Raw genomic sequence first — 108,557 nt, 5'->3', positions numbered from 1 at the left:
CATTCGTGAGAGCGGCCACGAGCCCGAACTGCTTGCGACCGCACCGATCGACCGCAACGTGCCGACGATCGTCGACGAGCGCCCGCTGACCGCGGCCGTGAACGCGATTCTCGAAACCGACTCCCCCGTCGCGATCGTGATGGCCGATCTCCCGCTCGCGACGCCCGCAGCGCTCGCGAGGCTGTTCGAGGCCTCCGAAGACGTGGTGCTCGCGCCCGGTCGCGGTGGCGGGACGAATGCGCTCGTCGCGCGCCATCCAGACTTCCGCGTCGACTACCACGGCACCTCCTTTCTCGATCACCGCGAGGGTGCCCGTCGTGTCGGCGCGAGCGTCGGCACCGTGGATTCGTTCCGGCTCGCCACCGACATCGACGAGCAGATGGATCTCGCTGAGCTGCTCGTCCACGGGGAGGGTACAGCGCGCGCGTGGCTCGACCGCGCGGGTGTACGACTCGTCCGCGATGAGGGGCGCGTCGGCGTCGAGCGGACCGAAAACGGCTGAATCGGGTCGGAGTTGGGACAACCGTTTAGTTGGACGATCACCGAGTTTCGGTCGCGCGAGCCGGTTCGCGCGCAGTCGGTCGGTGTCGTCCCGTCCCCTCCCGACACCGGCTTCCGGACAGTCTTTTGCCCACCCGCCACGAGGGGCGTCCATGTCCGGTATCGACGCCGCCCTCGCCGCCACCCCGGGCGAGCGCGACTGCCTCCGTTCCGTGGGCCCCGACGACGTCGAGCCCGCCTCGGCGCTGACGTTCGCGCGCAACGTGTTCGTCCCGCTGACGACGGCCTGCCGGTACACCTGTACCTACTGCACCTACTTCGACCCGCCCGGCGAAGCCTCGCTACTGAGCCGAGAAGAAGTCCGCGACGTGCTCGAAACCGGCGCGGACGCCGGCTGCACCGAGGCCCTGTTCACCTTCGGCGACACGCCCGACGCGCGCTACGAACGCATCCACGAGCAGCTCGACGAGTGGGGCTACGACTCGATTCACGACTATCTCTACGCAATGTGCGAACTCGCTCTGGAGGTGGGGCTACTCCCGCACAGCAACCCCGGCGATCTCACTCGCGAACAGATGGCCGATCTCGCGGAGGTGAACGCCTCGATGGGCGTCATGCTCGAAACCACCGCCGACGTCGAGGCCCATTCGGGATCGCGAAAGAAAACGCCCGAACAGCGCCTCGCAACGATCCGCGCGGCCGGCGAGGTCGGGATCCCGTTCACAACGGGGATCCTGGTGGGTATCGGCGAAGACTGGGACGACCGCGCCGAATCGCTGCTCGCCATCCGCGCGCTCCACGAGGAGCACGGTCACGTTCAGGAAGTCATCGTCCAGCCGGTGGCCGAAAACGAGCGCTGGAGCGGTCCCACACCCACCGTCGAGACGCTGCGCCGCGCGGTGGCGATGGCCCGCTACGCACTACCCGACGAGATCTCGGTACAGGTCCCGCCGAACCTCGCGCCCGTCGGTGAAGTCATCGACTGCGGCGTCGACGATCTCGGTGGCGTCTCACCGATCACCGACGATCACATCAACCCGGACTACGCCTGGCCCGGCCTGCGCGAACTGGAGTCGATCGCCGACGACGCTGGCGTTCCGCTGAACGAGCGCCTGCCGACCCACGCGCGCTACGTGGATGAACGCTGGCTCGCGCCGCGGATCGAGCGCGCCATCGACCGCGAGAACGAGGCCGGTGAGCGCTATCGCGCGGTGCTCTCGGCGAGCGACTGACGCGCTCAGTCGTCGGCGGGTGCGTGGCTCGTCCCGTCGAACAGCGGCGTCCCGTCGGCCTGTGGCCCGAGTCGCGGCCCGTCGGGAGCGTCGACGTCGATCTCGCGCACCTGCCGGTAGTCCGTCGAGCGCTCGGCGGGTGTCCGCCCGATCGCCGAAATCATCTCGACGTACTCGTCGAAGCTCCGGTACTCGCCGAACTCGCCGCCCGCACGCTTGGTGATCTCCTCGGAGAGGATGGTGCCCATGAAATCGTTCGCGCCACACGAGAGCATCTTGAGCCCCTGCTGGTCGCCGTACTTCACCCAGCTCGACTGGATGTTGTCGACGTTGTCGAGGAACAGCCGCGAGACAGCGATCATCAACTCGTCCTCGTCGTCCGTGGCTCCTGATTCGACGATGCCGCGCTCGGCGAGCGGCGTGTTCGGGTGAATAAAGGAGAGGGGAACGAACTCGGTGATCGCGCCCGTCTCGTCCTGTAGCTCGCGCACGCGCTGGAGGTGTTTCACCCGATGGGCCGCGTTCTCGACGTGGCCGTACATGATCGTCGCAGTCATGTCGAGACCAACCGCCGCGGCCGCCCTCATCGCCCGTAGCCAGCCGTCGGTGTCGATCTTGCCCGGACAGATGACGTCGCGCACCTCGTCGACGAGGATTTCGGCCGCGGTTCCGGGCACCGAATCCAGGCCTGCCTTCTGGAGGCGGCCGTACACTTCCTCGTAGCTCCAGTCGGTGCCGCGGCGGGCGTGGTAGGCCTCCTCCGGCGTCATCGAGTGGAGGTGGATCCCACTCGTGCTCATCGCATCCATCTGTTCCAGATAGGTGCCCGGATCGGTGTCGTAGGCCGCCGGCGGGCGGTAGTTCACCGTCTTCGCGGCGTCGTCGTAGTTCGCCAGGATCTCGTGGTGTTCGTCGTCGAGCGCGAAGGCGGGATGGAGCCCCGAGACCGATGTGACTTCGTATATACCGCGTTCGGCGGCCCGCTCGACGATCTCGCGGGAGTCGGCCGGCGTCTTGGTGAACCCGCCGTGGTCCTCGTCGGCGTCCGATCGGAAGTGCTGGGAGCTATCCTTGAAATTGCAGAACAAGCATCCAGTGTTGCAGGCGGTCGTGACGTTGTTGTTGAGGTTCGCGACGAACGTGACCTGCTCGCCGACCGCTTCCGCGCGACGCCGGTCGGCGGCTTCGAGCACGCGCTCCTTTCGCTCGGGGTCGATCCCCTCGTCGTCGGTACCGGTCGTGATGAGTTCGATGCCGTCGGCGACCGCGAGCCGTTCGCCGTTCCGTGCTTTCCGGAGAGCGTTCTCGAACGACTGGTCGGTCGCGGGAACGCACTCGAAGCCGAACTCCCCGCGCGAGCGCTGCATGGTGTGACTGGCGCGGCGAACCCGTTAAAACCCCACGGTAGATGCGCTCAAACCGACTGGCCCGACGGCGCGTGATCGGTGAACTCGGCGTCGAGATCGGCGAAACAGTCGGGGCAGACCATCCGTATCGTCTCGGTCTCGTCGCCCGGACCGCTCTCGTCGATCAGGACGGCTCGGCAGTCGGGATACTCGCTCGGGCTGAGCTCGGTGCCACAGAGTGCGCAGTCCGTTCCGGCGGGCGTCGGATCGGGCGTCTCGCCGGGCGGGTCGGGATCGGTGCCGTTCGGCCGCGGCTCCTCGCTCATCGGTCGCCCCCGTCGAACCGAGCGTTCAGTTCGTTCCAGCAGCCCCGACAGAGCCGGTAGGACGCCTGCTCGTCGGTCCCATTCGAATGGTTTTCGAGCCGGATACGCCACTGTGACTCGCCGCGTGCATTACATCTGTCGCAGATGGTTTCGGTCATGTTCTGTGCGATCGAATAGCTGTTTGGTGACGGAGCGACCTATATGTTTGCTCGCGGGATGACAACCGCTTAGTTCGCCGCCGGCGAGGTCACCCCATGACCAGCGTCAAGGAGTTCCGCGTCGAGCAGCCCGCGACGCCCGACGAACTCGGTTGCGGACGGTTCGTCTTCACCGACGCCTACTCGATCTTCGACTGGGGGCGCATGCCCGACACGATCCCCGGGAAGGGGCGGAGCCTCTGCACGATGGGCGCACACAACTTCGCGCTGCTCGAAGCCGAGGGCATCCCGACACACTACCGCGGCGTCGTCGCCGACGGTTCGGTGGTCGAGCTCGCCGACACCGACAAGCCGCCGCGCGAGATGGCGATCGAGCTCGCACAGGTGCCCGAACTCCCCATCGAGAACGGCGACTACGAGTACGGGAAATTCCACGCCGACGCGGGTGACAACTACCTGATCCCGCTCGAAATCGTCTTCCGGAACACGGTGCCGGTTGGGTCGAGTCTGCGCTCGCGCCGCGATCCCGAGGACGTGGGCCTCGACGCCGCGGAGTGGCCCGACGAATCGGTGAGATTGCCGGAGCCGGTCGTCGAGTTCTCGACGAAGTTCGAGGAGCAGGACCGCTATCTCACGCGGGAGGAAGCGGACGCGATCGCCGGTCGGGCGATGCTCGACGAACTCGCGGCGCTCGCGCGCGAGGTGAATCGCGTCGTGACCGAACGAGCGCGAGAAGTGGGGCTGACTCACGAAGACGGTAAAATCGAGTGTCTCTACCACGACGGTGAGGTGCGCGTCGCGGACGTCGTCGGCACCTTCGACGAGAACCGGTTCTCGTACGATGGCCACGAGATCTCGAAGGAGGTGCTCAGACAGTACCACAAGCGCACCCAGCCCGAGTGGGTGGCGGCCGTCTCCGCGGCGAAAGGGGAAATCGAAGAGACCGACGGAACCGACTGGCGAGCGCTCTGCGAGCGCGATCCGGAGCCGCTCGCCGCGGACGTCGTCACGACCGCGAGCGATCTCTACACCGCCGGCGCGAACGCCTACGTCGGTCGCGAGCTGTTCGACGCGCCCGAACTGAGCGCCGCGGTCGAGGCTGCGAGCGAACTGCCGTAGTTCCGTTTCACAATCCCCCCCCCTTCTACCCGACTCGGAAGTCGTTGCGTAGCGGGCACGAAACATCGGTAGCCAGCGGGTCGCTCTGGAGTGCAATCGGAGATGGTTTCGATCGACGCCATCCGAAGCGCTTTCGCCCGCCGGGATCCGCCACCCGATATGACCGCCTACACCGCCGTCGTCACCGTGCGACTGAAGCGGGGCGTGCTCGATCCCGAGGCCGAGACCACCCGGCAGGCGCTCTCGCGACTCGGTTTCGAACTGGAGGAGCTCCGCGCGGCCGACCGCTTCGAGATCGACCTCGACGCCGAGAGCGAAGCGGCCGCCGCCGAGCGCGCCGAATCGATGGCCGAACGGCTGCTCGCCAATCCCACGATCCACGACTACGCGGTCGAAATCGAGAACAGATGACGGTAGCAGTGATCCAGTTCGGCGGCTCGAACTGCGACCGCGACGCCGTGCGCGCACTCGACGCGGTGGGCGTCGACGCCGAACGCGTCTGGCACGAGAACGGACTCCCCGACGACCCCTCAGGCATCGTCCTTCCTGGAGGCTTTTCCTACGGCGACTACCTCCGGGCCGGCGCGATGGCCGGACGCGCACCCATCGTCGAAGCGGTCCGCGACGCCGCGCGCAAGGGCGTGCCGGTGCTCGGGATCTGCAACGGCGCGCAGGTCGGCTGCGAGGCGGGGCTGACACCCGGTGCATTCACCACGAACGCGAGCGCGCGCTTCCAGTGCGAGCACGTCCATCTCCGCGTCGAGAACGCCGAAACACCCTGGACGCGCGCGTTCGAGGCGAGAGAGGTCATCTCGCTCCCGATCGCCCACGGTGAGGGACGCTTCGAGATCGGCGAGGAAGAACTCGCCACCCTCGACGACGAGGATCGGATCCTCTTTCGCTACTGTGACGAGGACGGAAACGTGACGCCGGCAGCGAATCCCAACGGCTCGACGGGCGCGGTGGCGGGTCTCTGCGGCGAAGACGAGCACGTCGCCGTGTTGATGCCCCACCCCGAACGGGCCACGCTGCCGGAACTCGGCGGCACGGACGGTCAGGGCGTCCTGCGTGCGTTCGCCGAGTGAAGGCGGGCGACCGTGACTTTTTGTTCGTGAATACGGTATCGACTCACATGGGTGAGCGTGCGTGTTATCGTGCGGTCTGTCCGAACTGTGATCTCCAGCTCTCGATCGCCGACGAGACCTGTCCCGAGTGTGGGGCCGAGATCGACGCGGACGACTGATCACGAACTGACGAGTCGGCAGCCGACGGTCGATCCGTAGCGAAACGGTCCGCCGAAGGGTCGCTATCGCGCCAGCGGCATCCCGTAGCTCTTCTCGCGCTCCATCACCGCCTCCCAGGTTCGCTCGCATTCGCAGGAGACCTGCTCGAACACCGAAGGATCCTGTCTGAGATCGAAGTCCTTGATAGCAGTTTGAACGTGATCGTCGCACTCCCCGCAGTTGTGTGGACCGCGATCGGAGCCGTGGCCCACCGGATCGGAGATCACGAGCGCGTCGACATCCGCGGTCTCGTAAAGGACTTCGGCCACGGACCAGAGCCACGGCGGGCGGTAGCCGCCGTCGTGATACAGTTCCTCGACCATCGTGTGGCGCTGGACATTGGTAGGGTTCATCGAGACGGTGTGGGCGTACTCCGCACAGCGCTCGACCGAGGAGATCATGTCCGCGACAGCTTCGGACTCGCTGAGGAAGGGCGGTTTCATCAGGAGATAGGCCTTGATGCCGGCACCCGCGTCGCGGGCCTGTTCGCTCGCCGCGACGAAATCGTCGAAATCGAAGTACTTGTTCACGCAGTCGTGGCGCACCCGATCCGTGGCGGTCTCCAGTCCGACCGCCACGTCGACCGCGAGCCCCTGCTCGGTGAAGTCGGCGAGACGATCGTGTTCGACGAAATCCGGCAGCGACTCGACGACGATGCGCTCGCGGTCGCCGAAGGCCTCGGCGATCGCTCGTCGGGTCTCGGCGGGCACCTCGCGCTCGTCGAGAAAACTGCCCGACGTGTAGATCTTGATCAGCGGACACGGTCCGTCGGCGTGTTCGCGTTCGTGTTCGAGGCAGACGTCGAGCTGGTCCATGAGGGCGTCGTGGGCGACTGTCCCGCCCTCGACCGATTCGGCGACGTAGCCACACATCGTACAGCCGCCGGCGCGCGCCCAGCGACAGCCACCCGTGTTGAGGATGATCGTCAGGCTGTCCCGCACGCCGTCGGGCGTGTTGTCCTCGTCGACCCAGACCCGTGTGGGTTCGTGCGGATCGTAGGTCTGGTCGTTGCGCGCGCGGATCTCGCGCATCGCGGCGTTGTGGGCGTCCATGCCCTTCCCCGCCTCGTAGACCTCGGGGCTCGGCTGGCTCATTGGACGATATACCCCGTGGAGCGGCAAAACCCCACCGCCCCGCCGACGCCCGTCCCCGATACTTCCCGTCGCCTATCGCTCCTCGACGTGACGGACGTCGACGGCCATCCCGCGGGAAGCCTCGGTCATCGCGCGCCCGTGCATCGTCGCGCGCCCGATCGCGAACGCCTTCGGTCCCCTGACGACGACCTCGTCGCCGACACGGATCTCCTCGCTCGCCTCGACGATCCCCGGCGCGAGCACGCTGCCGTGGGGGACGAACTCGTCGATCTCGACGGTCTTGGTCGGTGCATCGCTCGCGACCCAGCGGTGTGCGCCCGCGAGTGTGAGCGCGAGCGTTCCGTACTGGGGCACCATCGTGGCGAGATGGTCGTCACCGTGGACTCTGAGCTTCGGATAGCGCCCCTCCGTCGAGATCTCCTCGAAGAGCGCGTCGCCGGCAGCGGGGCCGAACTGGTAGTCGGCGATGGCTCGGACGGTGTTGTGCTCGCGCTCGCGTTTGGAGTACTTCAGCTCGCCCGAGAGCGCGTCGGCGAGGTTCGATAGGGAGCCACTCGTCGTGGGGTGGGCTTCGACCGTGTACTCGAACTCGGTGTCGAGGCTCTCCTCGACGCGCTCGGTGATCCGTCGGTAGTCGTCGGGCACGTGAGCGATCACCCGCGGGTAGTCGTTGCGTTCGAGGTAGGCTTCCAGGACGCTGGCGACGAACTCGACCTCGCCGGCGGTCCACTCACCCGTCACGACGGAGTCGTAGTGCTGGGCCGGGTAGGTGCATTCGAGCTCCTGGGGCACGACGCCGATAGGCGAGGTCATCGAGACGGTGTGCGCCCGGAAGCCGATCGCGTCGTGGAACTGTCCGTGGCTCTGGGACTCGCTGTAGGGTTTCGTCGCCGAACAGGGCACGAGCACGAGCGGGTTGGCAAACCGATTTCTATACCGCTCGGTCACGCGCTCGGCGAAGCGCTGGATCTCGACGCGTCGAAGGCTCTCCTCGCTCGCGGCGAGCAGTTCGTCGCGCCGGAAGACCGGTGCGTGCGCTTCGAGATACGAATACTGCTGGTCGAACCGACGGAGAGCGGCGGTGAGCCACGCCTCGTGGCGAGCCTGACCCTCCAGATAGTCGCGGAGTCGACCCCGACGGATGCGACCCCGCACGGTCGCGATCCGGGCGCGGAGCACGTTCTCGTTGTGGGCCGCACAGTCCTCGCGATCGAATTCGTCGATCCCCTGCTGGCAGGCCGGACAGGCACAGGGCAGCTCGTCGAGATCGACGAGGAACTGCTCGCCGTCGCTCGTGAGATACTTTCCTTGCGTACCCTTCACGACCGCGCGATCGGCGTCGAACAGGTCGACACCCGCGTACGCGAGCAGGGCGACGTTGGCCGGCGTCGCCACACCCGGCAGATAGAGCGCCGCGTCGTCGGGGATCGCACGCTTCACGTCGACGATCCCTTCGACGAACGCGCGGGCGTGGCCGACGAGCCCCTGTGCGTCGGAGAGGACGTAGGCGTCACTCCCATGATCGTTAGCTGTTCCCGACGAGAGCACCGCGGCGCTCGGCCCATCGATTTCGGGTGAGTCGACCGCGAACGCCGACTGGACTTCGTCGGGCGTACCGGTCGGCAGCGCTCGGTGTGGAAGAACGGTGAGTGAATCCGGATCGCCGGTGGGCGTCTCGCGCGCTTCGGGCCAGAGACTGCCCGCATCGTCGATCCGGTCGCCGACGAGCGCGGGCGTCGTGAGCGACTCCGTCAGTCGGAGTTCGCCGATGCGCGCCGGCCCGTCGCGCGCGTGGATTTCGAAGAACTCGGTCATGGCTCCCCCTCGCCGCGCTCCTCGTATTCGTCCATCGATTCGAGCGGCGAACATCGAACCCGATCGGGAACCGTTTCGAGCGCGCGCTCGGGCCAGTTCCGGTGGGCGAGCGTGAACTCGGTGGCGGGGTTCGCCGCCACGAGCTTCGCCACCCCGCTCGCGGCACTCTCGTAGGCCGGATCGTCGAGTCGTTCGGGCACCTCCGCGGTGAGCGGGTACGTCTCCGAGAGCGCGCGCGGGAACGGACCGAACGGCGGGACGACGCGCCAGGATTCGTCGTACGCGGCGTTGGTGTCACCCTCGGTCAGCAGGATATCACCATCGACCGAGAGCCGTGCGAGGCGCTCGTGATGGCGACGGACCTCGGGCCGACGGGCGCTCTCGGCGGAGAGATGGAAGAAAGCGTCTTTCGAGGCCGAATCCTCGGCTTCGAGCTGGTCAGCGTGATCGAGCAGCGCGCGATAGCCGTCGAGCATCGCGGGATGGCCGCGGGCGCGCGCCTCGACGAGTTCGAGCAGATCGCCCCGGCGGATGGCCTGCTTGATGCGCCGGAGCTCGCCGAAGCTCACGTGGAGGTTGTGCTCGGCCAGGCGCGTCTCGCGCTCGTCGTCGGGCATCGCGCGGAGTTCGTCGGGCGTGTGCGCGACACAGACCGGGCACTCGCAGGGGAGATATTCGAGCTCGGAGAGGCGTTCGGTGCCCCGAACGGTGAGATAGCGGTCGTCGCGCGCGTAGAGCGCGTAGGCCGCCGAGTCGAACAGATCGCAGCCGAGCGCGACCGCGAGCGCGAACATCATCGGATGGCCCGCGCCAAAGAGGTGGACGGGCGAGTTCGAACCCAGTCCGCGCTTCGCGGCCGCGACCACGTCGACCATTTTCCCGTACTCGTAGGCGTTCATCAGTGGCACGACCGCGCCGATCGGGTGGATATCGAGCCCGGTCGCGCGGGCGTCGCGGGCGGCTCGCTCGCGGAGATCGGTGTAGACGCCACCCTGCACCGGGGCGTTGACGAGCATCTCGCCGGTGTCGACGTCCTGGATCGATTCGAGTCGATCCTGTGTGGTCGCGAGCTCGTCGGCGGCGCGCTCGCGGCCCGCCTCGGGCGGCGTCGGGATGTCGACCGGCGTGCCGATGTCGGAGCCGATCCGATACTGGAAGTCCAGTATTTCGGCGCTCGTGACGTCGATCTCGCCGTATTCGGCCAGTTGGAACGATCCCGAGTCGGTCATGATCGCGCCGGAGAAATCGAGAAATTCGTGGAGGCCTTTCGAGAGCACCTCCTCGCGGTAGTCGCTCTGGGAAATGATATAGCCGTTAGTGATACATATCTCCGCACCGAACTCGTTTTCGAGCCGCGCGGGCGAAATCGTCTGGAGGTTTGGGTTGACGACGGGCATGAGTGCGGGCGTCTCGACAACCGTGTCGGATCGCGGCACTCGAAGCTCGCCGATGCGGCCGGCGGCGTCGGCGCTGCGGAGTTCGAAAACGTCGTTCATGGGGTGAGTCGACCGTCGCGTGTCTAAGGCACTCCGCTTTCCGCACCGAAGCGGGCGTGATAGAGCAGGCAGAGCGCGCTGCGCCCGTCGCGGAGGTCGTCGTCCGCGATCGCGCCGAGCAGATCCTCGTATTCCGCCGTATCGACCCGAATCGTTTCGTTGTCGTCCAGTTCCTGTGAGCCCGTGGGTCGACAGCCATGCGCGACGAAGTGATGATGGACCGAGTCCGCGAGCCCGTTGAGCGGCTCGACGGTCGTGAGGTGGTCCATCTCGTCGGCGACGTAGCCCGTCTCCTCCTCGAACTCGCGTCGCGCCGCCTGCTCGATGTTTTCGTCGGGCTCGACGGTGCCGGCCGGCAACCCGCGATTCACGCGCTCGACCGCCTGTCGCCACTCCTCGATGACCACGACCTCGTCCGCCGGCGTGAACCCCAACACGACGACGGCGGCGGGTTCGGTGACTGAATCGAATTCCGTCTCGGTGCCGTCCGGCAGGCGCACCCGCTCGTTGACGACGTCGAACCCCGGATAGGAGTAGGCCGTGCTCGATTCGAGTGTCTCCCACGCGAGCGGATCGAAGTCACTCATTTGAGAAACTCCTCCAGGAGATCGGTCACGGGCTCCGAAGCGTCGTTTTGCACCCAGTGGCTCGCTTCGGGAAGGCGTTCGATACGAACGTCTGGAACCCAGCGATCGAGTCCGTCGAGCAGTTCGGTGCCGAGCGCGCGATCCTGCTCGCCCCAGATCACGAGGGTTTCGGCTTCGATCGTCGGGTGTCGTGCGTTCGATTCCGCAAGCCCGACCCAGCGGCGCAACTGGGAGCGACCGAACGCCCGATAGTAGTCGATCGCCGCCGTGAGCGCGCCGGGGCGGGAAATCGCGTGCTCGTACCGTTCGATGACCGACTCGTCGAACGCCGTCGGGTTCGATGGGTCGGTTCGCAACAGCGCGCCGAGCCAGCCATCGGTGCGTCCCAGAATCGCCTCGGGAACCTGGGGCAGCTGGAAGAACAGCGCGTACCAGGAGCGAGCGAGCTGTGCCGGCGAGCGCAGTTCGCGTTCGAGTGCTTCGGGATGCGGTGCGTTCAGCACCGCGAGGCGATCGAGGCGATCGGGTCGCCGATGGCCGAGTTCCCACGCGATGACCCCACCCCAGTCGTGCCCGACGATATTTGCGCGCTCGACCCCGAAGTGATCGACGAGTTCGACGACGTCGTCGACGAGCCGATCGAGACGATAGGAACCGACGCCGGACGGTTTCTCCGAGCGGTTGTACCCACGTAGATCCGGCGCGACGATGTGAAAACCCGCCGCAGCCAGCGAGTCGATCTGGTTGCGCCACGCGTACCAGAACTCGGGGAAGCCGTGCAACAGCACTACGAGCGGATCGTCCGGATCGCCGGCTTCGACGTAGTGGAGCACGATACTGTCGAGTTGCGCCCACTCGTGGGTCCACGGCTCGTGTTCCGGATCGTTCATACCGCAGTCCTCGCAAACATAAACTTCATGCGACGATATCGAATTCGGGATTCAGCTCGATGGCCGCTCATCGTCCACCCACGTCCTCACGCTCGACGCCGTCGAATTCGAGGACGAACTCCGGGCCGAACGCCGACGCGGGTGTCTGGAATCCGGATTCGATGTCGTCATCGCAGACACGTCGGGCGATCTCGGTCGCGGTCCGCGCGGTGAACTCGTAGGTGTCGGGCGTCCGGAGGCGGGCAGCGACGCGCTTACCGTCGCCCTCGATCTCGCCCCAGATCCGGGTGGTACTCCGGGCACGCTCGTCGGCCGTCGGGCCGCTGACAGTCGCATCGACGATCCCCTTGAGCGCGCGCTGGATCGGCGAAACACCGAGGAGGGAGGTCAGCGGCCCCGTTTTCCGCATCATCGTCGCGGCGTAGCTCGGAATCGTCGCGTAGGTCTCGACGTTCGGGATCCCGGTCGTGTAGTACGCCGTCGAGACGTCACCCCACGGGATCGTCACGGCCGTGCTCGCACCGCCGCCGAGATCGATATCGCGAACCTTCCAGGCCGGCGGTACGCTCTCGATCGCGCCGTCGATGCGCGCCGCGCCACCCTGCGAGAGCCCCTCGATGACCGACTTCAGCGTGCCCGGCGAGAAGGTTCCCAACCCGTCGATCGCGAGGCTGAGACGGTCGGCGTCGGAGTGTTTCGTGTGGAGATACGCCGCGAGACAGTCGGTCGGCACCACGTCGAACCCGACGCCCGGTAGCAGCGTCACGTCGGCCTTCTCGGCGTCGCGATCGCGCTCGGCGGTGGCCTCGAAGGCGGCGATCTCGCCGGTGATGTCGAGGTAGTCGGTGCCGGTCTCGATGCACGCAGCCACGAGCGGGTCGGCTGTCGCCGAGAACGGTCCGGCACAGTTCAATATGACGTCGAACTCGCTAATGTTCGATTCGACGACCGTCGGATGATCGAGGCTGAACACGCGATGGTCGAGCCCGCGATCGGTCGCCTGGCGCTCGACGGGTTCGGCCCGCCGGCCAGCGAGTGTCGGCTCCAGCCCCTCCTCGTCGGCGGTTTCGGTGATGAGCGCGCCGGTATAGCCGTACGAGCCGTAGATAAGCAGGTCGTCTCCCATGCGTCCGCGTTGTACGGGCACGGAGAAAACTCACAGGGGTCGCGGGAGCTATCGGAACGTTGCTCGCGCACGCTGGACGTAACTGTTGTCCGCCCAGCTCCGAACGTCGCCGATCTCGTCCAGTGCCGCCGTGGCAGCTGCTTCGGTCAGTAGCTCGTTGTGGACGAACACTGCCAAGAGCTTCGGCGTCGTCACCAATCGGGTATCGACTAGCGATGCGTGGACGAGGCCAAGCTGGTTGAACTCGTCACAGAGGAACAGCTCCGCATCGTGGTCGTTCGCGAGCGTCACGGCAGCGTTCTCACCGTCGTCGAGCGGGAAATCGGCATCGAGATCGATCCGACGAACGTCGATTCGCTCCAGTCGATCGAGGACGGCTCCCGCCGCACGCCCGTGTTCGTCGGCGTACGACGCGATGTCTCGGAGTTCGTCCCGAACTTCGGTCGCAGTGAGGACGGTGTATTGCGAGAGCAGACGGTCGAGCGGTGACGGATCGCGGGCAGCCACGACGCCGAGGCTGACCAGCGCCGACGTATCGGCAACGACGCTCGTCATCTACAGTTCGGCCAGTTCATCGGTGAGCGATTCGTCGAGCTGGCGCTTCAGAACCCGGAAGTTCGCCGCCTCTTCGGGACCAACGAGCGCTTTCAGTTCCGCGAACTCGATCTCGTCGTCGTAGTACGCGCCCGCGATCTCCTGTGTGAGCCGATCGTCGTGGGCGGCGTCCCGGAGATATTCGCGCAGCGCGTCGGTCAACACGTCCGTGCGATCGGTGCCGAGGACCGTCGCCAGCGCATCCGTACGCTCGATGAGTTTCTCGGAAGCGCGGAACTGGACGCGGCGTTTATCGGTGCTCATCGAACCTATATTAAGCGTCGACCCGCAAAACGTTTGTGTACGTTGTGAGCCAAGCGGATGCATTCCGACGACCGCCAATGACAGGTCTACGGGATTTCCCATCCAACCGGTCCGATACTGTGGTATCGGAGGGCGGCATCCGCGAGCGAACGTAGTGAGCGAGCGGCCAAGGAACCCCTTAGCGGAGCGAAGGGGTAACGCAGGCTTTTGATCCACATTTTGCCAGTAGAGCGGGTGCTAGCGAGCGGAACGCAGCAAAATGTGGGGGATGTATGGGCCGGCGCGAATTCGAATCGCGGTTACGGCCACCCGAAGGCCGAAGGATACCAAGCTACCCCACCGGCCCGCAGTCGGACTCACGGTCACGAGCGTGTTAACCTTTCCGTTCTACCCGGTCGCGGTGAGATAGACCGCGACGACCGCGAGCACGATGCCCGCGCTCTTCTTGAGCGTCAGCGAATCGTCGAGAAAGAGCACGCTCAGGGCCGTGCTGCCGACGAGGAACATGGCGTAGACGGGCGTGACGATGCTCACCGGGCCGGCCGCGAGCGCGCGGTAGTACGCGAGAATGCCGACCGCGAGGAACACGCCCGCACCGAGCATGTAGAGCGCTGTCCGCCCGCCGAAGTACGACGTCAGCGATTCGTTCTCGTAGACGGTGAGACCGACCGCCGAGACGAGGAGAACGCCGTTGGCGACCATCGCGACCACGCTCGACGGCGCGTTGTCCATCGCGAGCGACGCCAGCGGGGTGAAGATGCTGTAGCCGACGAGCGCGATGAGCGCCCAGCCGAGATAGTGCATGTTCACTCGACTCGTGCGGGTCGTACATACCCTTTAGCTTCGGCGCTCGTCAGTAGCGCGCGAAGCCACTGGTGTCGAGCCAGTTGTGCGCGACCGTGATCGCGTGGTCGGCGTGGAGCCGTTCGGGCCCCAGACGCACCCGCCGGTCGGCCCGCTCCGTGAGTAACTCCGCCTCACGCGCGATGAAATCCCGATGATCCGAGAGCACGAACGCCGGATCAGCCGGCACGTCGCTCTCGACGACCGGTTCACCCTCCTCGTGGAGTTCGAGCAGCGTGCCATCGAGTTCGTCGAGCACGCCCGCGAGCCCGCGCCGCGAGATCGACACGCCGGGTGAACTCTCGGCGGCCATGTGGCCGATCGCGCCGTCCTTTTCGTCGAGCGCTCCGCGCACGAGCGCCGCCGTCGAGCGCTCGTCGGGATTGAGGTTTCTGAGTGCGGAGCCCTCGAATCGGATCGCGAACTCGTCCCGGAGGACGAGCCAGACACGAGTGTCCTCGCGGATCGCGTGCGAGAGACAGAACGCCGAGTTCACGCAGCGACAGAGCACGTCCAGTCGCCCGGCTCCCGTGAGATCGTCCAGCGAGAGATCGGCGTCGAGCGGCACTTCGTGACCGAGAACGACGAACTGGCGCATGACGTGACTCACTACTCGATCGGAATAGCGCCGTCGATCACCAGGTCAGGCCTTCGTAGGTCATCCCGTCCCGGGAATCGACGATGCGCCGGCCGTCGACGACGATCTGCTGTTCCATGTCGTCGAATTCCCCGTCGAGCGTCGCGAACTCGTCCCAGTCGGTGACGACGAGCGCGCCGTGAGCGTCGGCGAGCGCCGCTTGCGCCGACTCGACGTATTCGACATCGGGGAACTTTTCGGCCATCGCGTCGCTAGCGACCGGATCGTAGGCGGCCACGCTCGCCCCGCGATCGAGCAGGTCGTCGATGACGAGCGTCGCGCGCGACCCACGGATGTCGTCCGTTCCGGGTTTGAACGCGAGTCCGAGCACGGCGATCCGTCGGCCTTCGACATTGGTGTGCCGTTCGAGCAGATCGAGCATCCGCCGGGGCTGGCCGTCGTTGACCGCGACCACGCTGTCGAGCAGTTCCGGCTCGTAGCCTGCCTCGCGGCCGGCTGCGCGGAGGGCATCGGTGTCCTTCGGGAAGCACGAGCCGCCCCAGCCCACGCCCGACCGGAGGAACTTCGCCCCGATGCGCTCGTCGAGCCCGATGGCCTCCGCCACGTCGTAGGAATCGACGCCGAACTCCTTGCAGAGGTTGCCGAGTTCGTTGATGAGGCTGATCTTCCCCGCGAGGAAGACGTTGTTGGCGTATTTGACCATCATCGCCTCGCGACGACCGGTCTCGACGATCGGGATCCCGCCGTTGTCGGCGACGAGGGGCGCGTACAGTTCGTCGAGGCGATCGAGCGCACGTTCGCCCTCGGCTCCAAAGACGAGTTTGTCGGGCCCCATGAAGTCGGCGACGGCCGAGCCCTGGCTCTGGAACTCGGGGTTGACCGCGACGCCGAACTGCTCGCCAGCTTCCTGCCCTGAGACCTCTTCGAGCAGCGGTTCGAGCCGTTCCTCGACGGTGCCGGGGATCACCGTGCTCTTGACGACGACGAGGTGGTAGTCCTCCTTTTCGGCGAGAGCCTCGCCAACGTCGCGCGTACCGGCTTCGAGCGCGCCGAGATCGATGCTGCCGTCCTCGCGCGAGGGCGTCTGGAGCGCGAGAAAGGTGACGTCAGTCTCGCGGAGAGCAGCGTGATCAGTCGTCGCGTGCAGTCGCTCGCCGGCGTGTGTTTCGACCAGTTCGGCGAGCCCCGGTTCGTGGATCGGCGTCTCGCCCGAGTTGATCGTCTCGACGATCTCCGTGTCGATGTCGATGGCGGTCACCTCATGCCCGAGATCGGCGAGACACGCCGCGACCGTGGTGCCGACGTAGCCGCTGCCGACGACGCTCACGTTCATGGAACCCGTTCCACGGCGGCCGCTTTGAGGATTTGGATAGCTCAGCAATAGGAGTCGTGATTGACGAACGACGGTTTCCGGTCCGTCGGCGTCCGTATCAGTCCCAAACGGTCTCGTAGCCGGCATCGTGGATAATGCCGTCCGTCGTGAGGATCGCGTCCGTGCCCTGTGCTCGGTGGCTACTGACGATCAGGGCGTCGTGGATGCTGAACGCGTCCACCACCTGCGCGTACTCGACCAGTTCGGCGTCGTCGACTGGTGCGACGGCGACGGGACCGTTTCCAACCAGTGCCTGTCGGGCGTCCTCCGGCGTTCCCGTGAGGGTGATACCGCGGACGTCTTTGTCGCGGGAGACCGAATACAGCACTTCGGCGAGCGCCGTGCTCGGTGCCTGAATGACGGTTTTCGCGGCTTCGGCCTCGGTGAAAACCCGATCCGCCCCGCTCGGGAGCGCATCGACGAGATAGACGAGGAGGGCGACGGCGTCGGCGGTGTACGTCGACATTAGATTTCCTCGTAGTTGCGATCCCGACGGTCACGAACGCGCTGTGCCAGTTCGTCGGCGATCTCCGCACGCTTTCCCTCGGAGATATCGTCGGGTACGAGCATTCCGCGCCCGCTGGTGCGCGTACGCTTCTGCACGACGATGCCCTCGTCGGTGTCGACCCAGACGACCTCGTCACCGGGCTCAAGATCGTATTTTTCACGGAGTTCCTTCGGAATCGTCGCCTGTCCCTTCTCCGTGACGCGTGTGGATTCGCTCATACTCAGTAATACTTGCTGTATTACCTTAGTCCTGTGGGGCAGGGATGAGTGAGCTCTGCAGCCACACAGAAAGATGCGTCAGCGGAGATAGATTCCACTATTGCCCTCTCGGCATCAGCCAGCAACGATTGCTATCGTCGCTTATGGTTTATCGTCGAGTGACGACAGATATTTGCGACGGCCCCCGCGTTGTAGGCCCATGAAAGCCGTCGTGCTGGCCGCCGGCGAGGGCACGCGCCTCCGGCCGCTGACCGAGGACAAACCGAAGGGGATGGTCGAGATCGATGGGAAGCCCATCCTCACGCACTGTTTCGAGCAGCTGGCCGAACTCGGCGCGAGCGAACTGCTCGTGGTCGTCGGCTACCAGAAGGAGGTCATCATCGAACACTACGGCGACGAGTTCGCGGGCATCCCGATCACCTACACCCACCAGCGCGAGCAGGCTGGCCTCGCCCACGCCCTCCTCACCGTCGAGGAACACATCGACGACGACTTCATGCTCATCCTCGGCGACAACGTCTTCGAGGCGAACCTCGCGGATGTCGTCGATCGCCAGCGCGAAGACCGCGCCGACGCCGCCTTCCTCGTCGAGGAGGTCCCGATGGAGGAAGCCGATCGCTACGGCGTCTGTGACACCAACGACTACGGCGAAGTCACCGACGTGATCGAAAAGCCCGACGAACCGCCGACGAACCTCGTCCTCACGGGCTTCTACACGTTCACGCCCGCGATCTTCCACGCCTGCCATCTCGTCCAGCCCTCCGCGCGCGGCGAGTACGAACTCTCCGAGGCCGTCGATCTCCTCCTCCGGTCGGGACGGACGATCGACGCCGTGCGGATGGACGGCTGGCGCATCGACGTCGGCTATCCCGAGGATCGCGACGAAGCCGAACGACGGCTTCAGGACGCACGTGGCGCACTCGACGGCGATGGAGAAGACGAGGCGAGCGCCAACGCCGTCGATACCGAGTAGCTACTGTCGCAGCCGCTCTCTGACCGTGTCTTCGAGCGAGCGTTCGACGCTCCAGCCGAGTACGTCGTGCGTTCGCGTCGTGTCGACCGGGAACCGATCGACCAGCGTCTCGCTCGCGCGCGGGTTCTCGATCAGTTCGACGTCGGGATCGGCCCCGCGCTCCTCGCGGGCGACGCGGGCGACGAGCTCGGCGATCTCCATCACACTGGGGTCCTCGTCGCTCGCGAGCTCGTACTTTTCCACTCCCGTCTCGCCGGCGGCGAGCTGATCGAACAGCCGCTCGGCGCTTCTGACGTAGGCACGAGCGACGTCCTCGACGTGGATGTAGTTGCGCGACTGCGTGCCCGGCTCGTGGACCGTGATCGTCTCGTCGGCGAGCGCACGGTCGATGAAGAAATTGGTGACAGTGCCCTTCGAGATCCGTTCGCCATCGATCTCGTGGTCACCGTAGAGATTGGATTTCAAGAACAGGTGTGCCGGGAACGCCCCGTCGACGAGTTCCTCGATGGCACGCTCGTTCAGCAGCTTGCTCCGTCCGTACCAGTTGAGCGGGTCACGCGGATGGTCGACGGTGATCGGAAACTCGACGGGATCGCCGATCGTCGCCATGCTGAACGGGAAAACCAGTCCCGTCCCTGTCTTCCGGCAGTACCAGGCCACGTTCTCGGTACCCTGGACGTTGACCTCGTAGGCGAGGTCCTTGCGGTTCTCGCAGTCGGGAACCCCCGAGAGGGCGGCGAGATGCATCACGATGTCCGCACCGTCGAGTGCGTGCTCCAGCCGGTCGCGGTTGCGGACGTCGACGTGTTCGACGGTTACATCGCCGATCGACCGGACGTCGCCCAGATAGAAGTTGTCGAGTGCCGTCACGTGCCAGTCGGGATGGTCGTTGCGGAGGTGTGTGACGACACAGCTGCCGATGTAGCCCGCCGCGCCGGTCACGGCGATCGTCGGCGCCTCGTGGTCGGGGTTCATCCGCGGAACCTCCGGGCGAGATCGCGGACGCCCTCGCGGAGGCCGATCGCGGGCTCGAAGCCCGTCTCGGCCACGCGATCGAAGTTCACGTGATAGGAGGGACCGGGATGTTCGTCTTCGAGGTATGTCACGTCCACAGTAGCAAGTTCCTCGCTAATGAGTGTAGCGACGTCGCTGATCCGGTAGTTCGCCTCGTTCGCCCCGACGTTGTAGACGGGTTCCGACCAGTCGTCGGGTGCGAGCGCCGCCTCACGGTAGGCGCGGGCGGCGTCGCGCGCGTGGATGAACGGCCGCCAGTTCGAGCCGTCGCCGTACACCGTCAGGGGCCGATCGGTGAGCGCGCGAAAGACGAACTGGTTGACGACGAGGTTGAACCGGATGCCCGGTGCGTCGCCGTGGACGGTGCTCAGCCGGAGCGCCGTCCCGTCGAGTCCGTACTCGTCGGCGTACTCGGCGAGGAGTTGCTCCGCTTCGTATTTCGTCTCGGCATAGGGGTTGATCGGGTCCGGCTCGATCCCCTCGTCGATGTCGGTGCTCGTCGCGCGCCCGTAGATGTTACACGAGGAGGCGAGGACGACGCGCTCGACGCCCATCTTCCGGGCGGCGGTGAGTACGTTGCGCGTTCCCTCGAGATTCGTCGCGTAGGTCTCATCGCGGCGGTCGTGCGTGCTGTCGGCACCGGTGATCGCCGCCAGATGAACGACGGTATCCACCCCGCGCATCGCGCTCTCGACGTCGCCGTACTCGCGGACGTCGCCCTGCCGGAACGCGATCGCCTCGACCGAGCCGCGCAGGTTTCGTGGCGAACCCGAGGCGAGCGAATCGAGCACGACTAGCCGATCCACGCGGTCGTCGTCGGCCAACAGGGGCACCAGCGCGCTGCCGATGTAGCCACAGCCGCCCGTGACGAGCAGGTCGCTCACGATTCGAGCATGTCCGGCAGGAAGCGGTCCTCGTGACTCTCGATCACCGAACGGCGATCGTTCATCGCGCCGACGACCTCGTCGATACCCGCCCGGAAATCGACCGACTGCCCGTCGATGAGATCGTCGTACTTCTCGTGGCGGATCTCCATCTTGTGTGTCTCGTCCTCGTCGCGCGGGTTCTCGACGTGTTCGACGTCGACGTCGAGCCCGTGCTCGTCGCCGACCGCCGCGATCGTCTCGGCGATCTCGACGATGCTGATCGCGCGTGTGGTCTGGTTGTAGACAGTGTGGGCGGCGGGGCGCTCGGCGTGATCGACGAGCGCGAGCCGCGCGAGCCCCTCGACGGCGTCGTCGAGACTCACGAACGGCTTTCGCTGCTCGCCCTTGCCGTACACCGTGAGCGGGTAGCCCGCGACCGCCTGCGCCGCGAAGCGGTGGGCGACGACGCCGAAGTAGTAGTCGAAGTCGAGGCGCGTCGCGAGACGTTCATCGGCGCGCGTCTCGTCGGTGCCCGCGCCGTAGACGATCGCCGTTCGTACGTCGCTGATCGGGATGTCGAACTGGCTGTGGGCCAGTCGGAGGTTGGCCGCGTCGTGGCTCTTGGTGAGGTGATACCAGCTCCCGGCCATCGCGGGGAAGGGCACCTCGTCGCGCTCGCCCTCGTTCTCCATCGTCGTACCGCCCTCCGGGATCGGGAACTCGGGCGCGCCGTAGACACCCGTCGTGGTCGTCTCGATGAAGTGGGTGTCGGTGAGCCCCGCTTCCTGAAGCCCCCAGACGAGGTTGCGCGTCGCCTGGAGGTTGTTGTGCTGGGTCTCGTTGGCGCGCTCGCCGTTGATCTGCGAGTAGGGTGCGGAGGGCTGGGCGGCAGTGTGGACGATCGCGCGCGGCTCATGCACCGCGAGCAGTCGGTCGACGAACGCCCGATCCGTGAGGTCGCCCTCGACGAAGGAGAGGTTCGTATAGCCCTGCTCCTCGGCGGCCGCCAGCCGGTCGTCCATCGAGGCGACCGCCGTGGCGCTCGTCGCGCCGAGCGAGGCGACCCACTCGCGGCGGGCGAAGTTGTCGACACAGAGCACGCGCTCGTCAGTGCGGTCGGCGATTCGCAGTGCGGTCGGCCAGCCGACGTAGCCGTCGGCCCCGGTGACGATGATCGACATTAGTTACTCGTCGTCCGAGTAACTCCCGGATGATCAAAACGTTTGCCGTTCTCGATCGCCCGGAGCACGATGCACGATAATGTATCCGACGGCCGATACGTGCCGATGCAGCCAGTCAGTGAAACCGACAGCGCGGCTGATGCGATGGATGGACGAACGACGAAAGGGAGCTGATGGCGGAGCGAACGGCGCTACTCGACGGTGACGCTCTTCGCGAGATTGCGGGGTTTGTCGATCGAGCGGCCGAGCTGGTCGGCGGTGTGGTAGGCGAGCAGCTGGAGCTGGACGTTCGCGAGGACGGCGGCAGTCCGCGGCTGTGTCTCGGGGATGGTGAGGACGTGATCGGCGTAGCGCTCGATGTCGGACTGGCCGTCGGTGACGGCGATGACGGGCGCGTCGCGCGCCTCGACCTCCTTGACGTTGTTCACGGTCTTGCGCGCGAGCTCGCCGTCACCCGTTGTGATGGCGATCACCGGCGAGTTGTCGGTCACCAGGGCCAGCGGCCCGTGTTTGAGCTCGCCGGCGGCAAACCCTTCGGCGTGGCGGTAGGTGATCTCCTTGAGTTTGAGCGCGCCTTCGAGCGCCACCGGGTAGTTCAGCCCGCGGCCGATGAAGAAGTAGGCGTCGGCGTCGTGATACGCCTCGGCGACGGATTCGGCCGTCGAGTCGTCGATGACCTCCTGCACAGTGCTGGGAAGATCACGCAACGCACCGATCGCCTCGCGGTCGTGGTCGTCGGTAGCCGCGAACGCGAAGAGGTTGAGCGCGGCCAGCTGGCTCGCGAACGTCTTCGAGGCCGCGACGCCGATCTCGGGGCCGGCACGGATGTAGAGGGTGTGATCACACTCGCGGGCGACCGTCGATCCCACCACGTTGGTGAGCGCGAGCGTGCGCGCGCCGCGCTGGCGTGCCTCTCGGAGCGCACTCAGCGTGTCGGCGGTCTCGCCGCTCTGGGTGACGCCGACGACGAGCGCGTCGCCGATCGGCGGCGGCGAGGTGACGTACTCGCTCGCCAGAAACGCCTGCGCGGGGATGCCGGCCTCGCGGAACAGCTCCGCGCCATACAGCGCCGCGTGATAGGAGGTGCCGCAGGCGACGAACTGCACGCTCGACGGTCTGACGCCAGCGAGCTCCTCCAGTTCGACCTGGCCGCCGAGCTCGTCGACGCGCCCGCGCAGACACTGCCGGAGCGCGCGCGGCTGCTCGTGGATCTCCTTCAGCATGAAGTGGTCGTAACCGCTCTTGCCCGTCTCCTCGGCGTCCCAGTTCACGGTGTGGATCGTCTTCTCGACCGACTCACCGTCGGCCGTCGAGACGTTCCAGCCGTCGGCGTCGATGCGCGCGAACTCGCCGTCCTCCAGGTAGACGACGCGATCGGTGAACTCCCGAAAGGCGGGCACGTCGCTCGCGAGATAGGTCGCGTCGTCGTCGATGCCGAGCACGAGCGGCGAGTCCTGACGCGTACAGAACACCGAATCGCCACCGGCGAAGACCGCGGCGATGGCGTAGCTCCCTTCGATGCGCTCGATCGCCGCGCGGAAGGCCTCCTCGTTGCTCGCGCCGTCGGCGAGCGCCGACTCGATGAGGTGGGGGACGACCTCGGTGTCGGTGTCGCTCGTGAACTCGTGGCCCGCGGCGGTGAGCTCGTCCTTCACTTCCTGGAAGTTCTCGATGATCCCGTTGTGGATGACCGCGACCTCGCCCTCGCAGTCGGCGTGTGGGTGGGAGTTGCGGTCGCTCGGCGGACCGTGCGTGCTCCAGCGAGTGTGGCCGATGCCGACGGGGCCGGCGGGTGCGTCGCTCTCGACGGCGCGTTCGAGGTTCGCGAGTTCGCCCTCGTGCTTTTCGATCTCGACGGCGCTGTTGGCGAGCGCGACGCCCGCCGAGTCGTAGCCCCGGTATTCGAGCTTCGAGAGCCCGTGCATCAGCACGTCGAGGGTCTCGTCCGGCCGGCCGACGCAGCCGACGATCCCACACATCAGTCGAGCACCTCCGCACCCGCGGGGATCTCACCACGTGCCCGCACGCCGACGTGCAGCCGTGCGCCCGGCCCGACCAGCGTACCCGGTTCGAGCGTGACCCCACCGTCGGCGTCGGCCCGGTCGGCGACGACCGCCCCGAGCGAGCGATCCTCGTGGACGTGCGTGCCGATCCGGACGTCGGTCTGCCCGCCGGGTACGAGGGTGCCCGGTCCGAGCGTCACGTCCTGACCGGCAACACAGTCCAGAACCGTGCTCCCCGGCCCGACGCGCGTGTCGCCGTCGAGCACGCTGCGTGTGACGGTCGCGTTCGCCTCGACGGTGACGTTGCGCCCGAGTGCGACGTCCGGCCCGACGACCGCACCGGGACCGACCTCGCAGTCCGGCCCCACCACGACGGGTGCCTGGAGCGTCGCCGACTCGTGGACGAGCGACGTGTCGTCGACCCAGACGCCTTGCTCGCGGGCCGGCTCGTCGACGCGACCGCGCGCGAGGATCTCCTGGGTCACGGTCAGGAGGTCCCATGGATAGGTGGCGTGCGGCGAGAGCCCGTCGACGCGCACCCCGCGGACGTCCTCGCCCTCGTCGATGAGTCGCGCGAGCGTGTCGGGCAGTTGGAGTTCGCCGTCGCGGCGCTCGGTCGCCTCGATCGCGTCGAAGATCCCCGTTCGAAAGGCGTAGACGCCGGCGTTGATCAGGCGGAAGTCGTCTGATTCGGGTTTCTCGACGATCTCGTCGATGCGACCCTCGTGGAGGGCGACCGCGCCGTAGCGGCGGACGTCGCGGTGTTCGAGCACGCCGAGGGCGGCGGGCGCGTCGGGGTAGGCATCGAACTCGGCGACGACGTCGGCTACCAGCCCGGAATCGAACACGCGATCGCCGTTGACGAGCAGGAATGGCTCGTCGACCGACGAGCGCGCGGCGAGCAGGGCGTGGCCGCTGCCGAGCTGTTTGTCCTGGACCACGTAATCGAGCGGCGTGTCGCGGTAAGTCGGCCCGAAGTGTTCCTGGACGCGATCGCGCTTGTAGCCGATGACGACGGTGATCCGTTCGATCCCGGCGTCGATCAGCGCGTCGAAGACGTAGCCGAGGATCGGCCGGTTCGCCGCTGGCAGCATCGGTTTTGGGCGGTTGTACGTCAGCGGGCGGAGGCGGTTGCCCTCCCCGGCCGCGAGGACGACGGCGGTACGGACGCTCATTGCACCCTATCCACGGGGCGACGATTTCAACGTTCTGGCTGGCCACGTGGTCGTCGACCGGCCCGAGAGGGGCTGCGGGCGACTCCGACGACGATATGAACCATCGACGGAAAGCGGATGTGTGTCGATCAGCAGCGTCGTCGCCCTCGTCAGGCGCGTGCTCAGCCCGGGCGGCGACCTCACCGAACGCGCGGTCACCAGCGGCGTCTGGGTCATGCTCACGAACGTCGTCGACAGGGTGCTCCAGCTCGCGATGGTGCTGCTCGTCGCGCGGCTCATCGGCCCCGACTCGTACGGCGTGATGGCGCTCGCGCTCGTCGTGATGAGCGCACTCACCAAACTCTCCAGGCTCGGCATCGACGCCGCGCTCATCCAGCGCGAGGCCGACGACGTCGACGCCTATCTCGATACGGCCTGGATGATGCAGAACGCGCGCGGGCTCGTCGTCGCCGCCGTCCTGTTCGTCAGCGCGCCGATCGTCGCCTCGCCGCTGGTCTTCGACGAGCCGCAGCTCGCGCCCGTCCTCCGTGTGCTCGCGCTCTCGCCGCTGCTTTCGGGGCTCCAGAACCCGGGACTGCTCTATCTCAAGAAGGACCTCCGCTTCGACAAGCAGTTCGCCTACACGCTGTCGGGGACGGTCTTCTACGTCGCGGTCGCCGTCGTCGTGGCCTTTCTCACCCGCTCGGTATGGGCGCTCGTGCTCGGGCTGGTCGCGAGCGACTTCGTCCGGCTGGTGGCCTCCTATTTCGTCGCCGACTACCGACCGCGACCGCGGTTCGATCTCGATCACGCCCGCGAACTGTTCGGCTACGGGAAGTGGATCTTCGCCTCCGGAGTAGTGTTGTTCCTGATCATGGAAGGCGACGACGCCTTCGTCGGTTGGTATCTCGGCACCGCCGTCGTCGGGCTCTACCAGCTCGCCTACCGCGTCTCGAACGCGCCCGCGACCGAGGTAACCCAGACCATTTCGAGCGTGATCTTCCCGACCTACTCGAAGATGCAGAGCGACGACCGCCAGCTCCGCGACGGCTTCTTTAAAACTGTTCAGCTCACGATGTTCATCTCCTTCCCGATCGCGGTCGGCGTCGCCGCCGTCGCCCCGACGTTCGTCGATACGTTCCTCACCGAGCAGTGGGACGCGATGATACCGATGATCCAGCTGCTCGCCGCGTGGGGCCTGCTGCGCTCGCTCGGGGCGACGACCGGCCCGCTGTTCCAGGCCATCGGCAAACCCGACGTACCGACGAAGATCCAGTTCGGCAAGCTGGTGATCATCGCGGCGTTCATCTACCCCGCAACGGCGCGCTACGGCGCGGTCGGCACGGGGCTGGTGATCGTCGGCAACTCGCTCGTGTTCTCCGAACCGGTCTCGACGTATCTCGCGACGCAGGCGGTCGACGGGAGCTACGCACGCCTGCTTCGCCTCGTCGCCTACCCTGCTGTGCCCAGCATCATCATGGGGATCGCCGTCGTCGCCGTCCACCGTATGGGTATCGCCACCGGCGTCGTCGAGTTCACCCTCCTCGTTCTGGTCGGCGTCGTCGTCTACGGCGTGCTCGCGCTCGCGGTCGAACGGTTCTCGGAGTACGACAGCGTGGCGCTCTGTCGCCGGCTGGCCCGTACCGTCGTCTCGTGAACGTTCGCGGCAGCGATTCCGGTGACGAACCACAACAGGTGAGTGCCAAGAGCGCGTTTCCATCGCATGTCCATCCTCGACGACGCGCGGGCCGTCCTCGACAACGGCCCGATCTGTAATTCCTGTCTCGGCCGCGTCTTCGCCGACCGGAGTTTCGGTCTCACGAACCGGGCACGCGGGCGCGCACTCCGAACCACGATCGCACTCGACGCGGACGAACCGTTCGAGGGCTCCGAGGACTGCTGGGTCTGCGAGGGCGAGTGCGATCGGTTCGACGAGTGGGCCGAGCGCGCGGTCGACGCGCTCGGGGACGTCGAGTTCGAGACGTACCAGGTCGGCACGCGCGTCCCGCCGCTGATCGAGGAGAACGACCGCCTGCTGCGCGAGGAGAGCGACCTCCCCACCGATGCCGGCGAGTCGTTCAAATCCGCGCTCAACCGCGAGGTCGGCAAGCGCCTCGGCGAGCGCACGGGCACGGAGGTGGATTTCGAGCGCCCGGACGTGCTCGCGCTCGTCAACCTCGATCGCGGCGACGTCGACGTCCAGGTGAACCCGGCGTTCGTCTACGGGCGCTACCGGAAGCTCGAACGCGGAATTCCCCAGACCGAGTGGCCCTGCCGGGAGTGCGGCGGCAGCGGCAAGCAGTTCGTCGCGGACGGCGGCGAGGAGCCCTGCGACTACTGTGGCGGCAGCGGCTATCTCTACGACGAGAGCGTCGAGGAGCTGACCGCGCCGGTCGTCGAGGAGGCGATGGATGGCTCGGAATCGATCTTCCACGGTGCGGGTCGCGAGGACGTCGACGCGACGATGCAGGGCACCGGCCGCCCGTTCGTCATCGAGATCAAACAGCCACAGCGGCGCGCGGTCGACGCCAAGGAGCTGGAGACGGAGATCAACGAGTTCGCCGACGGGAGCGTCGAGGTCGAAGGCCTCCGACGTGCGACCCACGGGATGGTCGAGCGCGTGAAGGAGCTCGACGCGCACAAGACCTACTCGATGGCCATCGAGTTCGCCGAACCGATCGAGGAGACGGCGTTCGCCGACGCGCTCGCCGAACTCGACGGCGCGACGATCGAACAGGAGACGCCCCAGCGGGTCGATCACCGGCGGGCGAGTCGGACCCGCGTGCGCGACGTCTACGAGATCGAGGGCGAGCTCGACGACGGCCGCCACGCCACCGTGGAGCTCCGCGGCGCTGGCGGCCTCTACGTGAAAGAGCTCGTGAGCAGCGACGAGGGACGGACGGAGCCGAGCCTCGCAGGGCTGCTCGGCGTCGACAGCGAGGTGACGGCGCTCGACGTGATCGCCGTCGAGGGTGAGGACGAGGCGTTCGCCGATCCAGACTATCTCGTCGAGCCGAGCGGTTAAGTTCGTCCATGCCATACTATAGCATGGAGGTAGCAACCCATGTGCCACCATCGAACGACCGATTCCACGCGGCTATACGAGGACGACGAGCACGAGGAGCTTCCGGAGTGGGCGATCGAGGCTGACGGCGAGACGGACGACGAAGAGGACGAACCGGAGCCGTTCACGCCGGGGACGGCCGACTAACACCACCGTTTTTGCGAACTGCTTTCTGCCTGCCACGCGAGCCGTCGGTATGTTCGGCGTCGACGAGGCGGGGCGCGGACCCGTCCTCGGATCGCTGTTCGTCGCGTGCGTCAGTGCCGATACCGCGCTGCCCGATGGGATCGACGACTCGAAACGACTCACGCCCGCTCGCCGCGAGGCGCTGGCCGCCGAGATCCGCGCCGACGAGCGAGTCACGATCGCCGTGAGCGAGATCACAGCCAGCGAGATCGACGACGGCCGTCTGAACGCGCTCACGGTCGCGGCGATGGCCGACGCGATCGATCGCGCGACTGCTACCGGCGACTCCGGCGTCGTCGACGCCTGCGACACCGATGCGGCACGGTTCGGTCGCCGCGTGAGGGCCGAAACCACGACCGACGTGGAGCTCGCAGCCGAGCACGGTGCCGACGAATCCCACGACCACGTCGGCGCGGCGAGCATCGTCGCCAAAGTCGCCCGCGACGAGCATGTTGCCGATCTCGCTGCCGAACACGGCGCGATCGGCAGCGGCTATCCGGGCGATAGCAGTACCCGAAAATTCCTCCGCGAATACGTCCGCGAGCACGGTGATCTCCCGCCGTTCGCGCGCGAATCCTGGAAGACCAGTCGCGACGTTCTGGAAGCCGCCGATCAGTCCGCACTCGCCGATTTCTGAATCCCGTCGCGGCGTCGTTCATGCCGCTACACGATTGCTGTGGAGCCGGTCGCGAGTTACGGCCAGTCGGGATCGACATTGACGAGCGCGGCGCTGACGTTCCAGAGGTGTTCGCGCAGTCGATCGTCGTCGGCGCGCGGGTCGGGATCGGTCGGATCGTGGCGATCGAAGTAGGTGTGGTCGGCGTCGGGATCGACGGCGAGCTCGACGAGCGGATCGGCAGCCTCGTCGACCGACGTACTGAGAACTGGGAGGCGTGCGGCGAGCGCCATGAACGCCCGCGTCGGCAGCGAGGCGTGACGGTAGAGCCCGCTGCCGGGCACGAACCCGGGATGGACGGCGTTCACGGGGAAATCGACCCGTGCGGCGAGTTCGGTGGTGAAGAGCAGGTTCGCCAGTTTCGAGCGCGCGTAGGCCGCGAACGCATCGTAGTCGGTTTCGAGTCGCAGATCGGCGAAATCGATCTCACCGGTCGAGTGGACGGTCGAGGAGGTGGCGACGAGACGAGAATCGGGAGTTTCGACGAGCACGTCGAGCAGATCGTGCGTGAGCAGATACGGCGCGAGATGGTTGACCGCGAGCGTCAGTTCGTGGCCGTCGGCGGTGAGCTGCCGGCTGTCCCGCGAGCAGCCGGCGTTGGTCACGAGCACGTCGAGGCGGTCGTAGCGACGGCGGAACTCCTCGGCGAGCGCGCGGACGGTCGCCATCGTCGCGAGATCGGCCCGGAAGAACTGCGCGCTGCCGCCCGCTCGCTCGACGGCGGCGATGGTTTCTTCCCCACCCTCGCGCGAGCGCCCGGTCACGACGACGTGTGCTCCGCGAGCGCCGAGTCGGCGGGCGATTTCGCGCCCGATGCCACCAGTCGCACCGGTGACGAGCGCGACCTGTCCGGCCAGCTTCCTGGAATCGGTCATGCCGAGCGGTCGAGCGGGAGCGCCATAACCGCGCGGGAACCGACAGACCGTAGTTCGACCGTCTCGTACGGAGTCCAATGAGTTCGCTGGCCGAGGACTGGCGGGCCGATCTCGACGCGGTCGACGGCCGCCTGATCGACGACTATCAGAGCGGGTTCCCGGTCGAAGAGCGGCCGTTCCGCGCGATCGGTGCGGAACTCGACATCGATGAGGACGAGGCGCTCGCCCGTGTCGAGTCGTTGCGCGAGCAGGGGATCTTCCGCCGGTTCGGCGCGGTGCTCAACCCGCCCGTCATCGGCTCGTCGACACTCGCGGCGGTGCAGGCCCCCGAGGACCGGTTCGACGAGATCGCCGAGATCGTCAACGAACACCGGCAGGTCAACCACAACTACCGACGCGATCATCCCTGGAACATGTGGTTCGTCGTCACCGCCGGTTCGCGCGAGACGCGCGACGCGATCCTCGCCGATATCGAGGAGCGAACCGGCTGTTCGGTGCTGAACCTCCCGATGCTGACGGATTTCTACATCAATCTCGAATTTCCGGTCGTGAACGGCGATCGCTTCGCCCGCGAGTCGAGCGGCGGGGGCGAGGACGTGCGCGCGACCGCCATCAGCGAGTCGGCGACCGGCGATCTCTCGACGCTCGACGCGCGACTCCTGCTGGCCATCCAGGGTGGATTCCCGCTGACGGCGACGCCCTATCGCGACATCGCCGCGGAACTCGACGAGTCGGTCGAAGACGTGATCGACGCCATCCGCCAGCTACGCGAGACGGGTTGCATCAAGCGCATCGGCTGCATCGTCAACCACGTCGTCACGGGGTTCGACGCCAACTGCATGGTCGTCTGGGACGTTCCCGACGACGATCTCGACGCCCGCGGCACCGAAGTCGGGTCGCTGCCGTACGTCACGCTCTGCTATCACCGCCCACGCAGACCCGACCAGGAGTGGCCGTACAACCTGTTCACGATGATCCACGGTCGCGACGCCGAGATGGTCGACGAGAAGATCGACGAACTCGCCGACGAACATCTCCCCTACGGCCACGAGCGGCTCTTCTCGACTGAAACACTGAAGCAGACCGGCGCGCAGTACGAGGAACTACTCGGAAGCTGAATCGGCCGTTCGTCCTGTTCGGCAGTTGTCGTTTTCGGTCCGATTTTTGTGCGAATGGTTCGTAGTCGGTTGTTCCAACCGTTTCTGCAAGCAACAAATATAACCCGAGAACCATCCAGAACGGGATGAGACATGACGGATATCGATCGGAATCGGCGACGGTTCCTGCAGCTCACCGGCGCGACGGCTCTCGTGGCCGGCGTCGGGGCGGCGGTTTCGGGGACGGCCGGCGCACAGGCGTCGGCGTGGTCCACGGCCGACTCGCCGACGGGCAAGACACTGAATGACGTCGTACAGACCAGCGAAGGACCGTACGCCGTCGGGAGCGGGGGGCTGGTGCTCGCCCGCCGCACTGACGGCTGGGAAACCGTTCTCTCGAAGGGGCCGACGGTCGAGGGAGAGCCACTAAACGGAGCCGGCGTCACCGACGACGGCGAGCACGTCTGGTTCGCCGGCGGCAGCGGCGTCATCGGCCAGTACAACGTGGTCGAAGAGCAGCTCACCGACTACTCCGCGCCGGGAGGGAAGACGAGCACCTGGGAGGACCTCGCGGTCACCGGAGCGTCGGGCTCCGAAACAGTCCACCTCGTCAACGGCTCCGGCGAGGTGCTCAGCGGGACGAAAAACGGTTCGGGTGGGATGGACTGGGGAGAAGCCCAGAAACCGGGCTCAGGCTCCAGCATGAAAGGGATCGATTTCGCCAGTAGTTCAGTTGGGCACGTCTCGAACACGAGCACGAAAGTCTACGAGACGACCGACAACGGCGGAAGCTATCAGGAAATCGGTATCGATGGTCCAGGTGGCAACTTGTACGGCGTAGCGAGCGTGAGTAAATCGGACGTCAACGTGGCCGCCGGCAGCGGGAAAATATACCAGTATGACGGGTCGGAGTGGACACCGCATTCGGTTGGCGAGAATACCATCTATGGAATCGACCGCGACGGAGCTTCGGGGCTGGCGGTCGGTTCCGGCGGGCGTGTCTACGACCGAGAGAACCCTGGCACGTGGACCGAAATGGAGACGTCGACGACGAAGAAGCTTCAGGGAGTGGCGCTCGACACCGCCGGAGGTTATCCCGATGTCGCCGTCGGGGCGAACGGGACGATCATCGAGCATGGCGAGTACACCGCCGATCCGCCGGCCGAACGGAAGCCACGACCCGATTCGGCCGAGTGGACCGAGGCGAGCTCGCCGACCGGGAAAGGGCTCAGCGACACCGTTCTGTCGAGCCAGGGGCCGTACGCCGTCGGCGATGGCGGGCGGGTTCTCGAACGGGGTTCGACGGGCTGGACGACGGTCATCGAGAAAGGGCCGACGACGCAGGGCAACACCCTCACCGGGGCCGGCGTCACCGACGACGGCAACCACGTCTGGTTCGCCGGTGGCAGCGGCGTCATCGGCGAGTACGACGTCGGGAGCGGGACGAAGACCGATTACTCGAAACCCGAGGGGAAGACCAGCACCTGGGAGGACGTCGCGGTCGTCGGCGCGGCCGGTTCCGAAACGGTCTTCCTGATCAACGGCTCGGGCGAGTTCTTCTCCGGGACGAAGAACGGCTCGGGCGGGATGGACTGGGGCTCGGCGGTCAAGCCCGGCGGCGGCTCCAGCGCGAAGGGGCTCGATTTCATCGACGAGAGCACGGGCTACATCTGCGATACGAACTCGAAAGTCTACGAGACGACCGACGGCGGCAAGAGCTGGAAGGAAATCGGCATCGACGGCGGCAGCGTCGGGCTGTACGACGTCACCGCGGTGAGTCCCGACGAGATCGAGGTCGCGGGCGGCGACGGCTCGATCTTCCGGTACAACGGTGCGGTCTGGACGAAGCTCTACGCCGGGCAGAACGCGCTCAACGCTATCACCCGCGAGGGGAAGAAGGGGTTGGCCGCCGGCAGCAGCGGGACGGTCTACGAGCGCACCGGTTCGGGCTGGCAGTCCGACGAGACGCCGACGAGCAACGGTCTCAACGGGATCGTCCTCGACACGACGGGCTCGTATCCCGACGTCGCCGTTGGAGCGAGCGGGACGATCATCGAACGCGGCGAGTACACCGCCAGCCCGGAGCCCGTCGGTGACTTCGAGAACCCGCCGCAGGACCTCGACGGCGACGGCAAATACGAGGACGTCGACGGCGATGGCGAGCTGACGAAAGCCGACGCGCAGGCGCTGTACGACAACCTCGACGATCCGGCGGTCAGGAACAACAGTGCGGCGTTCGACTTCAACGACAACGGTCGCATCGATTACGACGACATCGTGACGCTCGACAACATGGCCGAGTGAACGCGGACGAGAGAATACATGGATGAAGACAAGCGGTTCGGCGGGCGGAATCGGGCGCTAACAGTAGCCGTGGTCGGACTCGTGGTGGCATCGCTCGCGGTTGCGGGCGTGGCCGTCAACGGGCAGTTCGTGGGATCGAGCACGGCACAGACACAGGAATCGGCGACGATCACGGCCGGAAGCGCGAACACGTCGCCCAACGGGACGACGAGCGTCGGGCTGACGCTTTCGACAGCTCCCGAAGGCGTGTCGGGCTACGATCTCGTGGTGCGGCTGAGTGATCCGAGCGTCGGGACCATCACGAACGCGTCGGTCGCCGATGCGTTCGGTCTCGACAGGGTTTCAGTCAGCGATAACGGCACGATGGTGACGCTCTCGGGCGTCGACGTCGACGAGAACGTCCAGCCGGGAGCGACGGGAATCTCGCTCGGCACCGTCGAAATCACCGGCGAGAGCACGGGAGCGAGCGATATCGTCGTCGAGCAGGTCAATCTCGACGACGACAACGGAACTGCCGTCGAGCCGTCGACGACGCCCGGTACGCTGACGGTTGCCGGTGCGGGCACGGGCACGCCGACCAGCACCGAGCAGCCGACGGAAACGGGGACGGCCACCGAGACGGACACGGCCACCGCAACCGAAACGAGTGCTCCGGAGCCGACGGCGACGACCGGAACCGACACGCCAACGGCGACCGCCACGGCCGCGCCAACGGACACGGAGGCGGGAACGACCACCGCGACCGACGGCACCACGGGACCGACCGTGACGGACACCGAAACGAGCGCACCGACCGAAACGGGGACGACCGCAGCTCCGACCGAAACGACGGACGATTCGGCGAGAACGGAGACCGGAACCGACTCGGCCTCGACGGAAACGGAAACGAGCGGGGTCGGAACGGGCAGTGACGGCAACGGTGCGCAAACAGGCGGTGATGCCGACGGTGGCGCGGACAGCGGTAACGAAGCGGACGGCAATGCGGACGCGGGCACTATCGACGCATCGCTCGCCGACAGCGGACTCTCGGACGAGCAGGTCTCCGGAGTGAGTAGCGCGCTCGCCGCGAGCGGTCTCACCGACGCAGAGACGTCGACCATCACCGACGCGCTCGCCAGCGACGGGCTGAGCGACGAGCAGCGCACCGCGATCGCCGACGCCATCGCGGGCGGCGATCTCTCCGACGACCAGCTCGTGGCGCTGAGCGAGGCGCTCGACGACGGTAGCCTGACGAACGCCGAACGCGACGCGCTCGGCTTCCTCGGCAGCGACGAAACGACCTACTACCAGGTCGATCTCGTGCGCGGCGAGCCGATCGAGCAGCTGCAAGGGCCGAACGGTACCTACACGAACGAGGAACTGCTCCGGTTCGCGCACGGCAGCAGCGAGGAGCCGATCACGCGACGCTCCGACGGCGAGTTCACCACCGACGCGGCGCTCGCCGATCGCATCGAGAGTCGGAACGTCACCGTCGAGAACGGCACGGCGACGACGACGTTCACGGTCGCCGACGGCGAGTCGGTCACGCTCTCGCTGGTGAGCTACACGAAGCCCGGACCGGTCTGGTCGCCCGCGACCGAACAGCTCCAGAACTACGTCGACAGCGATAGCCGGACGTTCGAGTCGGGCACGCACACCCTCCGCGTCGATCTCCCGACGAACACGACCGGCGAATAGGGATCGACGCAGGAGAACGGATCGGCGAACCGCGATGGTTCGCCGTGGAATTTCGATGCGATTTCGATCGATGTCTCTCGACGGGTTCGTCGACGAGACGGAATATCGTGGTTCGTTGCTACCGAACGCGATGGGTGGAACGTCGTGAGAGCGATCAGCGGTTGGCGGTCGTGAACAGCAGCGGTGCGACCACGAGGAGCCCGAGGCCGAGATAGAGATAGTAGCCGGGACCGTCGATGCTCGGGACGATCGCGAACAGGAGGCCGAAAGTCATCACTTGGATGGAGAGCACCTTCCTGGACCGCTGGGCGAGCGCGGCGAGCAACGCGAGCACGAAGACGAGCAACAGCACCTGCCCGAGATTGTACTGGAGCAGGAACCGGTCGAGCGCCTGCAGCGGGAACGGAAACATTCTCGTGGTGGGATGAGTCGGTCCCAGATTTCAAGGTTACGACCCGTCGCCGTGCGCACCGAAATCGAGCGGGCGAATCCAGCGATACCAGACGAACAGTGCCACCCCCAGATAGCCGAGCGCCCAGACGGCCGTCCCGGCCGTCTCGAAGCCGAGCGACGAAAGGGCGTAGTTCGCACCGCCGGGGAGCACGACACCGATGGCGAGCACGACGGCGAACAGCACCCGCTCGTCGATGCTCACGGGCAGCTCACCCGACTGTTTCGGCGTCGTGAACGATTCATACCCCCGGTACGGGCTCGAAACGTCTCAATCACACGATTCCGTCACGCGACCGGGCCGGACGATTTCGGTCGCTTCACGCCCGGAACGGTGAGAAACGACCGGCAACGGTGATCGTGATTCAATAGCCGGTCGGTCGTCCGACCGAACACGGCGGCGGTGTCACAGCGATCCCCGCTCCCCGCCGACAGCCCACCATGACAGCCACCGATGCCACGACCGACCGCGCCGACCCCGATGTCGGGGACGTTCTCTACGAGACCGACAGTCACGAGCGCTACGCCGTCGTCGTCGCCACCGACCCGGCTGGCGTGACGCTGCGCCGAAACGACAGCGAGCAGTTCATCCCGCACGCGATGTTCGCGCCGTGGAACGACACGTCGATCACCGTGGAGCCGGCGGTCGCCGGGAGTCGTCGAACCGACCCACCGGTCCACCACACCCCACGCCACGAGCTGGCGGTCGGCCCCGCCGGAACGACGCGCTTCCAGCAGTCCTGACGGTCGGCAGTGCACCCGACGACAGTCATGTCATCCGCCTTCACACCACACAAAGCTTATGCTGTCCAAGCACAAAGAAAGCGATGGAGCAAGGCGCGCTCCGGGACAGCGGGGCTCCGTTGCGTGGCATCACCTGTAACGTCCCCCTGCTGTCTTTTCAGAGAGTTACCGGCGAGCAGATTCTATACATGGGGCTAGAGCACAGCAACATCCAGTCACACGGTTTTGTACATACATTCGATACCCCACAGTTAATACCATGTGAGGAGATGATTTGATGCGATGTCCAGTTCATCAGTTCAAGACATTCGCGGCATTACCCTCATGCAGGGTGAAGAAGTCCTTCACGATCAGAAACCACGTTGGCGGGCCTACCCGTGGTCAATGACTATCGGTATTCTTGGCATCACGGCAGCCGGACTCGGACTGCTCATCATTGCATGGGTATGGTGGCGGCGTCAGAAGACTCGCTTTGTCGTCACGAACGAGCGCATCATCCAGAAACGAGTATCAATGTTGAGTCAGCGCTCGAATGAATATCCCATCCGAGACATCAATCAGCTCCAGACAAGCGGTGATCGCTTCAACTTTGTTGGCTCAGAACATGGATCAATAACGTTCTCTGTCGGCGGTGGTGGAGAGATGGTAACGCTCGCGAGCGTACGAAACTACTCCGCAATTGCAAACACGATCCGAGAACAGCAACGTCGAATCGCTTCGGAGTAGCAGGAGTGAGATTTATTCGGTTTGAAGCAGGCAAAACGTCAATCTCGGGTTTGTTGGCGTTGTGATTTTTAAACCAGTTTCATTTCGGTTTGACTTCCGCCCCTCACATCCGTTGTCGCAGAAACATGGGCCAACGCGGATTTGAACCGCGGACCTCCCGGTTATCAGCCGAGCGCTCAACCTAACTGAGCTATTGGCCCGACACCAGTGGTTGCTCCCATCGGTTTGTAAGCGTTTCTCTTCGCGTCCTCAGTCACGGCTCGTATCGCCATCGCGGTCGTGGACCTCGTAACTGCCGGCATCGACGTCGTAGGTGTCCTCCCCGTCGGGGAAGCCACCGCCGTAGGCGACGCCGCTGGCGATACCCCCCATCTTCCGGTCGAGATACGGGATGACGAGCCAGCGCTTGAGCGCCGCCCGGACGGGCCAGCGCGTCACCGGCACGACGAGCACCAGCCCGACGAGATCCGTCACGAACCCCGGCGTGAGCAGGAACGCGCCCGCACCGATGAGCAGCCCACCGTCGAGCAGTTCGTCGCCCGGCAACGAGCCGTTCCGGATACGCTCCTGGATCTTCCGGGCGGTGTGGCGGCCCTCGGAACGCACGAGCAACATGCCGATCAGCGCCGTGAGAACGACCAGCGCCACGGCCCCGACGAAACCGAGCGACGTCTGTGTCGCCACGGCGACGAGCACCACCATGTCGAACAGCGGGATCAGAAGGAGCAATCCGAGTATCCGGAGCAGCATGGCGTCCCTACCGGTCGCGCACGCAAAACCCTTTCCTGACGGACGTACGAACCAGCGGCCGACGTGGGATCGCGACCGATGAACTGCCGATGAGTTTATTGCTGTGGCCCGAAACGGGAGGACAATGGCTGATCTCAGCGACCTCGGCCTCTCCGAATACGAGGCGCGCGTCTATCGGGCGCTGCTCGACACCGGTCCGACGACCGCAAAGGAGCTCTCGCGCGCCAGCGGCGTGCCGATGGGTCGCATCTACGACGTGCTCGCGAGCATCGAGACCCACAGCCTCATCAGGTCACAGAGCGCCTCACGACCCAAGAAATACGTCGCGGTCGAGCCAGAGACGGCGCTGTCGCGACTGCTCGAAGATCGCCGGCGCGAGCTCGAAGCCAGAGCCGACCAGTACGAGGAGGTCGTCGAGGAGCTCGTCAGCGAACTCGACGCCAGCGAACCCGCCAACGAACGGTTCTGGACGGCGGCGGTCGGTGCCGAGGAGACGATCGACCTGCTCGAAGAGCGCCTCGCGGCCGCCGAGGAGAGCGTGGTGGTCGTCGCGGCGGTGCTGTCGGCCCAGTTCGACACGGCATCGGTCGGCAACCGCGTCACCGAGCGACTGGGCGCGGCCGTCGATCGTGGCGTCGACGTCTCCCTGCTGATGCATCCCGATCTCGTCACGGAACTGCCCAACACCGTCAACGAGCGCTACGTGAACACGCTCTTGCCCCACGATCGCGTCAGCACGCGGACCAGCGACGCCGTCGAGCGAACCTTCACCGTGATCGACGGCGTCGAGACCTGCATCGAGGTGCCACACCCGCTCGATAGCACGCAGCTGTTCGCGATGATCGACGTCAAGGATCCCTCCTTCGCCGGCGAGATCACCCGCGAGTTCGAACCGCGCTGGGAGGGTGCCGAACGGCTCGATCTCGGCTAGTCGTCGGTCGAAGTCGTTTCGTCGAGTTCGGATCGGAGTTGGCCGACCGTCGCGACCCGTTCGGCGTGAGCGTTGTGCTGGTGGATCGATTCGTCGTTCGACTGTTTCATCGTCACCACCGCGTCGTCGGCGAGATCGGGGAACTCGCCCACGACGCCCTCGGCCATGTCGCGCACGCAGTCCTCGACGAACTTCGCGTTCGCGTGGGCGGCCTCCGTCATGTGATCCTCGTCGGGACGTTTGGCGAGGTTGTAGATGCGGGCGCTCATCGAATCGCGCGCCACGTCGATGAGATCGCGCATGTCGACCTCGGGTGCACCGTCGCTTTTCACCCGCAGCGTCGCGTGTCCGCGCTGGGAGTGACCGGCCTGTGGCACTTCCTCTAGGAACTGTTCGGTGGTTTCGTCGTCGACGCCCAGTTCGGTGAGGGTGTCGCGGGCGCGCGAGGCCGACATACCCTGCGAGCACGGACAGACGGTCATCCCCGTGACTCTGGTACCGATCTCCTCGGTCGTCCCCTCCTCGGTCGCGCAGGCGCTGGCGATGATCGTCGCGGTGCCCTGAGTCTCCTTGTCGCTCGCGGGTGTCTGCTCGCGCGTGACGTACTCGGCTTCCATCTCGACGGTGGCCTCGCTCGTGTACTCGTGTTTGTCGAGCAGGCGCTCGGCGGCGTCGCCACAGACGTCCTCCACGCGGTAGGCGGGCTCGGCGACGGCCGCTTCGAGGGTCTCGTCGATGACCTCCATGTTCCGGCTCATGTCCGCGCCCTTGCGCCACGATGGCAGGTCGACGAACACCTCGAAGGTCGCCATCAGCACGATCGGGCGCTTGTTCTCCCGACCGAGTTTGACGAGTTTCTCGACGCCGGTGACGCCGACGTGATTGAGTCCCACGGTTACATCTGGCTGGGCAGCCTGTACGTCCGGCAGCTGCTGGCTCATTCGGCTGTTCGTTGGTGCTCCTCCCCGTTACGCCTTGCGAAACGTCCCCAGTCTTGCCCCCACTACTCACCCCGTTTTCCCACTCATACCCACCGCTATCCCCGCTCGGTCAGTCGAGTTTGTCGAGCGCGCTGAAAAATTCCAGTGGGGGGCCGGCGATGCGCGTCGGCTCGTCGGCGACACCGATCGTGACCGTCGCGGGCGCGGCGAGCGCGGCACGATTGCGGCCGTCGGCGACCACGGCCGTGTCGCCATCACCGACCGTGATCGTGATCTCGCTGTCCCGATCGACGACCAGCGGCGGCATCGGATCGGTCGCGGCCATATCTGTGACGACGAGCGCCGGTACGTCGGGATGGACCAGCGGGCCGCCCTCGCTCAGATTGTAGGCCGTGCTCCCGGTCTGCGTGGCGACGAGCACGCCGTCGGCGTGGCTGTCGAGATACTCGCTGCCGTCGATCTCGATGGTGAACTCCGCGCCGCGACCGGGACCGCGATCACCCATCACGACGATCTCGTTGAGCGCGCGCGGAAGCGAGATATCCTCGCCAGAGACACGAAGTCTGGGGACGGTTCGAGTCCGTGGCTCGCCCTCGTGCTCGATGTGGTCGAGTTCGCGGGTGAGTTCGGCGAGCGCGTCAGCGGGTGAGGTCGCGTTGAGGAAGCCGACCTCGCCGAGATTGACACCCATGATCGGCGTCGTGCCGACCTCGCGAGCGGTAAAGAGGAAGGTGCCGTCGCCGCCGATCGAGACGACGAGCGTGCAGTCGCTCATCCGCGCGACGGGGTGGCCATCGATCGCGAGTGTGTCGGCGGTCGCCTCGTCGATCCACACCTGGGCACCCGACTCGCGGAGATGCTCGCGGACCTCGGCGGCGAGCGCGGCCGCCCGATCGTTGCCACGACGGGCGACGATACCGACCCTCATCGCCCTCCGTTTCACCCCCGCGAGCAAAAAGCGCGTGGTCCGCCCGTGCCGCGGGCGGCGGTGGCGGTCGCCGAGCGGTGCCTGGCGGATGAAGGGCGAGGGGCGCGAGCGAGGCCGCAGGCCGAGCGAGTAGCGAACAGAGTGAGCGCGCCCCGAGGGCTTCGGCGGTCGCTGTGCGGTGGTGTTGCGGTGCTGTGGAATGTCCGCGCGAACGCAGTGAGCGGGGTTCGCCGTGAGCGACCGCAGGGAGCGAGCGGGAGTTTTTAGCGTAGCTTTTTGCGAGGAGTGGTTCGCGCGGAGCGCGAACCCGACGAAGTAAAAAGGTACTACGGGCACGGTGGGATTCGAACCCACGGCCGTCGGATTAGAAGTCCGACGCTCTATCCGGGCTGAGCTACGTGCCCTCACGGGGGGTGAGAGCGAGCGGTTCAAAAGCGATTGGGTCCGGTGCGGAGCGTTTAACAGCGATTCTCCACAAGAGGGCGCAATGAGCGTCATCGGTATCGTCGGCCTGCCGGGCAGCGGCAAGAGCGAGGCCGCCGCCGTCGCCCGCGAGATGGGGATCCCGGTCGTGACGATGGGCGACGTCATCAGGGAGGCCTGCCGCGATCGGGGGCTCGACCCCGCCGAACACCACGGCCGCGTGGCGCAGGCGCTCCGCGAGGAGAGCGGTCAGGGAGCCATCGCCGAGCGATCGCTGCCGATCATCGAGCGCGAACGCGACGACTCGTCCACGGTGCTCGTCGACGGCATCCGTTCTGGAGTGGAGGTCGAACGGTTCGAGGATCGGTTCGGCGAGGAATTCTCGTTGATCGCCATCGAGGCCCCGTTCGATGTGCGTGCCGAGCGCGTCGATGCACGGGGACGCGACGTCGCGAGCGCCGACGGCGGCGAGAGCCTCGAAGCCCGCGACGAGCGCGAGCTCGGCTTCGGGATGGACGACGCCATCGAGCGCGCCGACGAGCGGGTCGAAAACACCGGCTCGCTCGCGGCGTTTCAGGATCGTATCCGGACGCTGCTCGCGGAGGAAGGCGAATGATGTACCGCATCGACGTGAAACTCGCCGCGCCGGTCAACGACACCGAAGTCACCGAGCGGGTCGTCACGGCCGTCGAGAACCTCGTGCCCGGCGCGGAGATCGAGCGTGCACCCGGCGAGGTGCGCGCCGAAACCCACAGTCTGGACCACTTCTCGGAACTGCTCCACGACCAGGAGATCCTCGACAGCGCCCGCAACGAGTTCTTCGCCGACCGGCAGGGCGACGTGGTGCGCGTCGCACTGAAGAAACAGGCCGCCTTCGAGGGTGTCGTCAACTTCGCGGTCGGCGAACCGGACGAGCTCGGCGACATCGAGCTCCGGATCCGGGTCCACGAGCCGAGCGTGGAGGAGTATATCGACCACATCGCGCCGCCGACCGAGGACGGAACGCCGGTCAGCGATTGTTCGTAGCGTTCTCGTCGAACCCGCTGACGAAGATCGCCAGCCACTCGCTCGTGTCGCGCTGGCGGCCGACCTCGATCTCCTCGATCCACTTCACCCACTGGAAGCCGCGCCGGCCGGGTGCGACCAGCCTGAGCGGGAAGCCGTGGCCGTGCGAGAGCCGCTCGCCGTCGGTGTGAGTCGCCAGCAGCGCGTCGCGGGCCTCTTCGATCGGGAGGCTCCAGCGATAGCCAGTCACCGAGCGAAAGGAGACCCACCGTGCTTCGGGGTCGGGTTCGACCGTATCGATGAGGTCGCCCACCCGTAGGCCACGCCAATCGTGGGTCGAGTACCAGCCGCTCGTGCAGTCGAGAGTCGTGCGGCCCGCGCTCTCGGGTTCGAGATCGGCGCTCGAGAGCGTGTGTTCGCGCTCGACCGCGCCGCCGATCCGGAGCTCCCAGTCGTCGGGGTCGATCGGGTCGGGATCGTCGGCGACCCAGCTCGTCACCGGGAAGGCGTTCGCCGCGTCCGTTCCCTCCTCTGTCGAACCGGTGAAGCGCTGATCGGTGGCGAGTCCGAGCAGGCGGTTCGCCCCGCGCTGGAAGCGCCACGCGAGCGCGCCGAAGCCGACGACCGCGAGCGAGGAGAGCGCCGTCCGCCGGCCTTCGAAGTCGTCCGTGCTCGGGAGACGAACCCGGCCGCGCAGGTGGACGAGCAGGACGGGGACGACGAGAACGCCGAGCGCCATGTGGACGAACAGCAGCAGCCACGGGCCGACCGTCGGCGTCGAGCCCGATGTCCAGACGAACCCGGTAGCGAGCGCCGCGAGCGCGAGAACAGTCAGAAGGACTGAGACGATCGTGCCCCGGTTCCACGCCGCCCGGTTCGTCAGTCGCGGGCGCACGCGCCGGAGTTTCCAGAAGAGGAGGAGAACGAGCGCGAGCCCACCCATCCCGTGGAGGACGAAGACGATCGCGTCGCCGGGCCGTCCGGAGACGAGGCTCAGCAGACCGGTGGCAACCGCGAAACCCACGGTTACGAGGATCGACCAGTCGACCAGCCGCGGCGGGAGTTCGAGGCGCGATACCACGACTCGGCTACGGCTGCCAGCCGGTTGAGTGCTGCGCTCAACCGTACGAACGCCGCGCGACGACCGTGCCGCTCGCGTTCTCGACGATCACGGTGTCGCCGTCGTTGTTCCAGACGGCGCTCGTCGCTCCCCAGTAGCGGTCGGTGTCCGTGTCGGTCCCCTGACCCGTGTGCAGCGTGAGACTCGCACCGGCAGCGAGGGTGGCCTCGCTCGAGAACGAGTAGGTGTGATCCGCTTCGTCGCTGACCGTCCACCCGTCGAGGGCGATCGGGGTCGACCCGCTGTTTTCGAGGGTGACGGTCTCCTCGTCGAGGTTCGCGTTGTCGTTGCCCGATGCGTCGGCGGCGATCGCGGCGATCGCGAGCGGGCCGTCGTCGGACCCGGGCGGTGTCGCCGACGGCTCGTTCGCACACGCCCAGAGAGCCGTCCCGTTCCGTCGAGCGCGCGTCTCCGCCCGGGAGAACTGCTCACGGCCCTCGAACTGATCGTCGTAGACCCGCGCGTGGCCCGTCGCGACGAGCCGGTAGTTGAGACGGTGGCCGTCGTGGCGGACGAACGCCAGCAGCCGATCGTAGCGCCCGCGTCCGTCGATCCCCACTAGCTGCACCGTCTCGCCAGCGACCGCTCGTGTCGTGAAGGCGCTCGCCTCGTCGCCCGCGTCGCCGAGACACGTCGCGCCGGCGTCGCTGTCGGGCACGCCCTCGAATTCGCTCGGGTTCGTGGGGACGTGGACCTCCGGCGTGTCGACGCCGCGCAGCCGGACCGTGTCCGTGGTTCCGTTGGGATATCTGACGTCGAGTGTATCGCCGTCGACGACGTGCGTGACGGTCGCCCGAAGCCCGGAGTGCGTCGTCTTCGTCGAGAACTCCACATCGACACCCGCGCTCGCGGTGGGGGTATCGGGCGCCGGCGTCGTCGCGGTGGCGTTCGGCGATCCGTCGGCCCCCGGCCCGGTGGCCATGCAGCCGGCGAGGACGAGACAGCCGACGAGCAGCCACACGCGGCGATCCATGTGTCACCGAGCGTGGCCAGGGCCCTAAATCCGCCGTCATGCTCACTGTCGGACAGAAATGCGTGAAGATACGATTCCAAGAACCCACTACAGCGAGCTGTTTTTCGTGTTACAGATTCTCGGCCAGCGCTATCCGACGGATCAGACGACGATCTGGACGACGACGAACAGAACGACGACCCCGAGCACGTCCGAGACGTTCGTCACGACGGGGATCACCACGTCGTCGGGATCGAGCCCGAACCGGTAGGCGGCGTAGGTCGCCACGACGGTGACGAGAACGGCGAGCACGGCCAGGATCGCGCCGCTGGCCGTCGCGACCAGCAGGACCGTCGCGAGCGCGAGCTGGGTTTCGGCGACGAGCGCCGACAGCGCCCACGCACCGGCACCCACGGCCGGAAAGACGGTGAACGAGAGGGCGATGGTCGCGACGGCGTTGCCCGCGAGCACCTCGTCGTCGGGCTCGAAGGAGAGTCGTCCCAGATGGAGGGCCGTCGAGAGTCGCGCGGCGAGCACGCTCCCGAGGTTGCCGGCGGTGCCGATGGTGACGGGCACGAGCACGAGCAGCGAGGGGAACTGGAGCAGGGTTGCCTCGAACGAGTCGAGCACGAGACCGCTCCCGAGTTCGACGAGCGTGAGCACGAAGAGGATCGGCAGCATTGCGCGCGTGATCGCCCGTACCGACCACTCGGTCGCCACTCAGCCGCCACCTCCGAGCAGCGCGAGGACGACCCGGACGGCCAGGAGGAGAAAGAGGAGTCCGAAGACGTCGCCGGTGGTCGTCACGACCGGCCCCACGATGGTGTCGGGGTTGTAGCCGCGCCGGTAGCCCGCAAAGACCACCACCACGACCGCCGTCGCCAGAACGGCACCGGAGAGCGCGCCCGCGATGGTGGCGATCGCAACGAGCGTGAGCAGCGAGGCGTGGGGCAGTCCGAGCAGCGTCAGCACGAAATACGTGGCGACGGCGGCGAAGACGCTCACGAGCAGCGCGTTCACGAGAGCGGCCGTGACTGCCGACCGAAGGCGCTCGTCGCCACCGCGCACCCGCGGTTCGATGAGCCCCTGATGGAGCGCGGTCGCCAACCGCGCGCCGAAGGAGCCGAAGACGTTGCCCCGCGTGGCCAGAAACGCCGGCACGAGCATGAGCAGTCCACTGACGACCCGGAGTTCGTCCTGCATCCCGCCGAGAACGACCCCCGAGAGAAGCCCGGCGACGAGGCTCACCGACAGCGCCGGCAGCGCTTCGCGGTAGGCCTCGCGCGCGACCTCGACGACGCTCATTGGCGTGTCGAGCGCCGCCACCGGTAAAAATCGGTCCCCATCCGACGGCAATGATTCGGATACCACTAGTACGCCAATACATCTATTACAATAAGACACGTAGTACAGACATGTCGATAGACATCGAGCGTTTCGAGGACGGGGATGGGGACGCCCTCAACCGGCCGACCAACGCCGAACGGGTCGTCAGCTTTCTCGCCAGCCACGACGATCGCGCGTGGACACAATCGGAGATCAGCAACCGAACGGGTGTCAAGCGCGGATCGATCGGTCCGGTTCTGAGTCGACTCCACGACCGCGAACTAGTTCGCCACCGCGGGCAGTACTGGGCGATCACCGACGATGAGGAGCGGCTAACGGGAGCGATGGCGCTCCACCGCATCACCAAAGCACTCGACGAGCGCCACGGCAGCGAGGACCGCGACGAGTGGTTGGCATACGCCGCCGAGGACGGAACGACCGAATGAGTGTCGAGCGCGGCGATGTCGTATGGAGCGACGACCCGTTCAAGGACGGAGCCGCCGGTCGTCCGTGGCTCGTGTTGAACGACGAAATGCATCCGTTCGGCGACGAACAGCATATGGCGGTCGCGCTCTCGACGAGCGGCCACGACGCGGCCATCCCGATTCGAGAGGCCGATTGGATCGACGGCGGAACACCGAAACGGAGCTACGTGCTCCCGTGGGCGATTCACTCGCCACAACGGGCGGACGTCACTCACCGACAGGGGCGTCTCGACGCTGCCATCGTCACCAGAACCGTCGAGCAGCTGCTGGCGTATATCGAACCCGACGAATAGTCCGCCAGAAGCATCGGTGTCGGTGAAAATTCGTCGTTTCGTGCTCTCAGAACGGGCCGCCACCGCCGCCCATTCCACCCATGCCGCCCATCCCGCCACCGCCTTCGCCTTCCATGCGCTTCATCATCCGCTGCATGTCGGCATCGCCCATTCCCTGGAACTGTTTGAGGGTGCGCTCCATCATCCGGTGTTGTTCGAGCAGTTCCTGGACGCGCTCCTCGGGCTGGCCGGAGCCGCGGGCGACGCGGCGGACCTGGTTCGCGCCCACGGAACGGGGGTTTTCGAGCTCCTTCTCGGTCATCGAGTCCATGACGACCTCGAAGCTCCGCATTCGATCCTGCGTGACGTCCATCGCGTCGTCGGGCAGTTGATCCTTGATCCCGCCGCCGAGCCCGGGGATCATGTCGAGCACCTGATCGAGCGGCCCCATCTTGTTCATCGCGTTCATCTGGTGGCGCATGTCCTTGAGCGTGAACTGGCCGGACATGATGTCCTCTGGGTCCCAGTCTTCCTCCTCGTCGCCGGTCTCCATCGCGCGCTCGACGCGCTCGGCGAGCTGCTTGAGATCGCCCATCCCAAGTAGCCGGGAGATGAAGCCGTTCGGTTCGAAGCGCTCGACGTCCTGAACCGTCTCGCCCGTCCCGAGGAACGCGATCGACGAGTCGGTCTCGTTGACCGCGGTGAGCGCCCCGCCACCCTTCGCCGTCCCGTCGAGTTTCGTGATCACGACGCCATCGACGCCGATGGCCTCCTCGAAGCGCTGGGCCTGATCCTTCGCACCCTGCCCGATCGCCGCGTCCATCACGAGCAGTCTGCGATCCGGATCGACGGTCGCATCGATCGCCTCGATCTCGTCGATAAGCCCCTCCTCCAGCGCGTGGCGACCCGCCGTATCGACGATGTGGACGTCGGCCTCCTCGGTGGCGGCGAGCCCCTCGCGGGCGATCTCGACCGGATCGTCGTTGTCCGGATCGCCGTAGAAGCTGACCTCGGCGCGACTGGCCATCTCCTCGGCCTGATCGTACGCACCCGGACGGAAGGTGTCGGTCTGGATGATCGCAGGACGAAGGCCTTTCTTCGAGAACCACCAGGCCATCTTGGCCGCCGTGGTCGTCTTCCCCGACCCCTGGAGCCCGGCGAGGAGGATCGTCTGTGATTCCAGCGGGAGCTCGGTGCTGTCGCCGACGAGATCGACCATCTCCTCGTAGACGATCCGGAGGACGAAATCCCGGGCCGTCGTCCCGCCCGGCGGCTCCTCCTCGAGCGCACGTCGCTCGATCTCGTCGGAGAGTTCCATCACGAGGTCGATCTCGACATCGGCCTGGATCAGCGAGCGCTGGATCTCCCGGACGACCTCCTCGACGTCCTCCTCGTCGAGGCGCGTCTTTCCTTGCAGTCGGTCGAGAGTGCCCCGCAGGGAACTCCCGAGATCGTCGAGTACCATTTGGCGGGATTAGGCCGTGTAGCGGTTAAAGGCCTTCTGGACAGCCAGTATTTCAGGGAGAGTCACGAGTGCAACTCGAACGAAATTTCGCTACTCCTCGTCACCGAGCAGCCGATCGACGAGCACGTCGGGGTCGAACCGTGCGAGATCATCGTAGCCCTGGCCGGTGCCCAAAAAGAGGATGGGTTTGCCGGTGACGTGCGCGATCGAGATGGCCGCGCCACCCTGCGAGTCGGCGTCGGCCTTCGCGAGGATCGCGCCGTCGATCGTCGCGGCGTCGTCGAACTCGCTGGCGCGGTTCGTCGCGTCCTGACCCGCGACTGCCTCGTCGACGAACAGCGTCATGTCGGGATCGACGACGCGGTCGATCTTCTCCAGCTGGGCCATCAGGTCGTTCGAGGTGTGGAGCCGACCCGCCGTATCGCCGAGCACCACGTCGATGTCGTGGGCCTCGGCGTACTCGACGGCGTCGTAGAGCACGGCCGCCGGGTCGGATCCTTGTTCGTGGGTGATATACTCCTTGTCGAGGTTCTCGGCGTGTTCGCCGAGTTGCTGGTTCGCGCCCGCGCGATAGGTGTCGCCGTTCGCGAGCACGGTCGAGAGCCCGCGCTCCTCGAAATAGCGCGCGAGTTTGGCGATCGTCGTGGTCTTACCGACGCCGTTGACGCCGGTGAAGACGATCGTCACGGGTTTGTCGGCCGCGACGATCCGCTGCTCGAAGTCGAACTGGCCGACCGAGATGACCTCGCGGAGCGCCTCCGCGAGCGCCTCCTCGACGACCAGTCCCGTACCCTTCACCTGCGCACGCGTCGCGCCGGTGAGTTCCTCGCGCAGGCGGTCGAGGATCGCCTCGGTGACGCTCATCTCGACGTCGCTTTCGAGCAGCGCCATCTCCAGCTCGAACAGCGGCTCCTCCAGTTCGGCGGCCTCGATGAGCGACTGGCCGGTGGCGAACAGCTTCGCGCGCGTTCCGAGTCCAAGCGAGTCGTCACCCTCGTCTTCGGTCTCGTCGGCCGCCGACGGTGACGGGCGACGCAGCCTGGTTGGTTCGCGCTCGTCCGCAGCCTCTGGCTCGGCTTCCGTTTCGCCGACGTCATCCGCTTCGTCCGTCCCTACTGTCTCGGTCTCATCGATCGACGGTTCGGCCGTCTCGGGTTCGACCGCCGTCTCGGATTCCGTCGACTCGCTACCGTCCGGTTCACTACCGACCGACTCGTCGACCGGCGTGTCGGGTTCCGTCGGTGTGTCGAGTTCGTCCGATCCGTCGGATTCGACCGGGGTTTCGGGTTCGACAGACGCTTCGGGCTCCGCCGACGGAGAATCGGTCGTTTCGGGTTCGGCGGCCGGATCGCCAGCCTCGTCGGGTTCGGTGTCCCCGACCGTGTCGGCATCGCTCTCGGGAACGGGGTCGGCGGTCTCGGCGGCCGCATCCGACTCTTCGACGCTCTCCTCGTCCTCGATATCGGCGGCCGCCTCGTCGATCTCCTCCTCGGCGTCGCGGCGAAAACTGCTGAGTCGGTCTTTGAGTCCGTCGAACATCGCCTACTCGTCGTCCGATTCCTCTCCCAGCCCACCCATCTGGCCCTGGAGCTGCTGCATCTGCTGCTGCTGGAGCTGCTGGGCCTGCTGTTCGAGCTGGTCGCGCTCGCTCTCGATCTCCGTGATCTCGTCGTCGACCTCCTCGATGCGGTCGTCGAGCGCGTCGCGCTTATGTTCGAGCGTCTCGATCGCCCCCTCCTCGTCGCGCTCGGCCGCGTAGCCACCGCCGAGGCTCACGACCGTCTCGTCGACGTTCTGGACCTCTGCACGAACGTAGGCGTCGCCGCCGAGGGGCACCTGCACCGTCGCGCCGCTGTCGAGGTTTTCGAGCGCCTCGGTCGCCTCGTCGATCTCCTGCTGCTCCTCGCGGAACTCCTCGATCTCGTCCTCCATCGCCTCCTTTTGGCGTTCGAGAGCATCGAGCTCCTGCGAGAGCTGTTCGAGCTGGCCGCCACCGCCGCCACCACCCAGACTCATCGGCCTGCCTCCGTGCGGTACACTCGACTATGCGTCTCGCTGTCAGTGACGAACGTATCCATATCCCCGCTGGGTGAGCGCGCCGGAAGTATGTTGTCCTCTGTCGGCGCTCTCAGTCGATGTAGCCGAGCGCGTCCTCGATGCGGCCGAGCTCCGGCCCCGTACACTCCTCGCCGGCGACGTAACCCGCCGCGTTCGCGAGCAGCCCCGAGCCGACGAGCGGCGCGCCGTAGTTCACGGTCCCGATGTCCGCCGGCACGCCGAGCAGCTCCTCCAGAAAGTCGAGCTCCTCGTCGGTCGCCTGCGGATGACAGAGCACGCCGCGATCGGTGGCGACCGCCGCCGTCCCCACGGTACGGACGCCCGCGAGCATCCCCTGCTCGACCGGCACGTCGAGATGGTCGCCGACCGCCTCGACGGCCTCGTCCGGGAGGTCGGGATGGACGTAGGCACCCTCGTCGTTTGCCAGCACGACGTTGCCGGCGGCGTTGATCCGGCCGGGCAGCGTCGCGACCGGGAGATCGACGACGTCGGCGATGCGCTCGCGCTCGGTCGACGTGATGCGATCGGTCGCGAGCAGCCCGTTCGCGTTGCCGGCGACGAGCGCACCCACTGTGCCGGAGCCGGCGATCGTCGTCTTCACGGCGGGCACGTCGAGCTCGTCGGTGAGTTCGTCGAGGAACGACTCCTCGATGTCGGGTCTGACGAGCACGCAGTGGTCGGTCGCACGGGCGAAGACGCCGACGTACGAGGAACCGGAAAAGGCCGCGCGGAGCACGTTATTCGGCGTGCTCGGCTTCGACGACGCGCTCGCCCTCCTCCTCGAAGCGGGCCGCGCGCACGCGAAGCTTGCTCGGCGGGTTCGAGCGCCCGCGTGCCCAGACCGCCTCGTTGATCGAGGGGTCGAGGCGAACGGTGTCGGGATCGGCCTTGAAGTGCTGGGCGAGATGCTCGCGGATGAGCGTCATCGCTCTATCGGCACCTTCGTGGTTCGCGCCCGCCTTCACCTTGCGGAGCGGCACGGTGACGACGCGCTCCTCGAAGTCCTCGGCGCTCATTCGTCCGTGTCGCTCCGCCGCCAGTTGCGCCGTTTGGGGTTGCGCATCGTGTCGCGGTCGGTTTTCATGATGACCCACGCCGGCACGCGGGAGTTCTGTCGTTCGAGTTTCCCGAGGCGTTTCTTCTTCGCCTTCGAGTTCTTGCTCATGGTGGGTTCGTTTCCGCCGCGGCGCTTAAATCCTTGTCCTTCTGTCCGCCGATCGGTCACAACGCGAACCGCTCGACGGTGGTGTAGTCGGCTCCGTCGTCCGTGAGAACGCTCTCGGTCAGTTCGACCGCCTCGATCTCGCGGGCTCCAATCGTGGGATCGTCCTCGCGAAGCACGCGCTGGACGTGCTCTTTCCCGCCGGCGTGATCCATCCGCGCGATCGTCGCGTGCGGTGTGAACTCGTGGTCTTCCGGGTCGAAACCCATCTCGGTGGTCCGCTCCTCGATCGCCTCGTGCAGCCGGGTCAGTTCGTCGCCACCCTCGCGGACGCCGATCCAGAGCACGCGGATGTACTCCTCGCTCGGGAACGCACCGAGGCCGCCGAATTCGGTGGTGAAGGGATCGACGCCTGCCCCGTCGATCGCCGTTTCGAGCGCGTCGGTGAGGGTCGGGACGCGCTCGTCGTCCACGTCGCCGAGGAACTTCAGCGTGACGTGGACGCTTTCGGGATCGGTGCGTCTGACGCCGCTCGCGTCGGCGAATCGGTCCTGGATGCGCTCGATTTCGGTATCGAACCCCGCGAGATCGACGCTGACGAACAGGCGCATGGTGGAACGAGGAGGCCACAGGTCTTAATCACGGTCGTCACATAGGGAGGCCATGACCGACGACGACCCGCGCGATCGTGACGCGGGCCACGGGCAAGACGACCATCCCTTCTCCGAGGGCGAGGGGTTCGACGATCCCGACGGGTTCGATCTCGACCCGCCCGAGCTTTCCGTCGACCCGAGCGAGGTCGACCCGATCGACTCCCGCGTCCTGACAGAACTGCTCGACGAGCGCCAGCTCGGCACCGAGGACGTCGACGTCGAGGAGCTCGTCGAGGTGGGACTGAGCTATATCGAGATCAACCGGTACGAACAGGCCACCGAAACCTTCGAGCGCGCCGCCCAGTTCGCCGACGACGACCGCGTCGAACAGGAGGCTCGGGTGAACAAGGGCGCGGCCCACGCCGAACTGGAGGAGTACGACGCCGCCATCGGGGCCTACCGGGAGGCGCTCGACATCGACGCCGATCCCGACCACACCGCCAGCGCCGAGACCAATCTGGCGTACGCGCTCTGGGAGAGCGGGCGCAGCGAGCAGGCGCTCGAACACGCCGAGCGCGCCGTCGAGCGCGACCAGCGCTTCGGGCAGGGCTGGTACAACCGCGGCTTCTTCCTGCTCGAACGCGGGCTCGCCGAGGACGCGCTCGACAGCTTCGACAACGCGCTCCGGCTCGGCTTCCGCAACGCCGAGGTGCTGGAGGAGAAGGCTCGCGCGCTCGAAGAGGTCGGCGAGGACGAGCGTGCCGAGGAGGTCGCCGAAGAGGCCAGAGAAATGCGCGAGGAGGCCGAGGAGGAACTCGTCCGTGATCGTCAACGAGCGCGAAACAGCTGAAGGACGGCTCGTCGCCGTCTGCGACGACGACGTGCTCGGCGAGAGCTTCGAGAACGACGGCGTGACCTTCGAGGTCACCGAAGAGTTCTACGACGGCGAACCCGCCGACGAGGAGCGCGTCGTGGCGAGCCTCGCCCGTGCTCGCGTGGCGAACATCGTCGGCGCTCGATCCGTGGATCTCGCGGTCGAACACGGCTTCGTCGAGGAGACGAACGTCCTCGACGTGGGCGGGACGACTCACGCCCAGCTCGTCCGGCTCGGCTGAGCTACTCGTCGATCAGGTGGCCGAAATGTTCGATCGGCACGCCCTCCATCGTCGTCATGTCGAGCCCATGGCGCTCGGCGGCCAGCGAGAGCTCGAACACCGTATCGCGGTCGGGAGCCTCGAAGACCAGGAGGAAGTCGAACCGGCCGAGCAGCGCGTAGGTGTCGATCATCTCGGCGTCGAGCTCCTCGACTTCGAGATTGATGTCACCCCACAGCGAAGCGAGCTCTTGGAGGTCCTGAAACTCCGCTCCGTCGGCCTCGACCAGCGATAGCCACGTCTGCATGAGAGCGTTCGGCGGGCACGCAGTAAAGGGATTTCGGCCGTCGATCACGGGCCGATTCGCTTGCCGGTGCCGGCCGTGATCGTATCCGTGTCGCGCCACAGTGGTTCGCATGAGCTACTCGTCGACCATCGGCTGGTCGCTGTTCACCTCCGGCGTGGTCACGCTGCTGTTGAAGCTCGCGCCGTACGACTCGCTCTACTGGGGGATCGGACTGCTCGTCGTGGGGTTGTTCGTGATGTCGCGGCGACTCTGACGAACGGACCCCTCCTCTCAGACGAGCCGTTCGTCCTCCCAGCCGCAGCTACACTTGGTTCGTGCGACGAGCACACGACGACCGTCGGCACAGTTCGTATCGGTCGCCGTCGAGAGGTCGTGGCGTTCCCCGTCGCCGGCCTCCGGACACCGCCGCACGAGCGGATCGAGCGACGGCGTCTGCTCGAAGCGAAGCTCCCCAGCCCCGTATGGCTCCCTGGCATCACGCACCATACAAACGGTGAATGGGGCCGCGCCCACTACACTCTTTCCGTTCGCCAGTGACACGTCCGTCACGTCCGACCGGGCAACCGAGCCGATCGACCACGCCAACAGGTTCGTGAATGCGCGCCCACCGGATCTGGACTCGGCATCGGTTGAGAGGTCGTCGAGCGAGCGACTGACCGAAGGAGTGTTGGCCGTTCGGTTCCTACGGATCGCCAATGAGCACTCGATCCGAGGAGCCGCTCGATATCGAGCGCATCAGGGACGAGTTCCCGATCCTCGAACGCGACGTCGGCGACGGCCAGCGCGTCGTCTACCTCGACAACGCCGCCACGAGCCAGACACCCGACCGCGTCGTCGACGCGATGAGCGACTACTACCGGGGGACGAACGCGAACGTCCACCGGGGGATCCACCATCTGAGCCAGGAGGCCTCGCTGGCCTACGAGAACGCCCACGACCGCCTCGCGGAGTTCGTCGGGGCCTCTGGCGGGCGCGAGGAGATGGTTTTCACGAAGAACACGACCGAGAGCGAGAACCTCGTGGCCTTCGCGTGGGGACTGCGCGAACTCGACCCCGGCGACGAGGTCGTGCTCACGGAGATGGAACACCACTCCTCGCTGGTCACGTGGCAGCAGATCGCCAAACGGACGGGAGCCAACGTGAACTTCATCGAGGTCGACGAGATGGGCCGCCTCGACATGGAGCACGCACGCGAGATCATCGGGCCGAACACGGAGATGGTCTCCGTGGCACACGTCTCGAACACGCTCGGAACGGTGAATCCCATCGCCGAGCTCGCCGATCTCGCCCACGAGCACGACAGCTTCATCTTCGCCGACGGCGCACAGGCCGTCCCCCACCACTCCGTCGACGTCGAGGAGCTGGACGTGGATTTCTACGCCTTCTCGGGCCACAAGATGTGCGGACCGACCGGCATCGGCGGGCTCTACGGCAAGAAAGAGCTGCTGGCGGCGATGGAGCCGTTCATGTACGGCGGCGGGATGGTTCGCAAGGTGGAGTTCGACCGCACGACGTGGGCGGATGTGCCCGAGAAGTTCGAGGCCGGCACGCCGCCGATCGCCGAGGGGATCGCGCTCGCCGAGGCCGCCGACTACCTCGACGACGTCGGTCTCGACCGCATCGAACGCCACGAGCGCGAGCTCGTCGAATACGCGATGGAGAGATTAGAGTCGTTCGACGACATCGAGATCTACGGGCCGCCGGCCGACGAGCGCGCGGGGCTCGTCTCGTTCAACCTCGACGGCGTCCACGCCCACGACCTCGCGTCGATCATGAACGATCACGCCGTGGCGATCCGGCCGGGCGATCACTGTACGCAACCGCTGCACGACGTCCTGGGAACGGCGGCCTCAGCACGCGCGTCGTTCTATCTCTACAACACGAAAGAGGAGGTCGACGAGCTGATCGCCGCCATCGACGAGGCGCGCGAGCTGTTCGCCTGATCGGCGGGTTCGGCGCGTTTGGCAAGGGCTATGTGAGTCCCGCACCGAACGACTGTATCGTGATATCGACTACTGCGTTCGCGGCTCGACACGACGAACAGTCGCGGGAGGCGATCCGCTGATGGGACGACTCGAAACGCTCGGGCGCGCGCTGTTCGGCGGCGTGCTCGCCTACACGGCGATCGACAACCTGCGCGATATCGAGGGGATGAGCGCCTACGCCGATTCGAAGGGCGTGCCGGCGGCCGACCGCCTCGTGCCGCTGTCGAGCGTCATGCTCCTGTTCGGCGGCATCGCCACCGCTCTCGGGCGCGCGCCGCGTCTCGCGGGCGGCGCGATCGCGGCGTTTCTCGTCGGCGTCACGCCGACGATGCACGACTTCTGGAACATGGACGAGGAGGAGCGCGATAGCCAGCTGATCCACTTCCTGAAGAACACCGCGATGCTCGGCGGCGCGCTCTTCTTCCTCGGGCGCGGCCCCGAAGAGAACTGAGTCGTTTTTAGTCGGAGTATTTCGGTTCGCGGCGCTCGGCGCGTTCGAGCGCCCGCTCGATCACCGCGCGCACGTCGCCGTGGAACTCGTCGCCGTGACCGGCGTACATCCGTTCGACGCTCTCGGGTAGTCGGTCGAGGATCCGCTCGATGCTCTCGATGAGCACGTCTCTGGACTGGCCAGGGCTGTCCGTGCGGCCGAAACTGCCGTCGTCGAACGCGCCGTCGTCGTGGACCACGACGTCGCCGGAGAAGATCGTGTCCTCGGAGACCAGCGAGACATGGTCGTCGGCGTGACCCGGCGTGTGGATCACGTCGAACTGCCCGTCGCCGATGGCGACGGTGTCGCCGTCGTCGATTGCCTGCGTTCGTCGTGGGTGATCGCCGTAGGCGAGCAGGTCGGCATCGAAGCGATCGAGCACGGCGTCGAGTTCGCCGACGTGATCACCGTGCTGATGCGTGAGGACGACGGCATCGAGCTCGTCGGTGTGCTCGGCGACGACGTCCTCGACGCCGGGCATCGTTCCGGCGTCGATCAGCACTGTGCGCTCGCCCGTGACGAGATAGACGTTCGCCGTGAACGTCTCTGCGCCCTCCGTGACGGTGTGGACGGCCATGGCGATCGTGGGGGAGCGAGCGTTTTGAGGCTGCCGAAAAACGACTGAAACCTGACAAACGATTTTTCCGTTGCCTTCCCGTAGTCCACGTATGGGCTTTGGGAGCTACGATGAATCCGAACAGGGGAACCAGGAGTACGACACCGACTTCGAGGACGACGAGGACGGGCTCAAAACCGAGGAAGAAGCGCACGCTGGCGAGGTAAGCTTCGAGTTCGACACATCGAACGACGAGCTGCTCGACAAACTCGAAGACATCAAAGAGGAGTGAAGGCCGGGACGCGCGCGCTCGGGATCGCCGAATCCTACCGGGGCGAACGCGGCCGGAGCACGCTTGCCGGCGCGGTCGTCAAGGCCAGTCGGGTCGTCGACGGGTTCGTGCTCGGCTCCTGTACCGTCGGCGGCACCGACGCCACCGAGGCCATCGTCGCCCTCCACGACCGCCTTGACCGTGCGGACGTGAGCTATCTCTTCGTCTCGGGCATCGCGCCCGCGTGGTACAACATTCTCGACCTCAAGCATCTTCACGACGCGACGGAGATGCCCGTGCTCTCGCTCTCCTTCGAGGAGAGTCCGGGTCTGGAGTCAGCACTTCGATCGGAGTTTTCCGGCGATGCGCTCGCGACCCGACTCGACACGTATCGTGCACAGCCGCCGCGCCATCGATGCTCGGTCAACGACGAGTCGCTGTTCGTCAGAAGCGTCGGGATCGATGGGGGCGATGCCGAAGCGATCGTTCGAGGATTCACACCCGAGGGCGGCCGGCCCGAGCCGCTGCGGGTCGCCCGACTGGCCGCCCGTGCCGGGGATTCCTGGACGACGGACGGATCGGGAAGCGATAGCGACGGCTGATTCGGATTTATTCATACCCCCTATCTCGAAACCGCACGAGAACCGCGAATGCAGACGACAATGAGAGACCGCAACCGCCCCGCACCGTCCACACGCCTCCCCAACCGATTCGCTCACTCCCTCCGGTCGCTCACTCATCCCTCGCACAATATTCGCGCGCCGACCGCAGTCGAAGGGAAGGGGATGCCGAGCAACCAAAGCCGGACGGTTAAGACCCGTCGAGTCCCACCCTGTATGTGAGCGAAACGGGCCATATGGACGGGCTGGAGGTCGATTCCTGCGAGCGCTGTCCTGCACTCTGTGAGTCGCGGAGCCGCATCGTCAACGGCGACGGACCGGACGACGCCGAACTGCTGTTCGTCGGCGAGGGGCCGGGCGAGAACGAGGACGAGACCGGCGAGCCGTTCATCGGTCGGAGCGGGACGGTCCTCGACGACGCGCTGCGCGACGCGGGGCTCGGTCGGGAGGACATCCGCATCACGAACTGCGTGCGCTGTCACCCGCCCGACAACCGCGATCCCCACGCCGACGAACTCGCGAACTGCCGGGAGTTCCTGGAGCAGGAGATCACGACCGCCGATCCCGAACTCGTCGTCACACTCGGAAAGGTGCCGACCGAACACCTGCTCGGGCGCGACGCGCGCGTGACGGAGGAGGCAGGTTCCATCGAGGAGGCCCGCATCGACGGAACGCCACAGCGGGTGCTCGTCTGCGTCCATCCGGCGGCGTCGCTCTACGACGCCTCGCAGAAGGAGACGTTCACCGAGACGATCGCCACGGCTGCCAGCGTCGTCGGCGCGGGCGAGGGCGATGGCCAGTCGCGCCTCGGCGGGTTCTGATCCGAACTGTCGTAGTTCACCGATCACGATATCAGACCCCGAAACGGACGGGTTCGGGGCGCTGAGCGGCGGTGGATCGGTGTGATATTCCCGATACCAAACCGCTTTGCCAGCGCGGTGCGTGCGGCTCGTATGAGCACGGGACACGCCCAGCAGACGACGGCGTCGGTGGCCGTCGTCGACTACGGGCTCGGCAACCTCCGGAGCGTGACGCGGGGCCTCGAACGCGCCGGGGCCAGCGTGGATGTGACCGACGACCCCGCCGAATTCACGGCCGCCGACGGGATCGTTCTCCCGGGGGTCGGCGCGTTCCGCGAGGGTGTCGAGAACGCCGGCCCATATCGTGAGGCGCTGCTGGAGGCGGCGGACGACGGCACACCGGTGTTCGGCATCTGTCTCGGCATGCAGATGCTGCTGACTACGAGCGAGGAGGCCGACCGCGCCGGCGAGGGCGAGGTCGAAGGGCTCGATCTGATCCCCGGTCGCAACCGGCGGTTCACCGGCGACCTGAAGGTTCCCCACATGGGCTGGAACGAACTCGCCGTCGAGCGTGACCACCCGCTCGTCGACGGTGTAGATGGAGAGTACGCATACTTCGTCCACTCCTACTACGCAGCGCCAGACGACGAGGATGCGACCGTCGCCAGCACCGAGTACAGGACACGGTTCCCGAGCATCGTCGCCGACGAGTCGGGTACCGTCTTCGGCACGCAGTTCCACCCCGAGAAGAGCGGCGAGACCGGGCTTCGAATCCTGCGGAACTTCGTGGCGCTCTGTGCCGAGTAGCCCGCCGGTCGCGTAGAAAGTCCTTTGCGAACGGCGCGAGCAGGACGGGCAATGGCAGAAAGCAGATCCGTCGTCATCGCCGCTCTCCTCGCAAACGCCGCCATCGCCGTGTTGAAATTCGCCGGCTTTCTCCTCACCGGCAGCGCCGCGATGCTCTCCGAGACCTACCACTCGATTTCGGACACCGGCAACCAGATCTTCCTGCTCATCGGGATCCGGTACGGGGAGAAGGAGGCCAACCGCGAGCATCCGTTCGGCTACGGGAAAGCACAGTTCTTCTATAGCTTCCTCGTCTCGGTGCTCCTCTTCGGCATCGCGGGCTGGGAGAGCGCGAAACACGGCTACGACGCGATCGTCCATCCACACCCGCCGGGCACGGGTGCGGTCAGCCTGCTGGGAGTGACCTTTCCCGGCGTCTGGGTCAACTACGCGGTGCTCGTCGGTGCGATCGCCTTCGAGAGCTACGCGCTGAAGAAAGCCTACACGGCGATGCGCCGCCAGATCGACGATCACGGCTGGAGCGGCTTTCGCGAAGCGTTCCGGAAGACGAGCGACGTGACCACGCTGACGGCGCTGACCGAGGACACCATCGCGATAAGCGGCGCGGGGCTGGCGCTGTTCGGGGTGTTCCTCAGTCGGATCACGGGCAACCCGCTCTACGACGCGGTCGCCGCCCTGCTCATCGGCCTCCTCCTGATGGGCTTCGCGGTCGCGCTCGCGTGGGAGAACAAGCGCCTCCTGCTCGGCGAGAGCCTGCCGGCAGTCGAGGAGCGCGAACTGCGCGAACTCGTCGCCGGCTGGAGCGGCGTCGACACCGTCGTCGATTTCCGGACCGTCTACTTCGGCCCCGAGGAGGTCATCGTGACCGGCGACGTCGAGTTCGACCCCCGCTTCGATACCACGTCGATCGACGAGCGGATCAGCGAGATCGAGGACGCGCTCGTGGCGACCAACCCGCAGGTACAGAAGGTCTATATCGAGCCCGAAGTGTAGGCACGCCGCGCGAGACCACTTCCGCCCCGGTACGCAAATCCTTATGATCGACGGCGCGCCAGTCTTCACCACTGTGGCTGCCGACGCGTCCCCCCTCCGGTTCTTTCCCTACGAGTCGCCGTACGAGAACCAGCGCGAAGCGATCGAACGCATCCACGACGCGCTCGGAGAGAGAACGGACGTCCTCTTCGAGGGTGCCTGCGGCACGGGCAAGACGCTCTCGGCGCTCGTGCCCGCCCTGGAGTTCGCCCGCGAGGAGGACAAGACCGTCGTGATCACGACGAACGTCCACCAGCAGATGCGCCAGTTCGTCGCGGACGCCCGCGCGATCAACGACCGCGAACCGCTCCGCGCGACGGTGTTCAAGGGCAAATCCTCGATGTGTCATATCGACGTCGACTACGAGGAGTGTCAGGTGCTGCGCGACAGCACGAAGAACCTCGTGAACGCCGAGGAAGATCTCGACGAGCTCGAAGCGCGCGAGGAGAGCCTTCTCGACGCGAGTCAGGACGGCGACGCCGACGCGACCGAAGCGCGCAGCGCGGTGATGGACGAACTCGAAAGCGTCGAGAACGAGGTCGAGGAGCTGCGCGAGGAGTCGATCTGCGAGCACTACTACAACAACCTCACCGCGGATACCGACGAATTCTACGCGTGGCTCGCCAGCGACGTGCGCACGCCGGAGGAGATCTACGAGTACGCAGAACAGGAGAACCTCTGTGGCTACGAGCTCCTCAAGGACGGGATGGAGGAGATGGATCTCGTGGTCTGTAACTACCACCACCTGCTCGATCCCGTGATCCGCGAGCAGTTCTTCCGCTGGCTCGGCCGCGATCCGGAAGACGTCATCGCCGTCTTCGACGAGGCCCACAACGTCGAGAGCGCCGCGCGCGAACACGCCACCCGCACCCTGACCGAGACGACCCTCGACAGCGCCCTCGCCGAGTGCGACGACAGCGACGATCCGCGAGCCCCACAGGCGAGAAACGTCGTGAGCGCCTTCCGGAAGGCGCTCGTCGCGACCTACGACGAGGAACTGGGCTTCGGCGAGCGCGAACACGTCGGCGAGGACTGGGAGGATCTGGAGATCGCCAACAGCGAGGGGCGCGACGACCTCACGCTCGCCTTTCTCGATGCCTACACCGGGCAGGGTATCGAGGGTGACGTCGAGGCGGCGCTCGCGCTCGGCGCGGCGCTCGACAGGGAATACGACCGGAAATACCGCAACGGCGAGACACAGGTCCGGAAAGAGTGCCAGACGCTTCAAGCCGTGCGGTTCGTCGAGTCGTGGCTCGAAGACGGCGCATCCGGCGGTCGCCATCCCGTGATCTCGGTGCGCGAGGGGCCCGACGGGGTCTACGGTCGTGCGGAGTCGTTCGCGTCGATCCCGCGCGACGTGACCGAACCGCTCTTTGCGAACCTGCACGCGAGCGTGCTGATGAGCGCGACACTGCGGCCGTTCGACGTCGTGACCGACGTGCTCGGGCTGGAAGAGCCGGAAACGATGGCCTACGGGCTCACGTTTCCCGAGGAGCGCCGCCGGACCTTCGCCGTGGACACACCGGCGCTGTTCGCCAGCGAGCGCGACGACATGGATGTGCAGCGAACGATCACCGATACGCTCGACGACGCGATCCGGTTCACGCCGGGCAACACGCTCCTCTTCTTCCCGAGCTATAGCGAGGCCGAGCGCTATCACGACCGCGTCGCCGCCACGACGAACGCGACGACCTATCTCGACGAACCGGGCGAGGCCGTCGAGTCGCTGCGCGAGCAATTCGCCGCCGACGAGCATGGCGCACTGTTCACCTCGCTGTGGGGCACGCTCGCCGAGGGCGTGAGTTTCGACGGCGACGACGCCCACACCGTCGTCGTGGTCGGCGTCCCGTACCCGCATCTCGACGACCGGCTCGAAGCCGTCGAGGACGCCTACGACGCCGCCTACGGCGCGGGCTGGCAGTACGCCGTCGAGATCCCCACCATCCGCAAGACGCGGCAGGCGCTCGGGCGTGTGCTGCGCTCGCCCGAGGAGATCGGCGTGCGTGCGCTGCTCGACGCGCGCTACACGGATCGCGGCCGGCGTGAGATGGGCAAGTACGGCGTCCGCGAGACGTTCCCCGAGGAGGAGCGCGCCGAACTGCTCGACGTCGCGCCGGAGAAGCTCAAGTTCGCCATGCTCAACTTCTACTCCGATCACACGGCCTACGACGGTGACCCGCCGACGCCCTGAGCGAATCGACGTGCATTGCATCCGGTTTTCGAGTACGATCGATGTTCTGAGCCAGAGATCAAGCAGCGACAGATTTATTGTGGAGTGTAAAATACGCTTTACTGTAAAGCGTGCTTTACGGAACGTTCGCTTTACACACGAACCATGACACAAACCGAAACAACCGGACGGAGGCGCTTCACGAAGCGACGCCGTTACCGCCGCGTGATGTGGGGTTTCGTTTTCGGCGGTGTCGCCATCGGTCTCGCGCTCAGATCGCTCGGATATCCATTCATCGGCGAAGCAGTGTACTGGATCGGGGCCATCGGGTTTCTCGCCGTCTGGCGCGGTACATCGCTCACGCTGTTCGATGAGCGTGATAAGGCACTCGAACAGCGCGCAGCGACAACGACACTGGCCCTGTCCGCACCGATATTTGTCGTCGGCGCATCCGCTGCCAGAATTCTCACGTGGACCGATATCTACACCGTGCCGACAGTGGTGTGGGGTGCGCTGTACGGCTACGTCGCGCTGTTCGCGACGTTTGGAGTTGTCGTCACGTGGCTCCGGTATCGCAGATGAAAAACACGGTTCGACGGCATCGAAACAGGGCGGACATGAGCCAGGCCGACCTCGCGGCGGCCGTCGACGTCACTCGCCAGACGATCAACGCGGTCGAGCGTGAGCGCTACGACCCCTCGATCGAGCTGGCGTTCAAACTGGCCGCCCATTTCGATTGCCGGATCGAGGACCTGTTCGATCCCGAACTGAACGGGGTCGGGACGGACCACGACGATTGAAATGTCCAGTTCGTCGGGCCGGCGACGCAACGATGAAGCAGTCCCGTTCGTGCTGTGACGAACTGAAGGTTTTTGCCGCCGCCGCGCGAGTGGATGGATATGGATTACCGGGAACTCGATGGGGGACGCGAGTTCGTCGCCGGGCTGGACCACGGCGCGGACTGGCGTGCGGAGATCGAAGCGCTCGCGACCGACGCGGGCGTCGATGCCGGTTTTTTCGTCGCGCTCGGCGCGGTGCAGGACGTCGAACTGTTCTTCTACGATCAGAGTCGGCAGGAGTACGATTCGGTGGCATTCGACGAACCGCTCGAAGTCGCCGCCTGCGTCGGTAACGTCTCCTGGCTCGACGGCGAGCGGTTCGCCCACACTCACGCGGTCTGCTCGCGCGCGGACGGTTCGACCGTGGCGGGCCATCTGGATTCGGGCACGGTGTTCGCCGGCGAGGTCTACCTCCGGGAGTTCGACGCCCACCTCGAACGCGAGCACGACGAGACGACCGATCTCGATCTCTGGCCGCTCTGATGAGGGCGGACGACGAACGCTACTTCGAGGGGATCGAGGGCCAGCTCGACGAGGCCATCGCGATCGCCGAGGAAGCACGCGGGAAGGGTGGCGATCCGACCCCCGAGATCGAGATCCCCGTGGCCAAGGACATGGCCGACCGCGTGGAGAACATCCTGGGGATCGAGGGTGTCGCCGAGCGCGTGCGCGAGCTGGAGGGCGAGATGAGCCGCGAGGAGGCCGCCCTCGAACTCGCCGCCGATTTCGCCGAGGGCCGCGTCGGCGATTACGAGACACAGGCCGGGACGATCGAGGGCGCGGTCCGGACGGCGGTCGCGCTGCTCACCGAGGGTGTCGTCGCCGCACCGATCGAGGGGATCGACAGGGTGGAGCTCGCGGACAACCCCGATGGGACGCAGTTCGTCCGCGTCTTCTATGCGGGACCGATCCGCTCGGCCGGCGGCACCGCCCAAGCCCTTTCGGTGCTCGTCGCTGACTACACGCGCTCGTTACTCGGGCTCGGTAGCTATCAGCCCCGCGACGAGGAGGTTGAGCGCTACGCTGAAGAGGTGGATCTCTACGATTCGGAGACCGGACTCCAGTATTCGCCGAAGGACGCCGAGACGAAGTTCATCGCCCGACACTCGCCGGTGATGCTCGACGGCGAGGCCACCGGTCAGGAGGAGGTCTCTGGCTTTCGCGATCTCGAACGGGTGGGGACGAACAGCGCGAGAGGAGGGATGTGTCTCGTGCTCGGCGAGGGGATCGCCCAGAAGGCACCGAAGATCGAGCGCTACACCAGCGAACTGGACGAGGTCGACTGGCCGTGGCTCGACGACCTGATCGCGGGCACGATCGACGGTGCCGACGAGGAGGCCGACGACGAACCGGACGGCGAGGACACATCGGACGAATCGACCGAGGAAGCGAGCGAGGAACCCGACGACGAACCGGTGGGACCACTCCGGCCCGACCCCTCCGAGAAGTTCCTTCGGGACCTCATCGCCGGCCGACCGGTCTTCGGCCATCCGAGCGAGGCCGGCGGATTTCGCCTGCGCTACGGTCGCGCGCGCAACCACGGGTTCGCGACTGCGGGCGTCCATCCGGCGACGATGCATCTCGTCGACGACTTCCTCGCGACCGGCACGCAGCTCAAGACCGAGCGACCGGGGAAGGCCGCCGGGGTCGTTCCCGTCGATTCGATCGAGGGGCCCACGGTCAGGCTGGCGAACGGTGACGTCCGGCGCATCGACGATCCGGCGGAGGCGCTCGAACTCCGTAACGGGGTCGAGGCGATCCTCGATCTCGGCGAGTATCTCGTCAACTACGGTGAGTTCGTCGAGAACAACCACCCCCTGGCACCGGCCTCCTACACCGACGACTGGTGGATCCAGGAGTTCGAGGCCACCGCTGCGGACGTGCGCGCGCTCGCCGACTCGACGCGCGTCGATCTCGAACATCCCACGCCCGCAGAGGCCATCGAGTGGGCCGTCGAGTACGACGCGCCGCTGCATCCCGACTACACCTACTGCTGGCACGACATCTCCGTCGACGCGTTCACGACGCTCCGCGAGGCGGTCGCGGCCGGCGAGTTCGTCGACGACAAACTGGCGCTCGAACCTCGTCCTGCGGTCCGCGAGGCACTCGAAGCACTCCTCATCCCCCACTCGCAGGCCGGCGACGCGCTCAGGATCCCCGATCCCATGCCGTTCGTTCGCTCGCTCGGGTTCGACGAGTCGCTCGACAGTACGGCAGGGGAGCTCTCGAAAGAGGCACGCGAGTGGCCGAACGCGATGGAGGCAGTTCGTGAGGTCGCGCCCTTCGCCCTTCGCGAGCGCGCGCCGACGCGCATCGGCGGGCGGATGGGCAGACCGGAGAAGTCGGAGACGCGCGAGCTCTCGCCGGCGGTCCACACCCTCTTTCCGATCGGTGAAGCCGGCGGCAACCAGCGCGACGTGAGCAAGGCCACCGAGTACGTCCACGACGAGGGCGGCGAGCGTGGCGTCGTCCCCGTCGAGATCGGCCGTCGGGAGTGCGTCGACTGCGGCGAACGGAGCTACGAGACGCGCTGTCCGGACTGTGGCGCGCCGACCGAGCCGCGCTACGAGTGTCCCGACTGCGAGATCGCGGTCGAACCCGACGAGTCCGGACAGGTGGAGTGTCCTCGCTGTGGCAGCGAGGCGTGGCCGACCGAATGGCAAGCGGTGAACCTCCGCGAGGAGTACCAGGACGCGCTGGACGCGGTCGGCGAGCGCGAGAGCGCCTTCGACATCATGAAAGGCGTGAAGGGGCTGACCTCGGAGCTGAAAACCCCCGAACCGATGGAGAAGGGCGTTCTCCGGGCGAAACACGGCGTCTCGACGTTCAAGGACGGCACAGTCAGGTACGACATGACCGACCTCCCGGTGACGAGCGTGCGACCGGCGGAACTCGACGTCTCGGTCGAGCAGTTCCGCGAGCTCGGCTACCACGAGGACATGAACGGCGACCCGCTGCGCCACGACGACCAGCTCGTCGAGCTCAAGGTCCAGGACGTCGTGCTCTCGAACGGCGCGGCCGAACACATGCTCAGAACGGCCGACTTCGTCGACGACTTGCTCGAAAGCTACTACGGACTGGAGTCGTTCTACGAACTCGACGATCGGGACGACCTCGTCGGCGAACTCGTCTTCGGGATGGCTCCCCACACCTCGGCGGCGGTCGTCGGTCGGGTGATCGGGTTCACGAGCGCCGCCGTCGGCTACGCACATCCGTATTTCCACGCATCGAAGCGTCGGAACTGTTTCCATCCCGAGACCAAGCTCTGGGTCGAGGATGAGGGGAGCTGGCGACACGAACGGATCTCGTCGTTAGTCGAGGAGTCACTCGAAGATCCCCGTGAGGACGATTTCGGCACGCTCGTCGAAGAACTCGACGGCGAGATTCGCGTTCCCTCGATCGACGACAATGGGGAACGGGTGCGAAAGCCGATCGAAGCGGTTTCGAAGCATACTGCACCCGACCACCTCATCGAGATCGAGACGCGAAGCGGACGCGAACTGACCGTGACGCCGGATCACTCGATGGTGAGATGGGACGGTGGCATCGAGGACATCGAAGCGTACGAGCTCGAAACCGGTGATTCGATTCCGTCGCCGAAACGGATCGACTACGATGGCGAGGCAGCGAGTATCGATCTGCTTGACGCATTCCTCGATGCCGATGCGGTGCCGAACGACGAACTAGTGATACGAGGTATCGGCTCCGAGGACCTCAAGTCCCTGTTCGATGACGCGACCGAAGCGGAAGGGCACGTCAAACCGGTTGCGGAAGCGCTCGATTGCAGCGGTTCGACCGTCTATAACTGGATCAGCCGCGACAGTGTTCCGGCATCCGTCCTGGTCACACTCATCGGCGATACGGCGTTGCTCGATCGCCTGCCGGCGGACGTCTCGCTCTCGGTGAAACGCGACAAGACCGCTGTCGCACGAACGCTCGAAATCGACGAAGGGTTCGCGACACTGCTCGGTTACTACGCAGCCGAGGGTTTCACACGCCGAGAAGCGGGGGAATTCTATCAGACGACGATCTGTACGCCAGATGACGCCGCACGCCGTGACGTCATCGACGCTTTCGAGGAGGCGCTCGGAGTGGAGGCCTACGAGGAAAGCGAGTGGAAGGTGACGGCGTCGAGTCGACTCGTGGCCACGCTTTTCGCGGACGTCTTCGCCGCTGGAACGCGGGCGGAGACGAAGCGGATCCCCGACTGCATGACGAACGCACCGATCCCACAGCTCAAGGCGTTTCTCGCAGCGTACTTCAGCGGCGACGGTAGCGTATCGAGCGACCGCATCGAGATCCGTGCGACGACCGTCAGCGACGAGTTGAAGCGCGACCTTGTCGCCGCACTGAAGCGCTTCGGAGTCGCGGCCAAAACCTACGAGGAACGTCGCGTTCCGTCGACGGGTGCCGTTGCCGAATTCCACGACGGTCCAGTGCCGGAGTATCGCTCGTGGACCTGTAAGATAACCTCGGAAAACGTCGTCCGGTTCGCGGAGGAGATCGGGTTCCATCTCGACCGGAAATCGCGGACGCTCGCTACCGTGCTCGATTCGGTCGACGTCCGCACACAGCGGGTGCTCGGCGACGGCGGCAGCGCGGACGTCTGGCTCGACGAGGTGGTCCAGGTCGATATCGTCGAATCGACAGGCGACCACGTCTACTCGCTCACCGTCGCGGAGACGAACAGGCTGGTCGCGAACGATCTCTTCGTCGGCCAGTGCGATGGGGACGAAGACTGTGTGATGCTTCTGCTGGACGGGTTGCTCAACTTCTCGAAGGCCTATCTGCCCGACAAGCGCGGCGGACGGATGGACGCGCCACTGGTGATGTCCTCACGGATCGACCCGGCCGAGATCGACGACGAGGCCCACAACATGGACGTCGTCGAGTCCTACCCGAAGGAGTTCTACGAGGCAACTCTGGAGATGGCAGAGCCGGGAAGCGTCGACATCGAGATCGCCGAGGAGAGCGTCGGCACCGAGGGCGAGTATTCGGGCTTTCGACACACGCACGACACCTCGAACCTCGCGCTCGGGCCATCGCTGTCGGCGTACAAGACCCTGGGCTCGATGACCGAGAAGATGGACGCCCAGCTCGAACTCGCCCGGAAGCTCCGCGCGGTCGACGAGACCGACGTCGCCGAGCGCATCATCGAATATCACTTCCTGCCCGATCTCATCGGCAACCTCAGAGCCTTCTCCCGGCAGGAGACACGCTGTCTCGACTGCGGGACCAAGTATCGCCGGATGCCGCTCACCGGCGAGTGTCGGGAGTGCGGCGGCGACGTGAATCTGACCGTGCACGAGGGCTCGGTGAAGAAGTACATCGGCACCGCCACCCGCGTCGCCGAGGAGTACGGCACTCGCGACTACACGAAACAGCGCCTCGAAGTGCTCGAACGCACGCTGGAGAGCGTGTTCGAGAACGACAAAAACAAGCAGAGCGGGATCGCGGACTTCATGTGAAAACGGTGGTGCCAGGAGTATGCGGACGGACGTCGCGAGTTCCGCAGCGTTAACCGGCCGGCGGCGGTAGGAACGGCGGAACGATGAGCGACGAACACACAGCCTCGACGATCGAACCGGATCCGGACGAGGGAACGACGGCGGTTCTCCAAGAGATCATCGAGGCGTTCGACTGCACGTCGGGGACGCTCCATCGGCGGGACGGGGACGAACTGACGCTCGTCGCATCGGTCGACATTCCGGAAGCCGTGCGCTCGCGGATCGGACGGATCCCGATCGGCAAGGGGATGGCCGGATTGGCCGCCGAACGCGCCGAACCGGTCGACGTCTGCAACCTCCAGACCGACGACTCGGGCGTCGCCGAGGAGGGCGCGCGGGCGACCGGGATGGAGGGGTCGCTGGCCGCGCCGATCTTCGGGGCCGACGACAGGGTCGAGGGGACGATCGGGGTCGCCAAGCCCGAACGGTACGAGTTCCGGCCCGACGAACGCGAGCAGTTGATGGCCGTCGGGCGACGACTCCTCGATCATGACGACGCATAACCCGCCGCTCGGCGCGGAGCTGCGTTCCCGTCGGCAGGCACGTGGCCTCAATCCGACGGAGCTGGCGAGCCACCTCGATACGACGGCGACCGCGATCAGAGCGTGGGAGGAGGGTAATCAGGAGCCGAGCGACGAGCAGGCGGCCGCGCTCGTGGAGCTGTTCGGGGGGTGAGCGCTCCGAATAATCGATCGGGCGGGTGAATCGGCCGGTAGAATTTATGTCGATCGACGACGAACGACCGCCATGAGTCAGAAGCGTCCAACAGTTGGGGTCGGGACGACCGTCTACACCGAAGAGGGCACGGAGATCGGGACCGTTCGTGGATTCGACACGGACGGCTTCTTCGTCACGACCCGCGAGGGCGTCGAATCGCTCTCTGTCGAACACGAGCGGGCGGGCCACGCGCTCGGCGAGGCCGAACTGATGTGGCGTTGTGGCGAGTGCGGCGAGATGGGCGATCTCAAGGGCGGCATCCCCGACAGCTGTCCCTCGTGTGACGCAGCGAAAGAAGAACTGTACTACTGGACCGAAGACTGACGTGGAGATCCTGGTTTTCGGCGCGGGGAGTCTCGGCAGCCTCGTCGGCGGGTTCTGCGCGCGCGAGCACCACGTGACGCTGGTCGGGCGCGACCCGCACGTCGCGGCGATCCGCGAATCGGGGCTCGCCGTCGAGGGGGCCGTCGAGTTCACGACCCATCCCGAGGCCCGGACGACGGTTCCCGATAGTGCGGATCTCGCGCTCGTCACGGTGAAGTCATTCGACACGCCCGCCGCCGGGCGTGCGCTCGCTGACTGCGACCCGGAAATAACCTGCTCGCTCCAGAACGGCCTCGGCAACGAGGAGGCGCTCGCCGCGCAGCTCGACACCGTGCTCGCCGGCACCTGCACCTACGGCGCGCGACGCCCCGCCCCCGGACGGGTCGAGTGTACCGGCATCGGCGAGATCGCACTCGGTGCGCCCGACGGCGGCCCCTCGGCGGCCGCGGAGCGCGCGGTCAAGGCACTCCGATCGGCGGGCATCGACGCCATGCACGACGACGGGATGCCGAAGCGCCTCTGGCGAAAGCTCGCCGTCAACGCCGGGATCAACCCGACGACCGCGCTCGCCGGCGTCGAGAACGGCGCGCTCGCCGACGGTCCACTCCACGATATCGCCAGCGAGGCCGCCCGCGAAGTCGCCCGCGTCGCCCGGGAGCAGGGCGTCGATCTCGCGGAGAGCGAGGCGGTTGCAGCGCTCGAATCGGTGGTCGAAGCGACCGCGAGGAACACCTCGTCGATGGCGCAGGACGTCGAGGCGGGAACGAAAACCGAGATCGACGCGATCAACGGTGCCGTCGTCGATCGTGCCGACGACCGAGTGCCGGTGAACCGAACGCTCACCGCACTCGTCCGTGCGCGTGAGCGCGGGTATGGCAGCTGAGCGGGCGAGAGTTGTGAGGCTCAGTCGGGCTCAGTCGATGTAGCCCAGATCTTCGAGGCGCTGTTTGGCGTCGTCGCCCATCTCCGAGAGCACTTCCTCACCCTCGACGCTTCCCCAGTCGTCGCGGTCGTGCTCGAATGCGGAGAGGGCGCTCTCGAGTTCGGCGATGACCGGGTCCTCGTCACCGGTGCGATCCGCGAGTTCATCGGGATCACTGTCGAGCCGGTAGGCCTCGTCGGCGATGCGCTCGTTGTGGATGTACTTCCCGTCGGGTCGGCGGGCGGCGCGCATCCGCGAGTAAAATCGCGAGTTCTCGTCGAGCTCGATACCGGCGGCGCTGGCCTTGTTCTCCAACTGATTGAGTTCCACGACCGGCCGGTGATACTCGACGAAGGCGTTCTCGCCGCCGTCGAACTCGCGATAGCTCTCGGAGAGCAGCGATCGGTCGCGATCGAGCGGGAGGCCCTTGCCGCGCGCGTCGGCGTGGTCGAGCACCGTGTGGTAGAGATCGGCGAGTTCGACCTGCTCGTCGCGCCGGCCCGGCTCGAGATCGGGATGTTTGACCAGCAGCGGGACGTTGACGATCGGGTCGTAGACCGCGAACTCGTGGCCGTACAGTCCATGCTCACCGTGGAGCTCGCCGTGGTCGGCACAGACGATCACGAGCGTGTCCTCCCACTCGTCGTTCGCGCGCATCCACTCGAACAGCCGGTGGAGCTGGGCGTCGACGTGGTGGATCTCGGCGTCGTAGAGCCCGCGGATCGAGTTCCACTCGGCCTCGCTGATGTCGCGCGCGCCACTGTTGTACTCCTTCGAATTCTGACATACCTGCGTCGAGTCCACACCGGGCGCGAACAGCTCCTTGTGCTCCTCGGGCGGGTGGTAGGGGAGATGGGCGTCCATCAGGTTGATGAACGAGAAGAAGGGCTCGTCGGTGTCGTCGATGAACTCGATGGTGCGGTCGATGACGGCGGGCGTCTTCGAGTCCGCTCCCTCGCCGCTCGCGAGGAACTCGTGGATCTCGTTGCCGAGGTTGACGAGCCAGTCGGCGGCCTGCCGGAGGCGTTCGTTGTCGTTCATCGTCTTCCAGACGCGCGCGAGCGGCCCCGAGAGCAGGTCGCCGGGCATCACCTCGAAGAAGTTGTCCTGGCTGTCGAACCCGTCGGTGAGATGCGTGTAGGGCGTGATCCAGGCGTTCGAGGAGTAGCAGGAGCTTCGGTGATCGGTGAGCGACTGGGCGAGCGTCGGGTGGCCTTCGAGATAGGGGTTCTCCTGGGTCGCGTTGTGCTCGCCGGGATAGCGCCCGGTGAACATCGAGGCGTGGGAAGGAAGCGTCCACGGGGCCGGGGCGACCGCCTGATCGTAGACGGCGGCCTCCTCGGCGAACGTTTCGAGTCCGGGCGTCGTCTCGCGCTCGTCGTCGTAGACCGAGAGATGGTCCTTGCGGACCGTGTCCATGACGACGAACAGGACGTTCCGCGCGGGCGTATCGCTCATACGTTCCCGTGACGACCGCGACCCTAAATACGCGCGGTTCGCCGTCGCTCGGCAGTTCACCGGTCGTCTCCGCCGCAGGCGAGGCGCTTAACCGATCGTGCCGAATAGCCCGCAGCATGCTGGCCCAGACGGTCGCGGCGACCGAAGTCAATCTACTCGTCGTCTTCATGATCGCCGCGGGCGTCGGCGTCTTCGTCGCCAAGATCGGTCGTTTCCCCTACACGATCGCGCTCCTCCTCGCCGGCTTCGGGATCTCGATCATCCAGGCACTCACCGGCATCCAGCTGTTCGATATCCAGCTCTCGCACGACCTGATCCTGCTGGTGCTCCTGCCGCCGCTGCTGTTCGAGGGCGCGGCGACGACCGACCTCGAATCGTTCCGCAACAACCTCGTGACGATCCTCGTCCTCGCGGTCCCCGGCCTGATTCTCGCCGTGCTCGTGCTCGGGGCCGTCGGCCAGTTCGCCTTCGGCTTCCCACTGTTGGTCTCGCTGCTGTTCGCCGCGATGATCCTCCCCACCGATCCGGTGAGCGTGCTCGCGCTGTTCGACGAGCTCGGCGCACCCGAACGACTTTCGACGCTCGTCGAGGGCGAGAGTCTGCTGAACGACGGCGTCGGCGTCGTCGTCTTCACGGCGCTGCTGGCGCTCGTCCAGGAGGCCAGGCGGACCGGCACGCCCATCTCGGAGCTGCTCACGCTGCGCGAGATCGGCTCGACGGGGTTGGACATCCTCGTGACGAGTTTCGGCGGGCTGGTCGTCGGCCTGCTCGCGGGCTACGCCGTCTATCGCGTGATGGTTAATCTCGACGAGCACATGACCGAGATCGTCCTCACGCTGATCCTCACCTACGGGAGTTTCCTGCTCGCCGAACACTACCTCCACGTCTCGGGCGTGATCGCCACCGTCGTCGCGGGGCTGTTCATCGGCAACCGCGGCGTCGAGTACGCGATGAGCCCGCAGACGAAGCTCTCGATCTTCAACACGCTCGAAACGGCCGCGTTCATCGTCAACACCTTCATCTTCGTCGCGATCGGCGCGACGACGCCGATCCGCCGGCTGGGCGAGTTCGCCGTCCCGATCGCGATCGCTATCGTGCTCGTCATTCTCGCGCGCGCGGTGGTGGTCTACCCGCTCACCGGGCTCGTCAACCGGTTTTCGGGCACCGAGGTGCCCTTCGACTACCAGCACGTCATGGTCTGGGGCGGACTGCACGGCTCGATCCCGATCGCGCTCGTGCTCGGGCTCCCGCCCGGCTTCGAGCTCGGCACCCAGCTCCGGGCGATGGTCTTCGGTGTCGCCGCCTTCAGCCTCGTCGTCCAGGGGCTGACGATGCCGCGACTGCTCAACGGGCTGGGCATCGTCACGCGCTCGGCCGACCAGCAGCTCTACGAACTGCTCAGCGGGCGCGAACGCGCCACCGACGCCGCCCTCGACGCCGCCGACCGCCTCCACAGCCGCGGCGACATCCCGGCCGACGTCTACGAGGACTTCACCACCGAGTACGAGGAGGAGCGCGACGACCTCCGCGAAGCCATCTCACAGCTCATGCGCGAGAACCCCGATCTCCGGCGCGAAGAACTGCTCATCGGCGAGCGCCGCCTGCTCCAGCGCGAGAAGAGCGCCGTGCAGGACGCGGTCCAGAACGGCGTCATCAGCGGCGACATCGGTGATCGACTGCTCGAAGAGGTCGATCTGAAACTCGATCGCGTCGACGACGGCCGGAGCACCGTCGACGAGACCGAGGAGGCCTACGAGGAGTTCTGGCGCACGCAGGCCGCGGAGTTCGGGCTCGATATCGAACCGAAAGGTGGGGGCGCGGACGACTAACGCGGCGCTCGGTGGCGAGGGTCGTCACTGGGAGGGAGAGAGCCGATCGAAAAATCGTCGATCGTTTCGCTGGCTGTGTGTCGGAACCGCGAGGTGGCTTAGAAGGGGGCCTCTGGGCCTTCGTCGTCGTCGGTCGTCTCGCCGGGGAACGAGGGACTCATGCCGCCGCCACCGAAGCCACCGTCGCCCATGCCACCGCCACCCATCCCGGTGTTTGCGTGGACCTGGTTGATCTCGGGGATCTCCTTGACCATCCGGCTCTTGATCGCCTGGATCGTCATCGGCGAGATGCCACAGCCCGAGCAGGCACCGCCGAGCGAGACGGTCACCTCGCCCGACTCGCGGTCGAGCTCCTGGATCGCCGCGCTGCCACCATGCATCTGGATCTGCGGGAAGTTCCGACGGAGGAAGTTCGAGATCTCCTCGCGCAGGTCGTCGTCGCTGCTCTGACTCTCGGTGCTCATGCTCGACGGTACGCTCGCACGCTTCTTAGACCTTTGGACTCCCGGCATCGAGGTCGAACACGTTCGCCAGCTCGGTTTCGAGCGTCGTGGTGTATTCGGCGAGCACCGCGTCGAACTTCTCCTCGTCGACGACGATGGCCGTGAGCCGATCGTACGGGTCGTCGGGAAGTTCGATCCGAAAGCCCTCGTCCTCCTCGTAGAACGGCTCGCTCTCGTTGAGCACCTGCTGGTCGATGGCGTGGATGAGTTCCGAATCGTAGCGCTCGCTCATCGACTCGAAGGCGTTGCGGTAGGCGGTCTGGAGCTCGGGGAAGTAGTTCGCGTACTTGTCCTCGAACTGCTCGGCGCTGAACTCGGTCATGCACGGCACACGTGCGGCACGGACTAAAGCGGGCCGGTGGACGTCGGGTTCCGAAACTGGTTTGGATCGTCCACGGCTCGATAAGACATGGACCCACGAGTCCGCGAGCACGCACAGCTGATCGCCGACGCCGTCGACCTCGCCGCGGGCGACGAGTTCCTCATCAAGTCCGAGCCGCCGGCCGACGACCTCGTGACAGCCCTCTACGAGGTCGCCGGCGAGCGCGGTGCCCATCCGCTCGCGATCCGGACCAATCGGAGCGGCCGGGCGATGCGAGCCTATCTCAACGCCGCCGACGAGAGTGGCGTGGAGTTCGAGACGCCCGCCCACCAGCGAGCGCTCGTCGAGGCCGCCGACTGCCACGCGATCATCCGCGGTCACGAGAACGTCACCGAGCTCGGCGACGTCGACCCGGACGTGAACTCGGCCTACGAGAAGGCCCACGGCCCGATCCTCGAAGAGCGCCTCGGCCACCGCTGGACGCTCACCCAGCATCCCACGACGGCGAACGCACAGCTCGCCGAGATGAGCATCGAAGCCTACGAGAACTTCGTCTACGACGCCATCCTGAAGGACTGGGACGAACAGGCCGAATTCCAGGCTCAGCTGGTCGAAATCCTCGACGACGCCGAGGAGGTCCGGATCGTCTCGGGTGCCTCGACCGACGTCACGATGTCGATCGCGGGCAACCACGCGATCAACGACACCGACAGCCACAACCTGCCCGGCGGCGAGGTGTTCACCGCTCCAGTTCCAGAAAGCGTCTCGGGCGAGGTCCACTTCGACAAACCGGTCTACCGCCGCGGCCGCGAGATCACCGACGTGCGACTCACTTTCGAGAACGGCGAGGTCGTTTCCCACGAGGCCGAGAAAAACGAGGACCTCCTGACGACGATCCTCGACACCGACGCGGGCGCACGCCGTCTCGGCGAGCTGGGCATCGGGATGAACCGCGACATCGACCACTTCAGTTACAACATGCTGTTCGACGAGAAGATGGGCGACACGGTCCACATGGCCGTCGGGCGTGCCTACGACGACAACGTCGGCGAGGGCAACGAGCAGAACCAGAGCGCACAGCACGTCGACATGATCGTCGACATGAGCGGGGACTCGCGGATCGAAGTCGACGGCGAGGTCGTCCAGCGCGACGGTACCTTCCGGTTCGAAGACGGTTTCGAGGGGTAATCAGAACGTTTCCGTGTGCGGGCGGAGATCGAGTTCGAGCGTCCACGCGCTCTCGTCCTGTTCGACGAGCTGCCAGTAGTTCGTGGCGATGGCGTCGGGATCGAGGTAGTCGTCGGGATTTTCGACGTCCCGATCTGGCGGGCGAATGCCGCCGTCGATGACGACGTGGGCGACGTGGATCCCCTGCGGGCCGAGATCGCGGGCCATCGACTCGGCCATCCCGCGGACGGCGAACTTCCCGGCCGAGAAGGCGAGCGCACCCTCGTTGCCCCGGACCGATGAGGTCGCACCGGTGAAGATCACCGTGCCGCCGTCGTTGTCGAGCATGTCGGAAACGGCCTCTTGCGAGCAGTGGAAACTCCCCTGCGGGCCGACCGCGAGGGCTTGCTCGAACTCCTCGTCCGAGAGATCCAGCAACCCCTTCCACGCGCCGCCGCTGGCGTGGTTGACGAGTACGTCGTTGGGACCGAACGCTTCGCGGACCTCAGCGAACCCCGCCGCGACCTGCTCTCTATCGGTGATGTCCGTCCGGACCGCGAGCGCTTCACCGTCCTCGTTCAGTTCGTCGGCGAGGTCCTCGATGAAGTCCGCCGAGCGCGCGAACAGGCCGACCGCACAGCCCTCCGCGACGAACTTCCGGGCGATCGACGCGCCCAGTCCGGGACCGACGCCCGCGATGACGGCCGTTCGTGTCATATTCACCAGTTGGTACGCAGTGACAAAACCGTTCGGTGGCCGCCGGCAGTTGCGGTGCGGCCGCCGTGCGGCCGCGGTGGCGGCAGCAGTTCCTGGTGGATGAAGGGCGAGGCGCACGACTGGAAGGAGTAGCGAACGAAGTGAGCGTGCGCCGAGGGCTTCGGCGGTGCTGTGTGGTGACGATGTGGTTTGCGGAGCGGTCGCAGCCAAGTGTCGACATCCGCGCGAACGGAGTGAGCGGGGTTCACTGCTCGCGCGGTTTGCGAGCAGGTGTTTTTAGCCCAGGTTTTTGGAAGGGGTTCGAGCGCGCCGAAGGCGCGCGAGGATCCCTTGTAAAAAAGTGGGGTTAGATGACGCGGTTCTGCAGGTAGTCGAGGTGTTTGGCGTTGTAGACGATCTTGACCTCGTCGGCGGCCGGGCTGCCGATGCAGGTCAGACGCACGTTACGGTCCTCGACCTCCTCGTTGGAGAGGATCTGCTGCATGTCCATGTCGATCTCGCCCTCTTTGACGATGGCGGCGCAGTTCGCACACGCGCCCGCCCGGCACGAGAACGGCCAGTCGTACCCCTGCGCCTCGGCGGCTTCGAGGATGTACTCCGACTCGTTGACGTCGATCGTGCCGTAATCCTCTTCGCCGAGACCGGCGTCTTCGGCCTTCTCGAAGAGGTCGTCGTCGTCGATCTCCCATCCCTGATCGTCGAACACTTCGTAGTTGACGTATTCTACGGTGGGCATCACCCGCCGTTGACCCCCCGGCTTGTTAGGTGTTGTTGTTCGGATCACAGAATCGATCAAAAGACCGTGAGAAACCGGAAAACGAGGAAGGCGGCGATCGTCGAGACCGCGGGCACCAGGTTCTGGAGGGCGATAACCTTCGCCGTCGTCGCCGGTTCGAACAGCTCCGCCGCCTCGTCGGTCGCCCCCGGATCACGCAGATCCTCGTCGGCCACCACGGCCTCGCTGACCGACGTCCCGCCCGTCGCCAGCGGGTCGGTGCGCTCGCCGACGGTCCGGGTCGCCCGACCCCAGCCGAGCCCGACGATCGACATCGTGGCGATGATGACGACGCTGACGGGGATGTCGAACCACGAGAGAATCGTGACGAGCGTCGAACTCACGACCGCGACCACGAGCGCCGCGAGCAGCGGCATCTCGGTGAGCCCCTCTCCCATCGTCGCGATCGTTCGCCGCCCGATCGTGAACGCGCCGAGCCCGACCGCGACGCCGACGAGCAACAGTCCGGGCTCTATCGCGAGCGTGCCCGCACCGACCAGCGGCGCGATCGCGTTGGCGGCGTTCGACGTACCCGCGCTGAACGCCGTGTAGCAGGCCACGACGACCACCAACAGCGTCCCGACGGCCTCGCGACGGGTGGTGTTCGCCCCGAGGCGTGGCCGTGGCAGCATCCCCCGACGATCGAGTGCGAACAGCGACCCCTCGGTCTGGTTGATCGCGAGCGCGCTGGCGAGCCGTGAGTAGAAATACCGGCCGACGACGGCGCTGACCCAGAAGGCGACGATCGGCGAGACGAGCCACCAGGTCAGGATCTCTGTCATCGTCGCCCAGTCGAGCGCCTCGCTCGCCAGCCCGAGGCCCGCGATCGAGCCGACGCCGGTCATCGATGTCGAGGCGGGCACGCCGACGACGTTGGCGAGGAACAGCGCGAGCCCGATGAAGAAGAGCACGACGACGCTCGTCTCGGGCGTGAAGTAACTCGACGGGACGATCCGTCCGCCCATCGTTCGGACGACGCCGCGCCCGACCGTCCAGCCGCCGAGGAAGAACGAGAACGTCATCAGCGCCGCCGCGCCGGTCTTCGAGACCGCGCTCGCGCCGGCGGCCGGCCCGAAGGCGACGCCGATGTTCGAACCGCCGACGTTGAAGCCGACGAACACCGCGACGCCGAGGCCGACGACGAAGAGAGCCGAGAGTGCCATAGTCACTCATACGACGCCGAACGGATAGTTCTTTCTCGCCCACGTGAAACCAGTTTGTAAGTTATCAGCGACGGTTTCCGACGGGTTTAGGCCGGCGCTCGCGGAGAGCCCTCATGTTCGAGGGTTTCGAGGTGATCCCGGCCGTCGACGTGCAAGAGGGAGAGGTCGTCCAGCTCGTCGGCGGCGAGCGTGGGAGCGAAACGGAGTACGGCGATCCGGTCGAAGCGGCCGAGCGCTGGGTCGCGGCGGGCGCGCGCACGCTCCACCTCGTCGATCTGGACGGAGCCTTCGACGGCGAACGCGAGAACGCGGCGGCGATCGAACGGATCGTCGACGCGGTCGATATTCCTGTGCAACTCGGCGGCGGGATCCGCACCGCCACCGACGCCCGTTCGCTGCTCGACAGCGGCGTCGAACGGGTGATCCTGGGCACTGCAGCCGTCGAGAATCCCGATCTCGTCACGGAGATAAGCGAGACCCACCCCGGACGAGTGCTCGTCAGTCTCGACGCCAGCGATGGCGAAGTCGTCGTCGCCGGCTGGACCGAGGGCACGGGGATGGATCCCACCGAGGCGGCCGTCGAGTACGAACAGCGCGGGGCGGGCGGGATCCTGTTCACCGACGTCGACGTCGAAGGTCGGCTAGAGGGCGTCGAGGCCGAACGCGTTCGCCGGATTGCGGAAGCGGTCTCGATCCCGGTCGTCGCCAGCGGCGGTGTCGGCACGATCGACGACATCCGGACGCTCCGCGGAGCGGGTGCGGACGCGGTCGTCGTCGGTAGCGCGCTCTACGAGGGACGGTTCACGCTCGCCGATGCGCGTGCGGCGCTCGACGAGTGAAGGAACCGCCAGCGCGGGGTCAGTACGGCGACGGCTTGCGAGTCGGCGATCGAGGTGGGAGGTCGGCGTCGTTTCACCGAGTGGCGTTCCAGCGCGTGAGAAACGCCGACGCCAGCCCGGTGAGGCCGACCGGAATGGCGAGAGCGACCAGCGGGACGACGAGATCCGCGATGTCGAAGGGGTTCGTGGTCGTGCCCCCGGTCGTGGTGGCTTCGGCACCGCCGCCACCGCCGGCGACGAGACCGATGAGCACGGCAGCGATGAGCACCATCACGACGTAGCCGACCGCGGTGGCGACGAAACTCGTGAGATAGGTCGCTCGTGCCTCGTCCAACCGTTCGGCGATGCGAAGCCCGGAGAGGGCAGCCATGACGGGACCGGTCAGCAACACGACGACGAGCACCGAGACCAGGAACAGGGCGGCGGCGATCGCTTGGCCGAACCCGCCACCGCTACCGCCGGCGAGCAGTTCGAGGACGATGACGCCCAGCAGACCGAAGCCGGCACCGACGATGGCGAACAGCCCGATGACGAAGGTGAGCTGTGATCGCGGGCCGGACTGGGCGAGCGTGTCGCGCGCCGAGTCGAGGCTTCGGCCGATCGTCTCACCGGCACCACCCTCGCGGCGCGTCTCACCGGTCGATCGGTCCGGGGTCGGGGTGGTGTCGGCCGTGGAGCGGCCGTCAGTCGTGGTGTGGCCGTCAGTCGTGGAGCGATCGTCGGCCGTGGAACGATCACCGGCGGTGGATCGGTCGTCCGGATCACGGTCACTCGTTCCGTCGTCGATATCCATGACTCAGATGGTATTCGGCTGGAAAATAAGGGTTTGGGACGACCGACGGCTAGCATAACCGCCTTACGTCTGCCCGGAAAGCACCGATATGCCCCGGACTGCGACCGTAACGCGCGAGACGGCCGAGACGGCCATCGAGCTCTCGCTCACCATCGACGGCGACGGCGACGCGACCGCCGAGACGGGCATCGGCTTCCTCGATCACATGCTCGACTCGTTCGCGAAACACGGCCTGTTCGATCTCGACGTGACCTGCGACGGCGATCTCCACGTCGACGACCACCACACGATCGAGGACGTCGCCATCGCGCTCGGGACGGCTTTCGACGAGGCGCTCGGCGACCGGACCGGAATCCGACGGTTCGCCGATCGGAAAGTCCCGCTCGACGAGGCCGTCGCGGGCGCTGTCGTCGACGTGTCGGGACGACCGTTGTTCGAATTCGACGGCGAACTCTCGCAGGCCACGGTCGGGGAGTTCACGAGCGTGATGGCCCCGCATTTCTTCCGCTCGCTCGCGACGAACGCCGGACTGACGCTCCACACTGAACTGGAGGGCGAGAACGCCCACCACGAGATCGAGGCGCTGTTCAAGGCCGTCGCGCGGGCGCTCGACGACGCCACACGGCCCGACGAGCGCCGCGAGGGAACCCCGAGCACGAAAGGCACGCTGTGATGTTCGACGAGATCATGGCGAAGTTCGCGGGCAGCCCGGGCCAGCAGGCCGTCGTCAGGCTGCTGCTCGAACGCGGCTTCTCGGTCAGTTCGGAGGGACGGGTGGTCTCGGGCGGCATCGAAATTCCGAACACACAGATCGCGACCGAGGTCGGCGTCGACAGAAGAGTGGTCGACTCGACGACCGACACGCTGCTCGACGACGACGAACTGCGACCGATCTTCCAGAATATTTCGGCAGTGCCCAGTCTGAAGGACCTCGCGCCGGTGCTCGATCTCTCGGTGCTCACCGTCGCGGTCGGCGACGCCGAAGGGGTCGGCATCGTCGCTCGCGTCACGACCGTGATCGCCGACCACGATATCTCGATTCGGCAGACGATCAGCGAGGACCCCGAGTTCACCGACGAGCCGCGGCTGTCGATCATCACCGACGAGCCGCTCCCCGGTGACGTGTTGACGGAGGTCCGCGAGCTCCCGTTCGTCCGCAAGCTCGAACTCGAATGAGCGAAACCTATCGCACGGTCGGGGGACGCGGCGAGGCGGCCTTCGAGGAGCGCGGCTCGCGGTTCATCGGTTACATCGCGCCCGCAGAAACGGTCGCCGACGCCGAAGAATTCGTCGCCGCTATCGAGAACGAACATCCGGACGCGTCGCACAACGTGCCGGCCTACCGGGTGCGCGCCGATCCGCTCCGGGAGTACGCGAGCGACGACGGCGAGCCCGGCGGGTCGGCCGGCAAACCCGCGCTGACGGTCATGGAACGCGAGGAAATCGAAAACGTCGCGGCGGTCGTCACGCGCTACTACGGCGGGACGAACCTCGGCGTCGGTGGGCTCGCCCGTGCATACGGCCGAGCGGTGAAGCTCGCGCTCGACGACGCCGGAACCGTCGAACAGCGCCCGCACGAACGGCTCCGCCTCGCCGTCGACTACGACGATTCGGGGACCGTTCGTGGGATCCTCGAAAGCAGTGACGTGGAGTTCGAGGCCGAGTACGAAGAGCGGGCGAGTTTCGCGGTGCGCGTGCCGAGCGCCGACGCCGAGGAGCTGCGCGAGCGACTGCTGAGCGCGACCAGCGGTCGGGCGGAGCTGGAATCGGACGACGGCGAGTGAGAAGTGGGAAAGAAGATCAGTCGGCGCTGGTGGCCGATCCGGTCGTCGTCCGCGAGCGCGCGTAGCCGACGATGGCGTAGACCGCGGGCGTGTCGAACAGCGCGATGAGGAGTTTGAGAAGGTACTGGCCGATCCCGAGACCGAGCAGGATCGACGGCGGGAGCGCGCTGCCGACGCCGAGCAGTTCGGGAGCGAGATAGAAGGCGACGCCGACGAAGATCACGGTGTCGATCGCCTGACTCGTCGCCGTCGAGCCGACGTTGCGCAGCCAGAGCGCGCGCCCGTCGGTGTACTCCTTGAGCCGGTGGAAGACGAACACGTCCCAGTTCTGGCTCACGAGATAGGCGAGCAGGCTGCCGAGCACCACGTTGGTGCTCGCGCCGAGCACCGCGGCGAACGTCCCGGGATCGACCGCGCTGCTGGCCGCGGCGGGGGCGGCGATCGTCGCCCAGACCAGCACCAGGAGCACGAGGTTCATCGCGAAACCGAGGTTGACGAGGACGTGCGCCGACCGCCGGCCGTACAGTTCCGAGTAGCAATCGGAGGCGAGGAAGGTCAGCGCGTAGGCGAGCGACGCACCCGGAAGGATCAGCTCCGAACCGACGATCGGCAGCGAGAACGGGATCGAGAACGCGAGCACCTTCGTCGCGGTGAGCTGGGCGGTCACGAGCGCCGTGGTAAAGAGGGCGATCAGCGCGACCTGGACGCCGGAGGCCCCGCGGTCGCTCATCGTGGCCTCCCGGCGCTGTCCGTCGAGGAGTGTGTCATACCGGAGGCGAACGCTACGGGTAGATAGGCCGTTCGGTCAGTCGGCGCTCTCGCGCTGGCTCCGCGTCGTCCGCCGCCCGCCGAGGGTGTATATCCAGAGCAGGCCGAGTCCGAGCCCGTAGCAGAGCATGATCGGGATGCCGATGATGAACATCATGAACACGCCACGCGGCGAGACGTAGGCGGTGAACGCGAACACGCCGACGGTCACCTCGCGCCAGCGGTTGCGCATCGCGCCGTAGAGCACCAGCCCCCCGCGATGGAACAGCACCATCGTCACGGGGATCATCGCGAGCAGGCCGATACCGGCGGTCGTGAAGAAGACGAGCCAGCCCGCGGCGCTGATCCGATAGGCGACGACCATGTTCGATCCGACGACGTCGGCGGCGAGCCACGAGATGACCGTGGGGGCCACGGTGGTGTAGCCGACCGCGACGCCGCCGACGAGGCTCGCCAGCATCGCACCGGCCCAGGCGAACAACACCCGTCTGTCGCCGCCGGCCAGACCACGCTCACGCAGCGCCGGCCAGGCCCAGTAGAGGAAGAAGGGCAGGATGGCGAGCACCGCTAAGAGGGTACTGAGCTTGATCTCGAAGACGAGCGCCTCCACGGGATGCAGTTCGACGACGCCGACGCTCTCCGGGCGGACGGCCGCCGGCAGACGGGTGAGGAAGTCCGATCGAATCCCACCGATACCGCCCTGTGAGAGCCAGATGAACGTGCCGGCGAGCACGGCCATGAACAGTCCGAAGAGGAGGAAGGCCCGCGATCGCAGGCTGTTGAGGACGAACGCGATGTCGTAGTAGTAGCCGCCGATGTCCTCCTCGGTCGTCTCCTCGGCGGTGAACGAGTCGACCATCCCGGCGGTCGTCCGGGTGAGTGCGTTGCTCTCGGCCGCGTCTTCGGTTCCCTGATCCTCGACGGCCGGCTCGAACTCGTCGGGGAACTCCTCGTCCTGGTCGGCATCCGCGTCGAGTTCGTCGGCGTCCTCGTCGGCGGTCTGTGCGTCGTCGAAGCGGTCGAGGATCGCCTGTGCCTTGTTCGGATCGCCGTCGCTCATCGCCATGCTCGCCTGCGCGGTCGCCTCCTCTTCGCTCATTTCGGCGAACGCCTCGGCGGGTGCGGCCCGGACGCCCGCCTCGTCGAGCGCGCCGACGTCGATCGTCGCGGGGCTGTCGGGGCGGCCGGGTTCGGCGGCAGCGCTCTCGACGGCGCGGTAGAGGTAGTAGACGAGCGCGAGGACGACTAACACGAGGAAGACCGCCGCCGCGACGGCCGCGATGGCCGCGTCCCGCGGCAGGCCGAGCAGCGGGCCGATATACTTGAACACCGGTTCCTCGGGCGTGAAGAAGGGGATCTGCGGGACGATCACCTGATTGAAGTAGCCGCCGAAACCGGCGACGATGGCACCGGCGACGCCGCCGGCGATCAGCGTGGGGATACCGAAGATTCGCAGCCAGCGATCGCGGACGACCCCGCGAACGCTGACGGCGCTCCCGCCGCGCTGGAGGGTCACGACGAAGCGCGTGAGGCCGAGGCTGAGCACGTAGAGGAGGATGATCGGCAGCGCCCAGAGCACCTGCGTGAACGGGTCCGGCGGCGAGAACAGCGCGCCGAAGCCGAAGGCGGCGATGATGGCGTACTTCCATTTTTCCCTGAATGTCTCGTAGGGGACGATCTCCGACAGCGAGAGCCCGGTCATCACGAGCGGGAGCTGGGCGGCGATACCGAACGAAATCGAGAGCAGGAGGATGAACTGCGCCCAGAGCACGATCGAGTAGGTTGGCTGGAAACCGACCGCGACGGAGTTCGACGCCAGGAACTCGAACATCAGCGGGAAGAAGACGAAGTAGCCGTAGGCGGCACCGAGAACGAACAGGAAGGCCGCGATGAGCACGACGAGCGCGGCCTTCCAGCGGCCGCCGATCCGCGGCCAGTAGCCGCGGGTCTTGAGCGCGTCGCGCGAGTAGTAGAGCAGGACGGGCAGCGAGACGAACGCAGCGACGAACAACGCGATCTTCACCTGCAGGAGCGGCACGTCGAACGGCGTCGTGGCGACGACCGAGGTCTGTTTGGCGACCGCAGGCGGCAATCGCGCGAAGAGATCCGCTTTGAGGCGATCCCAGACGTAGAGCCAGAGCGCGTAGAACGAGCCGAGGAAGGCGACGAGGAAGACGATCGCGACCTTCTGGAGATGCGTCTGGGCAGCCGACAGCAGCGCACCCAGCGTCTCCCGTCCGCGCGCGACCGAGCGGCGAACGTCCTCGTCGACGGCTCCGGACATCCTACGAGAGGGTTGCTGACTCCCGGTTATCAATCTTGTCGGTCGCGCCGGCGAGAAGAAGGCTTACAACGCTGACCGCGAAACGATCGATCGAATGGCCGAGTCGACGGGGACGGCTGTCGCCGACGGCGAGAACGCGCCGCTCGACGACACCGAGATGCCGCTTGCCGACCACATCGAGGAGATGATCAAGCGGCTGGCGATCGTGCTGGTCGTCATGGCGATCGTCAGCGGCATCGTCTTCCCCCTCGCCGACGATCTCATCAACTTCATCTGGTACGAACTGCTGCCGGGACCGATGGGCCCGGGAGCGGCCAAACCACGCGTCTACGACCCGCTCGCGCTGATCCTCGCCCGACTCAAGGTCTCCTCGCTCGCGGGGTTCGTGATCGCGCTGCCACTGTTCGTCTATCAGACCTATCGGTTCATGCGCCCCGGTCTCTACCCGAACGAGCGCCGCTACTACCTCGCGGCCGTGCCGACGAGCCTCGTCCTCGCGATCGCCGGCGTCGCCTTCGCGTTCTATCTCATTTTGCCTGTTATCTTCACCTACTTCCTCCAGTACTCCGAGGGTGTGACGACGATCGCGTTCGGACTGACCGAGACCTTCGGGCTGATGACGCTGCTGATGGGCTTTTTCGCGCTCGTCTTCCAGATCCCGCTGTTCGTGATGCTCGCGATCATGATGGGCGTCACCTCGCGGGCCTGGCTCGCGAGCAAACGGCTCTACTTCTGGGGGGCCTTCCTCGGACTTTCCTTCCTGTTCAGCCCCGACCCGACTGGGATGGCCCCCATCCTCGTCGCGGCGACGATGATCACCCTGTTCGAAGGCACACTACTACTGCTCCGCTGGACGGGCAGCGAGTAGCAGCGTCGCGAAACGGGAGCGGGCCTCAGAGCCGATCGCGGATCGCGTCGGCGTCGTACGAAAGCGAGAGCTCGCGCGACCGACCACGCCCCTCGACGGTGGTGTAGTCGGCATCGACCAGCCCGACGCGGTCGAGTTTGTTGACCAGTTCCGAGTAACGCGTGTAGCCGAGCCCCGTCTCGTCGTGGAAGGCCTCGTAGACCGCGCCGGCGCGCTCGCCGTCGTGATCGGCGATCGTCAGGAGGAGCGTCCGCTCCGGATCGGACAGCCCGCGGACGCGCCGCGATAGGTGGACGTGTCTGGCCGTCTCGTAGGCCGTCTCGACGTCCTCGCTCTCCACGGCGTCGCTCGCGCGGCGTTCGGCGTTCAACCCCGCCCGCCGGAGGAGATCGATCCCGACCCGCAGATCGCCCGTCTCGGCGGTGAGGGCGGCCACACGGTCGAGAACGGGCGGTGCGAGTACGTCGTCGCGGAAGCCACGTTCGACGCGCTCGCCGAGGATGTCGACGATCGCGTCCTCGTCGTAGGCCGGGAAGAACACCTCCTCCGGACGGAAGACGCTCTGGACGCGGCCGTCGAGTTCGGCGATCACGTCGAGATCGAGATCCGAGGAAACCAGAAGGACACCGATCTTCGCGCCCGCATGTGTCTCGTGAGCCCTGAGTAGCGAGTAGAGGGTCTCGGAGGCTTCGCCCTCGTAGAAGAGGTAGTTCACGTCGTCGAGACAGACAGTTAAAATCTCGTCCTCGTCGGTAAGGTGGTCGGTGATCTGCTTGAACAGGCTCTTGAACGAGACGCCGCTGGCCGGCGGTTCGTACTCGAAGAGCTGCTCGAAGATCCGCGAGAAGACCGCGTAGCGCGTCGAATCCACCTGACAGTTGACGCGCACGGTTCGAACCCCGCGCCGGCCGTCGAGCTCGCCGAACAGTTTCTGGATCGCCGTCGTCTTCCCCGTGCCGGGCGGCCCGCGCACCATCGCGTTGAGCGGGCGCGAGCCTCGGACGGCGGGCCGGAGCGCGTACTGCAGCCCCTCCAGCTGCTCGTCGCGATGCCGGAAGGTCTCGGGCAGGTAGTCGATCTCGAAGACGTGCTCGTCACGGAAGATCGACTCGTCCCACGAGAGCATCCCGTCCTCGGCCATCACTTTCACCACGCTCCCCGACGATTTCAAGGCTTCGGCGGCGGATCAGACGTACACAGGATCAAACGGCCGAACGATGACGGTCAGTCGGTCGTCGGCGCGTTGGCCCGTTCCATCGCCGCGAAGCCGCGTTCGAGGTCGGCGAGCAGGTCTTCAGGATGTTCGATACCGACCGAGACCCGGATCAGGGTGTCGGTGATACCGTTTTCGAGGCGTGTCTCGCGCGGAATCGGCTCGTGGGTCATTCCCGCGGGATGCTCGATGAGACTCTCGACGCCGCCGAGGCTCACGGCGAGCGAGAACACGTCGAGCGCTTCGAGGAAGGCCTGCGCGTCCGCGAAGTCGCCGTCGAGTTCGAACGAGAGAACCCCGCCGAAGCCCGATTGTTGTTTCCGGGCGAGTTCGTGCTGAGGATGGCTGTCGAGGCCCGGATAGTGGACGTTGCGAACCGCCTCGTGCTCGTCGAGGTGGGTCGCGAGGATCGACGCGTTGTCCGCGTGGCGCTCCATCCGGACGGGCAGCGTCTTCAGCCCGCGCGCGACGAGGAACGAATCGAAGGGCGCGAGCATGTCGCCGAGCCCGACCCGCTGGTGGAATTCGAGCGTCGCGGCGAGATCGGCGTCGCTCGTGATCGCCGCGCCGCCGACCGAGTCGGAGTGGCCGTTGATATACTTGGTCGTGCTGTGGACCACGACGTCGGCACCCAGATCGAGCGGCTGCTGGAAGTACGGGCTCAGGAAGGTGTTGTCGACGACGAAGGTCGTGTCGTCGCCGACCGCCACCGCGATGGCCTCGATGTCGCAGAGTTTGAGCAGAGGGTTGGTCGGCGTCTCCATCATCACGAGGGTCGTCTCGGGTTCGATGGCCGCCGCCACGGTCTCGGCGTCGGTCGCATCGACGAAATCGACGGCGACGTCGAGACGATCCTCGAAGACGGTCTCCAGCAGTCGGCGCGTGCCGGCGTAGAGATCGTCGAAGGCGACGACGTGGTCGCCGGGTTCGACGACGGACAGTGCTGTGGTCGCGATCGCCGCCGTACCCGAGGAGAAGGCGAACGCGCGATCGCCGCCTTCGAGCGCGGCGAGGCGCTCTTCGAGAGCGTGTCGCGTCGGGTTCGAGAGCCGCGAGTAGAGGAACTCGCCGGCCGCCGGATCGGCGTCGTCGAGACCGATGCTCGGATCGAGCGCACCGAGCTCGAACGTCGAGGAGAGGTGGATCGGTCGCACCACGTCGCCGGTCTCCGAGGCGCGCCCGCCCGTGGCGATCGCCCGCGTGTCGAACCGCCGGTCGTCGTCCATACCCGTGCTACCGGCTCCCCCACCAAAACCCTTCGTTAGTTGTCAGTAATTATTGCCAGCGCGATATGAGCAGTGGTAATTTGGGAGGGGAGAGGTCGGTGCGGGCGACGGGCGATTCTACGCCGGGATCATCCCCTCGGACTCGCCGCGCATGACGACCTCGCCGTCCCCGTTGTGGCAGACGAACGCCGACTCCATCAGCGTCCGGTCGTCGGTCTCGGTGAGCGATCGGATCTCCGACTCGCAGGTGATGGTGTCGCCGGCGAAGACCGGGCGCACGAACTCGAACTCGAGCGTGTGGGCGATGTAGTCGATGTCGCCGCCGAGCTTGGTCGGGAGCGTCGCGGTGAGCAGTCCCTGGGCCATCAGTCGGCCCTCGGCGTCGCGCTCGACGTGCTGTTGGCCCGTATCGCCCGACAGTTCGGCGAATCGCTGGATGTCGTCCTCGCTGAACGTGCGCTCGTACGAACGGGTTTGACCCTCGTGGACGTCCATTACGATCGACGGGAGACGTCCCAACGGCATAACTGCTGGTACAACCGGAGTTTCGTTTGCCGCGGTTGCGGCGGCACGCGACTCCCGTCCGTGTCCGTGATTCGCGGTGAGTCGATCGGCGGTTCCACTCCGTACAGACGACCGTTCGGGAGTGCGATGGCGGATCGGACGTGAGACACCGACTCGACTACTCGAACTTCCCCAGCAGTTTCTCGTAGAACCCGTCGGTGTCGTCGTCGGACTCCGTGGCGAGCTTCTCGACGATGAGTTCGGGCGTCGAGCGCGCGAGGACATTCTTCTTCGGCGAGCGCTCGACGACCAGCTCCCCGTTTTCGAGCCCGACCGCCTCGATCCCGTCGATCGAGACCGCGAACTCGGCCGCCTCGCTGATCTCGCCGGCGAGATGCGAGACGAACACGCCCGTCGTGCTGCCGGCGAGCTCCTCCAGGATGCCGGCGATGATCGTCGCCGACGCGCCGGGCTCGGTGATGCTTTCGAGTTCGTCGACGAGGACTAACCTGTGTGTCCCGCCGCCGACGAGGCCGGCGAACTCCCGGAGCGTGGCCTCGAACGCGCCCGCATCGAGCGTTCCCTGGCTCTTTTCCTGATAGTGCAGCGCCTCGTAGCGCTCGATGCGCACCGAGTCGGCGGGAACGGGCAACCCCATGTGCGAGAGCACCGTCACGATCGCGAGCAGGTCGAGCGTCGAGGTCTTACCTCCAGAATTTACGCCCGAGAGGAGCGTCGGGCCCGACACCTCGTAGTCGATCGGTTCGACCTCGGCGAAATCACAGTCGAGCAGTGGCGAGCAACCCCCCTCGATGGCGATGCCCGAGCCCGCGAATTCGGGGAGGACGCAGTCGAAATCACGGGCGAAGCGCGACACGGCGAGTTCGACGTCGCGCGCGAGCGCCGCCCGGACGAGCTCGTCACAGCCCTCGCGCATGCCGGCGAGATCGGCCGCGAGATCGCGTTTCAACCGACTCGCCCGCCGATCGCGCGCCACCGTCAGGTCATCGCGCAGGCGGTTGACGATCCCCTCGTCGTGCTCGACCGGAAACGTCGGCTCCTCGGGGAACGCGCGCGTCGCGAGTTCGGCTTCACCACTGTCGAGCGCCAGCGCATCGACGAGCTGGTCGCGCGCGGCGTCGATGGCTGCGGCGTGCTCGTCTTCGAGTTCGCGCGAGAGCAACGAATCGACGCCCGCCCCCTGCTCGACCAGCGAGAGCAGATCCGCGCCCTCGATCGTGACGTCGCGCTCCTCGATGGCCTCCCGGAGGCGGTCGTTGGCGACGCTCTCGGCCGTGGAGACCGCCGCATCCAGGTCCGCGACGGCGCGCTCCAGCCGGTCGAGTTCCTCGTCGCCGATCACCGTACCGTCGTCGTCGAGCTCCGCGAGCCGATCGTCGAGCGCCGCGAGATCGAGGGGTGCGTCGAGCTCCGCGACACGGTGGACGGCGCTCGCCGCACGGATGCGCTCGCGGTTGTGCGCGAAGAAGGCGAGCGTGCGCTCGGGCACCACCTCCTCGGGATTGTCGAGCGCGTCCGGCATGACCCGCACGTCGCCATCGATGTCGACGCCGGCGAACGCCTCGTCGAGAACGATGACGGTGGCGTAGCCGCGCGCGAGATCCGCCAGTCCGCGCGCGTCCTCGACGATCTCGACCGACAGCTCCGGGAACGCCTCCTGGGCCTCGGCGTGGCGTTCGGCGTCCGCAGTCGCGAGACAGCGCTCGCGGATCCGCTCGGTCGGCGGGGATTCGAGCGGCCCGACGCCGACGAGCGCGTCCAGAGTTTCGGGGTCGGGCTCGCGTTCCATCGCCGTCTCGACCCACTCACGGACCTCCTCGATGCGCGAGGCGCTGCCCGTCGGGAAGAGCGTTTCTAACCTGTGGGCGGCGTCGTCGGTGACCGCGCGCTCCTGGAGGAGATCGAGCACGGCACGATGGATCTCGCGCGCGCGATCGGTGGCGAGGAAGGTCCCCGAGTCGTCGTGTTCGGCACGGATGGCCGCGCGGGCGATGGCCGCCGCCCGTCCCGGCGTGATCCCCGGTGCGCGCGCGAGCGCCGCCACGTCACCCTCCCGCAGCGCGCGCTCCGGCTCCTCGATCGACTGGAGGCGTGCCGCGGTCTTCTCCCCGACCCCGGAGATGGATTCGAGCTCCATCGAGTCGTTACTCCCCCGCCGGGGAGAAAAACCATCCGGGCAGCGCACGAGCGCCGTGCTTTTGGCGCGCGACCACCGATCGAACCTATGAGCGTCCGAGAGAAAGCGGTCGCCGCGCGCGAGGATCTCGCGGACCGTGACGGCGTGCTCGTCGCCTTCTCCGGTGGCGTGGATTCGAGCGTCGTCGCGGCGCTGGCTCACGACGCGCTCGGCGACGACGCCGTGGCCTGCACCGCCAAGAGCGAGACGTTGCCCGATGCCGAGCTCGGCGGAGCCACCGAGGTCGCCGACGAGATCGGGATCCGCCACGAGATCGTCGAGTTCTCCGAGCTCGACAGCCAGGAGTTCGTCGCAAACGACGGCGAGCGCTGCTATCACTGCCGGACGATGCGGCTGTCGGCGATGTTCGACGCCGCCCGTGATCTGGGAATCGAGACCGTCTGTGATGGGACGAACGCCTCCGATCCGGGCGAGGGACATCGTCCCGGACTCCGGGCCGTCGAGGAACTGAACGCCTACTCGCCGCTGCTCGAACACGACATCACCAAGGAGGAGGTCAGGGAAATCGCCCGCGAGTACGACCTTTCGGTTTCGGAGAAACCCTCGATGGCGTGTCTCTCCTCGCGGATCCCCACAGGACTCGAAGTCACCGAGGAGCGGCTGACGCGCGTCGAGAAGGCCGAAACCCTGCTGCGAACCTGGGGGTTCGAACAGTTCCGCGTGCGCGATCACGACGGTCTGGCCCGCATCGAGGTTGCACCGGACGAGCTGGAGCGCGCGCTCGATCCCGACTTCGCCCGCGCGGCCCGCGAGCATCTCTCGGACATCGGCTTCGAGCACGTCACGCTCGATCTGGAGGGCTATCGAACGGGCAGCGTCAGTCCCGGGGAGGCGGGAGACGATCTCGATCTCGGTGCGGAGTATCCGACCCCAGAGGACTGAAACGCGCACGCACTGTCGTCGCGGAAAGATTCATTGATCCTCGATCGAAATATTTCGTATGGACGTTCGGCTCGATCGGGAGAGCTTCGACGACACGCGACGCGCAGAGGTGGGAGCGGTTGCCGGCGCGACGGGGACGGTCGTCGCCGTCGGTGCGGGTGCGAGCGGCCCCATCGAGATCGCGCTGGTGACAGGTCTCGTCGCGCTCGTCATCGGCTACGGAATCATGCTGACGGCGATGATCGAACGGCGCTGACGGGGGGCGTTTCGGCCCGAGTTATACCGACCAGAATCGTTTTCCTCGTGACCGGTGAACGACGGGCATGGTCGGAGCCCCGCGTCGTGCCCTCGCAATCGTGCTCGTCGTCGTTCTCGTTTCCAGCGGCTGTCTCACGCTCGGACCGTCGATATCGGCCGATACGGACGGTTCGGCGGTCTTCGAAAGCCTCTCGGTCGAGGAGCCGTGGGCGAGCGAGCATTTCCGCGTGAACGCCACGCTGCGCTCGACGCCAGCGGCGAGCAACGTCACGACGATCACGATCATCGGCGAGAGCGGTGAGAAATACGACACGGTGAGCGTCGCGTCGGGCCAGAGCGTCGTTCCGATCTGGGTACCGACGAACCGGAACGCGACGCTCGTTGCCTCCAACAACGTGAACTCGACGACGCTCGACTCGCTCAACGTCTCGACCGGCGGGAACCGGCTGCCCTGAGATAGCGGCGAGCCGTGAGGCAGACGTGGGGACTTTTACTGTCGCCGGGTCTGGACGGCACATGGACGATCAGGACTCCCGGCGGTGGGAGTACGAGATTCTCAGGCCGCCGCGTGACGAGACGAAAAAGGAGGCTGCCAACCCGAAGGCCGCGATCAACGAACTGGCGGCCGAGGGCTGGCGACTCGTGGAGACGATCGACTACACCAGTGGGGGAACCAAATATATCGTCTTCGAGCGGCCCCGCTCGACAGCGACGGGGGACGGACCGTGACGGCCGACATCGACGACTCGAACGTCGACAAGGACCTCGACGTGAGCACGGCGAACACGATGCGCGAGCGCGCCAACGAGAGTCGCCTCAAACTCTGGATACTGCTCAAGGCGAATCGACTGCTCGTCACGGGCGTGCTCGCGGTCACGTTCTTCGTCGTCTTCGTCATCGGCGTGACGGAGCTACCACCGCCGTTGGTCCCCCAGCTCAACAACGGCGACACGATCGATACCCTCTTCTCGACGATGATCAGCGCGGTCATCACCGGTGTGACGCTCGTCGTCACCATCTCTCAGCTCGTGCTCTCACAGGAGAACGGCCCGCTGGGCGAGCAGCGCCAGCGCATGGAGGACTCGATGGACTTCCGTGATTACACCGAGGAACTCGTCGGCTCGCCCAGCCCGGCCGATCCCTCGGCGTTCCTCCGGAACATCATCGACGTCAGTCAGGACCGTGCCGAGGCGATCCGCGACGGGTTCGAGGACATCGAAAGCGACCAACTCCGCTGGGAGATCGACCAGTTCACCCAGAGCGTCATCGGCAACTCCGAGACCGTGCGCGACCAGCTTCAGGGAGGCACGTTCGGCAACTTCGACGTGGTGTTCGCCGCGCTGAACTACAACTACGGCTGGAAGATCTTCCAGGTCGAGCGCCTGCTCAACGATCACGAGGCGGACCTCGGCGAGCGCGAGAACGAGCTGTTGAACGAACTGAAGACGGCGCTGTCGATGTTCGGCCCGGCGCGCGAACACGTCAAGACGCTCTACTTCGAGTGGGCGCTGACGTCGCTCTCGCAGCTCATCCTCTACGCGGCGATCCCCGCGCTCGCCGTCGCCGGCATCATGATGGTGATCGGCGAGGCGGGGACGTTCCCCGGGAGCACGCTCGGCATCGAGAACATCGCACTGTTGGTCGGTGCCAGCCTGACGATAACGCTGCTGCCGTTCCTGCTGCTCGTCTCCTACATCTCACGTATCGTGACGCTCGCCAAACGGACGCTCGCCATCGAACCGCTGATTCTCCGGGAGTCCCAGCGGTAGAAGCGATCGAACCCGGCTCTACGCCGACTCGCGATAGCCCGTGTCGTTTCGTCGAACCAGCTCGAACCCGTCCGCCGTGGGTCGACACTCGTTCACCGCACAGTTGTCCTGCGAGTGCTCGTCGAGAACCGTCACGTAGTCGGCCTCCAGAACGTGGCTACAGACCGCGTAGAGCGGCCCGCCGTGGGTGACGACCAGCACCGTCTCCTGACTGTCGAGCGCATCGAAGCCGGCGAGCACGCGCTCGCGCAAATCGAGCAGGCTCTCGCCGCGTTCGGGCGTCACTGCGAGCGCTGACTCACCTGACTGGCCCACGGAGAACTCGGGATACTCCTCGAACATCGTCTCGTAGGTCAGCCCCTGATAGACGCCGAAATCACGCTCGCGCCAGCGCTGCTCGAACGTCGGTTCGGGTTCGACACCCGCCCGATGGATGCGTTCGGCCGTCTCGCGTGTCCGTCGGAGGTCGGAGGCGATCACCCGATCGAACGCGTAGCGCGCGGCGAGGTGTTCGCCGGCGCGAGTTGCCTGTTCGCGCCCGCGCTCGGACAGCGGCGTCGGCGCCCAGCCCTGCAGGCGTCGCTCGGCGTTCCAGTCGGTTTCGCCGTGACGGACGAGTACGATGGTCATGGAACGTGTGCGTCGGCCGTCCGAAAGAACGTTCGTATCCGGGTCGAGGCGGCGTGGTCGCGTGAGTCAGCGTTTTGTACGGCTCGGCTCTCGAACGACCATGTTCGGCACCAGCGGTATCCGGGGACCGGTCGGCGAGGAAGTCACCGCGGCGCTCGCCCTCGACGTGGGGCGCGCGCTCGGGATCGACGCCGAGCGCGTCGTCGTCGGGCGCGACCCGCGCGCGAGCGGCCGTCTCCTGACCGACGCGCTGACGGCTGGCCTGCGCGAATCCGGCACCGACGTCCTGGACACAGGTCTGGCAGCGACGCCGACGGTGGCCAGAGCGGTCGGCTGGCAGGAGGCCGACGCGGGCGTCTCGGTGACGGCGAGCCACAACCCGGCACCGGACAACGGGATCAAACTCTGGCAGCCGAGCGGACAGGCTTTCGACGAGGAGCGTCGTGAAGAGATCGCCCTGTCTCTTATACACATCTNGGGGGGGGGGGGGGGGGGGGGGGGGGGGGGGGGGGGGGGGGGGGGGGGGGGGGGGGGGGGGGGGGGGGGGGGGGGGGGGGGAGCCACAACCCGGCACCGGACAACGGGATCAAACTCTGGCAGCCGAGCGGACAGGCTTTCGACGAGGAGCGTCGTGAAGAGATCGCCCGACGCGTACGCGAAGGCGAGTCGAGCCTCGTCCCGTGGGACGAGCTCGGCGAGCGACGCGAGATCGACACGGGCGAGCAGCATCTGGGCGCGCTCGCCGAAGTCGAAATCGACGACCCGCCGTCGGTGATCGTCGATCTCGGCAACGGTGCCGGCGGGGTCACGGTCAGGGCGCTCCAGACGCTCGGCTGCGAGGTCGAGACGCTCAACGCCCAGCCCGACGGCTCCTTCCCGGGACGACCCTCGGAGCCCACCGCCGAGAACTGCGAATCGCTCCGCGCGCTGGTCGAGACGAGCGACGCGGAGATGGGGCTCGCCCACGACGGCGACGCCGACCGCCTGCGTGCCGTGACCGGCGAGGGGGAGTTCGTTTCGGGCGACGTCCAGCTCGCGCTGTTCGCCCGCGAGGCGGTCGCCGAGAGCGACGTCGACGATCCACAGGTCGCCGTTCCCGTCGACACGAGCCTCGCGGTCGACGACGCGGTCGCGCCGGCGGCGTCGGTGACGCACACGAGGGTGGGCGACGTCTTCGTCGCCGAGCGCGCGACCGATCCGGACGTGGTCTTCGGTGGCGAGCCGAGCGGCGCGTGGATATGGCCTACACAAACGCTCTGTCCCGACGGCCCGCTTGCGGCCGTTCGATTGGTGGCCCTCGCCGCCGAGCGCCCGCTCGCCGAGCGCGTCGACGAGATCGAGACCTATCCCATTCGCCGCGAGAGCGTCGAGGTCGCGGAGAAAGGGCGGGTGATGGAGCGTGTCGAGAAGCAGGTCACTGCGGAGTACGACGACGTGCGGACGCTCGACGGGGTTCGGATCGATTTCGACGACGGCTGGGTGCTGGTGCGGGCGAGCGGGACACAGCCGCTCGTGCGGATCACCGCCGAGGCGCGTGACGAGGAGCGCTGCGAGGAGCTGTTCGAGCTGGCGAGCGCTGTCGTCGCGGATGCACGTCAGAAGGAGTGAGGTTAGCTTCGCCGCGTCGAGCGCGCCTGTCTGACGTCCGCGCCGTCGCGGATCTTGTCCTCACACTGGGGACAGACGCGTGGTTCGTCGATGCCGCTTGGGGTGAACACTCGCGCATACGCCGCCGTCACGAACGCACCACAGTTCTGGCATTCCGGCATGCAGTGTCATTTCGTGCCATCCAATATATAGGCGACGATACGCTCGCGGCCGGTCTCCGGGTTCCTGTCGGCCGTACGACCGCTGTTCGTGACAGTTTCACCATGGAACGTAATCACGGATCGAGCATCGGAGACAGCGACACGGACCAACGTTCATCCGTTCATGGGGCGTAGCGATCGGGACGAGCCGAACCATGGCCGCAATCACAACCGAGGGGCTGACCAAACACTACGGCGACGTCCGCGCCAACGAGGATCTTACCTTCGAGGTGCGCGAGGGCGAGGTGTTCGGCTATCTGGGCCCGAACGGCGCTGGCAAATCGACCACGATCCGCACGCTGATGGGCTTTCAGTCGCCGACGAGCGGGAGCGCAACGGTGTTGGGTCACGACGTCACCGATCGGAAAGCGATGATCGAGGCCAAGCGCCATCTGGGATACGTTCCCGCCGAGATGGGGTTCGACGAGGACGTCACCGGCGAGCGATTTCTGCGCTACCAGGCGTCGCTCAAGGGCGACAGCCGGAGCGAAGAGCTGCTCGAACTGTTCGACCCGCCGATGGAGCGCGAGATCGGCGAGTATTCGACGGGCAACAAGCGCAAACTCGCCATCGTGCTCGCGTTCATGCACGACCCCGATCTCGTCATCATGGATGAACCCACCTCGGGGCTCGATCCGTTGATGCAGGAGCGCTTCTACGAGTTCATCCGCGACGAGCAGGCCAAGGGGAAGACGTTCTTCTTCTCCTCGCACATCCTGAGCGAGGTCCAGAAGATCTGCGATCGGGTCGGCGTCATCCGAAACGGCCATCTCGTCGAGCTCGAAGACGTCGAAACCCTGCTCGATCGCGGCGGCAAGCGCGTCTCGGTGCGCGTCGCCGATCCCGTCGACAGGGAGGCGTTCGCCATCGAGGGCGCACACGACGTGAGCGTCGCTGGCGACGAGCGATCGTCCCGGCCGACGACGGCCGACGGGGGCGAGAGAGATGACGGGGCGCGAGCGACGGGCGACCGACCGTCGTCCGCCGATGGAGCCGCCAAAAACGAGGATGCCTCGTCGGGCGGCCGCGACGGTACGAGCGTAAGCTTCACGTTCACGGGCGACTACAACGACCTCCTCTCGCATCTCGTGACGTACGATATCCTCGATCTCGACATCGCGGACGCGCCCCTGGAGGACGTGTTCATGCGTTTCTACGGCGAGGTCGATCCCGAGACGGAGTCGGCAGCCAGCGGGACGGCTGAAGCGGAATCGGGTCCGGAGGGGAACGCGGATGTTTGAGGTCGCGCGCTACGAGAGCGAGCGCCGGGCGATGCTCGCGCTCACGATCGTGGTCGCGGCGGCGTTCTACGGCACGATGTTCGTGGCGATCGCTCCTTCGTTTACCGACCTCGATCTGGCGAGTCTCTTCGCCGAGCTCCCAAAACAGCTCACGGAGGGGCTCGGCATCAAGAGCATGAACACCCTTCCCGGGATCCTCGCGGTCGAGCTCTACCAGGTCGGCTGGCTACTCGTGCTCGGCATCTATCTCGCGTACAACGCGGCCTCGATGATCGCCGGCGAGATCGAGTCCGGCCGGATCGACAGCCTGCTCGCCGCGCCGGTCTCGCGGACACGACTCGCCGGCGAGGAGTTCCTCTCGCTACTGCTCCCGATCCTCGCGATCAACGCGGTCACGCCGATCGTGCTCGCCGTGGCTGCGAGCTTTCTCGACCAAACCCTCGATCCGGTGAATCTCCTCGTGCTCCACACGCTCGCCGTGCCCTACCTGCTCTGCTGTGCGGCCGTCGGCTTCGTCTTCTCGGTGTTCTTCACGGACGAGAGCCACGCACGGATCGCTGCCGTCGGAACGCTCGTCGTCACGTATCTGCTCGAAACGGTGTTCATCGGCACCGACTACGAGATCCTAGGAATCGTCGCACCGATGAACTACATCGATCCGACCGCGATCCTCGTCGACGGCAGCTACGACCTCGCGGGCGGGGCGATCCTGCTCGCGGCTGCCGCGGTGTTGGTGCTCGTCGGTCTCGTTCGGTTCGGGAGGATGGATATCGGATGACGCTCGACGTCTTCCGGTACGAGGGCGAACAGCGGCTCACCGCCGCACTCGGCCTCAGCGCGGCCTTCGCGCTCATGGGTGTCGCGTTCGTCGCCGCCGCACCGCTCGTCACGGCCGACGTCGCCACGAGCGCCCAGTTCGAGCAGCTCACCACGCAGCTGCCACAGCCGTTCGTTCAGGCGTTCGGTCTCGAAAGTCTGGCGAGCGCCGAGGGGTTGCTCGCCGGCGAGTTCTACACCCTGTTTTGGAGTCTGTTCTTCGGGATCTACCTCGCCTACACCGCGGCGGGGTCGATCGCCGACGACGTCGAGACCGACCGGATGGACGTGTTGCTCTCCGCGCCGATCTCGCGGGGGACGGTGGTGTTCGAGAAGTTCCTCGCGCTGCTCGTCCCGATCGTCACCGCGAGCGTCGTCACGCCGGCGGTGATCGCCCTCGCCGCCGCGTACGTCGACGTCACCGTTCCCCTCGCGGAGCTCGCCGCCCTTCACGCGCTCTCGATTCCGTATCTGCTCTGCTGTGGGGCGATCGGACTGGCGCTCTCGGTGTTTCTCGACGACGCCGACACCGCGAGAAACGCCGCCATCGGGCTGCTGTTCGCGCTGTATCTCTTCCAGTCGTTCGTCCCCGTGACGGACGTCGGCTGGCTGGCGAACGTCGCCCCGATGGCCCACTTCGACCCGAACGACATCCTGCTGGATGGTGTGTACGACGTCGCCGGCGCGGCCCTCCTGCTCGCCGCCACAGTCGTACTGGTGGGAGTGAGCCGGCATCGCTTCATCCGGATGGACATCCAATGATACGTCCCGTAACGCGGCCCTGACGATCGATGCGGACTGTAGCCGTCGCTGATCGGCGGTGAAATAGTTCGAAAATCGAGCGGTCGACCTTACAGGTCGCGCGGCTGCACGGTCTTGCGGTCGTTCTCGTCGGCGCGGCGGGCGGCGTTTTCGAGCAGCGACGAGACCTCGTCGTCGAGGGCATCGTAGAAGTCCGACGAGACATTCATGTCACTCAGCTCATCCTTCACGGCGGCTTTGACGATCAGGTCTGCCATACAGGGCCGTTTTCAAAAGGGCGCTTTATAAATATTGCCATAATCACTCGATATCGGCGCTCTCGAAGCGGTTCGTCCGGTCACCCGGGGTGATGGCGACGCCGGCGGTCGGAAAATACCACGAACGGCGGTGTGAAATCTACCAGAGACGGCCAAGCGGACCGCCGATCGACAGTAATCGGCCGTCGGAAAGACGACGAGGAGTAGTACGTCCAGCACCCAGGGAGCGCATGCGCGAAACGCTGGCCGCCCTCGCGGCGGGCGAGATCTCGATAGCGACGGCCGAAGCGCGCCTCGCGGGCTACGCGTCGGGCGAGGCGGGACGGTTCGACGCCGCTCGCGAGGCACGGAGCGGGGTCCCCGAGGCGGTGTTCGCCGAGGGAAAGACGACCGACGAGATCCACGAACTGCTCGCCCTCGCCCTCGAAACGACGGGACGCGGACTCGCCACCAGGATCGGCGACGACACCGCCGCGACGGTGCGTGACCGACTCGCCGACGACTGGCCCGCGGCGGAGATCGACTACGACGAGCGCGCGAACGTCCTCCGGGTGCGGACGGCCGACTTCGAGCCGCCAGTCCTGGAGGCGACGGTCGGGATCGTCACCGCCGGGACGGTCGATGCGGGGCCGGCGGGTGAGGCGGCGGCCGTCGTCGGCGCGATGGGAGCCACCGTCGAGCGCTACGACGACGTCGGCGTCGCCGGTGTCCATCGGTTGTTCGACGAGCTCGACGAACTCCGAGATATGGACGTGCTCGTGGTCGCCGCCGGGCGCGAGGGCGCGCTGCCGACCGTGATCGCCGGACTCGTCGATATTCCCGTGATCGCCCTGCCTACCGATTCGGGCTACGGCTATGGGGGAGAGGGTGAGGCGGCGCTCGCCGGTGCGCTCCAGTCGTGCACCGCGCTCACGACCGTAAACGTCGATGCGGGGTTCGTCGCGGGTGCACAGGCAGGGTTGATTGCACAGACACTCGACGAGGCACGAAAGTGAGCGAGAACGGGCGCAGATGGTGCGGCTGTGCAGAGCCGATACCGCCGCGGAAAGGGTATTTACCGCGTGAGACCCTACAATTGTCGTTGGCGAAACTACTGCCAACACACCACACATGCCAGAATGCGACTACTGTGGCGAGCACGTCTCGGAGCAGTTCGAGCGGGTGTTCGCCGACGAGGACGGGCGACTGTTCGCCTGTCCCGGCTGCGCGGCGAACGCCGGCATCGCCGAGGCGGCTAAAGAGCGCGCGAAAAACGCCTGAACGCCCTCCGTGAGCCACCACGTCTACATCGTCGAGTGTAGCGACGGCTCCCTCTACACCGGCTACACGACCGACGTCGAGCGACGGGTGGCCGAGCACAACGCCGGCACCGGCGCGAAATACACCCGCGGGCGGACGCCCGTCGAGCTGCGCCACACGGAGACGTTCGAGTCGAAAGGAGCGGCGCTCTCGCGCGAACACGAGATCAAGGGGTTCTCGCGCAGTCGGAAGGAACGGCTGTGCGAGTGACGGGAAGCTTTTGTTCACGGCGGCGACACCGGAGGCATGGACGCTATCTCGTTCGGTACCGACGGCTGGCGGGCGACGCTCGACGTCTTCACCGCACCCCGCGTGCGGATGGTCGGCCAGGCGGTCGCGACCCATCTCGACGGGCGCGACGCGCCGGTCGGCGTCTGCTACGACGCCCGCGAGAGCTCGCGCGGGTTCGCCGAGGAGCTCGCGCGGGTGCTCGCGGCCAACGGGTTCGACGTCCTCCTGCCCGAGCGCGACCGCCCGACGCCGCTGCTGGCCTGGGCGATCGCCGACCGCGATCTCGCCGGCGGGCTGATGGTCACCGCCTCGCACAACCCGGCGGAGTACAACGGCGTGAAGTTCATCCCCGACGACGGCGCGCCCGCGCTGCCCGAGATCACGGAGTCGATCGAGGCGAACCTCGCCGAGCCGGAACCGCTCCCCGAGGCGGAGTGGGGGACGATCCAGGAGACGGATTTCGTCGCCTCGCACGCCGAACACGCTCACGATCTCGTGGCGGAGTACGCCGACGAGACCACCCTCGACGACCTGACCGTCGCCTACGACGCCATGCACGGCAGCGGCCGCGGCGTCACCGACGAACTGCTCGCCGGAGCGGGTGCGTCGGTCGAACGACTGCGCTGCGAGCGCGCGCCCGACTTCGGTGGTACGCCGCCCGAGCCGAGCGCCGAACATCTCGGTGAACTGGCGACGCACGTCCAGGACGGCGACGCGAGCCTCGGCATCGCCAACGACGGCGACGCCGACCGGCTCGCCGTGGTGACACCCGACCGGGGCTACCTCGACGAGAACCTGTTTTTCGCCGCGCTCTACGACTTCCTCCTCGAATCGGCGTCGGGGCCGGCGGTGCGAACCGTCTCGACGACGTTCCTCGTCGATCGGATCGCCGAGGCACACGGCGAGTCGGTCGTCGAGACGGCGGTCGGGTTCAAGTGGGTCGCGCGGGCGATGGCCGAGACAGACGCGCTCGTCGGCGGCGAGGAGTCGGGCGGGTTCTCGGTCGCTGGCCACGTCCGCGAGAAGGACGGCGTGCTGCTGGCGCTGCTCGCGGCGGCCGCCGAGCGGGAGGAACCGCTCGACGAGCGGGTCGATCGACTGCTCGACGAGCACGGCGAGATCCACCAGTCGAAGATCAGCGTCGACTGTCCGGACGACGAGAAGGCGCGCGTGCTCGACGAGCTGGAGGGTGAACTGCCCGATCGTGTCGCGGGCGAGCCGGTCGCGGACGTCGTGACCAAGGACGGATTCAAGACCGTTCTCGAAAGCGGTGCGTGGCTGCTCGTCCGACCCAGTGGGACGGAGCCCGTGCTGCGGGTCTACGCCGAGGCCGAAAGCGAGGAGCGGGTTGCGGCGTTGCTCGACGCTGGCGAGGAACTGGTCGCGCCGCTCGTCTGAGTCGGGCGGCAGCCACCGGACCATCGGCAGGACGCGCTCATCGGGGCCGATCGTGACGGAAGCGTGCGAGATCGGCATGGAAATATATATCACTATCGGCCACCACTGGGTCGGTTCTCACCGGATGAAAATCGGGTTCGCGGTTTATTCAACTCCCGTTCGTAGCTGCAACTGTATCATGACTGATCGGATCGGCGCTCCGGGGACGGGCATCTCACGGCGGGAGTTTCTGGCGGCGAGCGGCGGTGTCGGCACGGCGCTGCTCGCCGGCTGCACGGCGGGCGGCCAGCAGTCGGCGAACCCGACGGTCGGCGAACCGCCGGCGAACGTGAGCGGGAGCGACGGCAAGCTCCCCTATACCTCGCCGCCCGAGGTCGTGCAGGTCGACGATCAAGGCGGGAAGGTGACGCTCGCCACCGAGCAGTGCCGACACGCCGTCCACCCGAAGGAGACGATGGGCGGACCGATCGAACTCCCGCAGGTCTGGGCGTTCAAGGCCGACGACGGGCCGGCGAGCGTGCCGGGGCCGATCCTCCGGACCACCGAGGGCAACGACATGGAGGTGACGCTCGACAACACCGACGGGATGCGCCCGCACACGGTCCACTTCCACGGCTCGCAGACCTCCTGGAAGAACGACGGCGTGCCGACCACGACCGGGATCCAGGTCGAGCCGGGGGAGAAACACACGTACACGATCCCGGCGAACGTCCCCGGCACGCACTTCTATCACTGCCACTACCAGACCCATCGCCACATCGACATGGGGATGTACGGTATCCTCCGCATCGATCCGAAAGGGTACGAGCCGGTCGACAAGGAGTACTTCATGACGGTCAAGGAGTGGGACTCCCGGCTCAATCGGATGATGGCCGGCGGGGACGCCCAGTACAGCCCGCGCGATCGCACCCCCGACGTGTTCACGATCAACGGCAAGAGCGCCCCGCGCTCGTTCCACCCCGAGGACGGCTCGCCGATCATCGTCGACAAGGGTGACAAAGTCCGCGTCCACCTCGTCAACGGCGGCTACATGTCCCACCCGCTACACACCCACAACCACCGCTTCGAGGTGGTCGAGCACGACGGCGGCGTGATCCCCGAGGTCGCCCGTTACGACCAGGACGTCGCCAACATCGCACCCGCCGAGCGTCGGACGATCGAGTTCACCGCCGACGCCGATCCGGGCATCTACCTCATGCACTGCCACAAGGTCAACCACGTGATGAACGGCGACAGCTATCCCGGCGGGATGCTCGGCGCGATCGTCTACCGCGAGGCGATGGACTCCGACATCTTCGGCCAGCTCATGGAGTACGCCGGCTACGACGGGAAGTGATCGCGATGCAGGGAACCACAGCGGACCCGAGCGCGGCACGATGCGGTCGACGGGGGTTCCTGAAGGCCGCCGGCAGCACGGCCGTCGGCGTCGGAGCGATCGGCGCGACGGCAGGGACCGCCAGCGCACAGGAGGACGGCGCTGCGGGCTGGTTCGACGGCGTCGACAACTTCGAGAAGGTGGTCGACAAGACGGGAACGAAGCAGATCGAAGTGGCCGTCGGCGCGAAGGGCAACGGCGGGAACTTCGCGTTCTCGCCGCCGGCCATCCGCGTCGATCCCGGGACGACGGTCACCTGGAAGTGGACCGGCGAGGGTGGCGGCCACAACGTCGTCGCCGAGAACGGCGCCTTCGAGAGCGAGACCGCGAGCGAGGCCGGCCACACGTTCGAGCACACCTTCGAGGAGAAGGGGGCGGTCAACTACGCCTGCGTGCCCCACCGGAGCATGGGGATGCGCGGGGCGGTCCTCGTCGGTGCCGATGCCGCCGTCGAGAGCGAAGCGGAGAACAGTAGTGAGGAGTCGTCGCCGTACGGTGGCTGGCTCGACGACGTCGAGAACTTCGAAGAGGTGATCGATCGGACCGGTCGCGATCGCGTCGAGATCGGGGTGGGCGCGCCGGGCAACGGCGGGATCTTCGCGTTCGACCCACCGGCGATCCACATCGATCCAGGGACGACGGTCGTCTGGCGACGGCTGGAGGAGAGCGAGGCGCTCACCGTCGTCGCCGACGACGAGTCGTTCTGGACCGACTTCAGCGGGACGGACGGGGAGACGTTCGAGTGGACGTTCACCGGCAATCGGGTGGTGAAATACTCCTGTCCGGCCTACGAGCAGCTCGGGATGAAGGGGTTGCTCGTCGTCGGCAACCCCGATCTCCCGTCGGTCGGCGACGTGCTCTCGACACCGTGGGGCGGCGCGCTGGCCGGGAGCGGGCTGATGGCGGTTCTCTCGCCGCTCGTCTTCGGCGGGTTCCTCGCGGTTCGGAAAAGCCGCGATCGGGAGCCGTGAGCCATCGAATCGACGGGGAGCACCGATGCGTAGTCGGCTGAACCCTCACCGTTCGCCGTCGGTGCGATGCCCGTCGATGTGATACCCGTCGATCGGTATCGAGCCAGTAGCCGTCGAACTACCATATCAGATATAATGAAGATCAGTGCGATCGGAATAGTGATGGGTGGTATTGTAAACCATGGGTGAGATAGTCATTCGTTCCGAACGAGTTCGGGTGAAACTATTCCCGTCTCCCCCCACTTCGTCCCGATGATGCCAGCACGGAGTTCGATGTATCAGGAGATCGGTGGTAGCGAGGCCGTCGAAGCGGTCGTGGCGAACTTCTACGAGCGCGTCCTCGACGACCCGCTTCTCGAACCCTACTTCGAGGGCTACGACATGGAGGCACTCTTCGCACATCAGGTCCAGTTCGTGAGCGCCGTCGCCGGCGGTCCGGTCGATTACAGCGGCGACGACATGCAGAGCGCCCACGAGGGGATGGGGATCACGGAGACGGCGTTCTCACACGTCGCCGGCCATCTCGCCGACGCGATGCGGGCGAACGGCGTCGCCGAGCCCCACGTCGAGAGCATCATCGACGAGGTCGCGGCGCTCGAAGACGATATCGTCGGCCAGTAGCAGTCTGTCGACTCCTCCGCTTTCGGCATAGCCAATCGGGGCGTGATCGTACTCATCTGAACGCAAAAATACGTGAAAACCCAAACAATCAAACCGCCATCCGGAGAACGGCCCGTAGAATGGATAGTCGTCTAACTATCGTCGACCGTCATCTTCCGGCCGATGTCGGACGGTGAACGGGTCGTAGCCGAGGGACGATGAGTGCCAACGAATCCGGGAGCCTTCGATCGGGCACCGTTCCGTGGCAGGCGTCGAACCTCCACGTCGTTCTCGCGAGTTCGATGGTCGGGATCATGGGCGTCTCGTTGCTCACGCCCGTGCTTCCCCAGCTGAAGGGTGTGTTCGGCGTCGGCGATGCCGCCATCGGCCTGATCGTGCCGGCGTTCACCATCCCCGGGGTCGTGCTCACCCCGTTCATCGGCCTGCTGGCCGACCGGATCGGGCGTCGCTGGACGCTCGTTCCGCTCCTGGTGCTGTTCGGCATTGCGGGTGCAGGGGTTGCCTTCGCCTCGACGTTCCGGCAAGTACTGCTGTTGCGAGTGCTCCAGGGAGTCGGTGGCAGCGCGCTGATCATGCTCGCGATCACGCTGATCGGTGACTACTACGACGATCCGCGCCGCAGCGCCGTCATCGGGATCAACGGCGGGGCGATCGGGAGCAGCGGGGCGATCTTCCCGTTCGTCGGCGGCACGCTCGCGGCGGTGCGCTGGCAAGTGCCCTTCCTGTTCTTCGGCGTGGCGATCCTCGTGGGTCTCTACGCGCTGTCGGTGCTCGACGAGCCGACGATCGGCGAGCAGCAGTCGGTACGGGAGTACTTCAGTCGGATGCGGGGTGTGCTGGCGTACCCGCGCGCCGTCGCGGCCAACCTGACCGTGCTCGTTCACTTCTTCATGTTCTACGGCATGCTGACGGCGATCCCACTGGTGCTCGGCGACAGCTACGGATTGTCGAGCAGCCGCATCGGGATCGTCCTCGCCACGCTCTCGGTCGCCAGCGCCGCCTGCAACACCCAGTACGGGCGCATTTCGACGCGTGTCGGCCCGGTCGTCCTGATCGCCGTTGGCTTCCTCCTCTACGGCGGATCGCTGCTCGGGCTCGCGACACAGCCGTCGCTCGCGCTCGTCGTGGTCTGTCTGCTGGCGTTCGGCACCGGCGTCGGCCTCATCACGCCGTCGCTCGACAGCACGATCGTCGGCCTCGTTCCCGAGGAACTGCGCGCCGGACTGATGAGCGTCAGAACGAGCATGCTCCGACTCGGCCAGACGATCGGTCCGGTCGCGTTCACCGCGGCCGCCTCCCTATCGCTCGGGCCGAATACGATCGGCTTCCCGGTCGTGTTCGCCGGCATCGGCTGTCTGGCGATCCTCGGGGGCGGTATCGCCGTGGTTGCCCGCTGAGAGTCGTCACGACGAGCACGACACAGCGGTAAAACGTAGAGCTCGGAGTCAGTAATCGACAGACGACACGGCACGGTTGATTTCGAAGCAACAGTCACGCTTGACGGGAGATCGCCAGAGGTGGCGATTACACGGAACCCTGCCATCCCACCCGCGAATGCCAGACGATTCTGATGGGCTCTTCTGTTTCATAGATTCTGGCAGCCAGCAACGATCGCTCAGGACAGTGATCAAACGGAGTGTGTGCTTCGTGATGATCGTGTGCACGACTCCGGTTCAGGCGACGAAACGAACGAATGCAACTGATTGGACGGCCGTCAGGGGCTGCCGAGGCTGGTATATACCAGTTATCGCTATAACAATCGGGACTCGGGGCGCTGCAATCACGGACGTTGCCGACGAGATGAGCAATGGGAGTCAGAGGGGAGGGGAGGGGAGGGGGAGGGAGGTTCGGCGACCGCTCGTCAGAAGTGAGTATCTCAGTTTGCACGCGGCTGCCGTCGGGTGCCGTTCGCCCCAGGACGAAACAGCCCTTTCGTCGACGACACCAGCAGTGATCAGCCGGAAACCACGATGAGCACGGGCCGAGAGCGGTCTCCGCTGGACGATCCGTGAGGGCTGCACGGTGGAACTTCGTGTCGTTTGCAGTCGTCTCGATCCTGGTCGATCGGGAGGGTAGGCGTCGCCATATCGATCGCGCATGCATCGTGGGCGCAAAGAGCGGGAACGCGCGTTCAAACACCGACAGATCGCCCTATCAGGTTGATCGGACGAACGAAGCGTACTATCCGAGTCGGACGGACGGCCTCGATCCCCGATGNGATGTGTATAAGAGACAGCAGTATATCGAGTCGCGCAGCAATCGCCACTGGCGGATCGTCAGCAGTCAACGCGCTATTCGTACCGACCACGGAACCGATCCGGCTCGTCGGTCGGCTCGATCGCGAATCCGAGTGAATCGTAGAACGGACGAACGCGGCGGTGGAACTCGGCCCGGAGATCGCCAGCGGTCGCTGCAGCGGCGCGCTCGACCAGTCGCGTCCCGATACCCTGGCCGCGTCGCCGCCGACGGACGGCGATGGCGTCGATCTCCCGGTCGTCGAGAACGCACGCACCGAGAAGCCGATCGTCCGCGACGGCGATCCACACCGTGTTTGCCCGGATACGCTCGCGGACGGTGGCGGCGTCGACCGCAAGCGACGCTCCATCCAGGACGTTCATCACTGCCGGGCACTTCGCCGGGTGTGCGAGACGGATTTCCACCGTTTCAGCCGCCCTTGATGAGTCTAAGCACGCGCACCGACTCGGCGTCGATCTCCGCATCGGCCGGGACCGGCTGGCCGTCCCGGAGCACCGTCGCCTCGTGGCGGCTCAGCCCCACTTCGTCGAGCAGGTCGCCGTAAGTCCCTTCGACGGCGAGTTCGTGGGTGTCGCCGCCGACGATATCGACCGTGACCATGATCGTTCGAGTCGACGATCGGGTTTGATGCTGTCGGACGGCTCCGGGTTCGCGTCCCGGTCTCGGGTGTCTTAAGAGTCGGCCACCCTTCGCATCGCCATGAGCGAGACCAGCGGATCGGGGGGTCGGGGCGAGATCTGGATCGAGAAATACCGCCCGTCGGCGCTCGCCGAGGTCGCCGGCCAAGACGACATCACCGAACGGTTGCGGAGCTACGTTGCCCAGGACGACCTGCCACACCTGCTCTTTTCGGGCCCCGCCGGCGTCGGGAAGACGACCTCGGCGATGGCCATCGCGCGCGAGATCTACGGCGACGACTGGCGCGAGAACTTCCTGGAGCTCAACGCGAGCGACGAGCGCGGGATTGACGTCGTGCGCGATCGAATCAAGAACTTCGCGCGCACGAGCTTCGGCGGCTACGACTACCGAGTCATCTTCCTCGATGAGGCCGACGCGCTGACGAGCGACGCCCAGTCCGCGCTCCGCCGGACGATGGAGCAGTTCGCGAACAACACTCGGTTCATCCTCTCGTGTAACTACTCGAACCAGATCATCGACCCCATCCAGTCGCGCTGTGCGGTCTTCCGGTTCGGGCCGCTGCCCGAGACGGCCGTCGCGGAGTACGTCGAGCGGATCGCCGGCGAGGAAGGCATCGAGATCACCGACGACGGGGTGGATGCCCTCGTCTACGCCGCCGACGGCGACATGCGCAAGGCGATCAACGGGCTGCAGGCCGCCGCCACCACAGGAGAAACGGTCGACGAGGAGGCGGTCTACGCCATCACGGCCGCCGCACGCCCCGAGCAGATCGAGACGATGGTCCAGCACGCGATCGGCGGCGATTTCACCGCGGCGCGTGCGAAACTCGACGACCTGCTCACCGACTGGGGGCTCGGCGGCGGCGACGTCATCGACCAGCTCCACCGCTCGGCGTGGTCGTTCGAGCTCGACGACCAGGCGACCGTGCGACTGCTCGAACGAGTCGGGGAAACGGACTACCGCATCACGCAGGGGGCGAACGAACGCCTTCAGCTGGAGGCACTGTTGGCGTCGCTCGCGCTCGGCGACGCAGGCGAGTAAATCGTTAGTTCAGCGTCCAGATGGCGTAGTTGAGCGCCGTCGCAAAGGAGACCCAGGCGAGATACGGCACCAACAGCGCAGCGGCTCGGCGTTCGACGTACGCCGCGGCACCGATCGTGGCGACGATGGCGAGCCAGAGCGGGACGATGACGACGAGTCCTAAAACAGGGGATTCGAGCCCGAAGAACGCCGGCGACCACGCGACGTTGAGGACGAACTGGACGACGAACAGCCCGAGCGCGACCCGCACCCGGCGATCGTCGAGACCCGCGCGCCAGACGAGCCACGCGGCCAGCCCCTGAAATGCATAGAGCACCGTCCAGACCGGGCCGAAGACCCAGTTCGGCGGGGTGAACCCCGGCTTGTCGAGCGTCGTGTACCACGTCTCGATCTGCGGGGCCGTGATCAGTCCGCCGGCCGCGCCGAGGAGGACGCAGGCCACGACGACCGACGAGAGCGTGACGAACGGCCGTCGGTCGGGAAGCGACCGCCAGTTGACTGCCGACATACCCCTCGTAGAGCGGCCGCCGGCTTAGCACTACCGCCGATCGAGACGGCCCGGATCGAGGCACCGAAACCGCCCGACTGAACCGTGAATCGTCGGTTCCGAGCGGGACGCAACTGTTTTAGGCGAACGGCGGTTTGAGCGGATGTCATGAG

124 protein-coding genes, 3 tRNA genes and 2 pseudogenes (2 of these 129 cut by a window edge) are annotated in these 108,557 nt (G+C 66.4%); 66 read left to right on the top strand and 63 right to left on the bottom strand.

The window, feature by feature from the left end:
* Both cofC and cofG read left to right on the top strand, forming a co-directional pair.
* Positions 1-502, top strand: the 3' portion of a protein-coding gene (gene cofC, locus C451_RS10855; RefSeq protein ID WP_007740501.1) for a 2-phospho-L-lactate guanylyltransferase. It extends 116 nt beyond the left edge of the window; 502 of the gene's 618 nt are visible here — the last part of the coding sequence; its start codon lies off the left edge, out of view; the stop codon is at positions 500-502.
* Positions 503-653: 151 nt separating this feature from the next.
* Complete coding sequence (gene cofG, locus C451_RS10850; RefSeq protein ID WP_007740500.1) at positions 654-1,733, top strand: 7,8-didemethyl-8-hydroxy-5-deazariboflavin synthase subunit CofG; 1,080 nt, start codon at positions 654-656, stop codon at positions 1,731-1,733.
* 5 nt (positions 1,734-1,738) lie between these two features.
* On the opposite strand, the gene cofH is transcribed toward cofG, so the two are convergent.
* From cofH to C451_RS22635, 3 genes are read right to left on the bottom strand one after another with little or no spacing between them, the layout of a single operon-like run.
* A complete protein-coding gene (gene cofH, locus C451_RS10845) occupies positions 1,739-3,100 on the bottom strand; it encodes a 7,8-didemethyl-8-hydroxy-5-deazariboflavin synthase subunit CofH (RefSeq protein ID WP_007740499.1) in 1,362 nt (453 codons plus the stop codon).
* A gap of 47 nt (positions 3,101-3,147) precedes the next feature.
* Complete coding sequence (locus tag C451_RS10840; RefSeq protein WP_007740496.1) at positions 3,148-3,405, bottom strand: hypothetical protein; 258 nt, start codon at positions 3,403-3,405, stop codon at positions 3,148-3,150.
* Entirely contained in the window at positions 3,402-3,563 is a 162-nt protein-coding gene (locus C451_RS22635) for a hypothetical protein (protein WP_161605861.1), read from the bottom strand. The genes C451_RS10840 and C451_RS22635 overlap by 4 nt, the downstream gene beginning before the upstream one ends.
* Positions 3,564-3,659: 96 nt before the next feature.
* Here C451_RS22635 and C451_RS10835 point away from each other — a divergent pair, with 96 nt between their 5' ends.
* The 3 genes from C451_RS10835 (at position 3,660) to purQ (ending at position 5,767) form a co-directional block, all read left to right on the top strand.
* Entirely contained in the window at positions 3,660-4,682 is a 1,023-nt protein-coding gene (locus C451_RS10835; protein ID WP_007740494.1) for a phosphoribosylaminoimidazolesuccinocarboxamide synthase, read from the top strand.
* 159 nt (positions 4,683-4,841) lie between these two features.
* Entirely contained in the window at positions 4,842-5,093 is a 252-nt protein-coding gene (gene purS / locus C451_RS10830; RefSeq protein ID WP_007740493.1) for a phosphoribosylformylglycinamidine synthase subunit PurS, read from the top strand.
* Entirely contained in the window at positions 5,090-5,767 is a 678-nt protein-coding gene (gene purQ, locus C451_RS10825) for a phosphoribosylformylglycinamidine synthase I (protein ID WP_007740491.1), read from the top strand. Before purS ends, purQ begins: the two co-directional genes overlap by 4 nt.
* 221 nt (positions 5,768-5,988) lie before the next feature.
* Here purQ and C451_RS10820 read toward each other — a convergent pair whose 3' ends face one another.
* From C451_RS10820 to C451_RS10755, 14 genes are all read right to left on the bottom strand, one after another.
* On the bottom strand, positions 5,989-7,059 hold the full coding sequence (locus C451_RS10820) for an archaeosine biosynthesis radical SAM protein RaSEA (protein ID WP_007740489.1): 1,071 nt from the start codon (positions 7,057-7,059) through the stop codon (positions 5,989-5,991).
* A 72-nt stretch (positions 7,060-7,131) separates the two neighbouring features.
* Complete coding sequence (gene arcS, locus C451_RS10815) at positions 7,132-8,874, bottom strand: archaeosine synthase subunit alpha (protein WP_007740488.1); 1,743 nt, start codon at positions 8,872-8,874, stop codon at positions 7,132-7,134.
* On the bottom strand, positions 8,871-10,370 hold the full coding sequence (gene tgtA, locus C451_RS10810) for a tRNA guanosine(15) transglycosylase TgtA (protein ID WP_007740486.1): 1,500 nt from the start codon (positions 10,368-10,370) through the stop codon (positions 8,871-8,873). Before tgtA ends, arcS begins: the two co-directional genes overlap by 4 nt.
* Positions 10,371-10,393: 23 nt before the next feature.
* Entirely contained in the window at positions 10,394-10,957 is a 564-nt protein-coding gene (locus C451_RS10805) for an NUDIX hydrolase (protein ID WP_007740484.1), read from the bottom strand.
* On the bottom strand, positions 10,954-11,847 hold the full coding sequence (locus tag C451_RS10800) for an alpha/beta fold hydrolase (RefSeq protein WP_007740483.1): 894 nt from the start codon (positions 11,845-11,847) through the stop codon (positions 10,954-10,956). The genes C451_RS10805 and C451_RS10800 overlap by 4 nt, the downstream gene beginning before the upstream one ends.
* 67 nt (positions 11,848-11,914) lie before the next feature.
* Entirely contained in the window at positions 11,915-12,973 is a 1,059-nt protein-coding gene (locus tag C451_RS10795; RefSeq protein WP_007740482.1) for a saccharopine dehydrogenase family protein, read from the bottom strand.
* 48 nt (positions 12,974-13,021) lie between these two features.
* On the bottom strand, positions 13,022-13,528 hold the full coding sequence (locus tag C451_RS10790) for a hypothetical protein (RefSeq protein ID WP_007740481.1): 507 nt from the start codon (positions 13,526-13,528) through the stop codon (positions 13,022-13,024).
* On the bottom strand, positions 13,529-13,831 hold the full coding sequence (locus C451_RS10785; RefSeq protein WP_007740480.1) for a hypothetical protein: 303 nt from the start codon (positions 13,829-13,831) through the stop codon (positions 13,529-13,531). It lies immediately after the preceding gene.
* 273 nt (positions 13,832-14,104) lie between these two features.
* A tRNA-Pro gene (locus C451_RS10780) sits at positions 14,105-14,177 on the bottom strand.
* A 41-nt stretch (positions 14,178-14,218) separates the two neighbouring features.
* Positions 14,219-14,635 carry an EamA family transporter gene (locus C451_RS10775; RefSeq protein ID WP_007740479.1) on the bottom strand — a complete coding sequence of 139 codons (417 nt, stop codon included), beginning with the start codon at positions 14,633-14,635 and terminating at the stop codon, positions 14,219-14,221.
* 49 nt (positions 14,636-14,684) lie between these two features.
* Positions 14,685-15,272: a tRNA (pseudouridine(54)-N(1))-methyltransferase TrmY gene (gene trmY / locus C451_RS10770; protein WP_007740478.1), complete on the bottom strand. Its 588-nt coding sequence runs from the start codon at positions 15,270-15,272 to the stop codon at positions 14,685-14,687.
* A 37-nt stretch (positions 15,273-15,309) separates the two neighbouring features.
* Positions 15,310-16,605, bottom strand: a complete 1,296-nt coding sequence (gene aglM / locus C451_RS10765; protein WP_007740477.1) for a UDP-glucose 6-dehydrogenase AglM — start codon at positions 16,603-16,605, stop codon at positions 15,310-15,312.
* Between the two features lie 97 nt (positions 16,606-16,702).
* Positions 16,703-17,110, bottom strand: a complete 408-nt coding sequence (locus C451_RS10760) for a hypothetical protein (RefSeq protein ID WP_007740475.1) — start codon at positions 17,108-17,110, stop codon at positions 16,703-16,705.
* Positions 17,110-17,370 (bottom strand): AbrB/MazE/SpoVT family DNA-binding domain-containing protein, encoded by a 261-nt coding sequence (locus C451_RS10755; RefSeq protein ID WP_007740474.1) that lies wholly within the window; start codon positions 17,368-17,370, stop codon positions 17,110-17,112. Before C451_RS10755 ends, C451_RS10760 begins: the two co-directional genes overlap by 1 nt.
* A 199-nt stretch (positions 17,371-17,569) precedes the next feature.
* Between C451_RS10755 and aglF the strand changes: the two genes are divergently transcribed.
* Positions 17,570-18,343, top strand: coding sequence for a UTP--glucose-1-phosphate uridylyltransferase AglF (aglF, locus tag C451_RS10750; protein ID WP_007740472.1), 774 nt, complete (start codon positions 17,570-17,572; stop codon positions 18,341-18,343).
* Here the strand turns inward: aglF and C451_RS10745 are convergent, their stop codons facing one another.
* The 5 genes from C451_RS10745 to C451_RS10725 all read right to left on the bottom strand — a co-directional run bounded on the left by C451_RS10745 (position 18,344) and on the right by C451_RS10725 (position 24,582).
* The gene (locus tag C451_RS10745) at positions 18,344-19,318 is read right to left on the bottom strand and encodes an NAD-dependent epimerase/dehydratase family protein (RefSeq protein ID WP_007740471.1); all 975 of its coding nucleotides are present in this window, start codon (positions 19,316-19,318) and stop codon (positions 18,344-18,346) included.
* The gene (locus C451_RS10740; RefSeq protein WP_007740470.1) at positions 19,315-20,241 is read right to left on the bottom strand and encodes an NAD-dependent epimerase/dehydratase family protein; all 927 of its coding nucleotides are present in this window, start codon (positions 20,239-20,241) and stop codon (positions 19,315-19,317) included. Before C451_RS10740 ends, C451_RS10745 begins: the two co-directional genes overlap by 4 nt.
* Positions 20,238-21,404: an NAD-dependent epimerase/dehydratase family protein gene (locus C451_RS10735; protein ID WP_007740469.1), complete on the bottom strand. Its 1,167-nt coding sequence runs from the start codon at positions 21,402-21,404 to the stop codon at positions 20,238-20,240. Before C451_RS10735 ends, C451_RS10740 begins: the two co-directional genes overlap by 4 nt.
* A gap of 191 nt (positions 21,405-21,595) precedes the next feature.
* Entirely contained in the window at positions 21,596-23,383 is a 1,788-nt protein-coding gene (gene glmS, locus C451_RS10730) for a glutamine--fructose-6-phosphate transaminase (isomerizing) (protein WP_007740467.1), read from the bottom strand.
* Complete coding sequence (locus C451_RS10725; RefSeq protein ID WP_007740464.1) at positions 23,383-24,582, bottom strand: sugar phosphate nucleotidyltransferase; 1,200 nt, start codon at positions 24,580-24,582, stop codon at positions 23,383-23,385. The genes glmS and C451_RS10725 overlap by 1 nt, the downstream gene beginning before the upstream one ends.
* Before the next feature lie 121 nt (positions 24,583-24,703).
* On the opposite strand from C451_RS10725, the gene C451_RS10720 reads away from it, so the two are divergent.
* The 4 genes from C451_RS10720 to rnhB all read left to right on the top strand — a co-directional run bounded on the left by C451_RS10720 (position 24,704) and on the right by rnhB (position 28,448).
* A complete protein-coding gene (locus tag C451_RS10720; RefSeq protein ID WP_007740463.1) occupies positions 24,704-26,218 on the top strand; it encodes a lipopolysaccharide biosynthesis protein in 1,515 nt (504 codons plus the stop codon).
* Between the two features lie 66 nt (positions 26,219-26,284).
* Positions 26,285-27,586, top strand: a complete 1,302-nt coding sequence (locus C451_RS10715; protein WP_007740462.1) for a tRNA pseudouridine(54/55) synthase Pus10 — start codon at positions 26,285-26,287, stop codon at positions 27,584-27,586.
* 39 nt (positions 27,587-27,625) lie between these two features.
* Positions 27,626-27,772: a hypothetical protein gene (locus tag C451_RS22630; RefSeq protein ID WP_161605860.1), complete on the top strand. Its 147-nt coding sequence runs from the start codon at positions 27,626-27,628 to the stop codon at positions 27,770-27,772.
* Between the two features lie 49 nt (positions 27,773-27,821).
* Complete coding sequence (gene rnhB / locus C451_RS10710) at positions 27,822-28,448, top strand: ribonuclease HII (protein ID WP_007740461.1); 627 nt, start codon at positions 27,822-27,824, stop codon at positions 28,446-28,448.
* A 56-nt stretch (positions 28,449-28,504) separates the two neighbouring features.
* Here the strand turns inward: rnhB and C451_RS10705 are convergent, their stop codons facing one another.
* Positions 28,505-29,362: an SDR family NAD(P)-dependent oxidoreductase gene (locus C451_RS10705; protein ID WP_007740460.1), complete on the bottom strand. Its 858-nt coding sequence runs from the start codon at positions 29,360-29,362 to the stop codon at positions 28,505-28,507.
* Positions 29,363-29,439: 77 nt separating this feature from the next.
* On the opposite strand from C451_RS10705, the gene ahbB reads away from it, so the two are divergent.
* The 3 genes from ahbB (at position 29,440) to C451_RS10690 (ending at position 34,440) form a co-directional block, all read left to right on the top strand.
* Positions 29,440-30,480 (top strand): siroheme decarboxylase subunit beta, encoded by a 1,041-nt coding sequence (gene ahbB / locus C451_RS10700; protein WP_007740458.1) that lies wholly within the window; start codon positions 29,440-29,442, stop codon positions 30,478-30,480.
* Between the two features lie 132 nt (positions 30,481-30,612).
* Complete coding sequence (locus C451_RS23140; protein WP_007740457.1) at positions 30,613-32,763, top strand: hypothetical protein; 2,151 nt, start codon at positions 30,613-30,615, stop codon at positions 32,761-32,763.
* 18 nt (positions 32,764-32,781) lie between these two features.
* Positions 32,782-34,440, top strand: coding sequence for a hypothetical protein (locus tag C451_RS10690; RefSeq protein ID WP_007740455.1), 1,659 nt, complete (start codon positions 32,782-32,784; stop codon positions 34,438-34,440).
* A 154-nt stretch (positions 34,441-34,594) separates the two neighbouring features.
* Here C451_RS10690 and C451_RS10685 read toward each other — a convergent pair whose 3' ends face one another.
* Together C451_RS10685 and C451_RS10680 are read right to left on the bottom strand one after the other, a co-directional pair.
* Complete coding sequence (locus C451_RS10685) at positions 34,595-34,852, bottom strand: hypothetical protein (protein ID WP_007740453.1); 258 nt, start codon at positions 34,850-34,852, stop codon at positions 34,595-34,597.
* Between the two features lie 36 nt (positions 34,853-34,888).
* Positions 34,889-35,095: a hypothetical protein gene (locus C451_RS10680; protein ID WP_007740451.1), complete on the bottom strand. Its 207-nt coding sequence runs from the start codon at positions 35,093-35,095 to the stop codon at positions 34,889-34,891.
* A 236-nt stretch (positions 35,096-35,331) separates the two neighbouring features.
* On the opposite strand from C451_RS10680, the gene C451_RS10675 reads away from it, so the two are divergent.
* Positions 35,332-35,634: a hypothetical protein gene (locus C451_RS10675; protein WP_007740445.1), complete on the top strand. Its 303-nt coding sequence runs from the start codon at positions 35,332-35,334 to the stop codon at positions 35,632-35,634.
* A gap of 282 nt (positions 35,635-35,916) precedes the next feature.
* Positions 35,917-36,360 (top strand): hypothetical protein, encoded by a 444-nt coding sequence (locus tag C451_RS10665; RefSeq protein ID WP_007740443.1) that lies wholly within the window; start codon positions 35,917-35,919, stop codon positions 36,358-36,360.
* A 126-nt stretch (positions 36,361-36,486) separates the two neighbouring features.
* Here C451_RS10665 and C451_RS10660 read toward each other — a convergent pair.
* Positions 36,487-36,560 (bottom strand) — tRNA-Ile (locus tag C451_RS10660).
* A 49-nt stretch (positions 36,561-36,609) separates the two neighbouring features.
* Positions 36,610-37,110 (bottom strand): FxsA family protein, encoded by a 501-nt coding sequence (locus C451_RS10655; RefSeq protein WP_007740442.1) that lies wholly within the window; start codon positions 37,108-37,110, stop codon positions 36,610-36,612.
* Positions 37,111-37,234: 124 nt separating this feature from the next.
* Here C451_RS10655 and C451_RS10650 point away from each other — a divergent pair, with 124 nt between their 5' ends.
* Positions 37,235-38,041: a TrmB family transcriptional regulator gene (locus C451_RS10650; RefSeq protein ID WP_007740441.1), complete on the top strand. Its 807-nt coding sequence runs from the start codon at positions 37,235-37,237 to the stop codon at positions 38,039-38,041.
* Here C451_RS10650 and mptA read toward each other — a convergent pair.
* From mptA to C451_RS10635, 3 genes are all read right to left on the bottom strand, one after another.
* Entirely contained in the window at positions 38,038-38,982 is a 945-nt protein-coding gene (gene mptA, locus C451_RS10645; protein ID WP_007740434.1) for a GTP cyclohydrolase MptA, read from the bottom strand. The genes C451_RS10650 and mptA overlap by 4 nt on opposite strands.
* Before the next feature lie 109 nt (positions 38,983-39,091).
* Positions 39,092-39,910: an NAD(+)/NADH kinase gene (locus C451_RS10640; protein WP_007740431.1), complete on the bottom strand. Its 819-nt coding sequence runs from the start codon at positions 39,908-39,910 to the stop codon at positions 39,092-39,094.
* A 329-nt stretch (positions 39,911-40,239) separates the two neighbouring features.
* A tRNA-Arg gene (locus C451_RS10635) sits at positions 40,240-40,314 on the bottom strand.
* An 83-nt stretch (positions 40,315-40,397) separates the two neighbouring features.
* Here C451_RS10635 and C451_RS10630 point away from each other — a divergent pair.
* Complete coding sequence (locus tag C451_RS10630; protein WP_007740430.1) at positions 40,398-40,949, top strand: AAA family ATPase; 552 nt, start codon at positions 40,398-40,400, stop codon at positions 40,947-40,949.
* Entirely contained in the window at positions 40,949-41,359 is a 411-nt protein-coding gene (locus C451_RS10625) for an RNA-binding domain-containing protein (RefSeq protein WP_007740428.1), read from the top strand. The genes C451_RS10630 and C451_RS10625 overlap by 1 nt, the downstream gene beginning before the upstream one ends.
* On the opposite strand, the gene C451_RS10620 is transcribed toward C451_RS10625, so the two are convergent.
* The 4 genes from C451_RS10620 to C451_RS10605 all read right to left on the bottom strand — a co-directional run bounded on the left by C451_RS10620 (position 41,343) and on the right by C451_RS10605 (position 44,715).
* Complete coding sequence (locus C451_RS10620) at positions 41,343-42,419, bottom strand: molybdopterin-dependent oxidoreductase (RefSeq protein WP_007740425.1); 1,077 nt, start codon at positions 42,417-42,419, stop codon at positions 41,343-41,345. The two genes, C451_RS10625 and C451_RS10620, sit on opposite strands and share 17 nt — an antisense overlap.
* 37 nt (positions 42,420-42,456) lie before the next feature.
* On the bottom strand, positions 42,457-43,431 hold the full coding sequence (locus C451_RS10615; RefSeq protein ID WP_007740422.1) for a lamin tail domain-containing protein: 975 nt from the start codon (positions 43,429-43,431) through the stop codon (positions 42,457-42,459).
* A gap of 141 nt (positions 43,432-43,572) precedes the next feature.
* Positions 43,573-44,130 (bottom strand): magnesium transporter, encoded by a 558-nt coding sequence (locus C451_RS10610; protein ID WP_007740421.1) that lies wholly within the window; start codon positions 44,128-44,130, stop codon positions 43,573-43,575.
* A complete protein-coding gene (locus C451_RS10605; protein ID WP_007740420.1) occupies positions 44,131-44,715 on the bottom strand; it encodes a magnesium transporter in 585 nt (194 codons plus the stop codon).
* Positions 44,716-44,825: 110 nt separating this feature from the next.
* Here C451_RS10605 and C451_RS10600 point away from each other — a divergent pair, with 110 nt between their 5' ends.
* Positions 44,826-45,182 carry a MarR family transcriptional regulator gene (locus tag C451_RS10600; RefSeq protein ID WP_007740419.1) on the top strand — a complete coding sequence of 119 codons (357 nt, stop codon included), beginning with the start codon at positions 44,826-44,828 and terminating at the stop codon, positions 45,180-45,182.
* Positions 45,179-45,514 (top strand): hypothetical protein, encoded by a 336-nt coding sequence (locus C451_RS10595; protein WP_007740417.1) that lies wholly within the window; start codon positions 45,179-45,181, stop codon positions 45,512-45,514. Before C451_RS10600 ends, C451_RS10595 begins: the two co-directional genes overlap by 4 nt.
* Positions 45,515-45,560: 46 nt before the next feature.
* On the opposite strand, the gene C451_RS10590 is transcribed toward C451_RS10595, so the two are convergent.
* The 7 genes from C451_RS10590 to thpR all read right to left on the bottom strand — a co-directional run bounded on the left by C451_RS10590 (position 45,561) and on the right by thpR (position 50,789).
* On the bottom strand, positions 45,561-46,958 hold the full coding sequence (locus C451_RS10590; protein WP_007740415.1) for a signal recognition particle protein Srp54: 1,398 nt from the start codon (positions 46,956-46,958) through the stop codon (positions 45,561-45,563).
* 90 nt (positions 46,959-47,048) lie between these two features.
* Positions 47,049-48,497, bottom strand: a complete 1,449-nt coding sequence (gene ftsY, locus C451_RS10585; protein WP_007740413.1) for a signal recognition particle-docking protein FtsY — start codon at positions 48,495-48,497, stop codon at positions 47,049-47,051.
* A gap of 3 nt (positions 48,498-48,500) precedes the next feature.
* Complete coding sequence (gene pfdA, locus C451_RS10580) at positions 48,501-48,974, bottom strand: prefoldin subunit alpha (RefSeq protein WP_007740412.1); 474 nt, start codon at positions 48,972-48,974, stop codon at positions 48,501-48,503.
* 112 nt (positions 48,975-49,086) lie between these two features.
* Positions 49,087-49,752: a translation initiation factor IF-6 gene (locus C451_RS10575; RefSeq protein ID WP_007740405.1), complete on the bottom strand. Its 666-nt coding sequence runs from the start codon at positions 49,750-49,752 to the stop codon at positions 49,087-49,089.
* A gap of 1 nt (position 49,753) precedes the next feature.
* On the bottom strand, positions 49,754-50,032 hold the full coding sequence (locus C451_RS10570; RefSeq protein WP_004051840.1) for a 50S ribosomal protein L31e: 279 nt from the start codon (positions 50,030-50,032) through the stop codon (positions 49,754-49,756).
* Positions 50,029-50,181: a 50S ribosomal protein L39e gene (locus tag C451_RS10565; RefSeq protein WP_004051839.1), complete on the bottom strand. Its 153-nt coding sequence runs from the start codon at positions 50,179-50,181 to the stop codon at positions 50,029-50,031. Before C451_RS10565 ends, C451_RS10570 begins: the two co-directional genes overlap by 4 nt.
* 56 nt (positions 50,182-50,237) lie before the next feature.
* On the bottom strand, positions 50,238-50,789 hold the full coding sequence (gene thpR / locus C451_RS10560) for an RNA 2',3'-cyclic phosphodiesterase (protein ID WP_007740404.1): 552 nt from the start codon (positions 50,787-50,789) through the stop codon (positions 50,238-50,240).
* A gap of 52 nt (positions 50,790-50,841) precedes the next feature.
* Between thpR and C451_RS10555 the strand changes: the two genes are divergently transcribed.
* A complete protein-coding gene (locus C451_RS10555) occupies positions 50,842-51,621 on the top strand; it encodes a tetratricopeptide repeat protein (RefSeq protein ID WP_007740403.1) in 780 nt (259 codons plus the stop codon).
* Complete coding sequence (locus tag C451_RS10550) at positions 51,593-51,886, top strand: DUF424 domain-containing protein (protein ID WP_007740402.1); 294 nt, start codon at positions 51,593-51,595, stop codon at positions 51,884-51,886. Before C451_RS10555 ends, C451_RS10550 begins: the two co-directional genes overlap by 29 nt.
* A gap of 1 nt (position 51,887) precedes the next feature.
* Here C451_RS10550 and C451_RS10545 read toward each other — a convergent pair whose 3' ends face one another.
* Complete coding sequence (locus tag C451_RS10545) at positions 51,888-52,172, bottom strand: GYD domain-containing protein (RefSeq protein WP_004051835.1); 285 nt, start codon at positions 52,170-52,172, stop codon at positions 51,888-51,890.
* Between the two features lie 109 nt (positions 52,173-52,281).
* Between C451_RS10545 and C451_RS22920 the strand changes: the two genes are divergently transcribed.
* Complete coding sequence (locus C451_RS22920) at positions 52,282-52,425, top strand: hypothetical protein (RefSeq protein ID WP_007740398.1); 144 nt, start codon at positions 52,282-52,284, stop codon at positions 52,423-52,425.
* Between the two features lie 17 nt (positions 52,426-52,442).
* Here C451_RS22920 and C451_RS10540 read toward each other — a convergent pair whose 3' ends face one another.
* Positions 52,443-52,658, bottom strand: a complete 216-nt coding sequence (locus C451_RS10540; protein WP_049913077.1) for a hypothetical protein — start codon at positions 52,656-52,658, stop codon at positions 52,443-52,445.
* A 209-nt stretch (positions 52,659-52,867) separates the two neighbouring features.
* Here C451_RS10540 and C451_RS10535 point away from each other — a divergent pair, with 209 nt between their 5' ends.
* Both C451_RS10535 and C451_RS10530 read left to right on the top strand, forming a co-directional pair.
* A complete protein-coding gene (locus C451_RS10535) occupies positions 52,868-54,115 on the top strand; it encodes an aminotransferase class V-fold PLP-dependent enzyme (protein ID WP_007740393.1) in 1,248 nt (415 codons plus the stop codon).
* A gap of 121 nt (positions 54,116-54,236) precedes the next feature.
* Entirely contained in the window at positions 54,237-54,608 is a 372-nt protein-coding gene (locus tag C451_RS10530) for a DoxX family protein (RefSeq protein WP_007740391.1), read from the top strand.
* A gap of 7 nt (positions 54,609-54,615) precedes the next feature.
* Here the strand turns inward: C451_RS10530 and C451_RS10525 are convergent, their stop codons facing one another.
* Positions 54,616-55,224 (bottom strand): MBL fold metallo-hydrolase, encoded by a 609-nt coding sequence (locus C451_RS10525; RefSeq protein WP_007740389.1) that lies wholly within the window; start codon positions 55,222-55,224, stop codon positions 54,616-54,618.
* 91 nt (positions 55,225-55,315) lie between these two features.
* Between C451_RS10525 and C451_RS10520 the strand changes: the two genes are divergently transcribed.
* The 14 genes from C451_RS10520 (at position 55,316) to C451_RS10455 (ending at position 69,173) form a co-directional block, all read left to right on the top strand.
* Positions 55,316-55,495, top strand: coding sequence for a DUF5786 family protein (locus tag C451_RS10520; RefSeq protein WP_007740388.1), 180 nt, complete (start codon positions 55,316-55,318; stop codon positions 55,493-55,495).
* A complete protein-coding gene (locus C451_RS10515; protein WP_007740387.1) occupies positions 55,492-56,076 on the top strand; it encodes an endonuclease dU in 585 nt (194 codons plus the stop codon). Before C451_RS10520 ends, C451_RS10515 begins: the two co-directional genes overlap by 4 nt.
* A 254-nt stretch (positions 56,077-56,330) precedes the next feature.
* On the top strand, positions 56,331-56,915 hold the full coding sequence (locus tag C451_RS10510; RefSeq protein WP_007740386.1) for a uracil-DNA glycosylase: 585 nt from the start codon (positions 56,331-56,333) through the stop codon (positions 56,913-56,915).
* Positions 56,916-57,047: 132 nt separating this feature from the next.
* Positions 57,048-57,701, top strand: a complete 654-nt coding sequence (gene hisH, locus C451_RS10505) for an imidazole glycerol phosphate synthase subunit HisH (protein WP_007740384.1) — start codon at positions 57,048-57,050, stop codon at positions 57,699-57,701.
* A gap of 51 nt (positions 57,702-57,752) precedes the next feature.
* The gene (locus C451_RS10500; protein ID WP_007740383.1) at positions 57,753-58,694 is read left to right on the top strand and encodes a cation diffusion facilitator family transporter; all 942 of its coding nucleotides are present in this window, start codon (positions 57,753-57,755) and stop codon (positions 58,692-58,694) included.
* 43 nt (positions 58,695-58,737) lie between these two features.
* Positions 58,738-60,924 carry an ATP-dependent DNA helicase gene (locus tag C451_RS10495; protein ID WP_007740381.1) on the top strand — a complete coding sequence of 729 codons (2,187 nt, stop codon included), beginning with the start codon at positions 58,738-58,740 and terminating at the stop codon, positions 60,922-60,924.
* Between the two features lie 207 nt (positions 60,925-61,131).
* The gene (locus tag C451_RS10490; RefSeq protein ID WP_007740380.1) at positions 61,132-61,485 is read left to right on the top strand and encodes a hypothetical protein; all 354 of its coding nucleotides are present in this window, start codon (positions 61,132-61,134) and stop codon (positions 61,483-61,485) included.
* Positions 61,482-61,703, top strand: a complete 222-nt coding sequence (locus tag C451_RS10485; protein WP_080503533.1) for a helix-turn-helix transcriptional regulator — start codon at positions 61,482-61,484, stop codon at positions 61,701-61,703. Before C451_RS10490 ends, C451_RS10485 begins: the two co-directional genes overlap by 4 nt.
* Positions 61,704-61,802: 99 nt before the next feature.
* A complete protein-coding gene (locus C451_RS10480; protein ID WP_007740377.1) occupies positions 61,803-62,225 on the top strand; it encodes a PPC domain-containing DNA-binding protein in 423 nt (140 codons plus the stop codon).
* Positions 62,225-67,210 (top strand): DNA polymerase II large subunit, encoded by a 4,986-nt coding sequence (gene polC, locus C451_RS10475; protein WP_007740376.1) that lies wholly within the window; start codon positions 62,225-62,227, stop codon positions 67,208-67,210. Before C451_RS10480 ends, polC begins: the two co-directional genes overlap by 1 nt.
* An 83-nt stretch (positions 67,211-67,293) precedes the next feature.
* Entirely contained in the window at positions 67,294-67,752 is a 459-nt protein-coding gene (locus C451_RS10470) for a GAF domain-containing protein (RefSeq protein ID WP_007740375.1), read from the top strand.
* On the top strand, positions 67,739-67,924 hold the full coding sequence (locus C451_RS10465) for a helix-turn-helix domain-containing protein (RefSeq protein WP_007740374.1): 186 nt from the start codon (positions 67,739-67,741) through the stop codon (positions 67,922-67,924). Before C451_RS10470 ends, C451_RS10465 begins: the two co-directional genes overlap by 14 nt.
* 72 nt (positions 67,925-67,996) lie before the next feature.
* Positions 67,997-68,290: a DUF7130 family rubredoxin-like protein gene (locus C451_RS10460; RefSeq protein ID WP_007740372.1), complete on the top strand. Its 294-nt coding sequence runs from the start codon at positions 67,997-67,999 to the stop codon at positions 68,288-68,290.
* A gap of 1 nt (position 68,291) precedes the next feature.
* Positions 68,292-69,173: a ketopantoate reductase family protein gene (locus C451_RS10455; protein WP_007740370.1), complete on the top strand. Its 882-nt coding sequence runs from the start codon at positions 68,292-68,294 to the stop codon at positions 69,171-69,173.
* A 30-nt stretch (positions 69,174-69,203) separates the two neighbouring features.
* Here C451_RS10455 and C451_RS10450 read toward each other — a convergent pair whose 3' ends face one another.
* Positions 69,204-70,670 carry a sulfatase-like hydrolase/transferase gene (locus tag C451_RS10450; protein WP_007740368.1) on the bottom strand — a complete coding sequence of 489 codons (1,467 nt, stop codon included), beginning with the start codon at positions 70,668-70,670 and terminating at the stop codon, positions 69,204-69,206.
* Between the two features lie 116 nt (positions 70,671-70,786).
* Here C451_RS10450 and C451_RS10445 point away from each other — a divergent pair, with 116 nt between their 5' ends.
* Entirely contained in the window at positions 70,787-72,499 is a 1,713-nt protein-coding gene (locus tag C451_RS10445) for a cation:proton antiporter (RefSeq protein WP_007740363.1), read from the top strand.
* A gap of 98 nt (positions 72,500-72,597) precedes the next feature.
* On the opposite strand, the gene C451_RS10440 is transcribed toward C451_RS10445, so the two are convergent.
* Positions 72,598-72,963: a NifU family protein gene (locus C451_RS10440; RefSeq protein WP_007740361.1), complete on the bottom strand. Its 366-nt coding sequence runs from the start codon at positions 72,961-72,963 to the stop codon at positions 72,598-72,600.
* A gap of 25 nt (positions 72,964-72,988) precedes the next feature.
* Complete coding sequence (locus C451_RS10435) at positions 72,989-73,324, bottom strand: DUF5783 family protein (RefSeq protein WP_007740360.1); 336 nt, start codon at positions 73,322-73,324, stop codon at positions 72,989-72,991.
* An 87-nt stretch (positions 73,325-73,411) separates the two neighbouring features.
* Here C451_RS10435 and C451_RS10430 point away from each other — a divergent pair, with 87 nt between their 5' ends.
* On the top strand, positions 73,412-74,512 hold the full coding sequence (locus tag C451_RS10430; RefSeq protein WP_007740358.1) for an aminopeptidase: 1,101 nt from the start codon (positions 73,412-73,414) through the stop codon (positions 74,510-74,512).
* Here the strand turns inward: C451_RS10430 and C451_RS10425 are convergent, their stop codons facing one another.
* From C451_RS10425 to C451_RS10415, 3 genes are all read right to left on the bottom strand, one after another.
* A complete protein-coding gene (locus C451_RS10425; RefSeq protein WP_007740356.1) occupies positions 74,513-75,208 on the bottom strand; it encodes an SDR family NAD(P)-dependent oxidoreductase in 696 nt (231 codons plus the stop codon).
* Positions 75,209-75,554: 346 nt separating this feature from the next.
* Positions 75,555-75,944, bottom strand: a complete 390-nt coding sequence (gene fer / locus C451_RS10420; RefSeq protein WP_004051793.1) for a ferredoxin Fer — start codon at positions 75,942-75,944, stop codon at positions 75,555-75,557.
* Between the two features lie 56 nt (positions 75,945-76,000).
* Positions 76,001-77,146: an inorganic phosphate transporter gene (locus C451_RS10415; RefSeq protein ID WP_007740347.1), complete on the bottom strand. Its 1,146-nt coding sequence runs from the start codon at positions 77,144-77,146 to the stop codon at positions 76,001-76,003.
* 113 nt (positions 77,147-77,259) lie between these two features.
* Between C451_RS10415 and hisA the strand changes: the two genes are divergently transcribed.
* Complete coding sequence (hisA, locus tag C451_RS10410) at positions 77,260-77,985, top strand: 1-(5-phosphoribosyl)-5-[(5-phosphoribosylamino)methylideneamino]imidazole-4-carboxamide isomerase (RefSeq protein WP_007740343.1); 726 nt, start codon at positions 77,260-77,262, stop codon at positions 77,983-77,985.
* Positions 77,986-78,058: 73 nt separating this feature from the next.
* On the opposite strand, the gene C451_RS10405 is transcribed toward hisA, so the two are convergent.
* Entirely contained in the window at positions 78,059-78,778 is a 720-nt protein-coding gene (locus tag C451_RS10405) for a hypothetical protein (RefSeq protein ID WP_007740341.1), read from the bottom strand.
* An 88-nt stretch (positions 78,779-78,866) separates the two neighbouring features.
* Here C451_RS10405 and hisB point away from each other — a divergent pair, with 88 nt between their 5' ends.
* From hisB to C451_RS10390, 3 genes are read left to right on the top strand one after another with little or no spacing between them, the layout of a single operon-like run.
* Positions 78,867-79,451 (top strand): imidazoleglycerol-phosphate dehydratase HisB, encoded by a 585-nt coding sequence (hisB, locus tag C451_RS10400; protein ID WP_007740340.1) that lies wholly within the window; start codon positions 78,867-78,869, stop codon positions 79,449-79,451.
* Positions 79,451-79,954 carry a hypothetical protein gene (locus C451_RS10395; protein ID WP_007740338.1) on the top strand — a complete coding sequence of 168 codons (504 nt, stop codon included), beginning with the start codon at positions 79,451-79,453 and terminating at the stop codon, positions 79,952-79,954. Before hisB ends, C451_RS10395 begins: the two co-directional genes overlap by 1 nt.
* On the top strand, positions 79,951-80,562 hold the full coding sequence (locus tag C451_RS10390; RefSeq protein WP_007740336.1) for an IMPACT family protein: 612 nt from the start codon (positions 79,951-79,953) through the stop codon (positions 80,560-80,562). The genes C451_RS10395 and C451_RS10390 overlap by 4 nt, the downstream gene beginning before the upstream one ends.
* Before the next feature lie 16 nt (positions 80,563-80,578).
* Here the strand turns inward: C451_RS10390 and C451_RS10385 are convergent, their stop codons facing one another.
* The gene (locus tag C451_RS10385; protein WP_007740335.1) at positions 80,579-81,292 is read right to left on the bottom strand and encodes a queuosine precursor transporter; all 714 of its coding nucleotides are present in this window, start codon (positions 81,290-81,292) and stop codon (positions 80,579-80,581) included.
* 75 nt (positions 81,293-81,367) lie between these two features.
* Complete coding sequence (locus C451_RS10380) at positions 81,368-83,614, bottom strand: twin-arginine translocase subunit TatC (RefSeq protein WP_007740334.1); 2,247 nt, start codon at positions 83,612-83,614, stop codon at positions 81,368-81,370.
* A gap of 94 nt (positions 83,615-83,708) precedes the next feature.
* Here C451_RS10380 and tatC point away from each other — a divergent pair, with 94 nt between their 5' ends.
* A complete protein-coding gene (tatC, locus tag C451_RS10375; RefSeq protein WP_007740333.1) occupies positions 83,709-84,482 on the top strand; it encodes a twin-arginine translocase subunit TatC in 774 nt (257 codons plus the stop codon).
* 25 nt (positions 84,483-84,507) lie between these two features.
* On the opposite strand, the gene C451_RS10370 is transcribed toward tatC, so the two are convergent.
* From C451_RS10370 to C451_RS10355, 4 genes are all read right to left on the bottom strand, one after another.
* On the bottom strand, positions 84,508-85,623 hold the full coding sequence (locus C451_RS10370; RefSeq protein ID WP_007740331.1) for an ORC1-type DNA replication protein: 1,116 nt from the start codon (positions 85,621-85,623) through the stop codon (positions 84,508-84,510).
* Positions 85,624-85,706: 83 nt separating this feature from the next.
* A complete protein-coding gene (locus tag C451_RS10365; RefSeq protein ID WP_007740329.1) occupies positions 85,707-86,921 on the bottom strand; it encodes a trans-sulfuration enzyme family protein in 1,215 nt (404 codons plus the stop codon).
* Positions 86,922-87,038: 117 nt separating this feature from the next.
* Positions 87,039-87,416 carry an FAS1-like dehydratase domain-containing protein gene (locus C451_RS10360; RefSeq protein WP_007740328.1) on the bottom strand — a complete coding sequence of 126 codons (378 nt, stop codon included), beginning with the start codon at positions 87,414-87,416 and terminating at the stop codon, positions 87,039-87,041.
* Positions 87,417-87,603: 187 nt separating this feature from the next.
* Positions 87,604-89,583, bottom strand: a complete 1,980-nt coding sequence (locus C451_RS10355; RefSeq protein WP_007740327.1) for a helix-hairpin-helix domain-containing protein — start codon at positions 89,581-89,583, stop codon at positions 87,604-87,606.
* A gap of 87 nt (positions 89,584-89,670) precedes the next feature.
* On the opposite strand from C451_RS10355, the gene larE reads away from it, so the two are divergent.
* The 5 genes from larE to C451_RS10330 all read left to right on the top strand — a co-directional run bounded on the left by larE (position 89,671) and on the right by C451_RS10330 (position 92,552).
* Positions 89,671-90,525: an ATP-dependent sacrificial sulfur transferase LarE gene (gene larE / locus C451_RS10350; RefSeq protein ID WP_007740326.1), complete on the top strand. Its 855-nt coding sequence runs from the start codon at positions 89,671-89,673 to the stop codon at positions 90,523-90,525.
* Between the two features lie 58 nt (positions 90,526-90,583).
* A complete protein-coding gene (locus C451_RS10345) occupies positions 90,584-90,781 on the top strand; it encodes a hypothetical protein (protein ID WP_007740325.1) in 198 nt (65 codons plus the stop codon).
* A 67-nt stretch (positions 90,782-90,848) separates the two neighbouring features.
* Entirely contained in the window at positions 90,849-91,238 is a 390-nt protein-coding gene (locus C451_RS10340; protein ID WP_007740323.1) for a hypothetical protein, read from the top strand.
* A gap of 61 nt (positions 91,239-91,299) precedes the next feature.
* On the top strand, positions 91,300-91,512 hold the full coding sequence (locus tag C451_RS10335) for a DUF4177 domain-containing protein (protein ID WP_007740321.1): 213 nt from the start codon (positions 91,300-91,302) through the stop codon (positions 91,510-91,512).
* Positions 91,509-92,552 carry a hypothetical protein gene (locus tag C451_RS10330; protein WP_007740318.1) on the top strand — a complete coding sequence of 348 codons (1,044 nt, stop codon included), beginning with the start codon at positions 91,509-91,511 and terminating at the stop codon, positions 92,550-92,552. The genes C451_RS10335 and C451_RS10330 overlap by 4 nt, the downstream gene beginning before the upstream one ends.
* Positions 92,553-92,570: 18 nt before the next feature.
* Here the strand turns inward: C451_RS10330 and C451_RS10325 are convergent, their stop codons facing one another.
* Entirely contained in the window at positions 92,571-93,182 is a 612-nt protein-coding gene (locus tag C451_RS10325) for a histidine phosphatase family protein (protein ID WP_007740317.1), read from the bottom strand.
* A gap of 100 nt (positions 93,183-93,282) precedes the next feature.
* Between C451_RS10325 and C451_RS21080 the strand changes: the two are divergent.
* Together C451_RS21080 and C451_RS10320 are read left to right on the top strand one after the other, a co-directional pair.
* Positions 93,283-93,627: pseudogene (locus tag C451_RS21080) on the top strand (phosphoglucosamine mutase); the annotation flags it as partial.
* A 113-nt stretch (positions 93,628-93,740) separates the two neighbouring features.
* Positions 93,741-94,790, top strand: a pseudogene (locus C451_RS10320) (phosphoglucosamine mutase); the annotation flags it as partial.
* Between the two features lie 2 nt (positions 94,791-94,792).
* Here C451_RS10320 and C451_RS22915 read toward each other — a convergent pair.
* Positions 94,793-94,951, bottom strand: a complete 159-nt coding sequence (locus tag C451_RS22915) for a DUF7563 family protein (RefSeq protein WP_004051749.1) — start codon at positions 94,949-94,951, stop codon at positions 94,793-94,795.
* A 194-nt stretch (positions 94,952-95,145) separates the two neighbouring features.
* On the opposite strand from C451_RS22915, the gene C451_RS10315 reads away from it, so the two are divergent.
* From C451_RS10315 to C451_RS10305, 3 genes are read left to right on the top strand one after another with little or no spacing between them, the layout of a single operon-like run.
* Positions 95,146-96,231 carry an ABC transporter ATP-binding protein gene (locus C451_RS10315; protein WP_007740316.1) on the top strand — a complete coding sequence of 362 codons (1,086 nt, stop codon included), beginning with the start codon at positions 95,146-95,148 and terminating at the stop codon, positions 96,229-96,231.
* The gene (locus C451_RS10310) at positions 96,224-97,009 is read left to right on the top strand and encodes an ABC transporter permease subunit (RefSeq protein WP_007740315.1); all 786 of its coding nucleotides are present in this window, start codon (positions 96,224-96,226) and stop codon (positions 97,007-97,009) included. The genes C451_RS10315 and C451_RS10310 overlap by 8 nt, the downstream gene beginning before the upstream one ends.
* Entirely contained in the window at positions 97,006-97,809 is an 804-nt protein-coding gene (locus C451_RS10305) for an ABC transporter permease subunit (protein ID WP_007740314.1), read from the top strand. Before C451_RS10310 ends, C451_RS10305 begins: the two co-directional genes overlap by 4 nt.
* An 89-nt stretch (positions 97,810-97,898) precedes the next feature.
* Here C451_RS10305 and C451_RS10300 read toward each other — a convergent pair whose 3' ends face one another.
* Positions 97,899-98,066 carry a hypothetical protein gene (locus C451_RS10300; protein WP_007740313.1) on the bottom strand — a complete coding sequence of 56 codons (168 nt, stop codon included), beginning with the start codon at positions 98,064-98,066 and terminating at the stop codon, positions 97,899-97,901.
* A 230-nt stretch (positions 98,067-98,296) separates the two neighbouring features.
* Between C451_RS10300 and larB the strand changes: the two genes are divergently transcribed.
* The 8 genes from larB to C451_RS10265 all read left to right on the top strand — a co-directional run bounded on the left by larB (position 98,297) and on the right by C451_RS10265 (position 105,358).
* Complete coding sequence (larB, locus tag C451_RS10295; RefSeq protein WP_007740312.1) at positions 98,297-99,061, top strand: nickel pincer cofactor biosynthesis protein LarB; 765 nt, start codon at positions 98,297-98,299, stop codon at positions 99,059-99,061.
* A 115-nt stretch (positions 99,062-99,176) separates the two neighbouring features.
* Positions 99,177-99,326 (top strand): DUF7563 family protein, encoded by a 150-nt coding sequence (locus C451_RS22910; RefSeq protein ID WP_004051743.1) that lies wholly within the window; start codon positions 99,177-99,179, stop codon positions 99,324-99,326.
* A gap of 9 nt (positions 99,327-99,335) precedes the next feature.
* A complete protein-coding gene (locus C451_RS10290; RefSeq protein ID WP_007740311.1) occupies positions 99,336-99,575 on the top strand; it encodes a GIY-YIG nuclease family protein in 240 nt (79 codons plus the stop codon).
* A gap of 36 nt (positions 99,576-99,611) precedes the next feature.
* Positions 99,612-100,994: a phosphoglucomutase/phosphomannomutase family protein gene (locus tag C451_RS10285; RefSeq protein ID WP_007740310.1), complete on the top strand. Its 1,383-nt coding sequence runs from the start codon at positions 99,612-99,614 to the stop codon at positions 100,992-100,994.
* A gap of 178 nt (positions 100,995-101,172) precedes the next feature.
* Complete coding sequence (locus C451_RS10280; protein WP_007740309.1) at positions 101,173-102,330, top strand: multicopper oxidase domain-containing protein; 1,158 nt, start codon at positions 101,173-101,175, stop codon at positions 102,328-102,330.
* 5 nt (positions 102,331-102,335) lie between these two features.
* Positions 102,336-103,340 (top strand): halocyanin domain-containing protein, encoded by a 1,005-nt coding sequence (locus tag C451_RS10275; protein WP_049913085.1) that lies wholly within the window; start codon positions 102,336-102,338, stop codon positions 103,338-103,340.
* A gap of 273 nt (positions 103,341-103,613) precedes the next feature.
* The gene (locus C451_RS10270; RefSeq protein WP_007740307.1) at positions 103,614-103,961 is read left to right on the top strand and encodes a group I truncated hemoglobin; all 348 of its coding nucleotides are present in this window, start codon (positions 103,614-103,616) and stop codon (positions 103,959-103,961) included.
* A 197-nt stretch (positions 103,962-104,158) separates the two neighbouring features.
* Entirely contained in the window at positions 104,159-105,358 is a 1,200-nt protein-coding gene (locus tag C451_RS10265; RefSeq protein ID WP_007740304.1) for an MFS transporter, read from the top strand.
* Positions 105,359-106,252: 894 nt separating this feature from the next.
* Here C451_RS10265 and C451_RS10260 read toward each other — a convergent pair.
* Both C451_RS10260 and samp2 read right to left on the bottom strand, forming a co-directional pair.
* Positions 106,253-106,621: a GNAT family N-acetyltransferase gene (locus C451_RS10260; RefSeq protein WP_049913076.1), complete on the bottom strand. Its 369-nt coding sequence runs from the start codon at positions 106,619-106,621 to the stop codon at positions 106,253-106,255.
* Positions 106,622-106,625: 4 nt separating this feature from the next.
* Positions 106,626-106,817 (bottom strand): ubiquitin-like small modifier protein SAMP2, encoded by a 192-nt coding sequence (gene samp2, locus C451_RS10255; protein ID WP_007740302.1) that lies wholly within the window; start codon positions 106,815-106,817, stop codon positions 106,626-106,628.
* Positions 106,818-106,916: 99 nt separating this feature from the next.
* Here samp2 and C451_RS10250 point away from each other — a divergent pair, with 99 nt between their 5' ends.
* Complete coding sequence (locus C451_RS10250; RefSeq protein ID WP_007740301.1) at positions 106,917-107,897, top strand: replication factor C small subunit; 981 nt, start codon at positions 106,917-106,919, stop codon at positions 107,895-107,897.
* Between the two features lie 4 nt (positions 107,898-107,901).
* Here the strand turns inward: C451_RS10250 and C451_RS10245 are convergent, their stop codons facing one another.
* Positions 107,902-108,405 (bottom strand): TspO/MBR family protein, encoded by a 504-nt coding sequence (locus C451_RS10245; RefSeq protein WP_007740300.1) that lies wholly within the window; start codon positions 108,403-108,405, stop codon positions 107,902-107,904.
* A gap of 147 nt (positions 108,406-108,552) precedes the next feature.
* Between C451_RS10245 and alaS the strand changes: the two genes are divergently transcribed.
* Positions 108,553-108,557, top strand: the 5' end (the start) of a protein-coding gene (gene alaS, locus C451_RS10240; protein WP_007740298.1) for an alanine--tRNA ligase. 2,776 nt of this gene lie beyond the right edge of the window; only the first 5 of its 2,781 coding nucleotides appear in the window; it begins with the start codon at positions 108,553-108,555; the stop codon falls past the right edge of the window.

The sequence above is a fragment of the Halococcus thailandensis JCM 13552 genome, assembly GCF_000336715.1.
Classification (GTDB): Archaea; Halobacteriota; Halobacteria; order Halobacteriales; family Halococcaceae; genus Halococcus; species Halococcus thailandensis.
The sequence above is the reverse complement of the archived record's forward strand: the minus strand, read 5'-3'. Positions and strand labels throughout refer to the sequence as shown.

Bases quoted from the DNA above. Each gene is read 5' to 3' on its own strand.
- C451_RS10665 (WP_007740443.1), top strand. From the start codon at position 35,917: ATGTCCAGTTCATCAGTTCAAGACATTCGCGGCATTACCCTCATGCAG.
- samp2 (WP_007740302.1), bottom strand. From the start codon at position 106,817: ATGGTCACGGTCGATATCGTCGGCGGCGACACCCACGAACTCGCCGTC.
- polC (WP_007740376.1), top strand. From the start codon at position 62,225: ATGAGGGCGGACGACGAACGCTACTTCGAGGGGATCGAGGGCCAGCTC.
- pfdA (WP_007740412.1), bottom strand. From the start codon at position 48,974: ATGAGTCTGGGTGGTGGCGGCGGTGGCGGCCAGCTCGAACAGCTCTCG.
- C451_RS10705 (WP_007740460.1), bottom strand. From the start codon at position 29,362: ATGACCGATTCCAGGAAGCTGGCCGGACAGGTCGCGCTCGTCACCGGT.
- C451_RS10605 (WP_007740420.1), bottom strand. From the start codon at position 44,715: ATGAGCGTCGTCGAGGTCGCGCGCGAGGCCTACCGCGAAGCGCTGCCG.
- C451_RS10600 (WP_007740419.1), top strand. From the start codon at position 44,826: ATGTCGATAGACATCGAGCGTTTCGAGGACGGGGATGGGGACGCCCTC.
- C451_RS23140 (WP_007740457.1), top strand. From the start codon at position 30,613: ATGACGGATATCGATCGGAATCGGCGACGGTTCCTGCAGCTCACCGGC.
- C451_RS10385 (WP_007740335.1), bottom strand. From the start codon at position 81,292: ATGAGCGACCGCGGGGCCTCCGGCGTCCAGGTCGCGCTGATCGCCCTC.
- C451_RS10555 (WP_007740403.1), top strand. From the start codon at position 50,842: ATGACCGACGACGACCCGCGCGATCGTGACGCGGGCCACGGGCAAGAC.
- thpR (WP_007740404.1), bottom strand. From the start codon at position 50,789: ATGCGCCTGTTCGTCAGCGTCGATCTCGCGGGGTTCGATACCGAAATC.
- C451_RS10355 (WP_007740327.1), bottom strand. From the start codon at position 89,583: ATGGAGCTCGAATCCATCTCCGGGGTCGGGGAGAAGACCGCGGCACGC.
- C451_RS10270 (WP_007740307.1), top strand. From the start codon at position 103,614: ATGTATCAGGAGATCGGTGGTAGCGAGGCCGTCGAAGCGGTCGTGGCG.
- rnhB (WP_007740461.1), top strand. From the start codon at position 27,822: ATGTTCGGCGTCGACGAGGCGGGGCGCGGACCCGTCCTCGGATCGCTG.
- C451_RS22915 (WP_004051749.1), bottom strand. From the start codon at position 94,951: ATGCCGGAATGCCAGAACTGTGGTGCGTTCGTGACGGCGGCGTATGCG.
- C451_RS10565 (WP_004051839.1), bottom strand. From the start codon at position 50,181: ATGAGCAAGAACTCGAAGGCGAAGAAGAAACGCCTCGGGAAACTCGAA.
- C451_RS10800 (WP_007740483.1), bottom strand. From the start codon at position 11,847: ATGAACGATCCGGAACACGAGCCGTGGACCCACGAGTGGGCGCAACTC.
- C451_RS10840 (WP_007740496.1), bottom strand. From the start codon at position 3,405: ATGAGCGAGGAGCCGCGGCCGAACGGCACCGATCCCGACCCGCCCGGC.
- C451_RS22910 (WP_004051743.1), top strand. From the start codon at position 99,177: ATGCCAGAATGCGACTACTGTGGCGAGCACGTCTCGGAGCAGTTCGAG.
- aglF (WP_007740472.1), top strand. From the start codon at position 17,570: ATGAAAGCCGTCGTGCTGGCCGCCGGCGAGGGCACGCGCCTCCGGCCG.
- C451_RS10595 (WP_007740417.1), top strand. From the start codon at position 45,179: ATGAGTGTCGAGCGCGGCGATGTCGTATGGAGCGACGACCCGTTCAAG.
- C451_RS10790 (WP_007740481.1), bottom strand. From the start codon at position 13,528: ATGACGAGCGTCGTTGCCGATACGTCGGCGCTGGTCAGCCTCGGCGTC.
- C451_RS10465 (WP_007740374.1), top strand. From the start codon at position 67,739: ATGACGACGCATAACCCGCCGCTCGGCGCGGAGCTGCGTTCCCGTCGG.
- arcS (WP_007740488.1), bottom strand. From the start codon at position 8,874: ATGACCGAGTTCTTCGAAATCCACGCGCGCGACGGGCCGGCGCGCATC.
- C451_RS10480 (WP_007740377.1), top strand. From the start codon at position 61,803: ATGGATTACCGGGAACTCGATGGGGGACGCGAGTTCGTCGCCGGGCTG.
- hisH (WP_007740384.1), top strand. From the start codon at position 57,048: ATGAGCACGGGACACGCCCAGCAGACGACGGCGTCGGTGGCCGTCGTC.
- purS (WP_007740493.1), top strand. From the start codon at position 4,842: ATGACCGCCTACACCGCCGTCGTCACCGTGCGACTGAAGCGGGGCGTG.
- C451_RS10525 (WP_007740389.1), bottom strand. From the start codon at position 55,224: ATGGCCGTCCACACCGTCACGGAGGGCGCAGAGACGTTCACGGCGAAC.
- C451_RS10485 (WP_080503533.1), top strand. From the start codon at position 61,482: ATGAAAAACACGGTTCGACGGCATCGAAACAGGGCGGACATGAGCCAG.
- C451_RS10365 (WP_007740329.1), bottom strand. From the start codon at position 86,921: ATGGACGACGACCGGCGGTTCGACACGCGGGCGATCGCCACGGGCGGG.
- C451_RS10495 (WP_007740381.1), top strand. From the start codon at position 58,738: ATGATCGACGGCGCGCCAGTCTTCACCACTGTGGCTGCCGACGCGTCC.
- C451_RS10775 (WP_007740479.1), bottom strand. From the start codon at position 14,635: ATGCACTATCTCGGCTGGGCGCTCATCGCGCTCGTCGGCTACAGCATC.
- C451_RS10630 (WP_007740430.1), top strand. From the start codon at position 40,398: ATGAGCGTCATCGGTATCGTCGGCCTGCCGGGCAGCGGCAAGAGCGAG.
- C451_RS10415 (WP_007740347.1), bottom strand. From the start codon at position 77,146: ATGGCACTCTCGGCTCTCTTCGTCGTCGGCCTCGGCGTCGCGGTGTTC.
- C451_RS10530 (WP_007740391.1), top strand. From the start codon at position 54,237: ATGGGACGACTCGAAACGCTCGGGCGCGCGCTGTTCGGCGGCGTGCTC.
- C451_RS10715 (WP_007740462.1), top strand. From the start codon at position 26,285: ATGTCCATCCTCGACGACGCGCGGGCCGTCCTCGACAACGGCCCGATC.
- C451_RS22630 (WP_161605860.1), top strand. From the start codon at position 27,626: ATGTGCCACCATCGAACGACCGATTCCACGCGGCTATACGAGGACGAC.
- C451_RS10490 (WP_007740380.1), top strand. From the start codon at position 61,132: ATGTGGGGTTTCGTTTTCGGCGGTGTCGCCATCGGTCTCGCGCTCAGA.
- C451_RS10725 (WP_007740464.1), bottom strand. From the start codon at position 24,582: ATGAGCGTCCGTACCGCCGTCGTCCTCGCGGCCGGGGAGGGCAACCGC.
- C451_RS10615 (WP_007740422.1), bottom strand. From the start codon at position 43,431: ATGGATCGCCGCGTGTGGCTGCTCGTCGGCTGTCTCGTCCTCGCCGGC.
- C451_RS10340 (WP_007740323.1), top strand. From the start codon at position 90,849: ATGGTCGGAGCCCCGCGTCGTGCCCTCGCAATCGTGCTCGTCGTCGTT.
- C451_RS10520 (WP_007740388.1), top strand. From the start codon at position 55,316: ATGGGCTTTGGGAGCTACGATGAATCCGAACAGGGGAACCAGGAGTAC.
- trmY (WP_007740478.1), bottom strand. From the start codon at position 15,272: ATGCGCCAGTTCGTCGTTCTCGGTCACGAAGTGCCGCTCGACGCCGAT.
- C451_RS10755 (WP_007740474.1), bottom strand. From the start codon at position 17,370: ATGAGCGAATCCACACGCGTCACGGAGAAGGGACAGGCGACGATTCCG.
- C451_RS10805 (WP_007740484.1), bottom strand. From the start codon at position 10,957: ATGAGTGACTTCGATCCGCTCGCGTGGGAGACACTCGAATCGAGCACG.
- tatC (WP_007740333.1), top strand. From the start codon at position 83,709: ATGGCCGAGTCGACGGGGACGGCTGTCGCCGACGGCGAGAACGCGCCG.
- C451_RS10570 (WP_004051840.1), bottom strand. From the start codon at position 50,032: ATGAGCGCCGAGGACTTCGAGGAGCGCGTCGTCACCGTGCCGCTCCGC.
- ftsY (WP_007740413.1), bottom strand. From the start codon at position 48,497: ATGTTCGACGGACTCAAAGACCGACTCAGCAGTTTTCGCCGCGACGCC.
- C451_RS10745 (WP_007740471.1), bottom strand. From the start codon at position 19,318: ATGAACCCCGACCACGAGGCGCCGACGATCGCCGTGACCGGCGCGGCG.
- C451_RS10380 (WP_007740334.1), bottom strand. From the start codon at position 83,614: ATGTCCGGAGCCGTCGACGAGGACGTTCGCCGCTCGGTCGCGCGCGGA.
- C451_RS10440 (WP_007740361.1), bottom strand. From the start codon at position 72,963: ATGAGCACCGAGAGTCAGAGCAGCGACGACGACCTGCGCGAGGAGATC.
- C451_RS10540 (WP_049913077.1), bottom strand. From the start codon at position 52,658: ATGGTGCGTGATGCCAGGGAGCCATACGGGGCTGGGGAGCTTCGCTTC.
- C451_RS10335 (WP_007740321.1), top strand. From the start codon at position 91,300: ATGGACGATCAGGACTCCCGGCGGTGGGAGTACGAGATTCTCAGGCCG.
- C451_RS10795 (WP_007740482.1), bottom strand. From the start codon at position 12,973: ATGGGAGACGACCTGCTTATCTACGGCTCGTACGGCTATACCGGCGCG.
- C451_RS10360 (WP_007740328.1), bottom strand. From the start codon at position 87,416: ATGGACGTCCACGAGGGTCAAACCCGTTCGTACGAGCGCACGTTCAGC.
- ahbB (WP_007740458.1), top strand. From the start codon at position 29,440: ATGAGTTCGCTGGCCGAGGACTGGCGGGCCGATCTCGACGCGGTCGAC.
- C451_RS10785 (WP_007740480.1), bottom strand. From the start codon at position 13,831: ATGAGCACCGATAAACGCCGCGTCCAGTTCCGCGCTTCCGAGAAACTC.
- cofH (WP_007740499.1), bottom strand. From the start codon at position 3,100: ATGCAGCGCTCGCGCGGGGAGTTCGGCTTCGAGTGCGTTCCCGCGACC.
- larE (WP_007740326.1), top strand. From the start codon at position 89,671: ATGAGCGTCCGAGAGAAAGCGGTCGCCGCGCGCGAGGATCTCGCGGAC.
- C451_RS10325 (WP_007740317.1), bottom strand. From the start codon at position 93,182: ATGACCATCGTACTCGTCCGTCACGGCGAAACCGACTGGAACGCCGAG.
- C451_RS10370 (WP_007740331.1), bottom strand. From the start codon at position 85,623: ATGGCCGAGGACGGGATGCTCTCGTGGGACGAGTCGATCTTCCGTGAC.
- C451_RS10590 (WP_007740415.1), bottom strand. From the start codon at position 46,958: ATGGTACTCGACGATCTCGGGAGTTCCCTGCGGGGCACTCTCGACCGA.
- C451_RS10310 (WP_007740315.1), top strand. From the start codon at position 96,224: ATGTTTGAGGTCGCGCGCTACGAGAGCGAGCGCCGGGCGATGCTCGCG.
- C451_RS10305 (WP_007740314.1), top strand. From the start codon at position 97,006: ATGACGCTCGACGTCTTCCGGTACGAGGGCGAACAGCGGCTCACCGCC.
- C451_RS10500 (WP_007740383.1), top strand. From the start codon at position 57,753: ATGGCAGAAAGCAGATCCGTCGTCATCGCCGCTCTCCTCGCAAACGCC.
- C451_RS10435 (WP_007740360.1), bottom strand. From the start codon at position 73,324: ATGACCGAGTTCAGCGCCGAGCAGTTCGAGGACAAGTACGCGAACTAC.
- C451_RS10760 (WP_007740475.1), bottom strand. From the start codon at position 17,110: ATGTCGACGTACACCGCCGACGCCGTCGCCCTCCTCGTCTATCTCGTC.
- C451_RS10425 (WP_007740356.1), bottom strand. From the start codon at position 75,208: ATGACACGAACGGCCGTCATCGCGGGCGTCGGTCCCGGACTGGGCGCG.
- C451_RS10510 (WP_007740386.1), top strand. From the start codon at position 56,331: ATGGACGGGCTGGAGGTCGATTCCTGCGAGCGCTGTCCTGCACTCTGT.
- larB (WP_007740312.1), top strand. From the start codon at position 98,297: ATGCGCGAAACGCTGGCCGCCCTCGCGGCGGGCGAGATCTCGATAGCG.
- C451_RS10450 (WP_007740368.1), bottom strand. From the start codon at position 70,670: ATGAGCGATACGCCCGCGCGGAACGTCCTGTTCGTCGTCATGGACACG.
- C451_RS10245 (WP_007740300.1), bottom strand. From the start codon at position 108,405: ATGTCGGCAGTCAACTGGCGGTCGCTTCCCGACCGACGGCCGTTCGTC.
- C451_RS10470 (WP_007740375.1), top strand. From the start codon at position 67,294: ATGAGCGACGAACACACAGCCTCGACGATCGAACCGGATCCGGACGAG.
- hisA (WP_007740343.1), top strand. From the start codon at position 77,260: ATGTTCGAGGGTTTCGAGGTGATCCCGGCCGTCGACGTGCAAGAGGGA.
- hisB (WP_007740340.1), top strand. From the start codon at position 78,867: ATGCCCCGGACTGCGACCGTAACGCGCGAGACGGCCGAGACGGCCATC.
- fer (WP_004051793.1), bottom strand. From the start codon at position 75,944: ATGCCCACCGTAGAATACGTCAACTACGAAGTGTTCGACGATCAGGGA.
- C451_RS22920 (WP_007740398.1), top strand. From the start codon at position 52,282: ATGAGCTACTCGTCGACCATCGGCTGGTCGCTGTTCACCTCCGGCGTG.
- C451_RS10445 (WP_007740363.1), top strand. From the start codon at position 70,787: ATGCTGGCCCAGACGGTCGCGGCGACCGAAGTCAATCTACTCGTCGTC.
- C451_RS10285 (WP_007740310.1), top strand. From the start codon at position 99,612: ATGGACGCTATCTCGTTCGGTACCGACGGCTGGCGGGCGACGCTCGAC.
- C451_RS10315 (WP_007740316.1), top strand. From the start codon at position 95,146: ATGGCCGCAATCACAACCGAGGGGCTGACCAAACACTACGGCGACGTC.
- C451_RS10345 (WP_007740325.1), top strand. From the start codon at position 90,584: ATGGACGTTCGGCTCGATCGGGAGAGCTTCGACGACACGCGACGCGCA.
- C451_RS10430 (WP_007740358.1), top strand. From the start codon at position 73,412: ATGGACCCACGAGTCCGCGAGCACGCACAGCTGATCGCCGACGCCGTC.
- C451_RS10390 (WP_007740336.1), top strand. From the start codon at position 79,951: ATGAGCGAAACCTATCGCACGGTCGGGGGACGCGGCGAGGCGGCCTTC.
- purQ (WP_007740491.1), top strand. From the start codon at position 5,090: ATGACGGTAGCAGTGATCCAGTTCGGCGGCTCGAACTGCGACCGCGAC.
- C451_RS10650 (WP_007740441.1), top strand. From the start codon at position 37,235: ATGGCTGATCTCAGCGACCTCGGCCTCTCCGAATACGAGGCGCGCGTC.
- glmS (WP_007740467.1), bottom strand. From the start codon at position 23,383: ATGTGTGGGATCGTCGGCTGCGTCGGCCGGCCGGACGAGACCCTCGAC.
- C451_RS10835 (WP_007740494.1), top strand. From the start codon at position 3,660: ATGACCAGCGTCAAGGAGTTCCGCGTCGAGCAGCCCGCGACGCCCGAC.
- aglM (WP_007740477.1), bottom strand. From the start codon at position 16,605: ATGAACGTGAGCGTCGTCGGCAGCGGCTACGTCGGCACCACGGTCGCG.
- C451_RS10545 (WP_004051835.1), bottom strand. From the start codon at position 52,172: ATGCAGACGTGGCTATCGCTGGTCGAGGCCGACGGAGCGGAGTTTCAG.
- cofG (WP_007740500.1), top strand. From the start codon at position 654: ATGTCCGGTATCGACGCCGCCCTCGCCGCCACCCCGGGCGAGCGCGAC.
- C451_RS10625 (WP_007740428.1), top strand. From the start codon at position 40,949: ATGTACCGCATCGACGTGAAACTCGCCGCGCCGGTCAACGACACCGAA.
- C451_RS10395 (WP_007740338.1), top strand. From the start codon at position 79,451: ATGTTCGACGAGATCATGGCGAAGTTCGCGGGCAGCCCGGGCCAGCAG.
- C451_RS10735 (WP_007740469.1), bottom strand. From the start codon at position 21,404: ATGTCGATCATCGTCACCGGGGCCGACGGCTACGTCGGCTGGCCGACC.
- C451_RS10280 (WP_007740309.1), top strand. From the start codon at position 101,173: ATGACTGATCGGATCGGCGCTCCGGGGACGGGCATCTCACGGCGGGAG.
- C451_RS10300 (WP_007740313.1), bottom strand. From the start codon at position 98,066: ATGGCAGACCTGATCGTCAAAGCCGCCGTGAAGGATGAGCTGAGTGAC.
- C451_RS10655 (WP_007740442.1), bottom strand. From the start codon at position 37,110: ATGCTGCTCCGGATACTCGGATTGCTCCTTCTGATCCCGCTGTTCGAC.
- C451_RS10675 (WP_007740445.1), top strand. From the start codon at position 35,332: ATGACAGCCACCGATGCCACGACCGACCGCGCCGACCCCGATGTCGGG.
- C451_RS10250 (WP_007740301.1), top strand. From the start codon at position 106,917: ATGAGCGAGACCAGCGGATCGGGGGGTCGGGGCGAGATCTGGATCGAG.
- C451_RS10640 (WP_007740431.1), bottom strand. From the start codon at position 39,910: ATGAGGGTCGGTATCGTCGCCCGTCGTGGCAACGATCGGGCGGCCGCG.
- C451_RS10460 (WP_007740372.1), top strand. From the start codon at position 67,997: ATGAGTCAGAAGCGTCCAACAGTTGGGGTCGGGACGACCGTCTACACC.
- C451_RS10265 (WP_007740304.1), top strand. From the start codon at position 104,159: ATGAGTGCCAACGAATCCGGGAGCCTTCGATCGGGCACCGTTCCGTGG.
- C451_RS10685 (WP_007740453.1), bottom strand. From the start codon at position 34,852: ATGTTTCCGTTCCCGCTGCAGGCGCTCGACCGGTTCCTGCTCCAGTAC.
- C451_RS10405 (WP_007740341.1), bottom strand. From the start codon at position 78,778: ATGGATATCGACGACGGAACGAGTGACCGTGATCCGGACGACCGATCC.
- C451_RS10820 (WP_007740489.1), bottom strand. From the start codon at position 7,059: ATGAGCCAGCCGAGCCCCGAGGTCTACGAGGCGGGGAAGGGCATGGAC.
- C451_RS10535 (WP_007740393.1), top strand. From the start codon at position 52,868: ATGAGCACTCGATCCGAGGAGCCGCTCGATATCGAGCGCATCAGGGAC.
- mptA (WP_007740434.1), bottom strand. From the start codon at position 38,982: ATGAGCCAGCAGCTGCCGGACGTACAGGCTGCCCAGCCAGATGTAACC.
- C451_RS22635 (WP_161605861.1), bottom strand. From the start codon at position 3,563: ATGACCGAAACCATCTGCGACAGATGTAATGCACGCGGCGAGTCACAG.
- C451_RS10275 (WP_049913085.1), top strand. From the start codon at position 102,336: ATGCAGGGAACCACAGCGGACCCGAGCGCGGCACGATGCGGTCGACGG.
- C451_RS10690 (WP_007740455.1), top strand. From the start codon at position 32,782: ATGGATGAAGACAAGCGGTTCGGCGGGCGGAATCGGGCGCTAACAGTA.
- tgtA (WP_007740486.1), bottom strand. From the start codon at position 10,370: ATGAACGACGTTTTCGAACTCCGCAGCGCCGACGCCGCCGGCCGCATC.